This is a genomic window from Flavobacterium fluviale, assembly GCF_003312915.1.
Lineage (GTDB): Bacteria > Bacteroidota > Bacteroidia > Flavobacteriales > Flavobacteriaceae > Flavobacterium > Flavobacterium fluviale.
The window spans coordinates 461371-576713 of sequence record NZ_CP030261.1; the positions used below are offsets into that span (position 1 = coordinate 461371).

The 115343-nt window shown below is 33.8% G+C and carries 101 protein-coding genes, 3 tRNA genes and 3 rRNA genes (2 of these 107 only partly in view); 38 read left to right on the top strand and 69 right to left on the bottom strand.

The window, feature by feature from the left end; translation table 11 throughout:
* Positions 1-539, bottom strand: partial view of a MotA/TolQ/ExbB proton channel family protein gene (locus tag HYN86_RS02245; protein WP_113676583.1) — the 5' portion only. Its footprint begins 154 nt before the window's first position; only the first 539 of its 693 coding nucleotides appear in the window; it begins with the start codon at positions 537-539; its stop codon lies beyond the left edge, outside the window.
* A 131-nt stretch (positions 540-670) separates the two neighbouring features.
* Between HYN86_RS02245 and HYN86_RS02250 the strand changes: the two genes are divergently transcribed.
* Entirely contained in the window at positions 671-1897 is a 1227-nt protein-coding gene (locus HYN86_RS02250) for a bifunctional folylpolyglutamate synthase/dihydrofolate synthase (protein ID WP_113676584.1), read from the top strand.
* Between the two features lie 178 nt (positions 1898-2075).
* A tRNA-Val gene (locus HYN86_RS02255) sits at positions 2076-2153 on the top strand.
* 274 nt (positions 2154-2427) lie between these two features.
* Here HYN86_RS02255 and HYN86_RS02260 read toward each other — a convergent pair.
* Positions 2428-3135, bottom strand: a complete 708-nt coding sequence (locus HYN86_RS02260; protein WP_113676585.1) for a DUF6090 family protein — start codon at positions 3133-3135, stop codon at positions 2428-2430.
* 399 nt (positions 3136-3534) lie between these two features.
* Positions 3535-3897 carry a MerR family transcriptional regulator gene (locus HYN86_RS02265; RefSeq protein ID WP_113676586.1) on the bottom strand — a complete coding sequence of 121 codons (363 nt, stop codon included), beginning with the start codon at positions 3895-3897 and terminating at the stop codon, positions 3535-3537.
* A gap of 458 nt (positions 3898-4355) precedes the next feature.
* On the opposite strand from HYN86_RS02265, the gene HYN86_RS02270 reads away from it, so the two are divergent.
* Entirely contained in the window at positions 4356-5555 is a 1200-nt protein-coding gene (locus tag HYN86_RS02270; protein ID WP_113676587.1) for an outer membrane protein assembly factor BamB family protein, read from the top strand.
* Positions 5556-5619: 64 nt separating this feature from the next.
* On the opposite strand, the gene HYN86_RS02275 is transcribed toward HYN86_RS02270, so the two are convergent.
* The 9 genes from HYN86_RS02275 to HYN86_RS02310 form a co-directional block, all read right to left on the bottom strand.
* Positions 5620-6708, bottom strand: a complete 1089-nt coding sequence (locus HYN86_RS02275; RefSeq protein WP_113676588.1) for an acyltransferase family protein — start codon at positions 6706-6708, stop codon at positions 5620-5622.
* Positions 6709-7079: 371 nt separating this feature from the next.
* Positions 7080-7189 (bottom strand): 5S ribosomal RNA (rrf, locus tag HYN86_RS02280).
* A 174-nt stretch (positions 7190-7363) separates the two neighbouring features.
* Positions 7364-10247, bottom strand: a 23S ribosomal RNA gene (locus HYN86_RS02285).
* 158 nt (positions 10248-10405) lie between these two features.
* Positions 10406-10479 (bottom strand) — tRNA-Ala (locus tag HYN86_RS02290).
* A gap of 17 nt (positions 10480-10496) precedes the next feature.
* The gene (locus tag HYN86_RS21205; RefSeq protein WP_262512120.1) at positions 10497-10619 is read right to left on the bottom strand and encodes a hypothetical protein; all 123 of its coding nucleotides are present in this window, start codon (positions 10617-10619) and stop codon (positions 10497-10499) included.
* Positions 10620-10644: 25 nt separating this feature from the next.
* Positions 10645-10718: transfer RNA gene (locus tag HYN86_RS02295), tRNA-Ile, on the bottom strand.
* A 124-nt stretch (positions 10719-10842) separates the two neighbouring features.
* Positions 10843-12356, bottom strand: a 16S ribosomal RNA gene (locus tag HYN86_RS02300).
* The 16S, 23S and 5S rRNA genes sit together here with 2 tRNA genes alongside, the layout of an rRNA operon.
* Positions 12357-13224: 868 nt before the next feature.
* Positions 13225-14460: an ABC transporter permease gene (locus HYN86_RS02305; RefSeq protein ID WP_113676589.1), complete on the bottom strand. Its 1236-nt coding sequence runs from the start codon at positions 14458-14460 to the stop codon at positions 13225-13227.
* A 98-nt stretch (positions 14461-14558) separates the two neighbouring features.
* Positions 14559-15053, bottom strand: a complete 495-nt coding sequence (locus tag HYN86_RS02310) for a YkgJ family cysteine cluster protein (RefSeq protein WP_113676590.1) — start codon at positions 15051-15053, stop codon at positions 14559-14561.
* Between the two features lie 71 nt (positions 15054-15124).
* Here HYN86_RS02310 and HYN86_RS02315 point away from each other — a divergent pair, with 71 nt between their 5' ends.
* Positions 15125-15832 carry a class I SAM-dependent methyltransferase gene (locus tag HYN86_RS02315; RefSeq protein ID WP_113676591.1) on the top strand — a complete coding sequence of 236 codons (708 nt, stop codon included), beginning with the start codon at positions 15125-15127 and terminating at the stop codon, positions 15830-15832.
* A 21-nt stretch (positions 15833-15853) separates the two neighbouring features.
* Positions 15854-16399 carry a YfiT family bacillithiol transferase gene (locus HYN86_RS02320; protein ID WP_113676592.1) on the top strand — a complete coding sequence of 182 codons (546 nt, stop codon included), beginning with the start codon at positions 15854-15856 and terminating at the stop codon, positions 16397-16399.
* A 79-nt stretch (positions 16400-16478) separates the two neighbouring features.
* On the opposite strand, the gene HYN86_RS02325 is transcribed toward HYN86_RS02320, so the two are convergent.
* From HYN86_RS02325 to HYN86_RS02360, 8 genes are all read right to left on the bottom strand, one after another.
* Positions 16479-17111 (bottom strand): 7-carboxy-7-deazaguanine synthase QueE, encoded by a 633-nt coding sequence (locus tag HYN86_RS02325; RefSeq protein ID WP_113676593.1) that lies wholly within the window; start codon positions 17109-17111, stop codon positions 16479-16481.
* Between the two features lie 101 nt (positions 17112-17212).
* Complete coding sequence (locus tag HYN86_RS02330; protein WP_113676594.1) at positions 17213-18880, bottom strand: tetratricopeptide repeat protein; 1668 nt, start codon at positions 18878-18880, stop codon at positions 17213-17215.
* Positions 18881-18898: 18 nt separating this feature from the next.
* Positions 18899-19822, bottom strand: a complete 924-nt coding sequence (locus HYN86_RS02335) for a PstS family phosphate ABC transporter substrate-binding protein (RefSeq protein ID WP_113676595.1) — start codon at positions 19820-19822, stop codon at positions 18899-18901.
* A gap of 5 nt (positions 19823-19827) precedes the next feature.
* Positions 19828-20055 (bottom strand): hypothetical protein, encoded by a 228-nt coding sequence (locus HYN86_RS21105; RefSeq protein ID WP_095954877.1) that lies wholly within the window; start codon positions 20053-20055, stop codon positions 19828-19830.
* A complete protein-coding gene (locus HYN86_RS02345) occupies positions 20055-20858 on the bottom strand; it encodes an energy transducer TonB (protein ID WP_113676596.1) in 804 nt (267 codons plus the stop codon). The genes HYN86_RS21105 and HYN86_RS02345 overlap by 1 nt, the downstream gene beginning before the upstream one ends.
* Positions 20859-20897: 39 nt before the next feature.
* Positions 20898-21455, bottom strand: coding sequence for an ExbD/TolR family protein (locus tag HYN86_RS02350; RefSeq protein ID WP_113676597.1), 558 nt, complete (start codon positions 21453-21455; stop codon positions 20898-20900).
* 19 nt (positions 21456-21474) lie between these two features.
* Entirely contained in the window at positions 21475-22086 is a 612-nt protein-coding gene (locus tag HYN86_RS02355; protein ID WP_113676598.1) for an ExbD/TolR family protein, read from the bottom strand.
* Positions 22087-22128: 42 nt separating this feature from the next.
* On the bottom strand, positions 22129-22953 hold the full coding sequence (locus HYN86_RS02360; protein ID WP_095954881.1) for a MotA/TolQ/ExbB proton channel family protein: 825 nt from the start codon (positions 22951-22953) through the stop codon (positions 22129-22131).
* 381 nt (positions 22954-23334) lie between these two features.
* On the opposite strand from HYN86_RS02360, the gene HYN86_RS02365 reads away from it, so the two are divergent.
* Positions 23335-24852 carry a helicase HerA-like domain-containing protein gene (locus HYN86_RS02365; RefSeq protein ID WP_113676599.1) on the top strand — a complete coding sequence of 506 codons (1518 nt, stop codon included), beginning with the start codon at positions 23335-23337 and terminating at the stop codon, positions 24850-24852.
* Positions 24853-24928: 76 nt separating this feature from the next.
* On the opposite strand, the gene HYN86_RS02370 is transcribed toward HYN86_RS02365, so the two are convergent.
* On the bottom strand, positions 24929-26269 hold the full coding sequence (locus tag HYN86_RS02370; RefSeq protein WP_113676600.1) for an FAD-dependent oxidoreductase: 1341 nt from the start codon (positions 26267-26269) through the stop codon (positions 24929-24931).
* Between the two features lie 378 nt (positions 26270-26647).
* Here HYN86_RS02370 and HYN86_RS02375 point away from each other — a divergent pair, with 378 nt between their 5' ends.
* From HYN86_RS02375 to HYN86_RS02395, 5 genes are all read left to right on the top strand, one after another.
* Positions 26648-27253, top strand: a complete 606-nt coding sequence (locus tag HYN86_RS02375) for a GNAT family N-acetyltransferase (RefSeq protein WP_113676601.1) — start codon at positions 26648-26650, stop codon at positions 27251-27253.
* A 74-nt stretch (positions 27254-27327) separates the two neighbouring features.
* Positions 27328-28161: an alpha/beta fold hydrolase gene (locus tag HYN86_RS02380; protein WP_113676602.1), complete on the top strand. Its 834-nt coding sequence runs from the start codon at positions 27328-27330 to the stop codon at positions 28159-28161.
* A gap of 38 nt (positions 28162-28199) precedes the next feature.
* Positions 28200-28745 carry a nuclear transport factor 2 family protein gene (locus HYN86_RS02385; protein ID WP_113676603.1) on the top strand — a complete coding sequence of 182 codons (546 nt, stop codon included), beginning with the start codon at positions 28200-28202 and terminating at the stop codon, positions 28743-28745.
* Positions 28746-28998: 253 nt separating this feature from the next.
* Positions 28999-30459, top strand: coding sequence for a serine hydrolase (locus HYN86_RS02390; RefSeq protein WP_113676604.1), 1461 nt, complete (start codon positions 28999-29001; stop codon positions 30457-30459).
* Between the two features lie 149 nt (positions 30460-30608).
* Positions 30609-31058, top strand: a complete 450-nt coding sequence (locus HYN86_RS02395) for a hypothetical protein (RefSeq protein ID WP_113676605.1) — start codon at positions 30609-30611, stop codon at positions 31056-31058.
* 307 nt (positions 31059-31365) lie between these two features.
* On the opposite strand, the gene HYN86_RS02400 is transcribed toward HYN86_RS02395, so the two are convergent.
* Positions 31366-33756, bottom strand: coding sequence for a penicillin acylase family protein (locus HYN86_RS02400; RefSeq protein ID WP_113676606.1), 2391 nt, complete (start codon positions 33754-33756; stop codon positions 31366-31368).
* A 115-nt stretch (positions 33757-33871) separates the two neighbouring features.
* Here HYN86_RS02400 and HYN86_RS02405 point away from each other — a divergent pair, with 115 nt between their 5' ends.
* The gene (locus HYN86_RS02405) at positions 33872-35428 is read left to right on the top strand and encodes a hypothetical protein (RefSeq protein ID WP_113676607.1); all 1557 of its coding nucleotides are present in this window, start codon (positions 33872-33874) and stop codon (positions 35426-35428) included.
* Between the two features lie 172 nt (positions 35429-35600).
* Entirely contained in the window at positions 35601-37412 is a 1812-nt protein-coding gene (locus HYN86_RS02410; RefSeq protein ID WP_113676608.1) for a hypothetical protein, read from the top strand.
* Positions 37413-37465: 53 nt separating this feature from the next.
* Here the strand turns inward: HYN86_RS02410 and HYN86_RS02415 are convergent, their stop codons facing one another.
* From HYN86_RS02415 to HYN86_RS02540, 25 genes are all read right to left on the bottom strand, one after another.
* Positions 37466-37906, bottom strand: coding sequence for a YMGG-like glycine zipper-containing protein (locus HYN86_RS02415; RefSeq protein WP_113676609.1), 441 nt, complete (start codon positions 37904-37906; stop codon positions 37466-37468).
* 334 nt (positions 37907-38240) lie between these two features.
* Positions 38241-39518 (bottom strand): kynureninase, encoded by a 1278-nt coding sequence (gene kynU, locus HYN86_RS02420; RefSeq protein WP_113676610.1) that lies wholly within the window; start codon positions 39516-39518, stop codon positions 38241-38243.
* Positions 39519-39916: 398 nt separating this feature from the next.
* Positions 39917-40966 (bottom strand): tRNA preQ1(34) S-adenosylmethionine ribosyltransferase-isomerase QueA, encoded by a 1050-nt coding sequence (queA, locus tag HYN86_RS02425; RefSeq protein WP_057115071.1) that lies wholly within the window; start codon positions 40964-40966, stop codon positions 39917-39919.
* Positions 40967-41374: 408 nt separating this feature from the next.
* Positions 41375-42604 carry a 3-phosphoshikimate 1-carboxyvinyltransferase gene (gene aroA / locus HYN86_RS02430; protein WP_113676611.1) on the bottom strand — a complete coding sequence of 410 codons (1230 nt, stop codon included), beginning with the start codon at positions 42602-42604 and terminating at the stop codon, positions 41375-41377.
* A gap of 134 nt (positions 42605-42738) precedes the next feature.
* Complete coding sequence (locus HYN86_RS02435) at positions 42739-43065, bottom strand: nucleotide pyrophosphohydrolase (RefSeq protein WP_012022600.1); 327 nt, start codon at positions 43063-43065, stop codon at positions 42739-42741.
* 2 nt (positions 43066-43067) lie between these two features.
* Positions 43068-43286, bottom strand: coding sequence for a hypothetical protein (locus HYN86_RS02440; protein WP_113676612.1), 219 nt, complete (start codon positions 43284-43286; stop codon positions 43068-43070).
* 71 nt (positions 43287-43357) lie between these two features.
* On the bottom strand, positions 43358-45376 hold the full coding sequence (locus HYN86_RS02445) for a DUF3857 domain-containing protein (RefSeq protein ID WP_113676613.1): 2019 nt from the start codon (positions 45374-45376) through the stop codon (positions 43358-43360).
* 54 nt (positions 45377-45430) lie between these two features.
* Positions 45431-47338: a DUF3857 domain-containing protein gene (locus HYN86_RS02450; protein ID WP_113676614.1), complete on the bottom strand. Its 1908-nt coding sequence runs from the start codon at positions 47336-47338 to the stop codon at positions 45431-45433.
* Between the two features lie 64 nt (positions 47339-47402).
* Positions 47403-47855, bottom strand: coding sequence for a D-aminoacyl-tRNA deacylase (gene dtd, locus HYN86_RS02455; protein WP_113676615.1), 453 nt, complete (start codon positions 47853-47855; stop codon positions 47403-47405).
* A 121-nt stretch (positions 47856-47976) separates the two neighbouring features.
* A complete protein-coding gene (rsgA, locus tag HYN86_RS02460; protein ID WP_113676616.1) occupies positions 47977-48954 on the bottom strand; it encodes a ribosome small subunit-dependent GTPase A in 978 nt (325 codons plus the stop codon).
* Between the two features lie 138 nt (positions 48955-49092).
* Positions 49093-52257, bottom strand: a complete 3165-nt coding sequence (locus HYN86_RS21110; protein WP_230406422.1) for a VIT domain-containing protein — start codon at positions 52255-52257, stop codon at positions 49093-49095.
* A 232-nt stretch (positions 52258-52489) separates the two neighbouring features.
* Positions 52490-53572 (bottom strand): bifunctional 3-deoxy-7-phosphoheptulonate synthase/chorismate mutase type II, encoded by a 1083-nt coding sequence (locus HYN86_RS02475; protein WP_071635330.1) that lies wholly within the window; start codon positions 53570-53572, stop codon positions 52490-52492.
* A 12-nt stretch (positions 53573-53584) separates the two neighbouring features.
* The gene (locus tag HYN86_RS02480) at positions 53585-54445 is read right to left on the bottom strand and encodes a prephenate dehydrogenase (protein WP_113676617.1); all 861 of its coding nucleotides are present in this window, start codon (positions 54443-54445) and stop codon (positions 53585-53587) included.
* A gap of 231 nt (positions 54446-54676) precedes the next feature.
* Positions 54677-55822, bottom strand: coding sequence for a pyridoxal phosphate-dependent aminotransferase (locus HYN86_RS02485; RefSeq protein ID WP_113676618.1), 1146 nt, complete (start codon positions 55820-55822; stop codon positions 54677-54679).
* Positions 55823-55909: 87 nt separating this feature from the next.
* A complete protein-coding gene (locus tag HYN86_RS02490) occupies positions 55910-56749 on the bottom strand; it encodes a prephenate dehydratase (protein WP_113676619.1) in 840 nt (279 codons plus the stop codon).
* A 371-nt stretch (positions 56750-57120) separates the two neighbouring features.
* Positions 57121-57420 carry a type II toxin-antitoxin system RelE/ParE family toxin gene (locus HYN86_RS02495; protein ID WP_113676620.1) on the bottom strand — a complete coding sequence of 100 codons (300 nt, stop codon included), beginning with the start codon at positions 57418-57420 and terminating at the stop codon, positions 57121-57123.
* Entirely contained in the window at positions 57420-57626 is a 207-nt protein-coding gene (locus tag HYN86_RS02500) for an addiction module protein (protein WP_113676621.1), read from the bottom strand. Before HYN86_RS02500 ends, HYN86_RS02495 begins: the two co-directional genes overlap by 1 nt.
* 60 nt (positions 57627-57686) lie before the next feature.
* Positions 57687-58850, bottom strand: a complete 1164-nt coding sequence (locus HYN86_RS02505) for a DUF1501 domain-containing protein (protein WP_113676622.1) — start codon at positions 58848-58850, stop codon at positions 57687-57689.
* A 12-nt stretch (positions 58851-58862) separates the two neighbouring features.
* Positions 58863-60260 carry a DUF1800 domain-containing protein gene (locus HYN86_RS02510; protein WP_113676623.1) on the bottom strand — a complete coding sequence of 466 codons (1398 nt, stop codon included), beginning with the start codon at positions 60258-60260 and terminating at the stop codon, positions 58863-58865.
* A gap of 521 nt (positions 60261-60781) precedes the next feature.
* Positions 60782-61087 (bottom strand): helix-turn-helix domain-containing protein, encoded by a 306-nt coding sequence (locus HYN86_RS02515; RefSeq protein ID WP_113676624.1) that lies wholly within the window; start codon positions 61085-61087, stop codon positions 60782-60784.
* Positions 61071-61271, bottom strand: coding sequence for a type II toxin-antitoxin system RelE/ParE family toxin (locus tag HYN86_RS21250; protein ID WP_317048541.1), 201 nt, complete (start codon positions 61269-61271; stop codon positions 61071-61073). The genes HYN86_RS02515 and HYN86_RS21250 overlap by 17 nt, the downstream gene beginning before the upstream one ends.
* A 221-nt stretch (positions 61272-61492) precedes the next feature.
* Positions 61493-61753 carry a histidine kinase gene (locus HYN86_RS02525; RefSeq protein ID WP_113676625.1) on the bottom strand — a complete coding sequence of 87 codons (261 nt, stop codon included), beginning with the start codon at positions 61751-61753 and terminating at the stop codon, positions 61493-61495.
* Positions 61754-61879: 126 nt separating this feature from the next.
* Positions 61880-64273 carry a ribonucleoside-diphosphate reductase subunit alpha gene (locus HYN86_RS02530; RefSeq protein WP_113676626.1) on the bottom strand — a complete coding sequence of 798 codons (2394 nt, stop codon included), beginning with the start codon at positions 64271-64273 and terminating at the stop codon, positions 61880-61882.
* A 264-nt stretch (positions 64274-64537) separates the two neighbouring features.
* Positions 64538-65515 (bottom strand): ribonucleotide-diphosphate reductase subunit beta, encoded by a 978-nt coding sequence (locus HYN86_RS02535; RefSeq protein WP_057115086.1) that lies wholly within the window; start codon positions 65513-65515, stop codon positions 64538-64540.
* 335 nt (positions 65516-65850) lie between these two features.
* Positions 65851-66420 (bottom strand): DUF3109 family protein, encoded by a 570-nt coding sequence (locus HYN86_RS02540; RefSeq protein ID WP_057115087.1) that lies wholly within the window; start codon positions 66418-66420, stop codon positions 65851-65853.
* A 315-nt stretch (positions 66421-66735) separates the two neighbouring features.
* Here HYN86_RS02540 and HYN86_RS02545 point away from each other — a divergent pair, with 315 nt between their 5' ends.
* From HYN86_RS02545 to HYN86_RS02555, 3 genes are all read left to right on the top strand, one after another.
* Entirely contained in the window at positions 66736-67314 is a 579-nt protein-coding gene (locus HYN86_RS02545) for a MarC family protein (RefSeq protein WP_057115088.1), read from the top strand.
* A gap of 106 nt (positions 67315-67420) precedes the next feature.
* Positions 67421-67624, top strand: a complete 204-nt coding sequence (locus HYN86_RS02550; protein ID WP_113676627.1) for a hypothetical protein — start codon at positions 67421-67423, stop codon at positions 67622-67624.
* Between the two features lies 1 nt (position 67625).
* Positions 67626-68231, top strand: coding sequence for an FAD-dependent oxidoreductase (locus HYN86_RS02555; protein WP_113679830.1), 606 nt, complete (start codon positions 67626-67628; stop codon positions 68229-68231).
* Positions 68232-68335: 104 nt separating this feature from the next.
* On the opposite strand, the gene HYN86_RS02560 is transcribed toward HYN86_RS02555, so the two are convergent.
* The 5 genes from HYN86_RS02560 to HYN86_RS02580 all read right to left on the bottom strand — a co-directional run bounded on the left by HYN86_RS02560 (position 68336) and on the right by HYN86_RS02580 (position 71719).
* Positions 68336-68653: a hypothetical protein gene (locus tag HYN86_RS02560; protein WP_113676628.1), complete on the bottom strand. Its 318-nt coding sequence runs from the start codon at positions 68651-68653 to the stop codon at positions 68336-68338.
* A 76-nt stretch (positions 68654-68729) separates the two neighbouring features.
* On the bottom strand, positions 68730-69095 hold the full coding sequence (locus tag HYN86_RS02565; RefSeq protein ID WP_113676629.1) for a nuclear transport factor 2 family protein: 366 nt from the start codon (positions 69093-69095) through the stop codon (positions 68730-68732).
* Positions 69096-69112: 17 nt separating this feature from the next.
* A complete protein-coding gene (locus tag HYN86_RS02570; RefSeq protein WP_113676630.1) occupies positions 69113-70690 on the bottom strand; it encodes a S41 family peptidase in 1578 nt (525 codons plus the stop codon).
* Positions 70690-71121 carry a deoxycytidylate deaminase gene (locus tag HYN86_RS02575; protein ID WP_113676631.1) on the bottom strand — a complete coding sequence of 144 codons (432 nt, stop codon included), beginning with the start codon at positions 71119-71121 and terminating at the stop codon, positions 70690-70692. Before HYN86_RS02575 ends, HYN86_RS02570 begins: the two co-directional genes overlap by 1 nt.
* A gap of 4 nt (positions 71122-71125) precedes the next feature.
* On the bottom strand, positions 71126-71719 hold the full coding sequence (locus HYN86_RS02580; protein ID WP_113676632.1) for a HupE/UreJ family protein: 594 nt from the start codon (positions 71717-71719) through the stop codon (positions 71126-71128).
* 169 nt (positions 71720-71888) lie between these two features.
* Between HYN86_RS02580 and HYN86_RS02585 the strand changes: the two genes are divergently transcribed.
* Positions 71889-72320: a TerB family tellurite resistance protein gene (locus HYN86_RS02585; protein ID WP_113676633.1), complete on the top strand. Its 432-nt coding sequence runs from the start codon at positions 71889-71891 to the stop codon at positions 72318-72320.
* 239 nt (positions 72321-72559) lie between these two features.
* Here HYN86_RS02585 and fbp read toward each other — a convergent pair whose 3' ends face one another.
* On the bottom strand, positions 72560-73564 hold the full coding sequence (fbp, locus tag HYN86_RS02590; protein WP_057115095.1) for a class 1 fructose-bisphosphatase: 1005 nt from the start codon (positions 73562-73564) through the stop codon (positions 72560-72562).
* Positions 73565-73827: 263 nt separating this feature from the next.
* Here fbp and HYN86_RS02595 point away from each other — a divergent pair, with 263 nt between their 5' ends.
* From HYN86_RS02595 to HYN86_RS02615, 5 genes are all read left to right on the top strand, one after another.
* Positions 73828-74316 carry a GNAT family N-acetyltransferase gene (locus HYN86_RS02595; protein ID WP_113676634.1) on the top strand — a complete coding sequence of 163 codons (489 nt, stop codon included), beginning with the start codon at positions 73828-73830 and terminating at the stop codon, positions 74314-74316.
* A gap of 142 nt (positions 74317-74458) precedes the next feature.
* Positions 74459-75718, top strand: coding sequence for an aspartate kinase (locus HYN86_RS02600; RefSeq protein WP_113676635.1), 1260 nt, complete (start codon positions 74459-74461; stop codon positions 75716-75718).
* A gap of 180 nt (positions 75719-75898) precedes the next feature.
* The gene (locus HYN86_RS02605) at positions 75899-79333 is read left to right on the top strand and encodes a hypothetical protein (RefSeq protein WP_113676636.1); all 3435 of its coding nucleotides are present in this window, start codon (positions 75899-75901) and stop codon (positions 79331-79333) included.
* A gap of 64 nt (positions 79334-79397) precedes the next feature.
* The gene (locus HYN86_RS02610) at positions 79398-79952 is read left to right on the top strand and encodes a hypothetical protein (protein ID WP_113676637.1); all 555 of its coding nucleotides are present in this window, start codon (positions 79398-79400) and stop codon (positions 79950-79952) included.
* Between the two features lie 250 nt (positions 79953-80202).
* Positions 80203-81282, top strand: a complete 1080-nt coding sequence (locus HYN86_RS02615; RefSeq protein ID WP_113676638.1) for a glycosyltransferase — start codon at positions 80203-80205, stop codon at positions 81280-81282.
* Positions 81283-81406: 124 nt separating this feature from the next.
* Here HYN86_RS02615 and HYN86_RS02620 read toward each other — a convergent pair whose 3' ends face one another.
* The 3 genes from HYN86_RS02620 to HYN86_RS02630 form a co-directional block, all read right to left on the bottom strand.
* A complete protein-coding gene (locus HYN86_RS02620; protein WP_113676639.1) occupies positions 81407-82717 on the bottom strand; it encodes a porin in 1311 nt (436 codons plus the stop codon).
* 163 nt (positions 82718-82880) lie between these two features.
* Entirely contained in the window at positions 82881-83966 is a 1086-nt protein-coding gene (locus HYN86_RS02625) for a sensor histidine kinase (protein ID WP_113676640.1), read from the bottom strand.
* A gap of 264 nt (positions 83967-84230) precedes the next feature.
* The gene (locus HYN86_RS02630) at positions 84231-84914 is read right to left on the bottom strand and encodes a response regulator transcription factor (RefSeq protein WP_095954934.1); all 684 of its coding nucleotides are present in this window, start codon (positions 84912-84914) and stop codon (positions 84231-84233) included.
* Between the two features lie 243 nt (positions 84915-85157).
* Here HYN86_RS02630 and HYN86_RS02635 point away from each other — a divergent pair, with 243 nt between their 5' ends.
* From HYN86_RS02635 to HYN86_RS02650, 4 genes are all read left to right on the top strand, one after another.
* Positions 85158-87905 (top strand): TonB-dependent receptor, encoded by a 2748-nt coding sequence (locus HYN86_RS02635; RefSeq protein WP_113676641.1) that lies wholly within the window; start codon positions 85158-85160, stop codon positions 87903-87905.
* A 137-nt stretch (positions 87906-88042) separates the two neighbouring features.
* Positions 88043-89236, top strand: coding sequence for a hypothetical protein (locus HYN86_RS02640; RefSeq protein ID WP_113676642.1), 1194 nt, complete (start codon positions 88043-88045; stop codon positions 89234-89236).
* A 169-nt stretch (positions 89237-89405) separates the two neighbouring features.
* On the top strand, positions 89406-89744 hold the full coding sequence (locus HYN86_RS02645) for a T9SS type A sorting domain-containing protein (protein WP_113676643.1): 339 nt from the start codon (positions 89406-89408) through the stop codon (positions 89742-89744).
* A 133-nt stretch (positions 89745-89877) separates the two neighbouring features.
* On the top strand, positions 89878-90858 hold the full coding sequence (locus HYN86_RS02650) for a LuxE/PaaK family acyltransferase (protein WP_162789417.1): 981 nt from the start codon (positions 89878-89880) through the stop codon (positions 90856-90858).
* 57 nt (positions 90859-90915) lie between these two features.
* On the opposite strand, the gene HYN86_RS02655 is transcribed toward HYN86_RS02650, so the two are convergent.
* Positions 90916-91257 (bottom strand): hypothetical protein, encoded by a 342-nt coding sequence (locus HYN86_RS02655; protein ID WP_113676645.1) that lies wholly within the window; start codon positions 91255-91257, stop codon positions 90916-90918.
* A 441-nt stretch (positions 91258-91698) separates the two neighbouring features.
* A complete protein-coding gene (gene tyrS / locus HYN86_RS02660) occupies positions 91699-92994 on the bottom strand; it encodes a tyrosine--tRNA ligase (protein ID WP_113676646.1) in 1296 nt (431 codons plus the stop codon).
* Between the two features lie 176 nt (positions 92995-93170).
* Between tyrS and HYN86_RS02665 the strand changes: the two genes are divergently transcribed.
* Positions 93171-94172 (top strand): NAD-dependent epimerase/dehydratase family protein, encoded by a 1002-nt coding sequence (locus tag HYN86_RS02665; protein WP_113676647.1) that lies wholly within the window; start codon positions 93171-93173, stop codon positions 94170-94172.
* Here HYN86_RS02665 and HYN86_RS02670 read toward each other — a convergent pair.
* The 3 genes from HYN86_RS02670 to HYN86_RS02680 are packed head-to-tail and all read right to left on the bottom strand — an operon-like array spanning position 94167 to position 96740.
* The gene (locus HYN86_RS02670) at positions 94167-94655 is read right to left on the bottom strand and encodes a DUF4296 domain-containing protein (protein ID WP_113676648.1); all 489 of its coding nucleotides are present in this window, start codon (positions 94653-94655) and stop codon (positions 94167-94169) included. The genes HYN86_RS02665 and HYN86_RS02670 overlap by 6 nt on opposite strands.
* A 9-nt stretch (positions 94656-94664) precedes the next feature.
* Positions 94665-96005: a dihydroorotase gene (locus tag HYN86_RS02675; protein ID WP_113676649.1), complete on the bottom strand. Its 1341-nt coding sequence runs from the start codon at positions 96003-96005 to the stop codon at positions 94665-94667.
* A gap of 9 nt (positions 96006-96014) precedes the next feature.
* Positions 96015-96740: a polyprenol monophosphomannose synthase gene (locus HYN86_RS02680; protein WP_057115114.1), complete on the bottom strand. Its 726-nt coding sequence runs from the start codon at positions 96738-96740 to the stop codon at positions 96015-96017.
* A 106-nt stretch (positions 96741-96846) separates the two neighbouring features.
* Between HYN86_RS02680 and HYN86_RS02685 the strand changes: the two genes are divergently transcribed.
* The 3 genes from HYN86_RS02685 to HYN86_RS02695 all read left to right on the top strand — a co-directional run bounded on the left by HYN86_RS02685 (position 96847) and on the right by HYN86_RS02695 (position 99282).
* Positions 96847-97515, top strand: a complete 669-nt coding sequence (locus HYN86_RS02685; RefSeq protein ID WP_113676650.1) for a DUF4271 domain-containing protein — start codon at positions 96847-96849, stop codon at positions 97513-97515.
* A gap of 14 nt (positions 97516-97529) precedes the next feature.
* Entirely contained in the window at positions 97530-98279 is a 750-nt protein-coding gene (locus HYN86_RS02690; protein WP_095954946.1) for a uroporphyrinogen-III synthase, read from the top strand.
* Positions 98280-98811: 532 nt separating this feature from the next.
* On the top strand, positions 98812-99282 hold the full coding sequence (locus tag HYN86_RS02695; protein WP_012022648.1) for an Lrp/AsnC family transcriptional regulator: 471 nt from the start codon (positions 98812-98814) through the stop codon (positions 99280-99282).
* 205 nt (positions 99283-99487) lie between these two features.
* Here HYN86_RS02695 and HYN86_RS02700 read toward each other — a convergent pair whose 3' ends face one another.
* The 3 genes from HYN86_RS02700 to HYN86_RS02710 all read right to left on the bottom strand — a co-directional run bounded on the left by HYN86_RS02700 (position 99488) and on the right by HYN86_RS02710 (position 102910).
* Positions 99488-100174 (bottom strand): zinc metallopeptidase, encoded by a 687-nt coding sequence (locus tag HYN86_RS02700; RefSeq protein ID WP_113676651.1) that lies wholly within the window; start codon positions 100172-100174, stop codon positions 99488-99490.
* Positions 100175-100278: 104 nt separating this feature from the next.
* Positions 100279-100908 (bottom strand): response regulator, encoded by a 630-nt coding sequence (locus tag HYN86_RS02705; protein WP_113676652.1) that lies wholly within the window; start codon positions 100906-100908, stop codon positions 100279-100281.
* A gap of 13 nt (positions 100909-100921) precedes the next feature.
* Positions 100922-102910, bottom strand: a complete 1989-nt coding sequence (locus HYN86_RS02710) for an ATP-binding protein (RefSeq protein WP_113676653.1) — start codon at positions 102908-102910, stop codon at positions 100922-100924.
* Positions 102911-103078: 168 nt separating this feature from the next.
* Here HYN86_RS02710 and HYN86_RS02715 point away from each other — a divergent pair, with 168 nt between their 5' ends.
* Positions 103079-103480 (top strand): MmpS family transport accessory protein, encoded by a 402-nt coding sequence (locus HYN86_RS02715; RefSeq protein ID WP_113676654.1) that lies wholly within the window; start codon positions 103079-103081, stop codon positions 103478-103480.
* 76 nt (positions 103481-103556) lie between these two features.
* Here the strand turns inward: HYN86_RS02715 and HYN86_RS02720 are convergent, their stop codons facing one another.
* From HYN86_RS02720 to leuS, 4 genes are all read right to left on the bottom strand, one after another.
* Positions 103557-104153: a hypothetical protein gene (locus HYN86_RS02720; RefSeq protein ID WP_113676655.1), complete on the bottom strand. Its 597-nt coding sequence runs from the start codon at positions 104151-104153 to the stop codon at positions 103557-103559.
* Positions 104140-104613, bottom strand: coding sequence for an RNA polymerase sigma factor (locus HYN86_RS02725; protein ID WP_113676656.1), 474 nt, complete (start codon positions 104611-104613; stop codon positions 104140-104142). The genes HYN86_RS02720 and HYN86_RS02725 overlap by 14 nt, the downstream gene beginning before the upstream one ends.
* A gap of 1 nt (position 104614) precedes the next feature.
* The gene (locus HYN86_RS02730) at positions 104615-105460 is read right to left on the bottom strand and encodes an alpha/beta fold hydrolase (RefSeq protein WP_113676657.1); all 846 of its coding nucleotides are present in this window, start codon (positions 105458-105460) and stop codon (positions 104615-104617) included.
* A gap of 427 nt (positions 105461-105887) precedes the next feature.
* The gene (gene leuS, locus HYN86_RS02735) at positions 105888-108800 is read right to left on the bottom strand and encodes a leucine--tRNA ligase (protein WP_113676658.1); all 2913 of its coding nucleotides are present in this window, start codon (positions 108798-108800) and stop codon (positions 105888-105890) included.
* 520 nt (positions 108801-109320) lie between these two features.
* On the opposite strand from leuS, the gene HYN86_RS02740 reads away from it, so the two are divergent.
* The 4 genes from HYN86_RS02740 to truB all read left to right on the top strand — a co-directional run bounded on the left by HYN86_RS02740 (position 109321) and on the right by truB (position 112161).
* Positions 109321-110196, top strand: a complete 876-nt coding sequence (locus tag HYN86_RS02740; protein WP_113676659.1) for a cell division protein FtsX — start codon at positions 109321-109323, stop codon at positions 110194-110196.
* 89 nt (positions 110197-110285) lie between these two features.
* Positions 110286-110549 carry a DUF3098 domain-containing protein gene (locus HYN86_RS02745; RefSeq protein WP_113676660.1) on the top strand — a complete coding sequence of 88 codons (264 nt, stop codon included), beginning with the start codon at positions 110286-110288 and terminating at the stop codon, positions 110547-110549.
* A 125-nt stretch (positions 110550-110674) separates the two neighbouring features.
* Positions 110675-111472, top strand: coding sequence for an undecaprenyl-diphosphate phosphatase (locus HYN86_RS02750; protein ID WP_113676661.1), 798 nt, complete (start codon positions 110675-110677; stop codon positions 111470-111472).
* Positions 111472-112161 (top strand): tRNA pseudouridine(55) synthase TruB, encoded by a 690-nt coding sequence (truB, locus tag HYN86_RS02755; protein WP_113676662.1) that lies wholly within the window; start codon positions 111472-111474, stop codon positions 112159-112161. The genes HYN86_RS02750 and truB overlap by 1 nt, the downstream gene beginning before the upstream one ends.
* A 345-nt stretch (positions 112162-112506) precedes the next feature.
* Here the strand turns inward: truB and HYN86_RS02760 are convergent, their stop codons facing one another.
* Positions 112507-113124, bottom strand: a complete 618-nt coding sequence (locus HYN86_RS02760; protein ID WP_113676663.1) for a thioredoxin family protein — start codon at positions 113122-113124, stop codon at positions 112507-112509.
* Between the two features lie 193 nt (positions 113125-113317).
* Here HYN86_RS02760 and pyrH point away from each other — a divergent pair, with 193 nt between their 5' ends.
* From pyrH to HYN86_RS02775, 3 genes are all read left to right on the top strand, one after another.
* Positions 113318-114025 (top strand): UMP kinase, encoded by a 708-nt coding sequence (gene pyrH, locus HYN86_RS02765; RefSeq protein WP_095953987.1) that lies wholly within the window; start codon positions 113318-113320, stop codon positions 114023-114025.
* A gap of 78 nt (positions 114026-114103) precedes the next feature.
* Positions 114104-114667: a ribosome recycling factor gene (gene frr / locus HYN86_RS02770; protein WP_113676664.1), complete on the top strand. Its 564-nt coding sequence runs from the start codon at positions 114104-114106 to the stop codon at positions 114665-114667.
* 119 nt (positions 114668-114786) lie between these two features.
* Positions 114787-115343: the 5' portion of a DUF5686 family protein gene (locus tag HYN86_RS02775; RefSeq protein ID WP_113676665.1), read on the top strand. Its footprint extends 1939 nt past the window's final position; 557 of the gene's 2496 nt are visible here — the first part of the coding sequence; its start codon is at positions 114787-114789; its stop codon lies off the right edge, out of view.

Genomic DNA, 115343 nt, shown 5'->3' on the forward strand with positions numbered 1-115343 from the left:
CCTCCAGAAATATTTCCGATACTAATATTTTCTGTAACCGAAATGCTGTAGAAAATTTTAATTACCCCAGAAATTGTCCCGATGAAACCAAGAGTTGGCGCAATACCGGCAATAAGCCCAAGATGACCAAGACGTCTTTCCATTTCACCAATTTCGATATCTGCAGCGCGGTCCATGTTCGATTCAATTTCTGCAATTGGTCTTCCAATTACCAAAACTCCTTCTTTTAAAATATTTCCAGCAGCAGTATTATTTCTCTCTACAATTGTTCTAGCCAATTCAATATTTCCAGAATGCAATTTATCTCCAACATCCTGCATTAATCTACCGTCAATTTTTGAAGCTCGGCTGATGTACATATAACGTTCGAAGATTACATAAATAGTGTAAAACAATAAAATCGCAATTGGAATCAAGAAGACTCCTCCTTTCATAATAAAGCCAAACATTGAAATTTCATTTTCTGGAGCTATCTTTTCGATAACTACATTTGAAGCCTGTGCGATCGTATCTGTTTGTAATTGAATAAAACTAAACATATATTAATTCTGGTTTTTAATAATTAATTCTAAAAAATATTTGAAATTTGCAATAAAGATAATTTTCGCTGTAATATTAAACTACAAAAATCGAAATTTATTTCAATCAACAACCATTTTATCCAAAATAAATGAACTATCAAGAGACTACCGAGTGGATGTTTAATCAACTCCCAATGTACCAATTGCAAGGTGCTTCAGCATACAAAGAAGATTTGACTAATATTAAGTTATTAGCAGCTCATCTTGACAATCCTCAAGATCATTTGAAATGCATTCATGTTGCGGGTACAAATGGAAAAGGTTCTACTTCACACATGCTTTCTTCGGTTTTACAAGAGGCTGGGTACAAAGTCGGATTGTATACTTCACCTCATTTAAAAGACTTTAGAGAAAGGATTAAAATAAATGGCAGAGAAATCTCCGAAGATTTTGTCTGTGAATTCATTGCTAAGCATAAATCTTTTTTTGAAGCCAATGATATGAGCTTCTTCGAAATGTCGGTTGGATTGGCTTTTGACTATTTTGCAGCTGAAAAAGTTGATATTGCTATTATTGAAGTCGGCCTTGGCGGAAGATTGGACGCAACAAATATCATTAGACCTTTGGTTTCGGCAATTACCAATATAGGTTTAGACCACACGCAATTTTTAGGAAACACATTGGAAGCGATTGCAGGTGAAAAAGCGGGAATTATTAAACCGAATGTTCCAGTTGTAATTGGAGAATATACAGAAGAAACCAAACCTGTTTTTTTAGCTAAAGCTGAAGAAAATAATGCTCCTATTTATTTTGCTTCTGATTTGATTGATCAAATTTATTTATCTGACTTAGTCGGAGATTATCAATTCCACAATAAGAAAACGGTTCAGCAGACTATTTCAATTCTTAACCAAGAAACTGATTTTAACATTTCTAATGAAGAATTAAAAGAAGGTTTATTAAATGTTGTAAAAAATACTGGTTTACAAGGAAGATGGCAGCAATTGGGAGAAAACCCGAAAATAATATGTGACACTGCACATAACAAACACGGATTAGAAGTTGTAATGAATCAGCTTAAAAATGAAAAATATGAGAAACTGCATATTGTTTTCGGTGTTGTAAATGATAAAGATCTGGAGTCTATTTTGCCACTTTTCCCAAAAGAAGCGCAATATTATTTCTGCCATCCGAATTCGTCACGGGCTTTGCCCGCCGAAATTTTACAAAGCGAAGCTAAAAAACATTATTTAATTGGAGAAAAATACGATTCTGTCGCCATCGCTTTCGCGGAAGCCAAAAAAAATGCTTCGGAAAATGATTTTATTTATGTTGGCGGAAGTACTTTTGTCGTTGCCGAATTGCCTTTGAACTAAAATATACTTTGAATCTAGAAACAACTTCAAAAAAATCATTTTAATAACAAATTCATAAACAGCGAGATATAAATTATTTTAAAAAAAGTTTTATTTTTTCTTGAATTTTCTTTGCAGAACTCGAAAACAAGCGTATATTTGCACTCGCAATCACAAACGATAGCAACCTAGTGAAATAGGGCGATTAGCTCAGCTGGTTCAGAGCACCTCGTTTACACCGAGGGGGTCGGGGGTTCGAACCCCTCATCGCCCACCAAGAAACTCCTTAAGAAATTAAGGAGTTTTTTTATGCTTTTATTTTTCCATATCATTCCCTGGATTCCCATAACTCAATGTAACATCATTTCAACCGAAGAAAGAAATCACACTCATTAATCACAAGCATTGTTCACATCGCTTAAGTCCGAAACTTTGGGATAATGTAATTTCTTTTATCAGTCAAATAACAAACAAAGCTTTACCGAGATTTAATCCTGAACAACCTTATAAGCATAAAAAAACTCCATTATTTCTAATGGAGTAGTTTTTTTTTATTTGCCCAACTCTTTATCAATTTCTTTAATAAGTTCAACTGCGAGTGGCTTTGTATTTTCGTTATAAACCCTAATATTATTCTTCCCTAGTTTGACAAGATATTCTACCGTCTTTTTATATTTCGGGTCTGAATATAATTCTTTTTCTGATTTATCTGCATTCTCTATAGTTTTATCAAAGCATTTAAATAGAAAGTCATTGTATAGTTTATCAACTTCACTAACAGCCGGTACATATATTTGGTAATAGCTTAAGATTTTCTGTTTTAATTTTTCGTCTTCAATGTAGCCAATTTTACCACTTGATTTAAATCCCTCATAATTACCTATATTCAATGTTTGTCCATGTGAATGAATCGGAAAACTAACTTTACTTTTAGAGCTATAAATACTATCCAGCTGAGAAGTCGATAATTCTAAAATTTTTTCGTACGCTACGTTTGTCTTGTGGTATGCTTTTACCTCTGTGTCTATACTTTGAATATCGTTCTGTAGATCATTCTTTAAATTAGCAAGAAACACAGATACCTCTTCTTGTTGGTGTCTATGCTCACTCCAACCATGAAGCCAAATTGAAAGCGTCACTGCAAAAACGATTATGAATATTTCTATTATAATTTCTTTTACTTTCTCTCCCAATGTATGTTCTGAATTTTTCACAGTTTTGTAAATTTTGTTTGAATGTTTGGTTATTTCTTCTTGCATAATTAATGACGTAATTTAATTCTGGTTCTTGTAAGTAGTTTATTTTAGCATGTTATTTAATCCTATAATTTCAAAATTGTGATTGATCTTAGAGCAGTTATTTTTAAAACAGAAATACACTTTAATCTTACTGATATCCATTCAATCCCATTAACGAAAATCACTGAATTTATTAAATAAATACAATTATTTCTTGCTTTATTACTTAACTTTATTTAAAAGCGAATATAAGATTATTTACAAAATCTCTTACTAATTTCTTTAATACGACATAAATAAATAACGTTTTGAACGGAAATTTTCTTAAAACATCGCATAGTCTTTGTTAAATAACTCGTTAAGAGCCACAAAAAAACTCCCTAATTACTTAAGGAGTTTTCTACACGTTTTAAAATTGAATCAATTACTGCTTCTTTTTATTTTCTCACATACTTTTTCTAGAAGAATCTTTGTCTGCTTAAAATATCTCATTTTATCGTCAATCTCTTTTATTTTGGCTTGAAAAAGCTCAAGCGTTTCCGGTTTCGAATCGACACTTTCGAACCAGCTGTTCAATATTTTTTTTATCTCTGCCAAAGTAAATCCAACTTCCCTAGCTTCTATAATAATTTCTAGACGCTCGATAGTATTACCATCGTAATGTTTATAATTATTAGAAATCACCTTTTCATTCGTCAATCCCCTTATCATTCCTAAATTTTCATAATATCTAATAGTATGGATCGATAATCCTGTTTTTTTTGATAGTTCATTTATAAGCATAATTTTGTTTTTTCAATTAAAACAATAAAGTGTAGAGTATAGTCTATGCTTTATTGTTACAAATGTAATAATTATTTTTATTTTTAAAAGTTTTAAAAACTAGACATTCTTACATACAACATTTCATATGGAACATCTGTCCACCAAAGAATTTTTACAAATGCTCTAAAACAATTAATTCCATTCAAAATTATTAATCAAAAATCGACACAAGAGATCTTTAAACTTCTTTATAGATAGAATCACACTGATCTTAAAGAAGAAGCTATCGAAAGTAAAAAAGTGATAAATCCCATTACATAAATCACGGCTTAGTTTAACACAACGTAAACATAATTTCTTCGAGATTATACTTCTAAAGCATTATTAAGAATTTTAACTATATTTGGATAGATATTATTTGGTTTGGCAAATTTATTGCTGAAAAAGAAATCAATTCATCAATCCCAAATTTAAAAATGAAAAAAAATCTAGCAGTCCTTTTATTTATATTTACTTATATAAGTACGTTTGGGCAAACAGCTGCCACTAAAACAAATTATTCTAATAAGGTTTTAACCGCAAGTGATATGGTGACCAACAAAGTCATCAAACCTCTTAAAAAAATCCCATTAGACGACACATCAATCCTAATTTATGACTATGATGGTTCTCTTTTTTCATTTGACTTAGAAACTGAAACTATTGGCTGGACTGTAAAAGCTTCAGATTCGCATACTGAAATGTGCGCAAATAAAGTAACAATCTCTGAGGGAGTTATTTATGTTCCGTTTATTAACGGCGAAATTTTCGCAATTGATAATCAATCTGGTGAATTTTTCTGGAAATCGAGATTGGGAAATATTACAGATCAAATTGTTCTAAAAGATCAAACTCCGGTCTTGCATAATGGAAAACTTTACATAACTGCTCAAAATCAAAATCAAACAAGCAATCTATATGCTCTAGATATTAAAGATGGCAGTTTAGCATGGAATTATAAATTTGATGCTCCAAGCAACGATATTCCATTACTTTTTTTTGACAGTAAAATATTTACTCAAAGCGGATCTAATATCTATAGTTTTGATGCAAATACTGGAAAAGTCCTTAACCAAAAAAGCTTCGAAGAAGTAATGGGAGGCAAACCTGTAACAGATGGTGAAAATATATTTATAGCCAATGAAAAAGATATGCTTTATGCCTTAAATCCAAATAAACTTGATATTGCATGGCAATTTAAATTAGACGAAAATCAGTATAATATTAAGGAACGTATATTGTGCAAAGACAGCAAACTTTATTTTGCTGCTCAAGGAACTGATATTACTTCTTTATATGCTCTTGATTCAAAAACTGGAGCGAAGGTTTGGAAAACTGATTTTAAGAACGACAACATAGAATACATCACTAGGGAAAATGATAATCTTTGGGGATATACTAAAAAAGGAAAACTTTTTGAACTGGATTTATCTAATGGTGAAATAGCGTTCGAAACAAAATTAACAACTATTCCCGTTTCAAATATTGAATTTCCAAATGACGATAACCTACTTTATTATTATTGTGATGCTGGTTTAATTCAATTCGATTTAAACGAAAAAGACGAAAACGTATATTATATGCGAACTTCTCTTCTAGAAAACATTTATAGCGCATATCTCAAAATAATTCGATAACAAAAAAATAAGCCGTCGTAAACTTACGACGGCTATTTTTTTAATTTACTTACAACTTCAATTTTTATCTTGTTTTGTTTCTTTTATCATTTAAATAAGTCCTCACAGGAACATCATAAACTACCATTACTAAATATGCAAATACAACCAGAAAAATTACCGCGGTTATTATAACGAAAGCCAACTGAGAGGTATCTGGTTTATAATTAATATAATAATTCCCAAACATCCACAAAAAAGCATAATGGGTCATATATAGAGGATAGGAAATCTTTCCAGAAAATTGACAATATTTTTTTTGTCCATTTTTTAACACCGCGCCAGCTCCTAGCGCTATCAACAAAGGAAAATAAAACAACACTATTAAAACTTCTGTAAGCCAGTTCCACTTTGAAAATGGTACTATAAAAGCCAGCAGTAATAAGATAGTTAAAACTCCAAATCCAAGCTTATTTTTAATAATCCAATTAGACCGAAAAATAAGCAGACCCACTAAAAAAGAATAAGATATTCTAGCACATCCATCCCAAAAAGTCGGACCACTCCAGCCACCAAGTAGATTGCCTGAATTGTAACCCACAAAACATATCCCTATAGCAGCAATAATAGTTAACAATAAAAGATACCTGCGCGCTACTCTATATAGTATAAACGCATAAGCAATATTTGCAATATACTCCCAAAAAAGAGACCATGCAGGTGCATTAAAGCTAAACAGGTTAAAACCTCGATCTGCAATTATAGGCAAGGGTATCAAAAAAATTGAGCATAAAAAAGTCACAATAATTTTCCCAGTGCTGTATAATTCCAAATGCTCACCGAATGGATCAAATAAAAATGCCAGCAAACCAAGCACCGATCCTGCTATTACCAACGGATGCAATCTTATAATTCTAGCTATAAAAAAGTTAAAGATACCGATATTCGAAATGCGATTATCATAAGCGTATCCAATAACAAAACCAGAAAGACAAAAGAAAAAATCAACAGCCAAAAAGCCGTGTCCAATAAAATTCTTCGTGGGATCTGTAAAAACCCATTCCATAAAATGAAATATAACCACTGCAAATGCTGCAATTCCTCTTAATCCGTCAAGAATTTCAAAATGTTGTTTTGTCTGCAAAGTGGTTGTGTTAGTTTTTATTGTATTCATTAAAAATATTCTTTGCTACTAAGTTAGACTAAATTATTAACTAGTAAAGTATCGCAATTTCTACAAATTAATATTCGAATCAAAATTACATGTAGAAAGTTTAAATAACTATAATTATTAGCAACTTTTATATTATGAAAATTAATAAAGTGGTTCATTTCAATAAATCTTCGAACAGTACAATATTTGAAAAATATATTTTCTTGCAGAGTTGCTACTGAATAATTAATTCATCTCTTTTTAACTATTTAAAGATCGAATAATCATAAAACTAGTTAAGAGATATTTCTTAAGACATTACTTAAAGAAGAGATTAAAAACCAACAAAAACGAAAAAACCCTGTTTCGGTTAGAAACAGGGTTTTTACAAAGAAAGGCGACGACATACTCTCCCACAATACTGCAGTACCATCTGCGCAGGCGGGCTTAACTACTCTGTTCGGGATGGGAAGAGGTGAGCCCCGCCGCAATAACCACCTTAAGGTTTTTAGTAATTAGTGCTTAGTGCATAGTAATTAGTCCTTAGACTCTTTACCAGTTACTTTCACTAATTACTGCTCTGCGTCGAGCAAATATTTTAACATACTGAGATAAAGAAAAGTAAATATATTTTAGAAAGTTTCCTCCTCCCGTCTTTCGGCGGGAGGAAAAGGGTGTACATAAGCTTACGGATTATTAGTACTACTCGACTATGACATTACTGCCTTTACATCTATAGCCTATCAACGTGGTCATCTTCCACGATCCTTAAAAGAAATCTCATCTTGTGGTGGGTTTCGCGCTTATATGCTTTCAGCGCTTATCCCTTCCAAACGTAGCTACTCTGCGGTGCCCCTGGCGGGACAACAGATACACTAGAGGTTTGTCCAATTCGGTCCTCTCGTACTAGAATCAGATCCACTCAAATTTCTAACGCCCGCAGTAGATAGAGACCGAACTGTCTCACGACGTTCTGAACCCAGCTCGCGTGCCACTTTAATGGGCGAACAGCCCAACCCTTGGGACCTTCTCCAGCCCCAGGATGTGACGAGCCGACATCGAGGTGCCAAACCCCCCCGTCGATATGAGCTCTTGGGGGAGATCAGCCTGTTATCCCCGGCGTACCTTTTATCCTTTGAGCGATGGCCCTTCCATGCGGAACCACCGGATCACTATGCTCTACTTTCGTACCTGATCGACCTGTATGTCTCTCAGTCAAGCTCCCTTATGCCATTGCACTCTACGCACGGTTACCAAGCGTACTGAGGGAACCTTTAGAAGCCTCCGTTACTCTTTTGGAGGCGACCACCCCAGTCAAACTACCCACCAAGCAATGTCCCCCGCAAAACGGGGTTAGGCCTCAGATAAACAAAGGGTTGTATTTCAACAATGACTCCACAACGCCTGGCGACGCCGCTTCATAGTCTCCAACCTATCCTACACATCATTTATCCAAGGTCAATACTAAGCTATAGTAAAGGTGCACAGGGTCTTTTCGTCCCACTGCGGGTAAACGGCATCTTCACCGTTACTACAATTTCACCGAGCTCATGGCTGAGACAGTGTCCAGATCGTTACACCATTCGTGCAGGTCGGAACTTACCCGACAAGGAATTTCGCTACCTTAGGACCGTTATAGTTACGGCCGCCGTTTACTGGGGCTTCAATTCAATGCTTCTCCGAAGATAACATCTCCTCTTAACCTTCCAGCACCGGGCAGGTGTCAGGCCCTATACTTCATCTTACGATTTTGCAGAGCCCTGTGTTTTTGATAAACAGTCGCCTGGACCTCTTCACTGCGGCCCCGATTGCTCGGGGCGACCTTTCTCCCGAAGTTACAGGTCTATTTTGCCTAATTCCTTAGCCATGAATCTCTCGAGCACCTTAGGATTCTCTCCTCAACTACCTGTGTCGGTTTACGGTACTGGTTCTTACTGCCTGAAGTTTAGAGGTTTTTCTTGGAAGCCCTTAGGCGCACTATCTCTTTGTCCGAAGACTCCGAGTACTATCGTATTTCACCAAGCTCTACGGATTTGCCTATAGAGCCTATAGCTAGGTACTTTAACGAACTATTCCGTCAGTTCGCGGCGCTTTCATCACTCCGTCACCCCATCACAGCAATAAGAAGTACGGGAATATTAACCCGTTAGCCATCGACTGTCCCTTTCGGGTTCGCCTTAGGACCAGACTAACCCACAGCTGATTAGCATAGCTGTGGAAACCTTAGTTTTTCGGTGTGCGGGTTTCTCGCCCGCATTATCGTTACTTATGCCTACATTTTCTTTTCTGACCGGTCCAGCATACCTTACGATACACCTTCTGCCCTGTCAGAATGCTCCCCTACCACTTACAGTAAACTGTAAATCCATAGCTTCGGTAATATGCTTATGCCCGATTATTATCCATGCTCGTCCGCTCGACTAGTGAGCTGTTACGCACTCTTTAAATGAATGGCTGCTTCCAAGCCAACATCCTAGCTGTCTGGGCAGACAAACCTCGTTCTTTCAACTTAGCATATATTTGGGGACCTTAGCTGATGGTCTGGGTTCTTTCCCTCTCGGACTTGGACCTTAGCACCCAAGCCCTCACTGTTAGTGAACATTATACAGCATTCGGAGTTTGTCAGGAATTGGTAGGCGGTGAAGCCCCCGCATCCAATCAGTAGCTCTACCTCTGTATAACTTTATAACTAACGCTGCACCTAAATGCATTTCGGGGAGTACGAGCTATTTCCGAGTTTGATTGGCCTTTCACCCCTACCCACAGGTCATCCGAAGACTTTTCAACGTCAACCGGTTCGGTCCTCCACTGTGTGTTACCACAGCTTCAACCTGCCCATGGGTAGATCACACGGTTTCGCGTCTAACACTACTGACTAAAGCGCCCTATTCAGACTCGCTTTCGCTGCGGATCCATGTCTTAAACACTTATCCTTGCCAGCAACGTTAACTCGTAGGCTCATTATGCAAAAGGCACGCCGTCACCCCACGAAAGGGCTCCGACCGCTTGTAAGCGTATGGTTTCAGGATCTATTTCACTCCGTTATTCACGGTTCTTTTCACCTTTCCCTCACGGTACTGGTTCACTATCGGTCTCTCAGGAGTATTTAGCCTTAGCGGATGGTCCCGCCAAATTCAGACAGGGTTTCACGTGCCCCGCCCTACTCAGGATACCACTATCTATTATACTTGTTACCCATACGGGGCTCTCACCCTCTATGGCGTTACTTTCCAGCAACTTCCGGTTCCTTGTACATAAAATATCGTGGTCCTACAACCCCAGCACTGCCGTAACAGCACTGGTTTGGGCTAATCCGCGTTCGCTCGCCACTACTTACGGAATCACTTTTGTTTTCTTCTCCTCCGCCTACTTAGATGTTTCAGTTCAGCGGGTTTGCCCACCTATCGGTGTGTTATGCCTTCAGCATAACGGGTTGCCCCATTCAGGTATCTGCGGATCAATCGGTGTGTGCCCGTCCCCGCAGCTTTTCGCAGCTTATCACGCCTTTCATCGCCTCTGAGAGCCTAGGCATCCCCCATACGCCCTTATTTTGCTTATTGTACCAATCTTGTTTCTTAAAACAAGACCGTTTTTTTTGTTCTTTGTTATTGCTAACAAAAAACGCTTTCTACTTTCTTATTATTTTCTTATCTCAATATGTCAATGAACTTTGTTTCGCTTTAAGCCATAGGCTGTAAGCTGTAAGCTTTCGCTTTTGTGGAGAATAACGGAGTCGAACCGTTGACCTCCTGCGTGCAAGGCAGGCGCTCTAGCCAGCTGAGCTAATCCCCCATTTTAAATCTTAGATTTTAGAATTCAGATTTTAGATTTCTTAATTCTTCTCTAATTTCCTTTGGTGAATCCCAGCTTCCAGAATTTCCTTTAATCAAGCTTACAGTCTTTTTTTTCTGCTTTTGTAATTTACAATTCATAATTTACAAGCATCATTTTAAAAAGTAGTCCCGGGCAGACTCGAACTGCCGACCCCTACATTATCAGTGTAGTACTCTAACCAGCTGAGCTACGAGACTCTGTTTTACTTAATTTTCATTTCTTTTAAATTAACAGCAAGAGTAATACAATCTCCAATTCAGATTCCTTTAAATAAAAACCTTTTTTCCTAAGCGTGTGCAGGCACTAACACTCAGGCTCTAGAAAGGAGGTGTTCCAGCCGCACCTTCCGGTACGGCTACCTTGTTACGACTTAGCCCTAGTTACCAGTTTTACCCTAGGCAGCTCCTTGCGGTCACCGACTTCAGGCACCCCCAGCTTCCATGGCTTGACGGGCGGTGTGTACAAGGCCCGGGAACGTATTCACCGGATCATGGCTGATATCCGATTACTAGCGATTCCAGCTTCACGGAGTCGAGTTGCAGACTCCGATCCGAACTGTGACCGGCTTTGTAGATTCGCTCCTGGTCACCCAGTGGCTGCTCTCTGTACCGGCCATTGTAGCACGTGTGTAGCCCAAGGCGTAAGGGCCGTGATGATTTGACGTCATCCCCACCTTCCTCACAGTTTGCACTGGCAGTCTTGTTAGAGTTCCCGACTTGACTCGCTGGCAACTAACAACAGGGGTTGCGCTCGTTATAGGACTTAACCTGACACCTCACGGCACGAGCTGACGACAACCATGCAGCACCTTGTAAATTGTCTTGCGAAAGTTCTGTTTCCAAAACGGTCAATCTACATTTAAGCCTTGGTAAGGTTCCTCGCGTATCATCGAATTAAACCACATGCTCCACCGCTTGTGCGGGCCCCCGTCAATTCCTTTGAGTTTCATTCTTGCGAACGTACTCCCCAGGTGGGATACTTATCACTTTCGCTTAGCCACTGAGATTGCTCCCAACAGCTAGTATCCATCGTTTACGGCGTGGACTACCAGGGTATCTAATCCTGTTCGCTACCCACGCTTTCGTCCATCAGCGTCAATCCATTAGTAGTAACCTGCCTTCGCAATTGGTATTCCATGTAATCTCTAAGCATTTCACCGCTACACTACATATTCTAGTTACTTCCTAATAATTCAAGTTCAGCAGTATCAATGGCCGTTCCACCGTTGAGCGATGGGCTTTCACCACTGACTTACTAAACCGCCTACGGACCCTTTAAACCCAATGATTCCGGATAACGCTTGGATCCTCCGTATTACCGCGGCTGCTGGCACGGAGTTAGCCGATCCTTATTCTTACGATACCGTCAAGCTCCTATACATAGGAGTGTTTCTTCTCGTACAAAAGCAGTTTACAATCCATAGGACCGTCATCCTGCACGCGGCATGGCTGGATCAGGCTTGCGCCCATTGTCCAATATTCCTCACTGCTGCCTCCCGTAGGAGTCTGGTCCGTGTCTCAGTACCAGTGTGGGGGATCTCCCTCTCAGGACCCCTACCCATCGTTGCCTTGGTAAGCCGTTACCTTACCAACAAGCTAATGGGACGCATGCTCATCTTTCACCGTTGTGACTTTAATAATTAAACCATGCGGTTTGATTATACTATGAGGTATTAATCCAAATTTCTCTGGGCTATCCCTCTGTGAAAGGCAGATTGCATACGCGTTACGCACCCGTGCGCCGGTCTCTATCTCCGAAGAAATATACCCCTCGACTTGCATGTGTTAAGCCTGCCGCTAGCGTTCATCCTGAGCCAGGATCAAACTCTTCATCGTATATTGTAATATTATATATCGGTGAATATCTATCGGTTCTTTTCGAATCTTGCAATTCTATTACTCTTATTCTTTTGTCCTAACATCTCTGTTAAAACGGCTGTCAATTCAATATGTCTACGAACGTGTCTTCTTTTCTCTTTTCGCTTGTTTCTCAAAGCGGGTGCAAAACTAAAAATTATTTTTGTTTCCTGCAAGAAAAAATTAATAAAATTTGAAACTTTTTTTTCGTCTCTTTTTCTTCATTTTCTCTCTCAGTATCTCAAGGAACATTCCGTGTTTTGCGGGGTGCAAATGTAATATCCGTTTTCCATTCTCACAAGCTTTTTCTAATCTTTTTTGAAAATTTCTTTTCAGCTTTGATTGCTTTTTCTTGTCAGTCTTTCAGGGAACGTCTATCGTTTCTGCGGGTGCAAAAGTACCACCTTTATTTACATTTACAAGACTTTCTTTTATATTTTTTCCATGTTTTTAAACACTTTTTTCTTAACAGACTGATAACATCACATTTGCATCTAAAAATTTTTTTAAACATTGTCAGTTTTTTCTTCTTTAAGCTGATATTTCCTCAGTTTAAGCCTGATTTCTCATTCCATTTTTGCAGGGTTTTTAGTTTTCACGACCCTTTTAATGCTTTTTATTCAAATGTGATATTGAAAACTACTTCTTCTGCCGCGACAGCAGTGTAAAAAGCTTCTTATTTATACCAAAGTCCCAATTCTTAAATTCCAAATTCCAAATTTACTGTACAGGGGCTTCGACTCCGCTCAGCCTGACAGATGTTTTCTTCTCTTATATATATGTATAAAAATTAAACCCGACAGGTTTCTAAAACCTGTCGGGTTGTATGATCGCTTTACCGCATACTCTAATCGAAACGAATCGCTTTTACTGGAGATATTTTGGTTATTATATATGATGGTATTAATAGCACCAGGAAACAAATCGCAATAGTTAATAAATTCAGCAGAAGAATATAAATCCAGTTAAGATAAACTGGAGCTTGGTTTACATAGTAATTTTCAGGATTCAGCTCAATTACCCCAAAGTACTGCTGAATCAACAAAAGTGAAATACCAATTAAATTCCCCCAGAACAAACCGCGAAGAATTAAATAGAAGGCATTGTAGAGAAATATTTTACGCACCGTCCAATTATTGGCTCCCATAGATTTTAAAATTCCAATCATTTGGGTTCTTTCCAAAATAAGTACTAATAAAGCAACTACCATATTAATTGTCGCCACTAATATCATTACCGCGAGAATAATTACTATATTAAAATCGAACAGCTGCAACCAATCAAAAATATAACTATACTTTTCTACAATAGTTTTGGTATCTAGATTTGAAGATGTTTGTTCGTAAATTTGATTCCCTACAGCTTTTATATTATTAAAGTCTTTTACAAACACTTCAAACGCGCCAATTTGATCTTCACTCCATTTATTGATTTTTTGGATATGACGAATGTCTCCAATAATATATGTCGCATCGAAATCTTGGAATCCGGAATTAAATATCGCTGCGATTTTGAATCTTCGGCTGTTAGGTAATTTTCCTTGTTCTTCTTTAATAAAGAATGCATTGAATTGATCCCCTACTTTCAAATTTAATCGATCTGCAAGAAATCTAGAAATAATTACATCTTCATTTAATTCATTTCGAAAGTTTGGTAATTTGCCCTCTACTATATATTCAGCGATATTATTCCAATCGTAATCAGCACCTACTCCTTTAAACACAATTCCTTCGAATGCATTTTCTGTTCGAATGATTCCCGCTTTACTTGCTATCGCCTGAATATGGCTAACTTCTGGTACGGACTTAAAATTTGGATAAAAATCCTGTTTTTTAGAAATTGGAACTACTGTAATTTCAGAATTATTATTGTCATAATTCGAAATTATAATCTGGCCATTAAATGCCGATACTTTATCACGGATTTTCTTCTGGAGTCCTATTCCAGTTGCAACCGAAACAATCATCATAATAATTCCAATTGCAATCGCAGAAATCGCAATCTTAATTATAGGCGCCGAAATACTGCTTTTGTAATTTTTAGCAGTAATAAGTCTTGTGGCTATAAAATATTCTAAATTCAAATTCGAGGCTTCTTTAATTATTATTCACTTCTTTCAAAAGTACATCTTATAAAGAGAAAATTAGATTCTCTACAAGACAATTACCATTTTTAATTTTATTACAGAGGAAGTTTCTTTTTCATCTCTTCTACTATATTAAATGCAGCTGGACAAATTTCGACGTTTTTCAATGTCAAGTTAGAAATTTGATGAAATTTATTTCTATCAGTATGTGGAAATTCTCGACAAGCTTTTGGTCGAACATCATAAATCATGCAATAATTTTCGTTGTCTAGAAAAGTACAGGGAACACTTTGCAATACATAATCTTTATCTTCATCAATTCTAAGATATTGTTCTATAAATTGCTGTGGTTTTTGCCTTAAGTGTTTTGAGATACGCTCAATATCGGCCAAAGTAAATAATGGCCCAGTTGTTTTGCAGCAATTGGCGCATTTCAAACAATCCGTTCTCTTAAATTCTGCATTGTGCAAATCTTGCATAATGTAATCTAAATTCTTCGGCTGTTTCTTTTTAAGCTTATCAAAATACTTTTTATTCTCGATATGCTTATCTTTGGCTAACTTACTTAAGTTATTTAAAATCTGTTTCAAGTTTAAAATTTAAAGTTGATGTGCAAAATTAAGCAACTTTAAACTTGAAACCTTAAACTTTGACTAAAACAATGAAAGATCTTTTTGGAAAAGCGATATTTGATTTCTATACCAATAATTCGCCTGAAGATATTATTACCGAAACTTCGATTTCTGAAGAAGACGAAATGAGCGTTGAATATCTTTTTCGCTCTTATAATGAAATGCCATTAATTGAACAAAAAGCGTTGCAGCTGGCAAAAGGAAAAACTCTTGATGTTGGATGCGGTGCTGGAAGTCATGCTTTGTCTTTGCAAAATGAACGAAATCTAGATGTAGTCGCCATTGATATTTCGGAAAAAGCAATTGAAACTTCTGTTCTTAGAGGAATAAAAAATGCTAAGGTTAAAAATATTTTAGATTTTGAAGGAGAGAAATTCGACACTATTTTACTTCTCATGAACGGAACAGGTATTTTTGGCAAATTAAAAGACTGTAATAAATACCTAACTAAATTAAAATCACTTTTAAATTCTGGCGGACAAATTTTAATTGACAGCTCTGATATCATTTACATGTTTGATGAAGATGAAGACGGCGGAAAGTGGATTCCTTCTGAAAATGATTATTATGGTGAACTTATTTTTAATATAACTTACAAAAAAGAAAAGGAGGAACCTTTTAACTGGTTGTATTTAGATTATAACACGCTTCAAAATGCTGCAATCGCTAACGGACTAAAATGCGAACTTGTTCTTGAAGGCGAACATTATGATTATTTAGCCCGACTTTCTATTTAAAATAAAAAATTCTTTAAACTTATGACTGAATTAGATTTAGAAAAATTAAAATATCCTATTGGAAAATTCACAGCACCAAATAATTATTCTGCAGCATATCTTTCTGAGAAAATATCCGAAATCGAAACCTTTCCTGCAAGACTCGAAAAAGAAGTAATTCATTTAACAGACGACCAACTGGACACTCCCTATCGTCCTGAAGGATGGACCGTACGCCAAGTCATTCATCATTGTGCCGAAAGTCATATGAATTGTTACATTAGAATTAAATGGGCTTTAACTGAAAATAACCCCGTAATAAAAGCTTACGATGAAGTTCTTTGGTCAGAATTAAATGATAATCTAAGCATGCCGATCAAACCAACACTTGATTTATTAAAAGGACTTCATTTTAGATTAGCTTATATAATGAAAAGTTTATCAGAATCTGATTTAGAGAAAACTTTTGTTCATCCTTCAGATAACTCAGAAAATAAAATTAAAAAAATTATAGGATCATACGCTTGGCATGGAAACCATCATCTAGCACATATTACAAGTTTAAAAAATTATAAAAACTGGGAATAACAAAAATGTATATCATTTACACAATTGTATACATTTGAGTAAACAAAAAGTCTCTTCAAATGAAGAGACTTTTTGTTTATTATGGTATATTTAAATACTTATGAGTTTGTAGTGAAACCCTCCATTTAGGATTATTCATAACATAGTCAACAATAAGCGGAGTCATTTCCTCTTTTTTACTCCATTCTGGCTGTAAAAATAGAATTGCGTTATTGTTTACTAATTCTGCCTGCTCTTCTGCAAAAATAAAATCATGTTTATTATGAATAATCACTTTTAATTCGTGAGCATTATCATAAACAGTTTGAGTTGGTAATTTATTTTTTTTCGGAGAAAGACAGATCCAGTCCCATGTACCTGACAGGTTAAAAGCGCCTGAAGTTTCTATATGCACTTTTAAGTTTTTTTCTTTTAAGCGTTCCGTCAAAAGCGTCATATCCCAAGATAAAGGCTCACCTCCAGTTACAACAACCGTATCAGCATATTTTGCTGCATTTTCAACAATTAAATCAATACTTGTCGGCGGATGGATTGCTGCATTCCAGCTTTCTTTCACATCACACCAATGACATCCTACATCACATCCTCCAATTCTAATAAAATAAGCAGCTCGGCCTGTATGCGCACCTTCACCTTGAATGGTATAAAATTCTTCCATCAAAGGAAGCATTGCTCCTTTATTTACTTCTAATTGTATTTCTTTTGGTAACATTTTATTATTTTAAGAATGCAAAGATAGTCAATAATATACGGAACAAAAAAAACCGATAGTTTATTGAACTATCGGCTTTCTATTTATTTTAAAAATCTAGATTATTTTAAAGATTTTATTGATTGCGCAGCGTAAGTATTTGCTGGATCTAAAACTAATGTTTTATTAAAATACTCTAAAGCTTTTACTTTATCAGTATTTGCATAGGCCGCTCCGATTGCGTTGTAAGCCTCAACGATTTTTTTAGCCGTTGCAGGTTTAGCCACTTCCTCTGCACCTTTTGCAGTAATTTTAGTTACGTATTCTTCGTAGTTTTTGATAATCAAATCATCTTTGTCTAATGCACTACTGATTCTTCCTTTGTACAAATAAGCTTCATCGTATGTTGGAGACGCTTCAAGAACTTTATCAAAAGTAGCATTTGCTTTTTCTAAAGCAGCTTTATCACGGCTTTCAACAGGTTTACCAGCATTACCATAGTAAACAGAAATTCCATAATAAACAGCATCATCCAAATAATTTTTAGATTCTTTATTGTTTGCGCCAAGTTCAAAAATTGAAGCAGCTTGAACATATTGTTTTTTACCAAACAATTCTTTTCCGAAATCAGCAAATTCTTCTACAACTAAAGGCTCTAATTCAATTGCTTTTTTGATATCAGCCAAACCTGCATCAAAAGCAGCTTGATCTATTGTGCCATCTGCAGCAGTTCCTTTTTTAATTTTAGCTAATCCTAAGTAGTAGTAATCTCTTCCAATTACTTTATTCTCAGGCGCTTTCATAAAGTCCTCAATAGATTTGATAGCTACATCAACATTTCCGTTTTCGTAAGCAGCATATCCTAAATATCTATAAATTCTAGGATTAACTTTATCCTCAGCAATCATTTTGTTTGCAACAGTTTCCAATTGCTTGTAATCTTTAACTAAGATCAAGAAATCTGCATGACGCATTTTAGAATTCATTGAATAATCAGTTAAACTCAAATACTTCTCATAGTTTGTAATCGCATTTTGCAAATTAACTTTAGAAGTAGAAGGTTTGTTTCTTGCCCATTTGTAATAAGTCTCAGCAAGTTCTCTGTAAACTGGTCCATAATTAGCATCTAAAGCAATAACTTCATTGAATGACTTAATTGCTTCATCGTAAGATTTAGCTCCTTTTAACAAAACACCTAATTGCATTTTTGCTCTTAACAAAGTATTATCAGCCGTAAAAGCATCACGGTAAGATTTATAAGCTTCATTTTGGTTGTTTGATCCATAATAGGCATCACCAATAGCTAAAAGTGCCTGAGCATTTTGAGGATCAACTACTAATGCACGTTTCAATACTTCAACAGCATTTTTATAGTCTGGATTATCAGAATTCATATATGCTCTAGCGATGTAAATAAACTCATTTACATCTTTCTTTCTCATATCTTTAGTTGCTAAAGCAAAATTTGCCTGAGCTGCTGTTGTATTTTTAGCATCTAAATCTAATTGACCTAAACCAATATAGTTTAAGTTTTTCTTATCTGAAGCCTGCAATCCATTATTATAATAGATTTTAGCAGAATCAACAACAGATTGATTCAAATAAACATTTCCTAAAACAAAATTCGCTTCACCGTCTGAAGGTTTAGATTTGATGATTGTTTTAAGGATTGTTTTTGCCTTATCAAATTGTTCTGCATCAATCGCTTTTTTTGCTTGGTTGATGTCTTGCGCTGTTGCCGCAGTCGCCGAAGCTACTAATGCAAGACTAAAAATTTTAAATTTATTCATCTTTTTATCGTAATTAATTTATTCTTTATCTTTTATAATTTCATTTCTAATTTTAAGCTTACGTCCAGGTGTTTTATATGGCAGTAATCCCGACTTTAGAACTATGCGTTGTCCAATATCTCCAGCTATAAATGATGCTAATCCCATTCCTAGTCCAGAATAACCTTGGCAATTTATAATAAACAAATCACGTGCCAAAGGATATTTACCAATTTCTAAGTCATTTTGAGTAGGACTATAATATTCGTTGCTGTTTAGCCCCTTTACATAAAGAACGTTTATCTTATTAATAGTCTCATTCATATCCGGAGTTGGCTGGTAAAACCAATTGACACCGATAACACCAATCATTCCTTCATTTTCAGAAACAAATTTGATTACTTCATTATTTGTTTTAAATGAAAATACCCCTTCTTTAGGAACCTCTTTAATTTTCGCCAATTCCTTCATGTAACGAACAGTACTTGAGTTAGGATTATCAAAAACTAAACCTTTAATTTTAGTATTAGGTTTACCCTGTAGAAAGTCGATTACACTTTTCAACGCAATAAGCGTATCATTATTGCTCTTACTTGAAATAAATGCGATAGCATCATGAGCAAAAGGCGTTACTCGCGGATTAATTTTGCTTTTTTCAAAGCGAACTCTTTCGTCTGCTGTTAAATCTCTTGTTGTTATTGCAACTTTAGCTTTCTGATTTAACAAATCATTGATTACTTCAGCTTCCGATTTTGGCTTAACTGTAATTTTTGCATCATAGTAAGTTCCTTCAAAAACAGCAACTTGATCATCAACAATCTGCTTAACGGTTTCGTCAACGGCAACATCTAGTGATCCTTTTAAAATTGTTTCTTTCTCGGCTTCGTTCTTGTTTTTTTGGTTGCACATTACAAACAAAAAGACAAAAATTATCAATCCTAAAGCCTTACTATATTTCAACATACTTATTATTCTTTTGAATTAATTAACCTTAAAAACCTTATTCCTGAATATACAATCAGCAGTCCTCCGAATGCATATCTATATTTTGGTTCCATGTCAAGCGGAAGCTTTTCCCAAAACATAATCATTAAACCGAGTACAAGATAAATTAAAAAAAACAGTATTCCTAAAACAAGAAGAAATCGCTCTTTGAGCGATTTCTTCTGAATATTATTAAGCATATCTTTTAACATTATTCTGCAGATTGAATAGTAATAGGAAGAGAATATAATACCCTAACTTTTTTACCATTTTGCTCGCCAGGAGTCCATTTTGGACATTTTTTAAGAACACGAATTGCTTCTGCTCCTGTACCGTAACCGATATCCCTTAAAACTTTAATGTCGGTTAATGAACCGTCTTTTTCAACTACAAACGTAACGTAAACTTTACCTTTTAAACCTTCCTCTTCTGGAGTTTTGTAATTGTTTCCTACGAATTTGTAGAATTTCTCAATTCCTCCTGGAAAGTCTGGCTTCACCTCGATTCCAGCTGTGTTATAAACAGTGTTATCTTCTTGAATTACCTCTTGTACTGGTCCTTTTCCAACTGGCTCATCTACAGTTAAAACTGCATCTGGATCTCCTTTGATGGTTTCAGCACCAACTTTTTTGTCCTTTAAATCCACAATTTTTGGTGGATCTTCAGTAATTTCTTCTGCCTTCGCAACCACTGGTTTTACGAACTTCACCTGATCCACTTTTGGCGGTGGCGGCGGTGGTGGCGGTTGATTTGGTTTTATTTCCTCTTTTTTCTTTGGAGGTAATTTAACCGTTGCAATTTTGATATCGTTATTTACCACTTCTTCTTCAGAGTCTGGTAAAAAGCTTGCAATAAGAGGAGCTGCAACAGCAAAGCTAAAAATAAGAGAACCGACAACAAGTGCTTTCACAGTCGTTTTACCGTTCGATTTTCTCAGCTCATATGCACCATATATCTTATTACGCCCTTCGAATACGATATCAAGCCACTGATTTTTTATAATATCTAATTTCATATCTCTTGATTTTTAATTTGACAAAAATTAAGAATGCTCTTATTTTTTATCTATTAATTTCGTTTCCTCTGGTGAAAATTCAGGAACAATAGCATAAGTGTCTACCCCTGAAATTGCCATCTCATCCAAAATATCAACCAAATTACGGTAATTTGATTTCTTAGTTGGTTTAATGATCACAATGATACCATTATTAGGTTTTCCTATAGATGCAGAATAAGCTAATACATTTTTCTTTTGTTTTAACAATTCTCTACGGATACCATCCTTACCATATGCAATGTCTTTAGGACCTACTTTTGGAGTAGCTAACAGACCCATATAGTATACCATTTTGTTATCATCACCTAACATCACTGTCATGGTACGATTTTCATCTACCTTGGTATTATCTATTGGTTTATCATCTGGACTCTTATCCGGCAATGACAAATCCATCGATTGAGGTTTTGACAACGAAGTAGTTAACATAAAGAATGTGATCAATAAGAATGCCAAATCCACCATCGCCGTTAAATCGACTTTTGAATTTTGCTTTTTACTTCTTACTTTACCACCTTTACCACCACCGCCGTCGCCTGTATTTAATTCAGCCATTTTAGTGTATATTTTTTAATTAAAAGTCTCTCCCTCTCTTACCAGTAACTAAGTTAAAGGAATTGATTTTCTGATCTTGTAAAATATCCATAATTTTTTTAATTTTTGGATATTCTTCTTTAGCATCTCCTTTTATAGCAATCTGCAATTCTTTATCATCCAAATCAATTGTAGCTCTTCTAGAAATTAGAAGCCAGTCTTTTAATTGATTATCTAATGAATCTAAAGGAATTCCAGGCTGTGGCGCTTTGGTTCTGTCCGCCGCTTTCAAATCAATGATCTGTTTCAAACCTGTAATTGGCACACCAAAATCATCCATAAGAGCAAATTTGGCTTTATCTTCTTCTGAAAATTCTATACCATATTTTGCACCCATTCCTTCAAGAGTTCTTTTACGAACTTCTCTTCCTTTGATGTCAAAAAACACTTTCCCTTTTCCTATTGTAATAATAGCCAAATCTGTGTCTGGCAGTTTAGTTTGAGCAACAGAAGAAGGCATGTCTACAGGAAGTGCCTCTGGCACTTTAGCAGTAGCGGTCAAAATAAAGAACGTTAGCAAAAGGAATGCAACATCACACATCGCAGTCATATCTGTCGATGTCGACTTTTTTTTCATTTTTATTTTAGCCATTATCTTTTATTTTATTTTTTTGATATTAATATCAAAAATTAATTATTGTCTTAAACTTCCTCTGAATTTTCTGTAAGTATTCACGATTGTAGTACCAGCCTCATCGATAGAGTAAGTTAAATCGTCAATTTTAGCAGTAAAGAAGTTGTAAGAAACAATCGCTAAGATAGAAGTAGAGATACCTGTAGCAGTGTTGATAAGTGCCTCAGAAATACCTGTTGCAAGAGCAGCTTGGTCAGGAGTACCAGCAGAAGCTAACGCACCAAACGCTTTAATCATACCAGATACAGTTCCTAATAATCCTCCTAATGTACCTAAAGATACTAAAGTAGAGATAATAGTCATGTTTTTCTCTAACATTGGCATTTCTAATGAAGTTGCCTCTTCGATTTCTTTGTGGATTACTTCAGAAGCTTCTTCGCTATTGAATCCTTCTTTTTTAACATCTTGGTATTTTACCAAAGCAGATTTAATTGCATTAGCAACTGAACCTTGTTGTTTGTCACATGCAGCGATAGCAGCTTCGATGTTTCCTTCTTTAATATTTCCTTGTACATTTTTCATAAATGTATCTAGGTTAGCTTTTCCAGCAGCTTTACCAATAACAATAAATCTTTCAATAGAAAAAACAACAACCATTAAAAACATACCTAATAATACAGGTACAATGAATCCTCCTTTGTAAACTTGACCTAATGTATTAATTGGATGTCCAGTTTCTGGATTACCTCCTTCGAAGTTAGCAGAATCCCCCATGATTACTTTCCAAATAAACACCCCTACTAAGATACACGCTACAATAATGATTCCAGTAACCATTCCTCCCCCATTTGAAGTGCTTTCTTTTTTAACTTTAACGTTTGCCATTTTTTTTAATTTTAATAGTTTTAAATAATTTTTATTTTTTAGTTATATTTAACTTGTAGAGGAGCAAATTTATACGTTTAGTTTAAATAAAAAAACTTTTTTTAATTTTATTGATCGAAATTTAACTTCAATTTAAAAAATATCTCATTAAATTGCCGGCGCCATTTTTTAGATAAAACAAAAATAAGGACGATAATTAGAAAAATTACAACGTTTTAGTAAATATTCAAAGATTCCTTTGATATCTTCTTAAAAAGCTGCGAATTTTTTTTTTATTAATATTTCAATCAAAAAAAGCATTTTCTTACTAAAAAAAACCACAATAAAAATGCCCAAAAACAAAGCAATACTCATATAACCACCTAAATTACAAATAAAAATATGAATAAAAAAGATAATTTTATTGCGGCTATAAATTCGGGCTATTCTTCTAAGGGAGACAGCATCATTCTGGGAGGCGCAATCCTTGACGGTGAGCCACTTGCGGAAGCACATGTGAAAATTCCATTAAAAACTTTAAATCGTCACGGATTAATTGCCGGAGCCACAGGAACTGGAAAAACTAAAACTATTCAGGTTTTTTCAGAGCAGCTTTCTAATGCTGGAATTCCAGTTTTAATGATGGATATTAAAGGTGATTTTAGCGGAATTGCAAAAGAAGGAAAAGAGGAAGGTTTTATTACAGAAAGACACACCAAAATAAACATACCTTATAATACAGCTGCTTTTCCTGTAGAGCTAATGTCTTTGTCCCAACAGCATGGAGTTCGACTGCGCGCAACTGTTTCTGAGTTTGGACCGGTTTTATTTTCCAGAATTTTAGATCTTAATGATACTCAGGCTGGAGTTGTTGCGGTGATCTTTAAATACTGCGATGATAATCAAATGCCTTTATTGGACTTAAAAGACATTAAAAAAGTAATCAATTATATTACAGAAGAAGGCAAAGATGAAATCACTGCAAGTTATGGTAAAATTTCAACTGCAACTACTGGTACAATTCTTAGAAAAATTATCGAATTAGAGCAGCAGGGCGGTGATTTATTTTTTGGCGAATTATCTTTTGAAACTGATGATTTAATGAGAATTGATGAAAACGGAAAAGGTTATGTAAATATCATCCGCTTGACGGATATTCAGGATAAACCAAAATTATTCTCGACTTTTATGTTAAGTCTTTTGGCGGAAATTTATCAAAAAATGCCTGAGAAAGGAGATGCAGACCAGCCAGAATTAGTAATTTTTATTGATGAAGCGCATTTAATTTTCAATGAAGCCAGCAAAGCATTGTTAGAGCAAATTGAAACTATTGTAAAATTAATTCGTTCTAAAGGTGTCGGAGTTTATTTTGTGACTCAAAACCCGATGGATGTTCCAAGCGGTGTTTTGGCACAATTAGGATTGAAAATTCAGCACGCGCTTAGAGCTTTCACGGCAAATGACCGCCAGGCGATTAAAAAAACAGCAGACAATTATCCAACTTCTGAGTTTTACAAAACAGATGAATTACTAACCAGTTTGGGAATTGGAGAAGCTTTGGTCACAGCACTAAACGAAAAAGGTGTTCCAACTCCGCTTGTTGCTACAATGATGCGTGCGCCTCAAAGTCGTATGGATATTTTATCTTCTTCTGAAATTGATGAAATAAACAGCAAATCGAAATTGGTTAAAAAATATGCTGAAGAAATAGATAGAGAAAGCGCTTATGAAATACTGACAAAGAAAATTGAAAGTGCTAATCAAGCTGCTGTCGAACAACAAGAACAAGCTCCTGCAAGATCTTCAAAAGCAGAACCAAGTACAGCAAGTGTTGTTGGGAAATCAGTTTTGAAAGTTGTAACAAGCGCTACCTTTATTAGGGGTGTTTTTGGCGTTCTAACTAAAATTTTTAAGAAATAAGCAATCCGCAATGTCAAAAATCCATATCAATTACAATATTGAAAATTGTAATTGATATGGAAATTGTTATTAAAAATTATTTAGATAATAATTCAAGAATTTTATTTTCAACTTCTGGTGAATTCCAGATATTTTCGATGTTTTCCATTTTTAAAACTTCTTCCATAATTCCGTTTTGAAAATCTCCAATCGCTAAAGCTTCGGCATATGGGCGATCACTAAAAGTTACACGGCTGTAAAGCGGAATCCATTTATCTGGATGTTTATCTGAAAAAACTTTTTCTATTTTCTTTTGTAATAAGAATTTTTCATCTGCCGTTTTGGTACTCATTTCCATGAAATTTCTATAGGAAAGTTCTGCAATGGCATCGGCATTTGGTTTACGGGAAATTTGATATTCAGTAAAGATTTTTTTCCAGTCATCTCCAAATTTCTCTATCATTTCATTTAAAACCGTAATATCTTCAAAACCTGCGTTCATTCCTTGTCCGTAAAACGGAACAATGGCGTGGCAGGCATCTCCAATCAATGCAATTTTATTTTCGTAAGTCCACGGAAAACATTTCATAGTTACCAGAGTACTGGTTGGATTTTTAAAAAAATCATTGGCAAGTTCTGGAATTACTTCGATCGAATCTGGGAAATTCTTCTCAAAAAAGTCTTCTACCATTTTACGATCGGTAAGCGATGCAAAAGAATTTTCACCTTCAAAAGGCATAAACAAAGTACAGGTGAAACTTCCGTCGAGATTAGGAAGCGCGATTAACATATACTCGCCCCTTGGCCAAATATGAAAAGAATTTTTATCTAATTTATGTGTCCCGTCTGCATTTGCAGGAATGTTTAATTCTTTGTACCCCATGTTTAAAAATTCCTGCGAATAATTAAACATACTCTGACGCTGCATTCTGTGACGGATTCTTGAAAAAGCACCATCGGCACCAAAAACCATATCAAATTTTCGTTCTTCCCACTCTCCTCTTTCGCTTTCGCCAATATGCAGAGTTGCTTCACTCAAAGTTACATCCCAGACTTTTTGCTCAAAATGAAATTCGGCTCCAGCTTCTTCCGCAAGATCAATCATTTTTCGGTTCAGTTTTCCTCTGGAAATTGAATATATGGATTCGCCTTCCTGCCCATAGTTCTGAAAATTCAATTTGTCTACTAAATGAATCGCACGTTTGTCCATCGGAATTGCAATTTCTCGAACCGAATCTCCAACACCAACTGCATCGAGTGCTTTCCAGCCTCGATTAGACATTGCCAGATTAATAGAGCGACCAGAAAAATTAATTTTTCGAATATCAGGACTGCGATCATAAACATGAACGGTGTGACCAGCTTTTTTAAGATAAATTGCCAGCAGTGATCCTACAAGTCCAGAACCTACGACTGCAATTTTTAATGAAGTTTGCATCAGGGAAAATCTAATATATAAGAACGTAAAAATAAGTAATAATTACACATAAGCTTTAAAATAAACCAAATATTTGCCCATAAAACCTAATATTTGCATGGGCATGTCCCTTTGGGCCGGGCTTTCGGCTATATCTTTTATTCCGTTTCTCTTCATAAAAGGATACCCCCTCTATCCCTCATGCGACAATCATTTTCATAACAAATTCTGAATTTTCACGATTTGTTTGTCTTTTAGAAAAACCTATTTTCGTTCGGACAAAATCTGGCAAAGACAAAAAGCCCACACAATTTTCTTTTTTTTGTTCAGGATGACAAAATTGTGCTTAAAAACTTTTCGCCTTTATACCTTTTCTAACCAAAACTTTAAAATAAACTCATGAATAACCAGCTGCTGCAAACAAATATCATTTTAGAAAACGAAAGGGTATTATTAATTCCGTTTGAAAACGAAAGAAACATCGAACTCAGAGAAATCATTTTTGATGATGAAATTTGGAAATATATGGGAATGTATGTTCGAAACGATCAAGATTTTGAAAATTACATCCAGAATACATTAAAACAAAAATCAGACGGAATTTGTTATCCGTTTCTTATTATCGACAAAGCCACAAATAAAGTTGCCGGAAGCACACGTTACGGTTATTTGAATTACGCGAGTCAAAAATGCGAAATTGGGTGGACTTGGTACGGAAAACATTTTCAAGGAACAGGTTTGAACAAGGCTTGCAAATATGAATTGTTGAAATTTGGTTTCGAAAACATTCAATTTAAAAGAATACAATTTAGTGCAGATCTGGAAAATTTAAGATCACAGAGAGCAATTGAAAATTTAGGTGCTTTAAAGGAAGGCTTGTTCCGAAATAATTATGTCGATTCTGAAGGCAACAGTAAAGACGATGTCTATTATAGCATTATTTTGGAAGAATGGGAAAATACAAAACGAGATTACTTTGCAACGTTATTATCTAAAAGAAAATAAATTGTTACAAAATAAGACTTCAATCGACTAACAAATATTGACCTATTATTATTTTTCACTAATCAACCAAAACCATGAAAAAACCAATCGCCATTTTATTTTTTATTTTGCTAAACATCTATACTGTGGCCGCTCAAACAGAAATTTCTATTCCGTACGGAAACAACAAAGAAGCTGGAAATTACAAAGATGTCAATGGCATTAAGATGTATTATGAAATTTATGGAAGCGGAAAACCTTTGGTCCTTCTGCACGGTAACGGCGGCTCGATAAAAGGACACGCACGCAGAATTGAATATTTTAAAAACCAATTTCAGGTTATTGCTATTGACAGCAGAGGACATGGAAAATCTACTGACACTTCAAACAAACAGCTGAATTACAAACAAATGGCAGACGATGTAAGTGTTTTACTAGATTCATTAAAAATCAAAGACACTTATATTTGGGGACAAAGTGATGGCGGAATTTTAGGTCTTTTAATAGCTATTCATCATCCTGAAAAAGTTTCTAAACTTGCTGCTTTTGGCGCCAACCTATATCCTGGCAAAAAAGCTGTGTACGATGAAATCGATAAATTGGTAATGGATACTTTAAAAGCTACTAAAGATCCTCGCACCAAAAACCTTTATACATTGTTAGCCTATCAGCCAGATATTAAAGATAAAGATTTGCAAAAAATTAAATGTCCTGTTTTAATTATGTCTGGAGATAGAGATGCTATCAGGTTGGAGCACTCGATTGAGATTTTTAATAACATTGAAAATTCTAATTTATTTGTAATGCCAGGCGCTACACATTTTGGTTCTTATGAAAAAACAGAACTTTTTAATTTGGTTTTATCAAGTTTCTTTAACGAACCTTTCAAAAAAACTTCAACTGTTGATATTTTTAAAGGGAAGAAATAAAAAAGCCTCAAACAAATCTTAATCAGAACATTAGCAAAATGAAAATCAAGCAACCCATTTTCCAGTTTAAAACAATTTTAGTTGGGATACTGCTTTTCCAGTTCCAATTTGGATTTTCTCAAGAAGAAAAAAATTCAGAATTATACAAAATAATTATGTCTAAGGACAGCCTGCTTTTTAATATTGGCTTTAATACCTGCGACATGTCACAATTTGAAAACCTGTTTACTGATGATCTTGAATTTTATCATGACAAAGGTGGTATGTCTGATAAGGCTGTGTTTATCTCCAATTTCAAAAAAGGCTTGTGTGGCTCACCTGAAACTTATAAATCTAGAAGATATTTAGTTCCAAACACTACAGAAATTTATCCATTATATAATAAAGGTGTTTTGTACGGTGCGATGCAAATGGGTATTCATCAGTTTTATGAAAAATCCGTTGGTAAAAATGAATCTCTTGAAAAAGCAAAAGAAAATTTTGGGAGCACAGCGAGATTTACCCATGTTTGGATACTAACAAATGGTGTTTGGAAATTGAGAAGATCTTTTAGTTATGATCATCAAACGGAACAAAAAAATTAAAGATTGAAAATTAAAATGAATGGCTGATAAATCTTAAAAAAGTTTTAGTTTGAAAAAAATGGAAAAAAAGCGGTTAAATCTTGAAACCAATTTGAAACTTGATCGTCTAAACTTTAGGAAGCATTAAAATTATTTTCACTTAAAAAGTGTAATTTCGGTTTAAATAACTGAATTTCTAATTGTTACAAAGTTTCAATCATCAATCAAAAAACAAATCATTTCATTAATCTAAAACCTATAATCATCAATCATTATGAAAAAATCAATCAAACTAATTGCACTCTTTTTACTTTTCCAGCTCTCGGCACTTAGCACTTTTGCTCAAGATAAAGCACAACAAATTGAACAGCTTTTGGCTAAATATAATGAATACGGACAATTTAACGGCTCTGCATTGATTGCCGAAAACGGAAAAGTTATTTTAAAAAAGGGTTTTGGTTCTGCCAATATGGAATGGAATATTCCAAATCAGCCCGATACGAAATTTAGATTAGGTTCTATCAGCAAACAATTTACAGCACTTTTAATAGTAAAACTCGCTGAAGAAGGAAAATTAAAATTAGATGTTCCAATAACAACTTACCTGCCAGATTATCCAAAGGAAAATGGCGATAAAATTACGATTCATCAGTTGTTAACACACACCTCTGGAATTCCGAATTATACCAGCGCGCCAAACTTTTTTAAAGACAAAGCTCGAAATCCATATACTCCCGCAGAATTCGTAAAAACATTTTCAAGTCTGCCTCTTGAATTTACTCCCGGCGAAAAATTCAATTACAGTAATTCTGGGTATTTTTTATTAGGTTACATTATAGAGAAAATTTCAAAAAAAACGTACGAACAATATTTACAGGAAACTGTTTTTACCCCTTTAAAAATGGTTAATTCTGGTTACGATCACAGCGATGTCATTTTAAAAAACAGAGCGGCTGGATACGAAAAACACGGAAAACAAATTGTAAATGCAGCTTATCTTGATATGAGTATTCCATACGCAGCTGGATCTTTGTACTCTACTGTTGAAGATTTGTATTTATGGGATCAGGCGCTTTATACGAATAAACTGCTTTCACAAAAATCAATGGAATCTTTATTTAAACCTTACATTAAAGCATGGGCAGGTTTTTATGGATATGGATGGTCTACTTACGAAGCTCCTAATGGAGAAAACAGCAAATTGAACATTATTGAACATGGCGGCGGAATTAACGGATTTAATACAATCATTTCCCGCATTCCTGCAGACAAAAAGCTAGTTGTTTTATTAAATAATACAGGCGGAACTGTTTTAGGCGAAATGAACATTGCAATCCGTGCTATTTTATACAATCAGCCGTTTAATCAGCCTAAAAAATCGCTGGCTCTTGATTTATTAGATATTTACAATGAAAAAGGTGCTGTTAAAGGAACTGAAACGTATAAAAAACTAAAAAATGATACATCGTACGCTGTCAAAGAAGGAGATATGAATCGAGTTGGATATCAGTTACTGCAAGATGGAAAAAAGAAAGAGGCAATCGAAGTGTTCAAAATTAATACAGAAAACTTCCCGAAATCTGGAAATGCTTACGACAGTTTAGGAGAAGCTTATCTAGCAGACGGCGACAAAAAATCGGCAATTGTAAATTATAAAAAATCGGTAGAACTTGATCCTTCCAATGAAGCTGGGAAAAAAGTTTTAGAAGAACTTTCAAAAGGTAAAACAAAATAACATTTAGAAAATAGCTTAAAAATTAACTCCGATAAAATAGATTTGAAATCCATTTTATCGGAGTTTTTTGTTACAATTTCTAACAATCAAATTGGATGATTTATTTTTAAAAATATTATTTTAGCCTTACCCAAAAAATAAATTAACCTATGAAAAATTTGAAATCCTACAGCTTTCTGACGGTATTACTATGCCTTTTTATTTCTTCGAAATCTTTATCTCAAAACAATCCGCCGGCTCCTGCAATGCCTTCACAGCAAAACAGAATTATAATTGATAAAATCGTAGAAGCAGCGCATTATAAAAATTATGTGATTGATTTTTGTTTATCGAAAATAAATGAAACTTCGGCAAAAGAAGGCTGGAATGACCAGAAAACAATGGAAATCAGCCAAAGCATTAATTATAAAAATTTCCGAGATGCGATTTACAACAGTTTTGTTGTCTTTGATGAAGTCGAACTGGAAACTTTATTGAAAGCGTATGAAAAAGATACGGCTTACCAATCTAAAAATGTAATGACTAATAATAAAGTACTTATTAATAATCTGAATATTTTTGCTGCTGATATTGTGAAGGGGAAGTATATTTCTAAATAAAAGGTGCTAAGGTACTAAGGTTCTAAGATACTAAGTTTTTTACTCTTTGTCAAACTTTTTAACTTTGACAAAAAGATTTAATTTTAAGTTGTCTTCTCATTTTTGTCATTTGGACGAAGGAGAAATCTTCGCGAGAAGCTCGACAAAGATTAACTCTCTTTGCGGAGTTACTTACGGAGATTTCTCCTTCGTCGAAAGGACAATATTCTGGTTATTTTGTTTAATACAAATTTCTTCAAAATCTTGGTTTAAACTTTTACAAAGAGTAAAAAACCTGAAACCTGAAACTTGAAACTTGAAACAAAAACTACCTCTTCGGTTTAAAAATCAGTTTTGTTGAAGTTTTTATGATTTCTTCTTTATTCAATTTCATTTTTCTAAACTTTCCATCATTGTACATTTCGGCTTGGTCATCGTAATGTTTACTAAACGGATTTCCAGATTGTCCGGTAGGCAAAATGCTCCAGCTGTTTTCGATATCAGAGAAATCTACAATTCTTCTGGTTGAAGGTCCGCCTTTTGTATAATATTTTCCTTCGTCGTTAAATCCGAAGAATAAATTATTGATTACCTCATTTGAACCTGGCGAATTAAATGGCCCAACATTAAATAATCTTCGAAGCGCTGCCACTTTTCCTAAAGGATGTTCGTGCTCAACGGTATGTACTTCTCCCCATTTCCAATCGGAAACGGTATTTCCTAATTGATTTTGTAAGGATATAATTGCATCGTGAAAAGATTTTGACACAATTTGTTTTCTAGTTTCTTTTACATTTTTGGTTTTAATATTATCCCACCAAACCGAATTTTCATTTTTAATTTGATTGGCAATAACTTGTTTTCCAACAGAAATTCCTAAAAAGAGATTGAAGTTTTCTTTCCCCATTTCGTCTTCAAAAGTATTTTTTAGATATAAATAAATCCACTTGTTGTAAATCGTTGGCGCAGCGTCTTCTAAATTATTGCTTCCTTTCCATGATTTTAAAACCTTTATGGCTTCTTTTTCTGCTGCTGAAATGGAGTTAGGATCAATATTCGAAATCAAATTCTTAACCACATCAACGGCAACATCAGAAGTATTGTCATAAATCATTTTACTCACTGCTTCTTTATCCCAATCGGATTTTGCATCCATTAATCCTGCAATTCTTTTTGCACGATCTTCAGGCAGGTAATACCCTGGATACAAATAACCATTATCAATAGCTTCAGGCTGATTATTGGCAGAATAAACATAACCCCATTTCGGGTTTTCTGCTGAAGGATTTTTATCAAAATCCAGATATTCTGTAATATCATCATTACCAGTTGAACCGTCTAAAATCAAATGTGTATTTACGCCTTCTTTGTGTTTATACAGTTTACCGCTTGCCCACCATCCAACATTTCCTTTAGCATCGCCATACATAACATTTAGCCCAGGCGCAGCGATTAAGCTCACTGCTTTCTTAAAATCTTCTTTGTTTTTTGCATGAGAAAGCCCGTAAGCCGCATCTAAAATCTGAATTGGCTCCTTCGTATAAGTCCAAGACATTGCGATTGGAAATTTCTTATCTAAACGCTCGATTAAGTCATTCATAATTGGTCCGTGACGTGTTGATTTAACCGTTAAAACAACATCCGAAGTATCTTTAACTTTAATTACTTTTTTTCTGGTTTCATAAGATGCAAAACCATTTGGAGTTTTATATTGACTTGGATCTCCAGCTTTATTCTTTTCTTGATAAAAGTCGATGTCATCATTTTCAAACATTGTTAAACCGTAAGCATAGTCACGATTGTGAGCCAGTAACGGAAATGGAGTTCCTGCAAGATAACAGCCATAAAGTTCCTGTTTTGGTGTTACGATATGAGCTTCGTACCAAGTTGCAGGCTGCGAAAATCCTATATGCGGATCGTTTGCAAAAATTACTTTACCGCTTTTAGATTTATGAGGACCAACAACCCAACTGTTGCTTCCAATAAATGGAGGAATAGGCGATTGATCCAGCATTGCTGCAACAGATTTTGCGATTTCTGAATACTCTTCTGTTTTTTCTTTGGAGATTTGAATTCGAGTTGTGTTAAATTCCCCTTCAATTCCTAAATCTTTCAAATATTCAGCACCATATTTATTTTTAATATCTGTTAATAAAGGATCTGTTTTCTGTGCCATTGCAAAACTGAAAGACATATAACCAAATATATTATAAACGTCCTTTATAGTGAACTTCTGCTTTTTTACGCCAACCAAAGTAAATTCAATTGGTGTAGTTCCTTCTTCCAAATATTGATTAATTCCGTCCAAATAAGCTTGTGTTAATTTATAACTTTCACTGTTTTTATCCAATTTGGCAATCGCTTTCGCGGAAGCTTCTTCAATACCAATTCCTGCAAAAAACTGATCATTTTGAAGTGCAACTGAGCCGAAGATTTCAGACAATCTTCCCGGCGCAATTCTGCGAAGTAATTCCATCTGCCATAATCTTTCCTGCGCATGAACATACCCCAGCGCTGTCATAGCATCTTTTTCGGAATTGGCATAGATGTGCGGAATACCAAATTCATCAAAATAAACTGTGGTTTCTTCTTGAATATTTTTTAGATCTAATTCTCCTTCGTATTTCGGTTTTAAATGAAAAATATACGCGCATAAACCAACTCCAATTGCAATTATAAGTAGTAATAAAACCAGCAGAAATTTTTTAAATCTTTTCATATATTAAAAAAAGGTAGATAGTAAGGTTGTAAAATGATGTAATCTAAAAGAAGAATAATGTAAAAATCATTCTTTTTAAAAGCCTAAATTTATGTATTTAAAACTAATCCTATAAATGTCGACATATAAAAAAATAGCAATTGGTGTAATTTCTCTTTTTCTGCTTATAATTTTCGCCAACATTGGTCTGAATTACTGGATTAAAAAACAGCTCCCGATTATTATTCATGAGAAAAATAAAACGGCATACAATATCAATTATGAAAAAATTGAAGTATCTCTTTTTTCTCGAAATATCTATGCACAGACATTATTGGTAAGCCCTAAAAACCAGCCTAAAGACAGCAAAAACGGACTTTTCTCTAAAATAGAATCCATTACAATTAAACATTTTAATGTTTGGGATTTAGCTTTCCGCGATATTATTCAGGCAGAGAGCATTATTATAAATAAACCTCGCGTTATTTTATACAAAAAAGGCGAGAAACTCATCAATAACAGTAAAAGCATAAAAAGCGAAATCATTGAACCTTTTCGTAAAATTGTTGCAGTTTCAAATATTTATCTAAATGACGGAACTGTCGATGTGGTTTCTTTGGATACAGAAAAACCTATTTTCAGCATCAAGAAAATCATTCTAAAATTAGAAGGAATTCTGCTGACGGATGCGACTTTAAAAGAAAAAATTCCGCTTCAATATCAAAGCTACACTTTAGTAATTGATAGTTTGTTTTACAGACCAAGTGCTTTTTACCATATTAATATTGGCAAAATAAGCACCGAGAAAAACTTTCTAAAAATTAATAATTTCTCTAATATTCCGCAATTTAACCGCCCAAATTTCATCAAGCGTTTAGATAAGGAAAAAGATATTTACACGCTAAAATTTGATTCAGCACAAGTTTCAAAAATGGATTGGGGTTTTAAAAATGATCGTTTTTTCTTTAAAGCAAATTCAGTTGTAATCAATCATTTTGACGCGAATATTTATCGTGGAAAAATGCCGAAAGATGATTTGAGCAAAAAATACCTTTACAATCATTTATTGCGAAATATAAAATTTCCGCTTCAAATTGACACATTGCAAGTTCTTAAATCAAAATTGGTCTACGAAGAAGAAATTGATTTTTCTAAAGGCCCAGGAGTTTTAAACTTTGATAAATTCAACCTGCAGGCAACTAATCTGCGAAGTGGTTTTGGTTTGAAAAAGACGAATGATGTAAAAATTAAGGTAAAATGTATTTTCATGAAAACTTCGCCCCTCGATGTAGATTGGAGCTTTAACGTTTTGGATAAAAATGACGGATTTCATATTCAAGGTGTAATTTCCAATTTTGATGTTCGCGCTATGGGACAATTCAGCAAGCCTTATATGAATGCCTCATTTACTGGAGTTTTTAACAAGTACCGATTTAATTTTTATGGAAATGATAATATCTCTAAAGGAAATGCTTCTTTGGATTATGATGATTTAAAAGTAAAACTATACAAGAAAAAAGATCCTAAAAAAGAAGCCAAACTCAAATCGGCAATTGTCAATTTATTAGTCAAAAACGACTCCAAAGAAAAAGCAAAAACAGCTGAAGTTGAATTGGAAAGGATCCAAGAAAAATCATTCTATAACTTTTTATGGAGAAGTATTGCAGAATCTTTGAAGAAGATTTTGATATAGTTTTTTGAAACGAACTACACGAATTCCCACTAAATTTTATTCGAAATATTTTAAAAATAATTCGTGGAAATTCGTGTAATTCGTGGCAGACAAAAATTTCCAAACCTGACAATTATCAGGTTTTAAAAAATGTTTTTTCTCTTCATTTGTCTTTATTTTAACCCGAAGACAAATGACAAAAAAGCCTTTACATACTTTTCATATTCCTGTAATGGGTCTTGCTTATACGATTGACAGCCCCATTCGTGTGGCGCAATATGGAATTTCGTCTGTAATTTCGATCGCCGATGATGATTTAATTGAAAAGATGCGTAATTTTTATAGCACTAAATTCAATATTCCTTACGAAGAAATCACTCAGAAATTTCACGATTACCGCGCCGAAAGAATTACTTCTTACTTAAATTTAGTTGACAAAATTGTAAAAGAAAAATTCGAAAATTTTAAGACGGAATTAGCCGAAAGCAAAACTGCTCTTGAAAACTTTATGTCGATGCTGCCGAATACTTCAGACATTAAAAAAGGATTTCAAAATTTACTGGATGACGGAATTGCTTTTAAAGAAAACATTCAGAATTATATCGAAACGCATCTTTTTCCCGGCGAAATCGACGTTAACATTATGACAAAATTAGACAAAGATAATTTTGTTAAAGACGAACAGCTTCCAATAGAATTTAATGATGCTCATGCTGCTTTAAGAGGTTTTGCAAAAAGTAATTTAGAATCTTCTGTGGTTCTTTCTGCTGGAATGAATCCGAGATTGTTCGGTTATTTTGAAAACTTCAAAGATTTTTTTCCAAATGAAAAAAACGAGCTTAAAAAGAAAATCATTTTAAAAGTGAGCGATTTTAGATCGGCAATGATTCAGGGAAATTTCTTGGCCAAAAAGGGACTTTGGGTTTCTGAATACCGAATTGAATCTGGTTTAAACTGCGGCGGTCACGCCTTTGCCACTGATGGACTCTTATTAGGCACTATTTTAGAAGAATTCAAGCAGAAAAAAGAACAATTGACACAATCGGCCCACGATTTAATGATTAGAGCTTTACAGCTCAAAAATCAAGTTTTTCCAGAAAATCCTTTAGAATTAAAAATTACAGTTCAAGGCGGTGTTGGAACTGCAGAAGAACATGAATTTTTATTAGACGAATACAAAGTCGATTCTGTCGGCTGGGGTTCTCCATTTTTATTGGTTCCCGAAGCAACATCTGTAGATAAAGAAACGAGAAGTTTATTGAAGAATGCCAAAGAAGACGATTTTTACCTAAGCCACATTTCGCCTTTGGGAGTTCCGTTTAACACTTTACGAGGCACGACAAACGAAATCTTAAAACAAAAACGCATCGAAGAAAATAAAGCTGGAAGTTCCTGCCCAAAGAAATTTTTGGCTCTAAGTAAAGAATACGATCCGCACGGAATTTGTACGGCATCCAAAAAATATCAGGATATTAAACTAGAAGAATTAGAAGCCAAAAAAGATTCTCTAACTATCGAAGAATTCGAAAAAAGCAAAATCAAAATAACAGAGAAATCTTGTCTGTGTGTTGGTTTAGCAAATGCTTCTTATCTTGAAAATGATATTAAAATAAAAGGACAATCGCAAGGCGTGGTAATTTGTCCGGGACCAAATCTGGCTTATTTTGATCAGGAAGTTTCTTTAAAAGATATGCTGCATCACATTTATCAAGGAAAATCGATTTTGCGAACTAATGATCGTCCGAATTTATTTGTGAAGGAATTAAAAATGTATGTTGATTATTTTAGAAATGAAATTGAAACTATTTCTGGAGAAGTAACGTCCAATCAGCTTAAAAAATGGAATTCTTTTAAAACAAATATTTTAGAAGGAATTGAATATTATCAAAATTTACTTTCATCAACTTTATACTTTAAAGCAGAAGCAGAAAAAATGAGGATTCAATTCAATTTCTATAAATCAGAATTGAATGCAATTCAAATTCCATCACCGCAATTAGCGTAAAACAAAACGCCGATTTAGGATTCTAAATCGGCGTTTTTTATAAAGATTTATTGCTATTCTTTTTTCTTTTTACTGTCAATTACAGCACCAGTCCCAGTTCCTAAAGCGGCACCGGCTAATCCTCCAATTACAGCACCTTCGCCTTTTTTCTTACTGACGATTGCTCCAGTTGCAGCACCAACCCCCGCACCAATCACAGCACCTTTAGCAGTTGCGCTCCAGCCTTTCTTTTTGGTTGTAGTAGTAGTTGTTGCAGTATTTCCGTTTGTAGCCTGCTGATGCACCACTACAACTTTCTCTTTTTCAGATTCAACTCTTTGCTCTTCTTTTATCTTAGCCATTTCCGTCTTCATTGAATCGATAACTCGTTGCTTATTAATCTCAACTTTCATTGAATCAATACTGGCTTGCTTGGCTTTATTTAAATCTTGTTTACTTTGATTTTGACAAGAAGTTAAAAGAATCGCCGCTAAAATTATATATAAGCCTTTCATGATTATAGTTTTAATAATTATACATTACAAAATACGGAATATCTGCTATAATGCTTATTACAGAATTCTTTTGAAAGGTTATAAGATTTGAAGATTTTAATGTTTGAATTGGATATTTAAATTGATAAATTAATCTCGCAAAGGCACAGAGTCGCAAAGTTTTTTCTCATCACTCCTTTCTTCGGAATATAAAAAAGGGCTTTAGCCAAACTTTTACAGTTTGGCTAAAGCCCTTTTGATTTGCGTTTTTTATTGTCATCCAGCTAAAGCTGGACGCTATTCAAATTTTAAGATTAACTTTCCGACTCTGCGCCTTTGCAAGATCCACCAACTTTTACTTCCCTAAAATTCCTGTTTTTAGAATTTGTCCGAAATCGTACATATCTTCATAAGAACAATATAATGGAACTGGAGCTAAACGAATTACGTTTGGTTCACGCCAGTCTGTAATTACTCCGTTTTTCATTAAATAATCGAATAAGCTCCTTCCTTCTCCATGAAGAAAAACTGATAATTGTGAAGCTCTTTCTTCTGGATTTGAAGGTGTAATAATTTCAAAATTTCCTTTTACTTCCTTATCAATTTCGTGCAGAATAAATTCTAAATAAGAGGTAATATGATCACGTTTTGCAATTAAAGCGTCCATTCCAACTTCAGCAAACATTTCTACAGAAGCCAAATATGGTGCTAAAGAAAGAACTGGAAGATTACTAATCTGCCATCCTCCTGCTCCATGAACTGGATCAAAGTTAGGTTCCATTTTAAAACGGCGTTCTTTATTGTGTCCCCACCAGCCTGCAAAACGCGGTAAATCTGGATCGTTGTGATGTCTTTCGTGAACAAAAACTCCAGAAGCATTTCCAGGTCCTGAGTTCATATATTTATAACTGCACCAAGCTGCAAAATCTACATTCCAATCATGCAGTTCTAATTTGATATTTCCAGCAGCATGTGCGAGATCCCAGCCGACTTTTGCACCCGCTTTTTGTGCGGCAGCAGTAATAGTTTTTATGTCGAAAACTTGCCCCGTATAATAATTTACACCTCCAATTAAAACCAAAGCCAGTTCATCGCCAACTTCTTCAATTTTTGACAGAACATCTTCAAGACGAATATTGTGTTCGCCTTCGCGACGTTTAATTTCTACGATAGCATCTTCTGGTTTATATCCATGAAAATGAACCTGACTTTGAAACATATATTGATCTGATGGAAATGCTTTTTCTTCGCAGATAATTTTATAACGCTTTCCTTTTGGCTGATAAAAAGAAACCATTAATAAATGAAGATTTACCGTCAAAGTATTCATTACAGTAACTTCGGACGGAAGTGCACCTACAATTTTACTCAACGGTTCTGCAAATCTTTCTTGATAATCCCACCAAGGTTTTTGTGCATAAAAGTGACCTTCGACAGCCAATTCTGCCCAGTCATTCATTACTTCATCTACATAAGCTTTGGTGCGTTTTGGCTGTAATCCTAAAGAGTTTCCTGTGAAATATATAACACGTTTATCATTCACTTTTGGAAAAATAAATTCGTTTTGATAATGATTTAATGCATCTTGAGCATCAAGTTGTTTCGCGAATTCGCGTGTATTTTGAAAAGTCATTGTGTTTTTGTTTTGGATGCTAAAATAACAAATTTTGTTTGTTTTGTTTCAGGTTTCAAAATTTCAGGTTTCAAGTTTCAAGTTTCAGATTTCAGGTTGATATGCTTTGTGTGTTTAACCGCAAAGTGCGCAAAGATTTTATCAAGGTTGACGTTTACAAACACTAAGTTCGCAAAGCTTTGCGTTCTTTAGCACTTGGCAGACACAAACTGAGCAAAAAAACTTTGCGCACTTTGCGGTTAATCACACGAGCGTCAACTTGAAACCTGAAACCTTAAACTTGAAACTTAAAACTTGAAACTTGAAACCTCAAATTTGAAACTTGAAACAAAACTATAAAAACAGAAAACCCGACAGGTTTTAAAACTTGTCGGGTTTCTTTATGAAATAAATTCACATTATAAAATTAACATCGCGTCTCCGTAAGAATAGAATTTGTATCCTTCTTTGATCGCTTCGTCGTATGCTTTTTTCATTAAATCATGACCACAGAACGCAGAAATCATCATTAATAATGTTGATTTTGGTGTGTGGAAATTTGTAATCATACAGTTTGCAATACTGAAATCGTGAGGAGGGAAAATAAATTTATTTGTCCATCCTTCGTACGGATTTAAAGTATTTTGAGAAGAAACAGAACTTTCGATTGCACGCATAGAAGTTGTTCCTACTGCACAAATACGTTTTTTCTTTGCTTTCGCCTCATTTACAATATCACAAGCTTGTTGATTGATAATCAATTCTTCTGAATCCATTTTGTGTTTAGATAAATCTTCAACCTCAACTGGATTGAAAGTTCCTAAACCAACGTGTAAAGTTACCTCAGCAAAATTTACTCCTTTGATTTCTAATTTTTTCAAAAGGTGTTTTGAAAAGTGTAAACCAGCAGTTGGCGCTGCTACAGCTCCTTCTTCTTTTGCGTAGATAGTCTGGTACCTTTCCGCATCTTCGGCAGTTACTTCTCTGTTGATGTATTTGGGAATTGGAGTTTCTCCAAGTTCTGTCAATTTGTTTCTGAATTCTTCGTAAGACCCATCGTATAAGAAACGTAAAGTTCTACCACGAGAAGTTGTATTATCAATTACCTCAGCAACTAATGAATCATCGTCACCAAAATAAAGTTTATTACCAATACGGATTTTTCTAGCAGGATCTACTAAAACGTCCCAAAGGCGCTGCTCAGAATTTAATTCTCTTAATAAGAAAACCTCAATTCTAGCCCCAGTTTTTTCTTTGTTTCCGTACAAACGTGCAGGGAAAACTTTTGTATTATTAAGAATTAAAACGTCTCCATCATCAAAATAGTTGATAACGTCTTTAAACATTTTATGTTCGATAGTGTTTTTTTTACGATCAATTACCATTAAACGAGATTCATCTCTGTTCTCTGCTGGAAATTCAGCCAAAAGTTCTTTCGGTAAATTGAAATTGAAGTGTGATAATTTCATATTTGAAGTTAGATTTTAAAATATCAATCTTAGACTTTTTTATCTAAAATTTTAAATCGCCTGCAAATATACGATTGTGAGATAGGCGTTGTCAAGTGTTTTGACGTTTATTTTCAAAAGTCCTTGATTTTGTGCGGTTTCGGGAAGCATTAAAAATGTTTTTTTTCTTACACAAACCTGTTCAACGTATTATTGTCATTTCGACGAAGGAGAAATCTTCAGAAGTAGCTCGACAAAGATTGGATTTTCGTTGCGGAGTTACTTACGAAGATTTCTCCTACGTCGAAATGACAAATTTTACGATTATACTCAAATTCGAACATAAAAAAACCTCTGGTTGAAACGTGAGGCTATGTTTTTGCTCTTTTATTTAAATGAACTTATATAACTTATATGGTTCAATTATTTCTACAATTCTGAAACTTGGAAGTTCAAAGCTTTCAAATCGTTCCAAAAATCTGGGTATGATTTAGAAACTACTTCTGCATCATCGATAATAATTGGAACCTTTATTGCTAAAGGTGCAAAAGCCATTGCCATACGGTGATCGTTGTATGTTGCAATATGAACATCTTGATTAATATTTTCAGAACGTTCTAAAGTCAAGCTGTCATTGGTTACAGAAATATTGGCACCTAATTTTGTAAGCTCAATTCTTAAAGCTTCTAATCTGTCCGTTTCTTTGATTTTTAAAGTATGAAGACCAGTTAAGTGACATCCAATGCCTAACCCTAAACAGGTTACTACAATTGTCTGTGCAATATCTGGTGTGTTGTTCAATTCAAAATTTACGTCTTGATAATTGAATCCAGAAACTTTTTCCAATGTCATTTTATTGTTTTGGAAAGTAGTTTTCACTCCCATTTTTTCATAAAGTGAAACCAATTCTGAGTCTCCCTGTAAACTGTTTTCTTTATAACTGCTTAGAGTTATTTTTGCAGCATCTGCCAAAGCCACAAGACTAAAGAAATAAGAGGCAGAACTCCAGTCTGATTCTACGACCATTTCTTTTGATGCGACTGCTTCTTTTGGAAAAACTTTGATTACGTTTCCTTCAAAACTAGTTTGAATATCTAAATCATTTAAAAGAGCCAAAGTCATTTTAATATATGGAATTGAAGTGATTTCTCCTTCTAAAGTCAGTTCTAAACCATTATCTAGTTTTGACGCTACTAATAAAAGTGCCGAAATATATTGACTGCTTACATTTGCAGCTAATTTTACTTTTGAAGCCGTAACTTTTTTCCCTTTGATTCTGATTGGCGGATAACCTTCTTCTTTCTCATATGAAATCTCAACTCCTAATTGGGCCAAAGCTTCAACCAAAATTTTGATTGGTCGTTCCTGCATTCTGGTTGATCCTGTCAGTACAACTTCTCTGCCTTCGTTAACAGAAAAATAAGCTGTAAGAAAACGCATGGCAGTTCCTGCGTGATGTATGTCTACAATTTCGTCATTTCCTGCAAGGGCTTTCTGCATTACTTCGCTGTCATCTGAGTTTGAAGTATTGGCTAAAGTGATATTTGGAAATAAAGCTTTTAGTAATAATAAGCGATTGGTTTCACTTTTAGAACCAGTGATATTTAGTTGCGAATTATCAATAGTGAATATTGAATTCGTGCTTAATTTTAAATTCATTTTTTTAATTGTAAGTTGTGAATTATGAATTATGAATGATTAGAAACATAATTCAGCCCCGCAATTTACCACTCCCCATTCATAATTCAAAATTCAAAACTCATAATTCAAAACTTATGAGTGATATTTCACAATTATTTTAATTTATCGTTGTTTTTATGACGATCTTTATCTCTAACCGATTTTAAGTCCATTTTTTTATCAAAAGCCGCTTGTAAATCGATTCCCGTTTGATTGGCCAGACATAAAACCACGAAAACAACATCGGCTAATTCTTCACCCAAATCTTTGTTTTTATCGCTTTCTTTTTCAGATTGTTCTCCGTATCTGCGCGCAATGATTCTTGCTACTTCTCCAACTTCCTCTGTTAATTGAGCCATGTTTGTTAATTCGTTAAAATAACGAACACCATGTTCTTTTATCCAGGTATCAACATCTAATTGGGCATTTTTTAAATCCATCTTTAAGCTTTTTTTAGAACAATTTTTTTGTTTTGACTAACAATCATTTTTTGAAAAAGGGTTTTCAATGCATCGTAGTCCTCTGCAGCAAAAATACTATTGTTAATGTCTTTTGAAAAGCTAAATTGAATTTTGTTTCCTTCGCTTAAAACATTTAACATTAAACTTAAAGAATTGTCCTCAAGCGAAAATTTTGCCGGTTCAGGAAGCTTCAAATCCATAGGCTTTTGGAATTTCCAAATTCACAAAAAAATTTCTTGCTTTGGAAATCCAAAAGAGATCCCATAATATATTAAATACGTTTTAAAACAATTTTCTCTGTTTCTTTAGCAATCATTCCTTTGTAATATTCTTTTAGCATATCATAACCTTCAGCCGATACAATTGCTTGATTTATTTGATGGGTTATAGAAACTTGAAGTGTATTTTCGTTTGCGGCAATATTATATTTAAAAGCTCCCAGATTATTTTCCATTGTTACCAAGGCTGGGGCAGGCAATGTTTCTACTGCAAAACCATCTGGAATTTTAATTGTGATATTGTACTTGTCTGCAAACGGATAACTAAAATCAACTGGATATTCTCTTACTTCTTGTACAAAAGGATTTTTCTGATTTGCAAAAAACAGCATTGGACTCACATAGATTTTCCCGCCTATTATTTCGCACAAATTATTCCCTGTAAAAGAATATGTTTCTATAATTGGCAGCAGAATATCTTTTTCATTAGTTTTTGAATATTCGCTTATTTCTATTTTATTGTTGCTGTTTTCTAGCTTTTCTAGATATTCTTCTTCTTTTACATTAAAAATATTATCCCTAGTAATCATAGCATTATAATCCAGAGACTGTTTTCTGGTTTTCCCTGTGACTTTTCCGTCTGCATCAATACTGTAAGTTAGAAATACATTATCATTAGATGTTTTTTGAGGAATTAAATTAATTTCTTCGGACGTCCCATCTTTTCTAATTAATCTGCCTGACCAATTTAGTACTCTGAGAGGTAAAATATTTGGAGTTGAAAATTTATCAGATGCATCTAGTAAAATATAACCATCTGGAGTCTCTACAGCAGTTATTACGTAATTAAAAGCAGTTCTATTAGGAAACAAAGCAATTCCATTAGATCGTGTACTCACTAAAACTGGATTTGCGGTTAAACCAGAATAACGAAGCATCGCCGTAAGCATTAAATTAATATCAGCAATATTTCCCGTTTTTTCTTTGTACGCTTTTTTAACACCGCTATCACAGCTATATCCGGTATAACCATTCCATTTAACAGTTGATTTTACATGATTTAAAATTGCCCATATTTTTTCTTCTGGTGTATTAAGTCCCGTAAGCATCTTTTTAACATCCTCTTCAAAATAACCCGTTTTATTCAGTTCTGGACCAAAATCATCGTAATTATAAATTGTTTTTACAACTGAATTCCAATCTGTTGAAAACTCTTTAATGGGTGAATTTGGAAATTTTGTAACAGCCAATTCATGTGCGATCGAAGAGGTGTAATTCTCAATATTATTTACAAATGCTTCGTCCTTCATTGCCGGAAAGTCTACAGCCGTGTAAGTCGTTTTAGTTTCCACATAATCCACCTTTTCGCTAGAATATTCAGTTTTAACGGCGCCCAATCCAGTTGGGGTATGTCTTTCTTTAGAAGTAAAAACGATGGACTTATTATTTTTTACCGTAACGGTTTTAGGAAAGATATACCCTTTTTGTCTCGGACTAAAAACATAATATTCTGGGATATATGTCGAAAATTCAGAATAATTTACAGGTATACTGGTTTGAAAATCCCAATCTCTGATCATTTGAAATGGACTTCTGATATAATACTTAAATTCTATTACTGAACCTTCCTTTACATTTGGCATTGTCAGCTTTTTTTGAGATCTGTATTTACTTAGAACCTCATCAAATATTCCGTCGCTTTTCAGCTTTGTTTTTTCAATTTTTCCTCCTACTAAATTATACGTCACGGCATCAGAAAAAGATAATTTTTCTTTCGCATCATTAGAAAAGTAATACCAAACTTGTTGATTTGCCCAGTCGTAGCCTTCTTTTTTGTAAATTTTAATTCTCGTTTCGACCTCTGTAATTGTTACAAATCCTTCATTTGTATCATATTCAAGACGAGATGATCCTTTTTTATACAAAATCGCTGCAGCCGCAGAAGAATCTTTTGGATGTACTTTTTGTTCTAATTCTGCTGCTGAAACTTTTCCTAATTTAAATTCCTGCGAAACTGCTTTGGGAGTGATCAATAAAATCACAAACAGGCTAAATAGATTAATAATTTTCATTGGTAATTTTTGGTTTTAGTTTTAGTTTTGGTTTTGGTTTTGGTCTATGATTGGTTAATTTTTGATTAATATTACTTTAGCATTATCGTTTCTGGAAATCTGTTCCATAAACAAACGATATTCATCATATTCTTTATTGGAATATTTTCCTCTGTTCAAAAACATGTGCCTTTTATAAATTAGTTTATTATTGTCTTTTTTAATGATCTCCGTTTTATATTCTCCAAATTTCCCTTTTAACTCATAATTGGAAGGAAGGAATTCAATATTAAATCCAGCTGGAAGATTGATCTCTATTTCATCAGTATCTAAATAGCCACGCTGAATTTGAAAAGGATTTTTACGGTTTCTTATTCTTTTAACATTTTCTGAGTTCTGATTAAAAGCATCCACTAAAAAAAACATTCTATTTCCTGAAATTGTTCCGTAATCTACCGCACTTAATTGCACTTCTTCAGCAAAACTGACATTTTCTTTATCATTTACAAAAGCTATTTTTCCAAGTTTCAGGTTATTGATATTACTCCAATAACTTTTATAATGTTTTTCTTTTTCGTTGGGTTGAAATTTTTCAATCATCTGTTTTCTTCCGTATTGTGATCCTTCCGAAAGCATATTTATTTTCCCAGAAAAAACTCCATTTTCATCTAAAGAATAAGTTCCCCTGCTTACCTGAGTATTTTTTTGAGGTTCATAAATCTGTGTTCTGATTATTTCTCCTCCTTCAGGTTTGATTACAATTGCTTTTCTGTTATCCGTAAAGTTGGCCTGATAACCAAAAGGGTCATTTTGATTGGTGCATTCTAAGAAAAAGTTCTTATCCTTATCTGGCACACATAAGATTACATGATTTCCTTGTATCGCAAAAAAATCTTCGTCAATGTCTATCAAATCAGAATCTCCATAAAGTTCTGTATAATATGAAGGAACTCCCACCACATCTAAAAGTGCTCTTGTATAGTTAGAAAGTGCTTTACAATCACCATATCCTAAACGGTCAACATCTGATGCCAGCATTGGTTTAAATCCACCAATACCTAATTGAATACTAACGTACCTGGATTTTTCCTGCATATATTTATATACAATTTTTGCTTTTTTAATAGGGTCTGATTCGTTACCAACGAGAGCTTTTATTTTATTTTTTGTTTCCTCAGGCAATACGGTTGTCTGTGTTAAAATTTTATCCGAAAACCACTTTCCGTATTCGTTCCAGTCTTTTGCATTTCCATCAAGACCTTCCAAATTGAAGTATTCCAGACTCAAAATTACTTTAGGATATAAATCTGAAAAAGCTGGACTGTAATCTTCAGGTTTTTGAGCCAATATTTTTCTCGCCTCATACGATAACTGGGTTTCTGTTTCTTCGGTTTTTTTAATATCAAATGTTGAGAGTAGACTTTCTTTTTTTCTAAAGCCAAGATTATTTGGATATTTGACATTCAGAATACTTTTTTCTACACTCACATAATAATTTTCTACTGGAAGCCAGCGAGGAATTAAAGCGGTATTTGAAGTTTCTTTTTCGCTTTTATAAACTACTGTGTAAGGATAAGATACGGGAGTATATTCTAAATAAATATATCTTGAATCAGATGCCAGTGTTGAACCGTCGGCAGCGCTTACATCTCTAAAATCTTTCCTTTTAATCTTCTTGATTTCATTTCCAAAAGCATCATAGATCGTTGCTTCAATATTTTTAACGGAAGTTCTTTTACTATAACTTTCAACAGCATTTACAGCACGTGCGCCTCTTTCGTTCAAGACTGTCACTGCGCGGTCTGTTTTTATAACCATATTTCGTTGTGATAAAATTGAAATATCAGTTATATCAAATCGTACTACAGCATTGGCGTTTTCCTTAAGACTGTCTGAGATTTTTAAAATGGAATAATCGCTTTTTTGAGCAAAGAGAACAGTGGTGAAAAAGAAAAAAAATAAAGCGCAAAAGAGGTTTCTCATTAGTAAGTATTTTCGCCAAATATATATTATTTTTAGAAAATCTTAACAAATGTTTAGTAAAATTTTACTCTCTGTTTTTGCTGTCCATTACGATTGTAACCGGACCGTCATTCAATAGATTAACTTTCATATCGGCCCCAAAAATTCCAGTTTGAACTTTTTTTCCGAATTCTTTTTCTAGTGATTTTACAAAGTTCTCATACATAGGAATTGCAAAATCTGGTTTCGCAGCTTTTATATAAGAAGGCCGGTTTCCTTTTTTAGTAGAAGCGTGAAGTGTAAATTGACTTACTACAATAATATCGCCGTCAATATCTTGAACCGAGCAGTTCATAACATCATTTTCATCTCCAAAAATTCTCATCTTAACAATTTTCCCAGAAAGCCAGTCGATATCTTCTTGAGTATCTGCATCTTCAATTCCCACTAAAACCAATAAACCCTTTTTAATATCTGCTGTTTTTTTACTTTCTACAGTTACTGATGCTTCCGAAACTCTTTGGATTATTACTTTCATTTTTTGCTGGAGTGGTTTTTAAACCATCAATTAAAAGGACTGTTCGGATTTTATTTTCGGGATCTTAGATGCACAGCAGTGCATCTCTACAATTGGAATTTGGAATTTTAAAAATTGATCTTTATTTTCTAGTTTCATCACTCGCCGCACGATCTTCACCATAAGTATCGGTTCGATAATGCTCGTCATCTCCTTCAAGGATTTTAAGATAACTATTGTAACGTGACCATGCAATTTCGTCTTTTTCTAAAGCTGCTTTAATGGCACAATGGGGTTCTTCTTTATGCAGACAGTTATTAAATTTACACTGGTCTTTCAGTTTGAAGAATTCTGGGAAATAACCGCTGATTTCTGATGGCTCCATATCTACAATCCCGAAACCTTTAATTCCTGGCGTATCAATAATTCGGGCATCAAAAGATAAATCATACATTTCGGCAAAAGTAGTTGTATGCTGCCCCTGTTTGCTTTGCTCTGAAATTACAGTTGTTTTTAAGTGCAGGCTCGGTTCCATTGCATTAACCAGAGTTGATTTTCCAACTCCAGAATGTCCAGAAAACATGCTTACTTTTCCAATCATCATTTCCTTTAACTGGTCAACGCCTTTATTTTCTGTTGATGAAATTCTCAGGCATTTATATCCAATTTCAGTATAAATGTGCTGTAGGTAAAGTTGATCGTCTAAAGTCTGCTCGTTGAGCGTATCAATTTTATTAAAAATCAGGATAGCTTCAATTCCGTATGCTTCTGCCGTAACCAAAAAACGATCAATAAAGCTCGTTGTTGTTGGCGGGTTATCAATCGTAATCAATAAAAAAACCTGATCGATATTGGATGCTATAATGTGAATCTGCTTAGATAAATTAACCGATTTACGAACGATATAATTTTTTCTTTCATGAATATTATAAATCGTTCCCGTTACTGCATCAGAAGTTTCTTCAAGTTCGTAATCGACAATATCGCCTACAGCAATTGGGTTGGTACTTTTGATACCTTTCATTCTGAATTTCCCTTTCATACGGCATTCTATAAAATCGCCTTTTTCAGATTTTACGGTGTACCAGCTTCCTGTAGATTTATAAACGAGTCCTGTCATTCTTTAATTTTAGATTGCAGTTTTTAGATTTCTGATTGTTTTGAAATCTAAAAAATAAAAGGCAAAATTACGTTTTTAGAATTGAACAACGCAACTTCGCCTTTTAAAATTAAAAACTTACTCTCAATTTGAATTCGTTTACCATACAATTTCAGCTAATATTTCATTTTCTTTGATTTTTCCGAGTTGAATCGTTTTTAAAGTTTTTGATGTTTTTCCTGCTTTTGTAATATAAATTTCAAGCAAAACTGTTGCAGGACCGTTCTCTGTCAATTTTCTTTCTCCATAATAATTCGATTTGATCACATATTTTCCTTTTATAGCATTTCGAATTAAATACTGTTCCGGCCCGTACCCCTGTGTAAAATCTTTTGAAAATCTTGCCCCGGCTTTTGTATTTTTATTTCTGTAATAACATTCTTCTCCGTTTGGCTCAATTACATGTAAATCTAAATCAACATCCATTAAATTCCAGTTCATTACGATTCTAATATCAACTGGTAATTTTTTTAAATATTTTTTATCTAATTGACCCGTTTTCAATTTTCTATGTTCGGTTATTAGACGATTAATATCCATCAAAATAATGTCCTCCACACCTTTATATTGTCCATCCATTACTTGATAGTAGTTTACTTCTAATGCTTTAATTAATTGATCAAAAGCTTCCTGATATTTGCCTGCATCTTCCAATGCTAATGCATAATCTCTCAAACTTTGAGGTTCATGCGCTCTCCTTTTTACAATTTGTTTTGCAGTAAACAGAGCATCATCAAAATTTTGCCACTGGCGTAAAGTATAGGTAAGTGTTTTATAAAGCTGATAATTGTCTAAACCTATATCGGCAATATTACTAACGATTTGCAATGCTTTTTTGACATCGCCCTGATTGTAGAAAAAATGTGCTATATCAAAATAAAAACTTGGGTTTCTTTCCTGCTCTTTTCTTAGCTCAAAATACAGCTCGTATTGTTTTTCTTTTGGTGCAGATGCCAATGCTTTAAGATATAATCTATCCGGATTCCATTTTTTTAGATGGTTTTTAATATTATTCTGACCAATAACTTCCTCCTCACGTGCAGGAATCAGTCGAATGTTTACAAGAGGAGGTTCAAATACCGGAGATACATATATACCAGACTCTTCAAAACGTGATCCGTTCAAGATTAAGCTAAGTAGACGTCTTCGACCTAAACCCAATACAACTACCTCTCTTGACAATGATTTATCTTCTAATCGTACAGTGACATAATTATTTCCTTCAATACTTAACTGAAAAAAAACAGAATTAAAACTAAAACTAAGAACACTATTTTCATCTGCTTTTATCGAAAATTTACCATCAAAATCAGTGTAAACTTCTTCTCCATTAGTACTAACACTTACTCCTACAAAAGGAAAGTCATCCAGATCTAAAACAATTCCTGAAACCATTCCTACTGGAATATCACTGTTCTTTCTTAATGTTACTGGATTTTGATTGTGTACTTTTTCTACTTTTAATTCTTGTAGAGATTTGGCAGCACTATATTTTATATCTTTTTTCCACCACGATTTTAATTCCTCAAAATGATAACCTACAATTTTCCAGTTATTTTTTTGCTGTACTAAAAGCCTATCATTTTCATTCTTTTTAATTCTGTCGAATTCTTCACGCAGTTCTGCCGGAGGAATAATATCATACAAAATATAATCATGAATGTCTTCTAAAACGATTAGGGAAGTATTTTTGGTTATGATTCCGTATTTTTTTCCTAAAATTTCGATTTCTTCAGCATTTTTAGCATACTCAAATTCAAGATTAGCGATTTTTTTCTGCGCCCAGAGTTTTTCAATGTTTACATCGGTAGTGTTTTGAAGAACAGCATTCAAAGTGATTTTTCTTTCTAAAACAACTTCATTAGTATAACCAAACAATAATGTTACTTCATTTTTTGCTTTTAAAGAAATACCCGAAAAGCCAAAATTCCCTGAAACCGAAGTGCCTTTTATAGGAAATAAATCGGTAACAGCGTAATTATCTTTTATTCCTAAAAACTTTAAATTTGTATTTACCAGCTTATCCAGAGCATTTTCAAAATCCAGCTGATTCAAATTGATAAAACTGCCTCCCGTTTGCATAGCCGAATAATTCAAAAAAGCAAAATCTGCAGAGACTGCTGAAGTAATGGTGTAAATTGGCTTTTTTGTCTTTGGTAAAACAGCATCACTTAAGGAAGACAATCCATCAGAGAAAAACATATATTCGTCATGATTTGAAAAATTGATTTGAGAAAAACGCGTTCCTCCGTCATATTTTGTTTTTTCTAAAACTGCTCGTAATTCTGACCAATTTCCTGCTGAAATTTCAAATTCTTTTTGTTTTTCAAAAGTGTAATTTAAAAAATACAAGGTCACTTTTGTATTTTGTATTTTCTCGAAATAAGCGTCAAGAAGTCGCAGTTCTTTCTGCAGATCACGTGTTTGGCAACTAAGCGAATTATCCCAAATAAGGCCAATAGAATTTGGTGTTTTTTTAGCTGTTTTATTTCCCTCGACAAAAGTATTGCCATAAAAATAGTATTGACCATCTACATTTTGCATTAAAACACTTGGCGTATTTTCTTGTATCGGAATTTTGAAAACTAATTTTTCTGAAGGTTTATAATTTTCTTTTTTGAATGAAGTTTGAAAAGATTGATTCCATTTTGAAAATGCAATCTCTTGTCCCGAATTTTCGGTAATTTGAGGAGCAATTGAAGATCCTAGAACAGATAGATTAATTTCAAATTTATCGAGTTTTTCAGGATAACGACTTACCAATTGATAGGCTAGATTATTTTTATCTAAAGCCGAAAGTTCTTCTTCATAACCAATAATTACAATTCTCTCCGCATTTGGCATTAACGGATAAATTCTTGTTCTAAAATTATTTCCATCTACTTTTTCTAACAATCCAGGATCGACGCGACGATGTTCTATTGCCTCAAAAACCTGCTGCCCTTTATTTTTATTTACTGGCACAGCTTCGCGCATTTTTCCATTTATATCAATGGCATATCTTGAAACAGAAACATTTTCTGGCAGCGGAAAAATCAATTCTGCTTCCATCTGGCGATTGCCTGAATTAAAAAAATGCATTTCGGCAGTTGTATAAGCAATATTTCCAACGACTTTTACATTGACAATTAACTGGCTCATTCTAACATTCTCAGAATTTTCACCTTTTGCAGTTAATTCAGGACTTTGTGCAAAAGTTTTTGCTGCAAAAAGCAATATAGCACAAAACAACAAATTCAATTTTTTATAAAAATTTTCTGACATAATAAAAATATTTAATTGTCATAACGTAAAAATTGAATTTTTATTTACATCGAGCCAATAAATCCTAAAAAGCTGAAAAATTTATATCAAAAAAAATCCCCAGCCACTTCTTTCAAAGTGATGGGGATTTTCAAAACAATCTATTTTTAATATTATGATATAAGAAAACCCAAGATCAAAGTTTTATAGAAACTTAAATTATCTTATATCACTTATATGGTTTCAGCAAAAATTATGCATTGAAAATTTTCTCTTGGTGACCAATACTTTCCTGGTGGATTGCTTTGAACATTCTCAAAACAAACTCTTCAGTAAGACCTTTTTTCTCACCTTCCAAAATCATTTTTCCTAAGATTTCGTTCCAACGGTTGTTTTGAAGAATCGCTACGTTTGCATCTTTTTTCACCTGACCAATTTCGTCAGCTACTTTCATACGTTTTCCTAATAACTCTAATAAATTAGCATCTAGAACGTCGATATTAGCTCTTAATTTAGTCATTTTAGAACTGTACTCATCTGTAGTATCATCTGTTTTTCTAATCGTCAAATCTTTAATGATTTGTTTCAAAGAGTCTGGAGTAACTTGCTGCGCAGCATCAGACCAAGCGTTGTCCGGATCGTAGTGCGTTTCGATAATCATACCATCGTAATTCAAATCTAAAGCCTCTTGAGTTACTTCGAAAATCATTTTACGATCTCCAGTAATGTGAGAAGGGTCAATGATCAATGGTAAATCAGGGAATTTATTTTGCAATTCGATTGCAATCTGCCATTCTGGAATATTTCTGTATTTTGTTTTTTCGTAAGTAGAAAAACCTCTGTGGATAACTCCTAATTTCTCGATTCCAGCCATGTGTAAACGCTCAACACCACCTAACCATAAAGCTAAATCCGGGTTTACTGGGTTTTTTACCAAAACGATTTTATCTGTTCCTTTTAAAGTATCAGCAATTTCCTGAACTGCGAAAGGGTTTGCAGTTGTACGTGCACCCACCCATAAAACGTCGATATCATGTTCTAAAGCCAGTTTACAGTGCGCTGCAGTTGCAACTTCAGTACCCATTAATAAACCAGTTTCTGCTTTAGCTTTTTGTAACCATTTTAAACCAATTTCTCCAACACCTTCAAATCCTCCCGGACGCGTTCTTGGTTTCCAGATTCCAGCTCTGAATACACTAACTTTTGAATCTTTTAATTCGTGAGCAATTTTCAATACTTGATCTTCAGTCTCTGCACTACATGGTCCAGCTATCACAAGTGGGTGATTTAAATTGAAATCTTCTAACCACTTTCTCATTTCTTTCTTATTTTCCATCTTAATTCTAATTTACTTTTTAGTTGTTGTTAATCCGTTTAGTATTTCTTTTATTTTATTTGTGCTTTCCATTTCTTCAAAAATGGCGTTATAATTTTCATCTTTCAACAAATCTCTAAACCGACTGAGATTTGAAATGTATTCTTCTAATGTTTCCAGAACGTGTTCCTTGTTTTGCTTAAAAATCGGTGTCCACATTGCGGGTGAACTTTTTGCCAAACGAACGGTACTTTCAAATCCACTTCCCGCCATATCAAAAATATCCTGTTCGTCTTTTTCCTTGTTCATTACCGTTTTCCCGAGCATAAATGAACTTATGTGCGACAAATGCGAAACGTAAGCAATGTGTTTGTCGTGCGAAGTAGGATCCATATATCGAATCCTCATTCCGATTTCGCTGAAAAGCTTTAATGCTTTTTCCTGCAATTTAAAAGTGGTTTTTTCCACTTCGCAGATAATGTTTGTCTTTCCTTTAAACAAACCTCTTATCGCTGCAGAAGGTCCCGAAAACTCCGTTCCTGCTATCGGATGTGTAGCGATAAAATTTCTCCTTTTCGGATGATTTGCAACCGCTTCGCAAATTGGCTTTTTAGTCGATCCAACTTCAAAAACAATTGTTTTATCTCCAACCGAATTCAGAACTTTAGGCAAAACTGTCAGTGCTACATCAACCGGAACCGAAACAATCACAAAATCGGCTTCAGCCAAATCTTCAAAACTTCCTGCTTCATCGATAACTCCTAAATCAATTGCTTCCTGCAAATGTTTTTCGTTACTGTCGATTCCAAAAATTGTCGAATCAGGATGTTGGTCTTTGATGTCCAGCACCATCGAACCGCCTATTAATCCTATTCCTATTACGTATACTTTCATAATTCTTTTTATTTGAAGCTAAGCTTCTTTATAAATTCCAAATGTTAAAATCCAAATTCCAACTTTTGATATTTTCCGTTTATTTTGTCATTTCGACGAAGGAGAAATCTTCGCAAGTAACTCCACAATCAAAAGAACCAATCTTTGTCGATCTAGCAACGGAGATTTCTCCTTCGTCGAAATGACAAACTTTGGCGAAAAATCTAAAATCTACATTCTAAAATCTAAAATTTAAAATCGATCAATCGCTTCTTGTACCTTTTCTTCTTTCACACACAATGAGAATCTAATATATCCTTCACCGTTACTTCCGAAGATAGTTCCCGGCGTGATGAAAATATGTTTCTCGTATAATATTTCGTCAATGAACTTTTCAGCAGATTCTATTCCTTCCGGAAGCTTTGCCCAAACAAAAAGACCAACTCCTTCTTTATACACTTCGCAGCCTAATTTTTCTGCTAATTTTTCTGTTAATTCTCTGCGGCGTCTGTAAATTTTGTTTTGATCTTCAAACCAAGATTTATCACAGTTTAACGCAGCAACTGCACCTTTCTGAATTCCGTAAAACATACCGCTGTCCATGTTACTTTTAACTTTCAGAACTGCATCTATAATTTCAGGATTTCCTAAAACCATTCCGACTCTCCAGCCTGCCATGTTGAACGTTTTACTAAGTGAATTCAATTCTAAAGCCACTTCTTTTGCTCCTTCAACCTGCAATAAACTCATCGGATTATCATTCAAAACAAAACTATACGGATTGTCGTTGATTAATAATATGTTGTGTTTTTTAGCAAAAGCAACCAATTTTTCAAATAACGCTAAACTTCCTCTCGCTCCTGTTGGCATGTGTGGATATCCAAGCCACATAATTTTTACTTTCGAAAGATCTAATTTTTCTAAAGCTTCAAAATCCGGTTCCCAGCCATTTTCTTCTTTCAAATCATAATAAACCGGAACTGCCTGAACCAAATTGGTTACCGAAGTATAAGTTGGATAACCCGGATTCGGAATTAAAACGTGGTCGCCTTCATTTAAAAATGCTAACGAAATGTGCATAATTCCTTCTTTCGAACCCATCAAAGGCAAAATCTCATTATTCGGATTCACTTCAACACCAAACTGATCTTTATAAAAATCTGCCATCGCCTGCCTCATTTCCGGTAATCCCTGATAGCTTTGATAACCATGCCCGTTTTCGTCTTGAATTGCTGCAGCGACTGCTTCAATTACTGCTTTTGACGGACTCAAATCAGGACTTCCAATTCCCATATTGATGATCGATTTTCCTTCAGACATTAGTTGTCTAACTTCTCTTAGTTTTGATGAGAAGTAGTATTCTTCAACTGTATCTAATCTTTTTGCTGTTGTAATCATTTTTTATTTGCTTTAGGCCGTACGCTTTAGGCTTTAGGCTCTTTTAAACTTTCTATTTTGGACTTTAAGACTTTCGACTTTCTAACTTTATGACTCAGTCAAAGGTTTTGTATTCTTATATTCTCCCAGAACTTTTAAATATTCTGCCATTATATTCAATAATGCTTTGGCTTTTGCAAAATCTTCGTATTTCTCGAATGTTACGTCTACGAAAAATGAATATTTCCACGGTGTTTCAATTTTTGGAAGTGACTGAATTTTTGTCAAATTTAGTTTGCAGTCGCTCATTACGTTCAAAACTGCTGCTAAACTTCCTCTTTTGTGATCCAATTCAAATTTGATTGAAGCTCTGTTGATTTCGTTTTCCGGCAAAAATGAATTTTGCTTTTTGATAATCACAAAACGGGTCATATTGTTTTTGATCGTTTGAATTTCCGGCGCAATGATTTCTAAATCATACATTTCTGAAGCGACTTTACTTCCTATTGCCGCAATTCCGGTTAATTGTTTTTCCTGAATTCTTCTTGCAGTTTCGGCCGTATCTTTATCCTCAACTAATTTGATATTTGGATATTGTTTTAAGAAATCCATACATTGCAAAAGTGCCATTGGGTGCGAATGAACTTCTTTTATATCTTCAATTTTCTGACCTTTTAAAGTCATTAAATTTTGGTGAATGCTCAAATAATGCTCTCCAATAATGTGCAAATTATTCTTGTCAATCAAAGCATAATTCGGAATAATTGGTCCTGCAATCGAATTTTCAATCGCCATAACTGCTTGGTCTGATTTTCCAGAAAGAAGGCTGTCAACCAATTCTTCAAAAGACAAACATTCATCAATAGCCACATTTTCAGAGAAATACTCTTTCACAACCTGATGATGAAAAGAACCTTTTATACCTTGTATTGCAATTTTCGTTGTCATATATTCAAAAAAAAATCCTGATTTGCATCAGGATTGTATATTAGTTTTATTTGTATTTTATATTTCTCAAATAACCATAGCACAATCCTTACTTCTACTAAAGAAGAAATAAAAAGAGTTGCTAAAATAAAAACGGTTATAAGACATTTTGTTTGTGTTTTTCAATAAATTCTCTGCGAATGTATAAATTATTTTTACCGCACCAAAAAAAATAATGCATTTTATGAAACAAAAAAGGATTTCTTAACAAATTTAGGAGGTTTTGTAGGATAATATAAAAATATCGGCTTGAAATGAGATATTTACAAGGGGTTTTTCTGAGATGCTATCCCGAAACTTCTGGACTGAGGTGCTAAGGTTCTAAGTTTTTTTTACAGCCCTAGCCTTTTAGACCAGTTTTTCGGAGAGCGAGATGTATGAAAAACTCCCATCACAACAATTTCATCTTTTTTTACCAAGTAATGAATTCCATACGGAAATCTGGAAATAAAATGCATTCTTATTTTTTTATACTTTTTTTGAAATAAATCTGGATTTCTTAAAATAGCATCAATTCCAGCTTCGAGACAGAGTTCAAAATCATAAGAAAGTCCAATTCTTTGTTTTTCATACCATAAAACAGCATCTTCAATATCAAATAAAGCTTCTTTTACAAAACGAATTTTGTACATTATCTTATAGATTTTAAATGCGCTTTAACTTCATCCCAAGAATACAATTCAGTTTTACCTTCTTCCAAATTTTGTATTCGAATATCCAATTCTCTTTTAACATCATCAGAAATTTCTAAATCATCTTTAGAAACACTGTCCCACAGTTGCTCTGCTAAAACAATTTTTTCAGCATTACTATATCTAGATAAATTTTTAATTTCCATCTTGTTCGTTTTATTATCAATGTACAAATTTAAACAAATTAAATTACGTTATAACTTAATTCAAAACAATCCCGAAACCGGCATATTCTTAATCCCAATTTTAGAATAATCAAAATTCATTTTTTCTTTTAATAAAGAAGCATAAACACTTCTAAAATCTATTTCGTGTTTTAAATCACCATTGTCTAAGTCGGCTAAATTTGGATTTTTTCCTAAAATCGTTCCCTTATTATTTCCTCCGATGATAAACATTGGCGCGGCGGTTCCGTGATCCGTTCCGTTTCCGTTGTCTTTTACTCGTCGCCCAAATTCTGAAAAAACTACAACGGTGACATTCTGCAATAACTGCGCTTCTTTTAGATCTGAATAAAAACTATAGATCGAATCGTTTAAATCTGTCAATTTTCGTTCGTGAATCGAAAGCTGATTATCATGCGTATCAAATCCGTTAAGCGAAGTGTAATATACTTTTGAATTTAAGTTTCCTTTTATCAATCGCGCTATCCATTCCAGGTTTTTAGATAATTCTGTTTTAGGATAACTGATTTCCGTTTTAGATTTTGCTAAGGCTTTCTGAATTTCATCTGAACCTTCGGTAACCGAATTAGCGATTTTTCGAACAAAATCTAAATGCGGATTTTTAGACAAAGTCACATTTTCTTCTTTTGATTTTACTTTAAATCGATCTGGATCTTTCACCGTTATAAAATTAGGCTCTACTCCTTTTAAAGCTAAATTATCAATCGAATCTAAATTTATGCCCGCAGTCGCCTGATGGCCGTTGCATTGCAGATCTAAAAATCTTCCCAGCCAGCCTTCATTTATATATTTATTAGAATCGGTTGCTGTCTGCCAAATTTCCTGACTTCTAAAATGCGACCGAATCGGCTCGGGATATCCGACATTCTGAATTACAGTTAAATCTCCATTTTGCTGCATTTGAGCAAAATCTTTTAACGACGGATGAAATGCCATTCCTTTATTCTTTCCCACAACGGCATCTTTATTTAATGCGATTTTTGTTCTCAATTCATAATATAACGGATCTTCAAACGGAATAAAAGTATTCAAACCGTCGTTTCCGCCATTTAACTGCACAAAAACAACACATTGTTCGCCAATTACTAAATTTGGCTGCGAACCAAAAGCTTGTAAAAAACTAGGAAGTACAAGCATCCCGCCTGTAAATGTCCCTGTTAACGTTAGAAAATTTCTTCTGTTCATGATTCTTATTTTCTAGATTAATTGATATTCGGGCAGTTTTGTAATGTAATTGAAAACTCTGACCACAGCAAAATCTGCATGAGGATCTTTTGGATCGAAATCATATTTCAACAGATTCTCCATGTCTTTTTGAGCCGAATTGCTGACAGAAAACAACAATCTGTCTGACAATTCAGCAATAATGGTTTTGTTATTTCCATTTGAATCAAAAACTACTTTTACCGCAGTTTTTTCATATTCTGATTTTTCTTTTTCAACTCCGTTTACCATGGTTTTTAAGACCTTTCTATTAAGACTTTTACCACTGCATAACAAATCGGATGTATTGTTTCTTTGGAGATAAATCTGCGAAGTCAGCCATGAATTGCCGCCGTCCCAGCCTTTTACATTGACCTGATTATACAAATCCATTCCCTGCTGTTTTATAAATGCCATAACTGCGGCATCATCAACATTCTCAATCTGCAATTCATCGCAAAGCTGTAAAATATAAACCAGCGGATTTTTAATCTTATTTCCCGAATTCTCTTTTTTAAATTCTTCTGTAAAAATCTTGGTCAGCAAAGGCTCGATTTCAAACTTTTGCTTGCGAAAATAATCTCCGTAATAAACTACCAAATCTTCGGGCGGATTATCATATATAAACCATTTCAGGATTTTTCTTGTAATGAGATATGGAATGTTTTTCTGTTCAAAAATAATATCGACTAAGTCATCTGCTTTCCAGTTTCCAGTTTTTCCGAAATAGGTTTTATCACTATTATCTTCGATATTTTTTCTGTAAACAGCGCCGTCATCACCAATATTCAAACCGGCTAAAGCTTTGGCTCCATTTTTAATATCCTCTTCGGTATAATTCCCAATTCCGATAGTAAATAATTCCAGCAATTCACGGCTTAAGTTTTCGTTGATTTTACCTTTTTTATTATCGCCATTATCTAGATAGCGCACCATTGCGTTTGATTTCAGAATCTGTTTTGTTAATTCTTTAAAATTCCCAAAAGCATTTTCGCGCAAAATCATATTGTGCTGGTAAATCCAGTAATTGATTTTTACTTTTTGAGAAGTCGAGACGAAATGATTGTGCCAAAAACAAACCATATTCTCGCGCAATGGAAATTTGTCATTTCGCATTTTGGCAATCCACCATTTTTTAAATGCAGCAGTTGCCTGATTCTCTTTTTTCTGAATTTCCTTTTTAGTTTCGGGATCTGAAGTTTTAATTAATTCCCGAACTTGCTTAAGCTCTAAAGTGGTTTTAGGTTGATCTTGCAAAAACGCTGGCATTTCTGTGTCAAACTTTGAATCGTAAGAATGTTTTAGAAATTTTTCTAATCCTAGTTTTTCAATTGTTGAAGCTTGTTTTCCTGAAAAACCTAATCGTAAAGACCAAAGACTGCTTTTTTTCATAATTCAGAAATTATTACAATAAGACTTGACTTTCTTTTAAAGGTTTAATTTTAAAAGGTGCTAAGTCGCTAAGACTCTGAGGTGCTAAGTTTTAAAAGTCTTTGGTATTAATTAGAACGGGGATTTTCTGGGGATATTGTTTATTAATATGAACAATCATAATCAGCATAGCCTGTGGTTTCAACCACGGGACGCAATGCGTTTCCCAAATGAGTTTCCCGTGGTTGAAACCATGGGCTATGTTATAAGAAACTCATCTATGAATTCTTTATTTTTACTAACATAAAGAAAATAATCACCTCTCTTAATCAGATTCTTGCGAAGTTCTAATTTGATCTCAATACAAGGAGTTGGAATAAAATCGTGGCCAATCAAAATAGAGATTGATTTTGAAACAATCTTATCGAATTGAGTATCTTCATATTGTTTCTGGACTTATATTATGAAAATATTCCAAAGCGAGATTGTAAAGCTCTTTTTTATTCTGAAATGTTCTTTCTAATAAATCCATTTATTTCAAATTATAATTTAATTGACAGCTCTAAATGACCTCCCAAACCAAGCTCTACAATTTTCTGCAGGGTTGAAAATTTAACTTCTTTTACGTTATTCTCAATTTTAGAAATATACGATTTTGTTGTTCCTGCTTTTAATGCAAGTTCTTCTTGAGTCATTCCTTTTTGAAGTCTCGCTTCCTGAAGCAATACCCCAATTTTAAAATTTTCATATCCAGATTCTAGTTCGTCACGTTTTGGTGTTCCAATTTTTCCATAATGTTGCTCTTTAAACTCTTCTAAAGTTGTAAGGTTCTTATTTTTCGTTTTCATACTCCTTTTTAATTTTTAAAGCTTTTTTAATTTCTTTCTTTGGTGCTTTCTGAGTTTTCTTTTGAAATCCATTAGTTAATACGACTAATCTTCCCTCATCAAAAAAACAAAAAATTCTAAAAATATCATTTCCTTGTTGTATTCTAATTTCATAAAGTCCATCTGTGTTTTCAATATATTTCAAATACGTTTCAGGAATTCTATCTAGCTCTTCAATTAAATTAAATTAAATTAATCGTCCAAACAATTTTTTGTTGAACTTTATCTTTTTGTTTGACAAAAAATTCATTGAAATAATTTTTTAAAAAAAAACAACAGTTCTAATCTTTTGATTATTACTCATAAAGTACAAATATATAAAAGTTGCACCAAAGTGCAACTTATTAATCCTAACATTTAAAATAATTAAGCTTCTTCCCTATTTACAATATTTCGTAAAACATCAGTAATTGTTACTGAATTACTTTCTTCATATCCTAGTGCAATAGCTATTGCCTCTAGCGCACTCGGATATTTATCTGATGAGCTAACTGCCAATCCATTTTCTAAAATTTGATTTCTCTGTATTTGAACCGCTAATGATAAAATTTCAAAATCGGATAGTTTTGAATACTCTTCTTTTAATTGTTTTGCAATTCCATTATACGTATCAATTTTCACTTTCATGTTTGTATTATTTTTACTATTAAAAAAACAAATATAAAATAAAAAAAAGCAGTTATCATTATAATAACTGCTTTTTCATATTTCTAAAATCTAAAATCTAAAATCTCAGATCTAAACTTTAAAATCTTAAGACCCACACATTTCACAATCCTCAGGACCTGCAGCTTGCGCTTTCAACAACATAGCTTTATAATCCTCAACACTAATTGCTTCAGTTTCTGCCACTAATGATGGAGCTGTTTCTTCTTTCTTATCGTTATTTAATGTGAATTTAATCGCATCAACTGCAGATTTTGTTCTTAAGTAATACATTCCTGTTTTTAAACCAGATTGCCAAGCATAGAAGTGCATTGACGTTAGTTTAGAATAGTTTGCATCCTGCATGAACAAGTTCAACGATTGAGATTGGTCAATAAAATATCCTCTTTGACGAGACATATCGATAATATCTTTCATCGACATTTCCCAAACTGTTTTATAAAGATCTTTCAAGTCTTGCGGAATCTTATCTATATTTTGAACAGATCCGTTATGACGCATAATTTCTTGTTTCAAATCTTCGTTCCATAAACCTAATTTTACTAAATCTTCTAGTAAATGTTTGTTTACTACGATGAACTCTCCAGACAATACACGACGTGTGTAAATGTTTGATGTATATGGTTCGAAAGCTTCGTTGTTTCCAAGAATTTGAGAAGTTGATGCTGTTGGCATTGGCGCAACCAATAATGAGTTACGAACTCCGTGTTCAACCACTTCTTTTCTTAATGAAGACCAGTCCCAACGACCGGATAATTCTTCATCTTTCATTCCCCACATATTGTATTGGAATTCTCCTTTTGACATTGGAGAACCTTCAAATGTAGAATATGGGCCTTCTTCTTTTGCCATTTCCATAGAAGCAGTTACAGCTGCGAAGTATAAGGTTTCGAAAATCTCTTGGTTTAATTGTTTTGCTTCGTCACTTGTAAATGGCATACGCAACATGATGAAAGCATCTGCTAAACCTTGCACTCCTAATCCTACCGGACGGTGACGCATGTTTGAGTTTTCAGCTTCTTTTACTGGATAGTAGTTTCTGTCGATTACTTTGTTCAAGTTACGAGTTACACGTTTTGTAACATTGTAAAGCGCCTCGTGATCGAATTTTCCGTTTTCAATAAACATTGGCAATGAGATTGAAGCTAAGTTACAAACTGCAATTTCATCTTTAGATGTAAATTCCATAATCTCTGTACACAAGTTAGAAGAACGAATTGTTCCTAAATTCTTGTGGTTCGATTTACGGTTTGCTGCATCTTTGTACAACATATATGGCGTTCCAGTCTCGATTTGAGATTCTAGGATTTTCTCCCATAACTCACGAGCGCGGATTGTTTTTCTACCTTTTCCTCTAAATTCATAATCTGTATATAATGCTTCGAATTCATCTCCGTAAACATCATATAATCCTGGACATTCATTAGGGCACATTAAAGTCCAAGTTGAATCTTCCTGAACACGTTTCATGAATAAATCTGAAGTCCACATCGCGAAGAATAAATCTCTCGCACGCATTTCTTCTTTTCCTGTATTTTTCTTTAAATCCAAGAAATCAAAAATATCAGCGTGCCAAGTTTCGATGTAAATTGCAAAACTTCCTTTACGTTTTCCTCCACCTTGATCTACGTAACGCGCCGTATCGTTGAATACTCTCAACATCGGAACAATTCCGTTTGAAGTTCCGTTTGTACCGCGAATGTAAGATCCTGTTGCACGAACGTTATGAATAGACAATCCAATTCCTCCCGCTGACTGCGAGATTTTTGCTGTTTGTTTTAATGTATCGTAAATACCATCAATACTATCATCCTGCATTGCCAAAAGAAAACAAGAAGACATTTGAGGTTTTGGAGTTCCTGCATTAAACAACGTTGGCGTTGCATGTGTAAAGAACTTTTTAGACATTAAATCGTAAGTTTCAATTACTGATTTTAAATCGTCTAAGTGAATACCAACAGAAACACGCATTAACATATGCTGCGGACGCTCTACGATTTTTCCATTTATTTTAAGAAGATAAGAACGCTCTAAGGTCTTAAAACCAAAGTAATCGTAATTAAAATCTCTTGTGTAAATAATGTGAGAATCTAAAAAAGCAGCATTTTCCTGAATCACTTTAAATACGTCATCTGCAATTAATGGCGCGTCTTGTCCATTTCTTGGATTAACGTAGTGATACATATCTTTCATCGTTTCTGAGAAAGATTTTTTTGTATTAGAGTGTAGATTTGAAATTGCCACACGAGCTGCCAATTGTGCATAATCCGGGTGAGCAATAGTCATAGATGCTGCAGTTTCTGCCGCAAGGTTATCTAATTCAGAAGTAGAAACTCCGTCATACAATCCTTCGATAACTCTCATCGCTACCTTTACCGGATCTACAAGCTCATTCAAGCCGTAGCACAATTTTTTGATTCTTTCTGTAATCTTATCAAACATTACGGGCTCTCTGTGGCCATCTCTTTTTACTACATACATAAGCTTACTAAATTTAGTTATTGAAAAAATGAAAGACACTAGAAAAACGATTCCAGCACTTAAACATTGCGTGTTTTTAAATTATTTTTTGAGAATTACCGAATTCTCAATAGTTACTCGTTTCAAATTCGAAAATCGAATTTAAATACGTCAAAAATTGTCATTGAATCTGCGATTTGGGAAAGAGATTCAACCTTAAAATATTCTGTTAATCTTTTTTTTCAGCACCTCTAGAAGAGTAGATGCTAAAAGTATTTTTGTTGTCTAAAAATCTGCATCAAATGAAATTTTCTGAGCATCGCTGTCTGTGTTCATGACACCAGATTTTTGATACTCGGCAACACGTTTTTCAAAGAAATTAGTTTTTCCTTGAAGAGAAATCATGTCCATGAAATCGAATGGATTCGCTGATCCGTAAACTCGCTCGCATCCTAATTCAACCAAAAGTCTATCGGCAACAAACTCTAAATACTGCGTCATTAAACCAGCATTCATACCAATTAAACTTACCGGAAGAGATTCTGTTACAAACTGTCTTTCGATATCTAGTGCATCAACAATAATTTCTTTAATTCTTTCTTTTGGCACTTTGTTTACCAAATGGTGATTATGCAAGTGAACTGCAAAATCACAATGTACGCCTTCGTCACGCGAAATCAATTCATTAGAGAAAGTTAAACCTGGCATTAAACCACGTTTTTTCAACCAATAAATTGAACAGAAAGCACCTGAGAAAAAGATTCCTTCAACTGCGGCAAAAGCAATAAGTCTTTCAGCAAACGAATCAGACTCGATCCATTTTAAAGCCCATTCTGCTTTTTTACCAATTGCAGGAAAAACTTCCAAAGCATTAAATAATTCTGCTTTTTCTGCTTCGTCTTTAACGTAAGTATCAATTAATAAAGAATAAGTCTCACTGTGAATATTCTCCATCATAATTTGGAATCCATAGAAAAACTTCGCTTCTGCATATTGAACTTCATTTACAAAGTTCTCAGCAAGATTTTCATTTACAATTCCGTCAGAAGCAGCAAAGAATGCTAAAATATGCTTAATGAAATATCTTTCATCATCATTCAGCTTATTATTCCAGTCTGTCAAATCTTGGTGTAAGTCAATTTCCTCAGCAGTCCAAAAACTTGCTTCCATTTTCTTATACCATTCCCAAATATCATGATGTTTAATCGGAAAAATAACGAAGCGGTTTTTATTTTCTTGTAATATTGGTTCGATTTGTGACATGACAGATTCTGTTAATTTTTTTAATAATTTTTACTGATTCAGTAGACTACAAAGATTGTCAATTAACGTCAAAAATGAAAGCCAAACTTATTCACAATTTGACGTAGTTTTTAACAACGTTAAATTTCTCAAACATTTTAACAGAAATAATTAATTAACTGTAAATGAGTTGTTTAAATTGAATGGTAATCGCGTGAAGCCCTGTAAAATATAGACTTTTAAATATAAAAAGCAAGGGATTTAAAATACTTTTAAAAAGTTTTTTTTGAGTCAAAAATTTATTTTTTTGAGTCAAAATATATAGTCAAAATGACTATTTAAGAGTACACGGTTTTTTATGAATTTTTATGTTCTTCTGCAACTTTTTCAAGCTCCAAATACCAGTCTTCTCCAAAACGCCTAATTAACGCTTCTTTGACAAATTTGTAAACTGGAACTTCCAATTCTTTTCCTAACGAACAGGCATCATCACAGATATCCCATTTGTCATAATTCACCGCAGCAAATTCCGTGAAGTCTTTCACACGAATTGGATATAGATGACAAGAAACAGGTTTTTTCCAATCTACGATTCCTTGGTTATAAGCCTGCTCGATGCCGCAAAGCGCAGTTTTTCCATCAAAAATTACGTAAGCGCAATCTTTATTATCAATAAGCGGTGTTTCAAGATCACCATCGGTTCCAGTTACCCAAGTTCCTTGCGCTTCGATTGCTGCAATTCCTTCTTTTCGTAAAAAGGGTTTTACTTTTGGATAAATTTCTTCTAAGATTTTCGTTTCAGCCTCATTTAAAGGCGCGCCCGCATCTCCATCAACACAACAAGCCCCTTTACAAGCCGACAAGTTGCATACAAATTCTTTCTCCAGAATATCTTCTGAAATAATAGTTTTACCTAACTGAAACATGATATAAAATACTCTAATTTATAAAGTGCAAAGATAGTCAAAGAATAGACATAAAAAATGTAACACAAAGATTCGCGTAGAGTTTCACAAAGATTCACAAGAATTATTTCATTTTTAATCTTTTTACAATTTAATCTTCGCGAATCTTTGCGAAAATCTTTGCGAAACTTTGTGATAGAAAACCAAATTGTTACAAATATCACTTTTTTAACAACTGAAACGTGTTTTTATAACAAAAGTGAATCGTATTAAAAAAACACCTAACTTTATTATCTACTTTTGCAGCAGTTTTTAATCCCTTAAAATCAAAGCGATATGTTAGATATAGACTTCAAAGAAATCATTACAGTTAGTATGGTGCTTTTTGCTGTAATTGATATAGTCGGTTCAATTCCAATTATTGTCAATCTACGCGCAAAAGTCGGACATATAGAATCGGAGAAAGCTTCTATTGTGGCTGGTGCTATTATGATTGTTTTCCTTTTTGTCGGAGAAGGCTTATTGAACCTTATAGGTATTGATGTTCATTCGTTTGCCGTAGCAGGTTCTTTTGTTTTATTCTTTCTGGCATTAGAAATGATTTTAGGAATTAGAATTTATCGCGACGAAGAGCCTGGATCAGCTTCTATTGTTCCCCTAGCCTTTCCTTTAATTGCCGGCGCAGGAACTATGACAACTTTATTATCACTTCGATCTCAATTTCATACTATTAATATTATCATTGCGATTTTATTGAATATTATTCTAGTATATGTTGTTCTAAAATCGTCTAAAAAAATCGAAACTTTGTTAGGAGAAAACGGACTTGGAGTAGTTCGTAAGACGTTTGGGGTGATACTTTTAGCAATTGCTGTTAAATTATTCGCTGCTAATGTTAAAGGTTTGTTTGTCTAAATTTTATTTTTATAAATTTACCCCGTAAAATATTCTAAAATACAACTTCGAGTTCATTCTCACTTTAGGTTCTACTTTATTATTTTAGACAAACAAAAACAATCATATGAAAATTTTCACTTCAATCTTAGTGCTTTTAGCATTAGCTCTAATTGTTTTTAATATTACGCTGCTAGACTTTAAAAATCCTTTTCAAGGAGACAGTGCTGTAGCTTTTATTGGAATCGCAGCTTCATTTTGCGCTGTTCTTATTCTTTTGATCTTTAGGATTTCAAAAAGAATTGAGGAAAAAATGAATGAAAACAGATAACATGTTTGACGTTTTAATTATTGGCGGTGGAGTCTCAGGAATGTCTTGTGCTCTTGTCTTAGGATCCGCAAAAAACAAAACTTTTGTTACTGACAAAAAAATCGGGATTTTTACTCATCAGAAAAATTCTTCTTTACAAGAAGCAATCTTTTACAATGCTTATGGTATTACACCAGGCAAATTAGGCTCTGAATTGCTGACTGAAAGCACACAGGATTTGGCGATAACTTATCCGCATATTACTCAAATTCCAAATGAGAAAGTAATTCGACTTGAAGGCAGTTATCCTGAATTTACTGTAGTTACAAACAAAAATTCTTATAAAACAAAAAATATCGTTGTTGGAATTGGTTCTGCTAATACATTTGCTATTGAAGGTTTAATGCAATATGTTGAACCTCATAAAAAAGCACTTTCAGAAAAACAACGCATTCAGCTTAAAAACGACGACCATAAAGTTGCCGAAGGCATTTATGTGATTGGAACTTTAGCTGGCTGGAGAAGCCAACTGGCAATTGCTGCCGGAAGCGGTGCTGCTGTCGCAACTGATATTCTAACTTTATGGAATAATGGTGTGCAGACTCATTCGCACGATAGTATTCGATAAAAAAATATTCAGAAAATTATTAAACCATATAAGTTATATAAGTAAATATAATGCTTTGTGCATCGATATTAAATGAACTTATATAACTTATATGGTTTGTCATTTTATTTAACCGAAACGATTTCTGTAACTTTAATATGGTTTTCATCATCGGTTTTCCATTTTTCTCCTTTTACAGAAACTACGTCACCAATTTTTACTTGTTTATAGTTTTGCGGTCCACCCACGTTTACAATACTGATTGTTGCAAAATACACTTCTTTTTTATCTGTAGTAATTTTTGCTGTGTAACCGTCTTTTCCAGATTCTATAGATTCTACTTTTCCTGAAACCGCACCATTTGTATCATTTTTCATAGTTGTACAAGAAATTACAAGAGCCATTAGAAGTCCAAGGAAACTTATTTTTTTTAGATTTTTCATATTTAAGTTTTAGTCACAAAGTAAGTCAAGTTTACGAAGCTTTGTTTTATGTTATTATTAAATTTCTTTTCAAAATTTATGCCAGCTGTATACAACTTCCTGCAATGACTTTTAAGTTACTTTCAAATTGTTTCCAAACCCTGATGTATTTAAAAACCCCATTTACTGGATTGTTATCATAACTTCCTTTTAATGAAATAGTAACTGCAACAACAGCAGAGTTATCTATCACATTTATAATTTGATCTGAAGCTTCTAAAAAATCAATTTTCATTTTTCCGGAACGATAGGAATTCAAATCTAATTCTTTAGTGATCGTTTGTCCATCTGGAAGATTGAATAATAAATCATCGTGCAGGATTGTTTCCAAAGCAGAAATATCCGAATTTTTAACAGCAGTTAGAAGTTCGATCTCTGCATTAATAACGGTTTCTATTTTCATCGTATAAAAAATTGAAGTTATTTCTTCGGATTCAGAATTGTTTTTATCATCGCATCATCTTTCAACATGACGTCATAATAATACAATTCTCCATACAGCTGTCTCGCAAATTCGGCAGTTATATATCGATTTACAAGCGGTTTGGTTTTATCTAATTTTAAATCCAGACCCGTCATCAAAATATAGTTTTTGAATTTTTTAAAGTAGACATCTGATGTTTTCATTTTGTTTAAAAACGCAGCAAAACTAAGTCCCGTAAAGGCATTTCGGTCTTTATCTAATTCTTCAAAAACAAAATGACCTACAATTCCGGTCTGTAAAAGATAAGCAACATTTTCATTTCCATGCTCAGCTTCCATCGGAACAAAAACGTCAGGAACAATTCCGCCGCCACCGTAAACGATTTTACCTTTCGGAGTTTTGAATTTTAAAGAATCAGCCACTTTTATACTGTCTTTTGCGTATAATTCTCCCGTAGCAATTCTCAATTCTGATTCTTTAAAATATTCATCAATTCCTTTTTTATAAGGTTTCTGAATTGACCTTCCAGTTGGCGTGTAGTAACGCGCAACAGTCAGCCTTACAGCCGATCCATCGTTAAAATCCATTTCACGCTGCACTAAACCTTTTCCAAAAGAACGTCGGCCTACAATTGTACCGCGGTCATTATCTTGGATCGCTCCAGCTAGAATTTCGCTGGCAGAAGCACTGTTTTCGTTAATTAAAACATATACTTTTCCAGTTTCGAAACTGCCTGCTTTTGTTGCATACGTTTTTTCAGTCGTACCATTTTTACTTTTCGTAAAAACAATCAGCTGCTTGTCTTTTAAAAATTCATCTGCAATTGCAATTGCTTCTTCCATATAACCGCCTCCGTTGTCACGAAGATCAATTACAAGTGATTGAATTCCTTTTTGTCTGAGTCTTGTTAAACCAGTTTTGAATTCATTAAAAGTCGTTTCGGCAAAACGATTGATTTTGATGTATCCGACATTATTTCCAATCATCAAAGAAGCATCAACGCTTTTAATTGGAATAACATCTCTTTTTACTTTAAACTTCAGTTTCTTTTGTTCTGATTTTCTAAAAACCGTCAATTCAATTTCCGAACCCTGCAGACCTTTTAATTTTGAAAATAAGCTGTCTGAAGGTAATCTTCTACCGTATAATTTGGTTTTTCCGGCAAATAAAATTCGGTCTCCAGATTTGAGTCCCGCTTTCGCTGAAGGTCCGTTTTCGATCGGTTTTATAATCGCAACAGAGTCTTTGTACATATAGAAATTAATCCCGATTCCCACGAAGTCACCTTTCATACTTTCGGCAACTTCTGCTTGTTCACTTGGCGGAATATAAACAGAATGCGGATCTAATTTGGAAAGAATATTATCTACCGTTAGATTTACGATAGAATCTGTATTGATGCTGTCAACATATTCATTGTTGATAAAATCAATTAATTTATTGAGTTTGGTTTTAGAGTAATTTTTGGCCAAAAGCTGGTCATCGGCAGGAGCATTCATAAAGCTTCCTGCGACCGTTCCTAGAGCAAAAGTCGCTCCAATTACTATTGGCAAATATTTTGGGTTAAATTTCATTACTCTTCTAAAACCGGAATATGTTCTACTTCGACACCCGCTTTTATTAAAAATTGAATCCCAGAATCATCGCGATATCCGTCTTTGTAGACGACTCTTCTAATTCCAGATTGATGTATTAATTTACTGCATTCTTTACAAGGCGAAAGTGTAATATATAATGTTGCACCTTCACAAGACTGCGTTGATCTCGCTACTTTTAGAATTGCATTTGCTTCGGCATGTAATACATCCCAGCGCGTCAATCCATCTTCATCTTCGCAGCAATTTTCAAAACCAGACGGCGTTCCGTTGTAACCGTCAGAAATGATCATTCTGTCTTTTACTATTATGGCACCAACTTGTTTTCTTTTACAGTACGAAAGCAGGCTCCACTCTTTTGCAATTCGCAGATATGCTTTATCGTATTTATTCAGCTTTTTTTCTTCCATTTATTTATCTGTTCCAAATTGGACTTTCAATAATCATCGGAATTACAACTCCAATAATGAAAGCCGACATTACTAGTGCCCAATCGCGTTTTGAAAAACGAAAAACAGTCTGCACTATATATGAAATTACCAAAACAACAAAAACCACTACAAGCTGCGCAGCTTCAATTCCTAAGGCAAACTCTCCCAAAGGTAACAATTTTGAAGTTGCAGACCCTCCTAATATTGTTTTGAAATAATTGGAGAAACCTAAACCGTGAATAATACCAAAGAATAAAGTTATGAAAAATACTAGATTCACACCATCATTTTTTGAAGTCTTTCCAGCTGTAAACAGATGATAGAGAGCCGTTATCAAAATTGTAATGGGTATCAAGAACTCTACAAGATCTACTTTTATTGTTATTATTCCGTAAACAGAAAGGATTAAAGCCAATGTGTGGCCGATTGTAAATAAGGAAACTAATAGAAAAATTCTTTTCCAGTCCTTAAACAAATACGGAACCGTTAAAGCAATTAAAAAAAGAACGTGATCGTAAGCGTTAATATCTAAAACGTGTTTTAATCCTATTTGAAAATAAATCCAAAATTGTGACATAGGTAATGTATAATTAAATAATTAGGGGTTGTAAACTTACGATTAATTTTCAAAATTAAAGATTTAAGCTCCTAAATCATGCACCAAAATTAAGTTAAATTTTATGAGAAATTTAAAATCAATAATTTAAAAATAGGATTATATTTGTTGCTTAAAAACCGATTTAATTATGCCATTTTCAGAATTATTTGATAACGAATTCAAACAAAGAAACAGAGGTCATTTCTCTGCAATTGTGCGTGTAGCTTTTGCAGACGGAAAAATTAGTAAAGAAGAACAAGAGTTTTTAGATAAAATTGCTTCTACATTACAAATTTCAGAAGACGAATATAAAGAAATTCTTGCTGATCCTTGGAAACACCCAATAAACCCACCTTACTTATATACACAACGTTTAGAGCGTTTATATGATTTAGCAAGAATGGTTCATGTAGATCATCACTTAGGAGACCTGCAAGAAGTTATGCTGACTCGTATGGGATTAGCATTAGGTTTCACTCCAGGAAACGTAAACTATATCATTAGAAAAGCATTGTCTTTAGTTGACAAAAAAGTAGATTTAGATACTTTCCTATTCGAAATGGAAAATATGAACAAGTAATTTTTTAGTATTCAGTTTACAGTAGTAGTTTACAGCTTTTTTACTTACGCTTAAATTGAAATAAAATAAAAACCCGAGAGATTTAAAATCTTTCGGGTTTTCTGTTTTTAATCTAAATCCTAACTATTCGCAAAAGAAACCCGACATGTTTTTAAAACCTGTCGGGTTTGAAATTATAACCAAGAGCTAAACAGTCTCTAAAAACTGAGACCGTGACTGAAAACTGAAAACTGAATACTTTACTCAGCTGCCATAAACTCCTCAGCTTTTTCTACCATATTATAACTTCCGCAGAAAAACGGAACTCTTTGGTGCAGTTCTGTCGGCTGGATTTCCATAATTCTTCCAAAACCGTCTGTTGCTTTTCCACCAGCTTGTTCTGCAAGAAATGCCATTGGATTACATTCATATAATAAACGTAATTTTCCTTTTGGCGCTTTTGAACTTGTTGGATAAATATACACACCGCCTTTGATCATATTTCGATGAAAATCGGCAACGAGACTTCCTATATATCTCGAGGTATAAGGCCTGTCCCCTTCTTCGCGCTGGCAGTATTTAATGTAATTTTTTACTCCCTGCGGAAAATGAACATAATTACCTTCGTTCACCGAATAGATGTGTCCGTCTTTTGGAAACTTCATATTTGGGTGCGAAAGATAAAACGTTCCAATCGCTGGGTTTAAGGTAAACCCATTTACTCCATAGCCTGTTGTGTAAACCAGCATTGTCGAAGTTCCATAAATTACATAGCCTGCTGCAACTTGATTGATTCCCGGCTGTAAAAAATCCTCGCTTGTTACCGGAGTTCCTATTGGAGTAATTCTTCTGAAAACAGAAAAAATAGTTCCCACAGAAACATTAACATCAATGTTTGAAGATCCGTCAAGCGGATCCATTAAGATCACGTACTTATTATTATGACAGTTGTCGCTCCCCTGAACTGTAATAAAATCGTCGTTTTCTTCAGAAGCAATACCACAGACAATCTCACGGTTTATTAACGTCTGGATAAATACTTCGTTTGCATAGACATCTAATTTTTGCTGGTCTTCGCCCTGAATATTCTGTTCGCCTACAGCGCCTATAATATCCACTAAACCCGCTTGGTTTACTTTATGATTGACCACCTTTGCCGCCAATCGAATAGAGTTAATAATTCGCGAGAGTTCTCCCGACGAATACTGAAATGCTTTTTGGTTCTCAATAATAAACTCTCCCAGTGTTTTATTGCGTTCTTCCATTTCTAAATCGTTATAGTTTTAATTTTAAGTCACAAATATCGCTTATTTTGTGAGAATGATTTAAAAATTATTTTGTTAGTTTGCTACTATTGTATATTTGCTAAAATTTTACAGAAAGCAACAATATAAGCTTTGTTTTCTTTGATAATATGCAGATAAAAATACGAATACATGAAATTGCCTCCTGCATGCCTTTGTGAAAACAAATGCTGCATTAGGAAAAAGCAATACTATAAAGGACAAAAAAATAACGATTACCAATTATGAATATTAGAAAAGGAAATCCTGAAGACATGAAATCGGTGTTGGGGCTAATTCAGGAGCTGGCAATATTCGAAAAAGAGCCTGAAGCGGTTGTCATTACAGAAGAGGATTTAATACGTGATGGTTTTGGCGAAAAACCACTTTTTCATGTTTTTGTTGCAGAGATCGAAAACGACGAAAAACAAAAAGAAATAGTTGGAATTGCATTATACTATTACCGTTATTCTACTTGGAAAGGAAAAACAATACACCTTGAAGATTTAATAGTTAAAGAAAAGATGCGAGGCACAGGTTTAGGTTCTGCCCTTTATGCCGAAATAATGAAGCAAGGCAAGAAAGATGGAGTACGAAGAGTAGAATGGAATGTTTTAGCCTGGAATACACCAGCAGTTAATTTTTACAAGAATTCTGGCGCAAAAATTCTAGAAGACTGGCAAGTGGTGCAAATGGACGAAGCTGGAGTTAATTCCTTCTTGGAAAAATTATAAAAGTAGGTTACCACAGATTATGAGGATTTTAAAATCTGTGTAAATCATTTTATCGCGATAGCTATCGGCGGTAACAGAAAAACAAAATACTAGATTTCGATTTGAATCTGAAATCTAAAATCTAAAAATCTATTAATTAAAAATGAGAGTATTTAAATTTGGAGGAGCATCGGTAAAAGATGCAGATGGAATTAAAAACGTATACGACGTTTTACAGAAAGTGGGTTATGAAGATGTAATATTGGTAGTTTCGGCGATGGGTAAAACTACAAATGCTCTTGAAGTTGTTATCAAAAATTACTTTGACAAATCGGCAGAATTGAGTTCTTCTGTACAAGAAATAAAAAAATATCACAATCAAATATTACTAGATTTATTTGAAGACGAAAAACATGAAGTTTTTGGAGCTGTAAATGCGCAGTTTGCCGAACTTGAATATTTTTTATCGCATAATAAATCTCCAAACTATAACTTTGTTTACGATCAAGTAGTAAGTTTTGGAGAATTAATTTCTACTAATATTTTAAGTCATTATATGAATTTCAGAGGAATTCAGACGCAATGGCTTGACGTTCGTAATTTCATCAAAACCAATGCAAATTATAGAGATGCAGAAGTAGATTGGGAAACTACACAACAGCTTATCAGCAAAAATGTTCCGAGAAAAACATTGAATATTACACAAGGATTTTTAGGTGCAGACGAGAACAATTTCACTACAACTTTAGGACGTGAAGGTTCTGATTATACTGCAGGAATTTTTGCTTACTGCTTAAATGCCGAAAGCGTAACGATCTGGAAAGACGTTCCTGGAGTTATGAATGCCGATCCGCGTTATTTTGAAAATGCGAGTTTGTTAAACCAGATTTCGTATCGTGAAGCTATCGAATTGGCATTTTACGGTGCAACGGTAATTCACCCAAAAACATTACAGCCTTTACAGAAAAAAGAAATTCCGTTATACGTAAAATCTTTTATCAATCCGTTATTAAAAGGAACTTGTGTTTCTAAAGGAGTTGATTTGGAACCTCAGTATCCATGTTTTATTGTAAAAAGAGAGCAGCTTTTAATTTCGCTTTCATCAATTGATTTTTCTTTTATTATGGAAGAAAATATTAGTGAGATCTTCGGATTATTCCATGAATTTAAAATCAAAGTAAACTTGATTCAGAACTCTGCCATTAGTTTCTCTGTTTGTGTGGAAGATAAATTTGGAAATTTCAACGATTTGAATGCGATTCTTTCGAAAAAATTCAAAGTTGACTTTAATGAAAATGTAACACTTTATACGATTCGTCACTTTAATCAAGACGCTGCTCATACTGTTGAGGCCAACAAAGAAGTTTTATTAAAACAAGTCAGCCGCGAAACGATGCAGATTGTGACTAAGGAGCTAAATTAATTCTCTAAGCGTTAATTATTTCAATTCATTATAAAAGGTTTCATCTTAATTGGTGAGACCTTTTTTTAATTATATTTCTATTTTTACAAAGCAACTGCTTCATCAGTCTAAAACGTCCAAATCACTTTCTATTTTTCCCAATTATAAATACTACTTTTGACTTTTGAGAGTTAAAGTATTATGTTGAAAAATTTACTGTTTTTGACGGTTTTGATCTGGTTTTCTGCGCTTCAGGCTCAGGAAACTCAAACGCTGTATAAAACCAAAAAAATAGTCACTTCAAAAGATACTATTCATCTTGAAAATGTCAGCATTAATTCCAGTTTCTTTCAAATTTTAAATACTAAAAACGAACCGATTGATTCAACTTTTTATAAAATTGATTTTCAAAAAGGTTTTTTACTTTTAAATGAAAATTTCCAGTCGTCATCAGATACCTTAATTGTCAATTACCTCAAATATCCTGATTTTTTAACCAAAGAATACAGTCTTTATAAATCGGATCAAATTGTAAGCGGTGACGTTGGAACCGACAAACTGTATCGAATAGACAATAATGCAAATGCTAAAAAAGTTACGCCTTTTGACGGATTAAATACTTCTGGAAGCATTACCCGCGGTATTACTATTGGAAACAACCAAAGCACGGTTTTAAATTCAAATTTAGATTTGCAGATTACGGGTAAAATCTCAGAAAAAGTCAGTTTGAGAGCTTCTCTTCAAGATAATAATATTCCACTGCAAGATGGCGGTTATTCGCAAAAGCTGGACCAGTTCGATAATATTTTTATGGAACTTTTCAGCGAAGATTGGAACATCCGCGCAGGCGATGTTTTTTTAGAGAATAGGAAAACACAATTTTTAAGTTTCAATAAAAAGGTTCAGGGAATTTCTGCCAGCTTTGATCTTGATACTGAGAAAAGCAAAACCAATGTTTTTGCATCGGTTGCATTTGTAAAAGGGCAATATGCCAAAAGTACTTTTATGGGCCAGGAAGGAAATCAAGGTCCGTATAAACTAAAAGGTCAAAACGGCGAATTATATGTTTTGGTTATTTCGGGTTCCGAACGTGTTTATGTAAACGGCGTTTTGCTGAAACGCGGCGAAAACAACGATTATGTAATTGATTATAATGCGGGGGAAATTGTTTTTACTTCGCTTTTCACCATTACTTCAGAAATGAGGATTAATGTTGAATACCAATATTCGGAACGAAATTACAACCGAGTGGTAACCTATGCCGGCGCTACACACGAAAATAAAAACTGGAGTTTTGGCGGTTATATTTATTCTGAAAATGATTTGAAAAATCAGCCTTTGCAGCAAAATCTTTCTACAGAACAAGTCCATATTTTAAGTGAAGCTGGAGATGATACCAATTCAATGAAAGCGCCTTCCGCATATGAAGACAGCTATGCCGATAATAAAATTCTCTATAAAAAAACAATTGTAAATTCGGTTGAAATTTATGAATATTCTAATAACCCAGCAGATGTTTTGTACAATGTAAGATTTAGTCTCGTGGGAGCAAATGCCGGAAATTATATCATTCAAAACAACAATTCTGTCGAACGAATTTATCAATATGCAGAACCAATTAACGGGGTTTTGCAGGGAAATTATGAACCAATTGTACAGCTTGTCGCGCCAATTAAACTTCAAGTCGCCACTTTCTTGGGGAAATATAATCCGAACGAGAAAACTTTAGTCGATTTTGAATTGGCGGTGAGCAATAATGATCAAAATTTATTTTCGGGAATTGATGACGGCAATAATGAAGGAGTTGCTTTTAAAACAAATCTTAAAAAACGTCTTTTCTCCAAAAGCTGGAATTTAGATGTTTTTGGAAATTACCAATATGTACAGCAAAATTTTAAATCGGTTGAGCGTTTGTATAATATCGAATTTAACCGCGACTGGAACTTAACAGGAACGCTTTTGGGCAATCAAAGTCTGCTGGTTACGGGTTTAAATTTTGATCTATATTCTAAAAAGGAAACTTCTAATATAGGATTAATAAATTATCAATTTGAGAAATTAGATTTCAGCGAAAGTTATACGGGATCCAGACATACAACAACGGCTCTTTTTAAAATAAAAAACTGGACGATCGAAAACAATGGAAGTTTCTTAAACTCTGATGCAACAGCTTCAACATCTAAATTCATTCGAAACCAAACGCGAACTAAATATCATTTTGGTAAAAACTGGGTTGGTGGCAGCATGCAGTTAGAAAACAATCAGGAAAAAGATAAAATTACCAATCAGTTTTCGGCTATAAGCCAAAAATTTTCAGAATATGGTGTGTTTACTGGAAGGGGTGACAGTACTAAGGTTTTTGTGGAAATAGGATTTTTGCAAAGGAGAAATGATAGTTTACAAAACGGATTTTTGCAGCACGTTAACAATTCGCAGACGTATTATTTAAAATCGAAATTGATTCAAAACAAAAAAACAGATTTAGCGGTTTACGCGAGTTACCGAAATTTGGATTTTACAGATAATACAGGAAAAAATGAACCGTCATTAAATTCTAGAGTTTTATATAATGATCGTTTTTTCAATCAATTAATGCAGATTGGAACAGCTTATGAAACAAGTTCTGGAACAATTGCACAACAGGAATTTACTTATGTTGAAGTGCCAGCCGGGCAGGGAGTTTATACTTGGAATGATTATAATGGAAACGGAATTCAGGAATTACAGGAATTTGAAATTGCGGTTTTTCAGGATCAGGCGAAATATGTTCGAATCTTTTTACCGAATCAAATTTACATTAAAACCAACCAAAATAAGTTCTCGCAGTCTTTAACATTGAATCCGCTGCAATGGCAGAACGAAAAAGGTTTTAAAAAACTTTTGTCTTATTTTTACAATCAGACGTCATTTATAATGGATCGAAAAGTAAAAAGCGAGGGTGAAAAGCTCGAACTTAATCCGTTTGATTCCTCAGAAGAAAATATTTTAGGATTGAATTCGAGTTTTAGAAACAGTTTGTTTTACAACCGAGGCCGGCAAAAACATTCTGTCACTTATTCTTATCTTGTGAATAAAGGCAAAAGTCTGCTTTCTATCGGTTCGCAGAATGTGCGTAATTATTCGCATCAACTTCAATATACACATTTGTATCAAAAAAGCTGGCTGTTTAATTTCTTTACTAAAACCGTAAAAACAGACCTGGTATCTGAAGATTTTGTGGAAAAAAATTACGACATCAATGGCTGGCAGCTGGCACCAAAAATTAGTTATTTGTTTTCTAAAAACACCAAATTGGATTTCTTTTATGAGCTGCAGAACAAGAAGAATCAAATTGGCAATTTCGAAACTTTAAAACAAAATCGAATTGGAACTTCTTTTTCTTACGCGGGTGAAAAAAAAGTGACTGTAAATGGTGAATTTTCTTTTTATGAAAATAAATTTGACGGAAATGAATTTTCATCTGTAGGTTTTCAAATGCTTGAAGGACTTCAGGCTGGATCAAATTTGGTTTGGAAACTGCTTCTGCAAAAGAACATTACCTCTTTTTTAGATGTTAATTTAAATTATCAAGGCCGTAAGAGCGAAACAGGAAATACTATTCATACAGGAAATGTTCAGCTTCGTGCATATTTTTAGTTGACTGCGAAAAAGATGACAAAAAAATGTTTAATTTTAGTTTAAAATTTAAACATATAACCTTATGAAAAAATTAGTATTAATCTGTTTTTTAGTTGTTTTCTCCTCTAATTTCTACGCTCAGGAAACAACTGCAAAAACTGGGAAAAGCAAAACAGAAACTTCGGCAAAAAAAACAAAATCAACTGCAGATAAAGCCGCTGCTGATGCAAAAAAAGAAGCTGCAAAATCTAAAAAAGCAGCAGATGAAGCAAAAGACGCTTCGACAAAAGCAAAAAAAGAAACTGCTGATAAAGCAAAAAAAACAGCAGACAAAGAAGCTGCAAAAGCAAAAGCCGATGCTAAACAAGCAACAACAGAATCTGACAAAGCTAAAAGTGCAGCAGAAAAAGCTAAAGCTGATGCTAAAAAATCAACTGCAAAAGCTGACGCTGCAAAGAAAGATGCTGCAACTGCAAAAAAATCTGCTGCTAAAACTTTAAAGGAGACTAACGAAAAAGCTCCAGCTGTTCCAGATAAAGTTACTGGTGAATATAATGGCAAAAAAGTATATACTGGGCCAAGAGGAGGTAAATACTACATTAATAAAAATGGGAATAAAACTTATATTCAGGATTAGTTAAAAGGTTCTGAGGTTCTAAGATGCTGAGGTACTAAGGTGCTGAGATACTAACGTTTTGAGAATCTAAGAAACATATTTGAAGCCGGAACTTTTGTTCGGCTTTTTTATTCATCAAAAAACACTCAGAACCTTAGTACCTCAGCATCTTAGAACCTTAAAAAAAATATTGACTTAATAATTTAGTAATGCACCCTAAATAGCATAGAAAACATATTTCTTTATCTTCGTTTTTTAAAAGTGTTAAAAAATGAGCATTGATTACTCTGCGAATAAAACTATTTTAGTAGCTCCATTAAATTGGGGACTTGGCCATGCAACTCGATGCATTCCCATTATTAAAGCGCTTCAGGAGAATAATTATATTCCCATTATTGCTTCTGATGGTGTTGCTCTGGCTTTACTGCGAAAAGAGTTTCCTTATATACAAACTTTAGAACTGCCTTCTTATCATATTGAATATGCAAAGAATGGTAAAAACTTTAAATGGAAGCTGATTAAAAATCTTCCTAAAATGATTACGGCTATTTTAGATGAGAAAAAAATGGTCAATAGCTGGATCAAAAAATACGGTATTGATGGTATAATTTCAGATAACAGATTAGGGGTTTTCAGCAAAAAAGTGCCTTCTGTTTTTATGACACATCAATTGAATGTGATGACTGGAAATACTACTTGGTTTACGAGTAAATGTCATCAGCATTTTATTAAAAAATATACCGAATGCTGGGTTCCTGATACAAATGATGCAGTAAATCTTACTGGAGACTTAGGTCATCTTAAAAACAGTGAACTCAATTTAAAATATATTGGACCGCTGAGCCGCATGAAGAAAAAGGATACTCCTAAAATATATGATCTGATGATTATACTTTCAGGACCTGAGCCGCAGCGCACTTACCTAGATGAAAAGCTGCAGAAAGAAGCAGCAAAATATCCGGGTAAAGTAGTTTTTGTACAGGGAATTATTCAAAAATCGCAGGAAAAATGGCAGGCAGGAAATATAACGTACTATAATTTCATGAATTCGAAACAGCTGGAACAAACTTTCAACGAAAGCGAATTTGTGCTATGCCGATCTGGTTATACTACTGTTATGGATTTGGCAAAATTGGGTAAAAAAGCTTTTTTTATTCCAACGCCTGGTCAATATGAACAAGAATATCTGGCGATAAAACTTCAAGACGAAAATTTAGTACCGTACGCCATGCAAGACGACTTTACTATTGAAGATTTATCAAAAGTAAAGTCGTTTAAAGGATTGTCCCAATTTGAAAATTCTATCGACTGGGATTCCTTATTTAAAGTTTTTGAAGATAATTCTCAATAACAAAATCCGTATTTATCCTCGTCTTCACTATGTGAATCTGTTTCATCTGTGTCAAAATTAGAACACAGATCAAACGGATTTGCATTCGCAAAATCGCTGATTAATACGGATTTATTTTATCGTTTTAGAAATTAAACTGTGCTTGTAATCTTAGCACATTTCCCTGCTGTCTGTTTATTGGAAGCGCGCTGTCTTCAAAAGTTCTATCTGCAATTACATAAGATGCTGTTAATTCAAATGCCTTAATTGGCTGCCATTCGACACCTAATTCATAATCTCTAACGACATAACTTCTGGCATCTTTCTCGTATTTTTTTCCTCCGTCATAATATTGAAATTTAGCGAAAGGATAAATATGCTGTTTTTTAAGATCCCATTTGTAGTTTAATAAAACGTAACCTCCGTTCAAATCTGTTTCGTCAACAGTATTGGTTTGTGGATTGTATCGAGGCCCTGTTCCAATGTTATATTCTGTCTGGATTCCGAATGGTTTTGGATATAAAACAAATGTTGCCCCTACTCGCTGATCTTTTACATACTGCGGATCGTTAACTATAACTCCAGATGATATTTCTCCCGTAAAAGCCCATTTTCCTGTATAAGCCTGAATTCCTGGTTCTATAATCTGACTTCCAATTACAAATGGATAAGATACCCTTGTAACAACATTTAGATCTCTATTTCCGTCTAGTTTATTTGCAATCTGTCCATTGTAAACTCCAAAAGCAAATACCCCAAAATCACCAGAACCTTTATAGCCGTCTCGAACAAGCATCGCAAAACGCTCTCTAATTTCTGCAGGAGCCCAATAAAAGAATATACCCAAATCACGCTCATTTTGAATGGCGCTGTTGATTCCATCAGCACGATCCAAACTCAGACGCTGTGAACTCGACTGCATATTTTCGAAACCATATGGAATTTTACTCTGCCCTACACGAACTCGGTATTCTTTTTTCTTATCGAAGGAAAGATCGAAATAAAGGTCACGAATTTGTACGAAGTTCTGAATTCCAGTACTTGGAGAACTGGCAAAATCCGGCTGAAAATAGAAAAATACATTTGGATGGACCTGACCCGAAAACACTAAACGCGCACGGCGGATAAAAAGTCCGTTGTTTGCTTTTGCATCTGGAGCTGTAGAAGTTGTTCCCCAAGATTTATCGCATTGCTCACAAGAAACTTTATCATTTGTAGAAAATAGACCATTGTATCTAATTTGAGCATAACCTCTTAAAGAGATTCTGTCGTACCAATGTTCTTCAATTCCACCTCCAGATTTTGTGTCTGGAAGTTTTGCTTTGTTGATAGAATCTAAAATACGCATTACTTCGTTTTTTACATCCTGTTTGTTTAGTTCCTGCTTGTTTGTTTCCTGCGCATTGGCTGCACAAGTTAACAGTAATAAAACTGCTAATAGTTTTCTTTTTATCATTAGTTCTGTAATACCCTTAATTTCAGGATGCAAAGATGGAGCACCTATGTTAAGAAATCATTAACCAGATGTTACTATAATAAAAATTTAATGTTATGCCCTAAAACGAAATGTTGATTTATTGTTAAACACCTTTATTTTAGGGCTTTCAGCAAAAATGACGTTACGATTTTTTAACGTCGGTTTTTTGATTTTTAAATGCTTTTTCGAGCGTAAAAGAGAATTCTGAACCAATTCCGAACTCACTTTCTACATAAACTTTCTCTTTATGTGCTTCAATAATATGCTTTACAATTGCCAATCCTAAACCAGAACCTCCTTCAGAACGGGTTCCGCTTTTATCAACTCGGTAAAAACGTTCAAAAAGCCTTGGAATATTTTGTTTTTCAACTCCTTCTCCGTTATCACTAATACGAATCAAGACTTTTTTCTTAGTTAAGTTTACAACGCCGACTTCGGTCAAGCCGCCTTCTTTTCCGTATTTAATAGAGTTTACAATTAGGTTTTCTAAAACCTGTTGAATTCTGTCTTGATCACCTCGAATGATAACTGACTGGACATTTTTACTTTCGAAAGCCAATTTGATTTTCTTTTTATCGGCTTTCATTTCCAATAAATCAAAAACATTTTGAATCAGCTCAACGATATCAAAATCAGTCATATTTAAATCTAAATCGCCCGATTCTAATTTGGTGATCATATCCAAATCTTCGACTATATATATCAAACGCTCTACTCCTTTTTCAGCACGTTTTAAATATTTTTTACGAATGTGTTTATCATCCATTGCTCCGTCGAGCAAAGTCGAAACATAACCTTGCACAGTAAACAAAGGTGTTTTAAGTTCGTGCGAAACGTTTCCTAAAAACTCTCTTCGGTACTGTTCGCGAATTTCGAGCATTTCGATTTCGAGTTTTTTATCGGTCGCAAACTTTTTCACTTCACGCGAAAGCGTTTCCATATCGGTATTAATCGGCTGATTGATAAGAGTTGTTGATTCTAATAACGAAACCTCATCGTAAATTTTCTTTACTCTTCGGTAAATAAAGCGTTCTACACGATATTGTAAAACCAGAAAAGAGAAAATATAGATTACGATAATAAAAATTATTCCAAACGCAACTTGATGTTTTAATTGATTTTTATAAAATAATGACATTAACATCAGTACAAATGCTGTCGTAAAGAGACTGATATACAATGCCGATTTAATGGCAAATTTGTATGTTTTTTTAAAATTAATTTTCATTGATAGTATCTAAGCATTAAGAGATTAAGGCAAATTAAGTTTTTGCTTTGAATTAATACTTCCGTATTGAATTAAATTTGAACTCAAAACAAAGTTAACTCAAAAACCATATAAGAAATTAAAGTTCGCGTGATCTTTAATTCCCTATATGGTTTATATTTTTTATTGTTTTAATAAATTCGAATGCGTTTAAATCTTAACCAAAATTCAAAGCTACAAGAGCCTTAGAAACTTAGTATCTTAGAACCTTAGCATCTTATAAATCTATACTTCAAATTTATAGCCAACTCCTTTAATTGTTTTAAAAAGATCTTCGCCAATTTTTTCACGAAGTTTCCTGATGTGAACATCAATTGTTCTTCCACCAACCACAACTTCGTTCCCCCAAACTTTATCAAGGATTTCATCTCTCTTGAAAACTTTTCCAGGTTTTGAAGCCAGCAGATAAAACAATTCGAATTCTTTTCGAGGCAAAGCAATTTCTACGTTGCCTTTAATGATTTTATATTCTTCGCGGTTAATCTCTATTCCACCAACATTTAGTGTATCTGAAACCACTTCTTGTTCTTTTAACCTTCTTAACAAAGCCTTCACTTTAGAGACCAATAATTTTGGTTTAATTGGCTTTGTAATATAATCATCAGCACCAGCATCAAAACCAGCAACTTGCGAATAATCCTCACTTCTTGCAGTAAGAAAAGTTATGATAACATTATTTAATTCAGGAATTTTTCTAATATGCTCGCAAGCTTCCATTCCGTCCATTTCTGCCATCATTACATCCATAATAATTAATTCCGGCAATTCTTTCTGAGCCTTAGCTATAGCATCTTTTCCGTTAGAAGCTGTAACTATCTGGTAGCCTTCCTGAGCTAGGTTATAGCCAACGATTTCTAAGATATCTGGTTCGTCGTCAACTAATAAAATCTTAGTTTGTGTTTTTTTCATAAATAGCAAAAATTGAGATTTTTACATCAAATCTTTTTAATTATTTATCCGATGTTTTTTATTTCACAGGGTAAATATAGTAACAAAAGAACCTTTAAAAATTGGTGTTAACGGTAATTTAATCTCGTAACAATTTGATAATCTTAACAACACAAAAACATAACAAGTCCGTAACATGGACTTCACAGAGCGGTTCTTTCTTTGCACAAAAATAATAAGACACAAACACAACACTGAAAAAAAATGAAATTCAATTTAAGATTTCTCTTTATTGCATTATTTATCTGTACGATTTCGATCGCGCAAAACAAAGGTACAATTTCTGGAGTTCTAACCGACAAAGAAATGAACAATGAAGTTTTACCATTTGCTAATGTTTTAGTTAAAGGTACAAATATTAGCGTAAACACAGACGTTGACGGAAAATATTCGTTGAGCGTAAATCCTGGAAATTATACTCTTATTTTTAGTTTTTTAGGATATGAATCTATAGAAGCTCCAGTTGCTGTAAAAGCAGACGAAACTGTAGTGATTAATCAAGCTCTTTCTTCAGGAAGTTATACACTTAAAGATGTTGTCGTACAAGCAGCTGCCGTAAGTAAACAAAAAGAAACTGCTTTACTTTTGGAACAAAAAAATGCTGTTGACATCAAACAAACTATTGGTGCACAAGAACTTTCTAGAAAAGGTGTTGGAGACGTAGCTGCTGCGGTAGCAAAAACTTCTGGAGTATCTAAACAAGAAGGAAGCAACAACGTTTATGTACGAGGATTGGGTGACCGTTATAATTCTACTTCGATGAACGGACTGCCAATTCCATCAAATGATCCTCAAAGAAAGAACATTGCTCTTGATCTTTTTTCAACTGACATTGTAGAATATATTTCAATTGACAAATCGTACGGTGCAAAAATGTATGGTGACTTTGCTGGAGGAAATGTAGATATCGTTTCTAAAGATTACCGTGGAAAAGGAATGTTTGAAATTTCATTAGGTTCTAAAGTAAATACTAATGCAGTATCAAACGCCAGCAACTTTTTATTGCAGCAAGGACCAAATAAAACAGGTTTTGTTTCTTATGGAGTTCCTAACAATCCATTAAGCAGTTTTAGTTTTGAAAACAGCTTAAATCCTAAAAAAGAATCTCCTTTTGGAGGAAACTTTAACCTAAAAGCAGGTAAAACTTTTAACATTGGTGAAGAAGGAAAATTAAGCCTTTTTGCTACTGCAGGTTTTGCAAATGGCTATGAGTTTAGAGAAGGACTAACTCAAAGTGTAAATGCTCAGGGTGCTTCATTAAAATCTTTCCAACAAGAAAAATTCACTTACAACACTAATACTACCGGAATGTTCAATGCTAACTACCGCTTGAACAAAAACCATAAAATTGGATATAACTTTTTGTTTGTTAATACATCTGAGCAAACTAGAGATACTTATTATGGTAGTGATCGTGATTTTGATAATGAAAATGCTGATCTGCTTGTTCAGAGAGGTACGTTTACACAAAACACAGTGTTTATCAATCAGCTTTTAGGAAGCGATAAATTAACTGATAAAATCGATTTGGACTGGGGTCTTTCATACAACACTGTAAAAGGTGATATGCCGGACAGAACTCAAAACAAAATGTTCCATAACCCAACAACAGACGTTTATACGCTTGCTCAAAGAACTACAACAGACAACCAAAGATATTTCCAAAATCTTAAAGAAGATGAGGCAGCAGCGAACCTTGCAATCTCTTACAAATTAGGAGATGAAGATGGTGAACCAAAAGGAAAAATTACTGCAGGTTATAACGGAAGATTTAAAAAACGTGATTTTGAAGCTATTCAATTCAACTTCAACATCAGCCAGACTGGTCAAAATACAAGTGTCGATCCTAACAATTTAGATGCATTCTTTAACCAAGCAAATTATAGCAGTGGTTTATTCTCAACTGCTTCTTTTGCAGGAATGGCTCCTCAAACTTACGATGGTAAACAAGATATACATGCAGGTTTTGGTAATTTCGAATACAAATTCACAGATAAATTCAGCTCTGTCATTGGTGTTAGATACGAAAGAATCTCTCAAACAGTTAACTGGAGAACACAGCTTGATGCAGGTGGAGGAACAAATACTTTTGAAAGAAATGAGTTTTTACCAAGTGCTATCTTAAAGTATGAGTTAAACGAAAAACAAAATCTTCGTTTTGCAGCTAGTAAAACATACACATTGCCACAGTTTAAAGAACGTGCTTTGTTTATTTATGAAGATGTAATGGAATCTGTAATTGGTAACCCAAGTTTATATCCTTCACAAAACTACAATTTTGATTTAAAATGGGAAATGTTCCCAAAAAGCGATGAGTTATTCTCTGTTACTGCTTTCGGAAAATATATCATGGATCCAATAAACCAAATCATTATTGCTTCTTCTACAAATGACATTTCTTTTGTTAATATCGGAGATACAGGTTATGCATATGGGGTTGAATTAGAAGCAAGAAAAAACATTTTTGATATCGAAGGAGAATACACAAACAAACTTTCTTTTGGATTTAATGCTTCTTTAATGAAAACACATCAAGACATTGATTCGGAAAAAGTAAGAGAAGAAACAGACGGAAGATTAAACATCAATACTACAGATAGCAGTTCTGGATTTACAGGAGCTTCAGATTTGATTTTAAATGCTGATTTGTCTTATACAAAAAACTTCAGAAACGACTCTGGAATTATGGCAACTCTAGCTTACAACCACTATTCTGATAAACTTTATGCAATTGGAAACGAAGGAAAAGGGAATTTAGTTGATAAAGCTATGGGATCTTTAGACCTTATTTTTAAAACAAAATTGAATAAAAGCTTAGGAATTGATTTTGGAGCAAGAAACTTATTGAATCCAGAATTCAAAAGAGTTCAGGAAAATGCAGGTGGAGATGTTCTAGTATTCAACTACAAGAAAGGGTTAACATTTGGATTAGGAATAAACTACCAATTCTAGTAACATAAAACAAATACTGAGTTATCAATTACTTAACATTTCAGTAAAAAACACATAACAAATAGATGACAACGGCTTAACGTTGATTAAAGCTTAAGTTCTAATCTTTGCATAAACACAAACTAATTAAAAAAGTAATGAAAAAAACAATTTCAACAATTTTCGGTTTAGCAGCTTTATCGCTTGTAACACTTACAACATCTTGCTCAAGCGATGACAACAACAACAATGAAGGACCAAAATCTGATTTCGTAGTAGTAAGAGAGAACTTACAAGGGGAAATCAACAGTGGTGAGGTAGTATTAGAATCTGGAACTTATAAACTTACAGGAAAATTAGTAGTTAAAAGCACTGCAAAACTTACAATTAAGCCTGGAGTTATCATCGAAGCAACTGCAGTAGCAGCTGACCAATTACAAGCTGTAAGATATATCGCTGTAGCACAAGGAGGACAAATCGACGTTCAAGGAACAGCTTCTAATCCAGTTATTATGACTGCAGAAACAAAAAAACCTGCTGCTTGGGGTGGTTTAGTAATCTGTGGAAAAGCACCAATTAACAAAGGAGCAACTGCTTCTGCTGAAGTTTCTGAGTTAACTTACGGTGGAACTGACGTTAACGATAACTCTGGATCAATTAAATATTTAAGAATTGAGTACCCAGGTTTCTCTTACAGCAGTGATAAAGAATTTAACGGAGTTTCTTTCTTTGGAGTTGGTAAAGGAACTGTTGTTGATTATGTACAAGTTTACGAAAGCTCTGATGACGGATTCGAGTGGTTTGGTGGAACTGTAAACGCATCTCACTTAGTAGTTTCTAACAAAGATACTGCATTAGTAGGTGATGATTTATTTGACTGGACTGAAGGATGGAATGGAACTGGTGAAAACTTCTACGGAATCAGAACTAACGCTGGTAACAGAGGTATCGAAGCTGATAACAACGCTAACAACCACTTAGCTACTCCAATTTCTTTCCCTACTATCAACAACCTTACTCTAATTGGAGCTGGAGTTAATGATACAAGTGCAGAATCTCAAGCTTTCAAATTAAGAGTTGGTACTAAAGGTAAATTTAACAACGTTGTATTAAAAGGTTGGAAAACTGGATTCGACGTTCAACATGACGAAAGCATTTCATACGCTGGAACTGACTTAATCGCTACTAATGTTAAATTCGAAGACGTAACACTTAAATCAAAAGCTACTGCTACAACTGCAACTGGATCTATTGATATTTCTAAATTATTCACAGAATCTGCAACTGCAACTGGAGCAGGAAACGGATCAGGAGTTCCAACTTGGACTGCTGGATGGACAAAAGGTCTATAATTAAAGACAAACAATATTCAAAAACACTCTAATTAACTTAGAGTGTTTTTTTTTACATTACTGAAATTTGAATACAAAATGTTAAAAACATCCTAAATATTTAGGATGTTTTTTTTTGGCGTACTTTTTGTAATTTTTTTTGTATATTTACAATAATTAAATACATGCGATGGCAAAAAACTACTTTTATATTACTTTCTTATTGGCATTTTTCTTTACTGTAAGCGTCTCGGCGCAAGACAGCAGGCAATTACCAAAACCTCAGGAATCGACTTCTATTGAGGGGTTAAGTTTGTACCCCAATCCTGTTACTAACGGAAAAGTGTACATATCTTCTAAGAACGATTTTGAGAAGGAAATTATTGTCTTCGATATTCTAGGCAAGAAAGTACTTCAAGCACATTTAACATCTAGAGAATTAAACGTTGCAGAATTACCTCCGGGTGTCTACATCATAAAAATAAGCGAACAAAATGCATCGGCAACCCGAAAGCTCATTATTCGGTAAAAAAAAGCTCCTTTCTTAGGAGCTTTTTTTAGTTTACAGTATTCAGTCTCTGTTTTCAGTTTAGCGACACCTGAAAACTGCGACTGAAAACTGCGACTGAAAACTAAAAACAATATCTTTGCAAAAAAAAGTTTTGATTACAGCCAGCGATATATTTACAATTTCAAGTCAGAAACAATTTGAGAAAATAGCACTAAAAGTGTTTCGTTTTCAACACGAGAATAACAAAGTTTATCGAGATTTCTGCGATTTTTTAAAGGTTAATCCGCAGCAGGTAAAATCATTACAGCAAATTCCTTTTCTCCCAATTCAATTTTTCAAAAGTCACGACGTAGTTTCTAACAATGATCCTGCGCAAGTAACTTTTACCAGCAGCGGTACAACGGGAATGATCACTAGCAGGCATTTGGTAACAGATGTTACGCTTTATGAAGAAAGTTATCGTAAAGGATTTTCTCAGTTTTACGGCAACATAGAAGATTATGTGGTTTTAGCCCTTTTGCCCTCTTATTTGGAACGCGAAGGATCTTCATTAATCTATATGGTCGATGATCTAATTAAACTCTCTAATCAGCCTGAAAGTGGGTTTTATTTACACAACTACGGAGAACTTACCCAAAAGTTAATTGAACTGGACAATTCAGGGCAAAATGTTATTTTAATTGGCGTGACTTACGCTTTATTAGATTTGATCGAAAAACACCAATTCAATCTTCAAAATACCATTATTATGGAAACTGGAGGAATGAAAGGAAAACGTAAAGAAATGATTCGCGAAGAATTGCACGAAATTCTTTGCAAAGGTTTCGGTGTTTCATCTATTCATTCAGAATATGGGATGACAGAACTTTTGGCGCAGGCCTATTCTTTAGGTGAAGGTGTTTTTGAATGTCCGTCGTGGATGAATATTTTAATTCGCGATCCAGAAGACGCCCTAACTTATGTAAAAGACGGAAAAACTGGCGGCATCAACGTGATTGACTTGGCAAATATTAATTCATGCTCTTTTATAGCTACGCAGGATTTAGGCAAAAAAAATCCCAACAACTCTTTCGAGGTCTTGGGACGTTTTGATAATTCTGATATTCGCGGTTGTAATTTGATGGTTTTATAGCTTAATCGTATTTTCCCTTCGATTAAATAATTAAACCATTAACCCGTAGTCAAAAAACTAATTTTCATCACGCACGCCAATACTTTCAATACCTTCTTTTTTATACAGCCGCTTTTCTTTTTCTCCTCGAGATTCTAAAAGTTTGTAAACGCCATAACATCCTAAAGCTCCACAAAAAACGAAAAGTATATTCCATCCCGGATTTATAAAACTATCTTCATTTGTATCAATTCCGCTTACGAAAACAGATACAAGGCCGACAGCAAATCCAGCAATCGCTGTACTTCCGTAATATCCAGCTATTCCAATAAAAAAATAGGTCCATTTATTCTTGTCGTACTCAAGAGCCAAATTGGTGAACGCTTTCCAAATCCAATAAATAAATAAAATTCCAAGCATATCTAATATGTTTATTTTGAGGATAAACTTAGTAAAAAAACATATACATTTTCATATTGATCAATCGATGTAAATTAATCAAAGCGGAACAGTGTCAGTCCGAAAGATTTTTTTGTTTGATTCGCGGGTTTAAAGCATAATGTTAATATTCCGTAGGAATATCTCATCGGTAAAAAGAAAAAATATTATTTAGCATTGTGTCCTGTAGGGACACTTGTTATTATTAAATAATCTCTCTGTTAATCAAACGTTCCTACGGAACGTAAAACGCAATCCAAATTTTTATTCTACCAATGAGACATTCCTACGGAATGAATCGTTCGTTAAACGAAAAAATCCGAATATTCTTTTCGAATATTCGGATTTCTGATATTATAAAAATGTCTCTTATTTAATCGCAAACTTTCGATTAAACAATTAAACAACTACTCTATTAAACGATTAAACCACTCTAATCACAAAATAATTCTTCTTTCCACTTTGCAACAACACAAACTGATTATTAATCAAATCATTTGCTGTTAGAACGAAATCTTCTTTAATTTTTTCTCTGTTTACAGAAATAGAATTAGCTGTCAAAGCTCTTCTAGCTTCTCCGTTCGATTTAAAAAAACCTGTTTTTTCATTCAAAACAGTAATAATATCCAATCCGTTTTCTAAATCTGCTTTTGCGATTTCAGCTTGAGGAACTCCGTCAAAAACTTCTAAAAAAGTAGCTTCATCCAATCTTTTCAAATCTTCTGCAGTTGAATTTCCAAATAAGATATTCGAAGCCTGAATTGCTTTTTCTAATTCTTCTCTATTGTGCACAAAAACAGTAATTTCTTCTGCCAGTTTCTTTTGCAAAACTCTTAAATGCGGAGCCGTTTTGTGCTCTTCGATTAAGGCATCAATTGTCTCTCTATCTAAGAAAGTAAAGATTTTGATATATTTCTCCGCATCAACATCTGTAGTGTTTACCCAAAATTGGTAAAATTTATATACCGAAGTTTTATCAGCATCTAACCAAACATTTCCACCTTCAGATTTTCCGAATTTAGATCCGTCTGCTTTTGTGATCAAAGGCGTTGTCAAAGCGTAAGCTTTTGCGTTTTCACCTCCCATTCTGCGCACTAATTCTGTACCCGTGGTAATATTACCCCATTGGTCAGAACCACCCATTTGCAGGATACAGTTGTTGTTTTTATATAAATGATAGAAATCGTAACCTTGAATTAACTGATATGTAAACTCTGTAAAAGACATTCCTTCACCTTCACCGCTAAATCTCTTTTTTACAGAATCTTTAGCCATCATATAATTTACAGTGATTCTTTTTCCAACTTCACGTGCAAAATCGATAAAAGAGAATTCTTTCATCCAATCGTAGTTATTCACCATTACCGGTGCATTTGCTTCGGTTGAACTAAAATCTAAGAAACGAGACAAGACACTTTTAATTCCTGCAACGTTTTTAGCCAAAGCTTCTTCATCAAGCAAATTTCTTTCATCAGATTTACCAGAAGGATCTCCAATCATTCCTGTTGCCCCACCCACTAAAGCAATCGGTCTGTGTCCGAAATTTTTTAGGTGAACCAATAAAATAATCTGAACCATACTCCCGATATGCAGTGAATCTGCCGTTGGATCAAAACCAATATACGCAGTGGTAGCCTCTTTTAGTAATTGTTCTTCCGTTCCAGGCATACTATCATGATATAACCCGCGCCATTTTAATTCTTCAACTAGATTCTTCATTTTTTAAAATAATTTGCGCAAATATAAGGATTGTGAATTGCAATATCAAAACGGTTTGTCACAAAGGCACTAAGACACAAAGAAGAATTAAAAAACTTTGCCAATTTGTGACAAAAACAAAAAACTTAGCGTCTTTGAGCCTTTGTGGCAAAAACCAAAATAAGTATCTTTACAAAATGGTATTAGTAACTGGAGGAACTGGTTTAGTTGGCGCACATTTATTACTTCATTTAATTGAAAATGGAGAAAATGTTCGGGCTGTATATAGATCAAAAAGTAAAATCGAAAAAACAAAATCGGTTTTTGAGTTCTATAAAAAACCACATTTATTTGAAAAAATAAACTGGATTGAGGCAGATATTTTAGATGTTCCTTCCTTAGAAAATGCTTTTATCGATATAACTCAGGTTTATCACTGCGCCGCTTTGATTTCGTTTGATCCAAAAGACGAAGAAAAACTCAGAAAAACAAATATCGAAGGAACGGCAAACATGGTCAATTTCTCGATTGCCAAAGAAGTTGAAAAATTTTGTTTTATAAGTTCAATCGCCGCCTTGGGCGATATTGCAGCACACGAAACACATATTACCGAAGAAACAGATTGGAATCCCGAAAAACCACACAGCGATTACGCCATTTCAAAATATGGTGCAGAAATGGAAGTCTGGCGCGGACAACAAGAAGGCTTAAAAGTAATTATTGTAAATCCGGGAGTAATTTTAGGTCCGCCGCAAATGATGACCATTTTTGAAGAAGGAAGCAGTAAAATCTATCAAAAAGTTTCAGATGGCCTTCCGTTTTACACCCTTGGAAGTACTGGAATTATTTCTGTTGATGATGTAATAAAAGCTACTATTGAACTAATGAAAAGCAGCATTATAAACGAACGTTTTACATTAATTGCAGATAATATAGTTTTTAGAGATCTTTTAAATACCGCTGCAGATGCATTAAAAGCAAAAAGACCTCATATGCATGCTAAACCATTTTTAATGAATTTATTATGGATCGCTGACGGAATATTTTCGACCTTGTTTTTTAGAGAAAGAAGTATTACAAAAGCAACGGCAAAAGCTTCGTATTCTAAGAATTTGTATAGTAATGAAAAAATAAAAACCGCTCTAGGAACGGTTTTTACAGATATTCATCAATACATTAAAGACAGTTCAACATTATAACTGTCTTCTATTTTTTCTTTGCGCCATTTTTATAGAATCAATATTGATTTTTGGAACTACTTTTTTGACAGAATCTTTCGAAACTTCCTTCAGTTCCTTTGGCTTATTTTTATTCTCTTTTGCTGCTTTTTTCTCATCGATTTTTGCCAGAGAATCTGCTGCTCTTTGATTTTTAGCCAATCTTTTGTTTACCTCATCAAACATATCTTTATAACTTTCATAATCAGAAGCATAATACATATTATTCTGGGCAAACTGCAGACTGTCTACTTTATATTTTTGCAAAATAAACTTTGTCGGATCACTGTCTATCGAATCCAAAGACAATGGTTTTTGATATCTCATTGCTTCCAGAAGCGACAAATCGTACATAATATCAACCATTTTTTCTCTTTCAATAAGCTTTGCAGGCTCTTTAACGAGTTCTTTTTTGCAGCTTATAGAAAGAAACAAAACCAATACTATTACTATAAAATTCTTCATAGCTGTTTTTTATCTGTCAAACAATAATCGTTTTCCTGCTCTTGTATCTTTTACTTTGAAGTTATTATAAACCAATTCTCCGTTTACAAAAGTATGTGTAATTCTAGATTTGAAAGTAAAATTCTCAAAAGGCGACCATCCGCATTTGTATAAAATGTTCTCTGGTTTTACACTCCAAGGCAGACTCGGATTTACAATAACTAAATCGGCGTGATAACCTTCTTTTATAAAACCTCTTTTTTCGATTTTGAAAATTTTAGCTGGATTGTGGCACATTTTCTCCACTATCTTCTCCACACTTATTTTACCTTGATGATGCGCTTCAAACATAGCCACAACAGCATGCTGCACAAGCGGACCACCAGAAGGTGCTTTTAAGTAAGACTGCATTTTTTCCTCTTTTGTATGAGGCGCGTGATCTGTAGCAATTACATCAATTCTCCCGTCGTTCAAAGCTTTCCAAAGTTCAGCGCGATCTTCGGCAGTTTTTACGGCTGGATTCCATTTAATGAAATTCCCTTTTGTTTTATAATCTTCGTCAGTAAACCAAAGATGATGCACACAAACCTCAGCAGTGATTTTTTTATCTTCTAACGGAATTTTATTGGTAAACAATTCCATTTCTTTCGCAGTTGAAAGATGAAAAATATGAAGTCTTGCTCCTGTGCGTTTTGCCAAAGCAACTGCTTTTGAAGAAGAAATATAACAAGCCTCTGCACTTCTAATTAAATTATGCGCCGTTACAGGAACATCTTCTCCATACTGCTCTTTAAAAGCAGCAAGATTATTTTGAATTGTAGTTTCATCTTCGCAGTGAACAGCAATTAGCATTGGTGTACTAGAAAAAATCTTTTCTAAAACTGCCTCGTTATCTACCAGCATATTTCCTGTTGATGAACCTAAGAAAATTTTAATTCCGGCAACATTTTTAGGGTTTGTTTTTAAAACTTCCTCTAAGTTATCATTTGTTGCGCCCATCATAAACGAATAATTCGCAAATGACTTTTGAGATGCAATTTGATATTTATCTTCTAAAATTTCTTGTGTTACTGCATTCGGAACCGTATTGGGCTGTTCGATGAAAGAAGTAATTCCTCCTGCAACTGCTGCTCTAGATTCAGACTCGATGTCGCCTTTATGCGTTAAACCTGGCTCTCTAAAATGTACTTGATCGTCAATTGCTCCGGGCATTAAGTAACTTCCTTCGGCATCAATAACTATACAATCTGATGTTTTTAATGAAATACTGTCGGCAATTTCAACAATCAAATCATTTTCTATTAAAACATCTCCTTCAAAAATTGTCCCTTCGTTTACAATTTTGGCATTTTTTATTAAAATCCTATTCATGATGTTGGTTTATAATGAATTGACTAATTTTCTTAATCTAAGTGAAATTACTCCTAGTATAGCTTCTTTAATAATGGCATTACTCATTTTAGAAACTCCTTTTGTTCTATCTGTAAAGATAATAGGAACTTCTGTAATTTGGAATTTTGCACAGTATGTTCTGTATTTCATTTCGATTTGAAACGCATACCCAACAAATTTTATTTTATTCAAATTGATCTTTTCCAGAACTTCTCGTTTGTAACATACAAAACCAGCTGTCGCATCATGAATTTTCATTCCGGTAATAAATTTCACGTAAACAGATGCAAAATAAGACATCAAAACTCGGCTTAAAGGCCAGTTTACAACATTTACACCCGTTACATAACGAGAACCAATTGCAAGGTCTGCACCACCAAAATGGCAGGCATCGTACAACTTTTCTAAATCATTTGGATTATGCGAAAAATCGGCATCCATTTCAAAAATAAATTGATAATTGCGTTCTAAAGCCCACTTAAAGCCATGAACATAAGCCGTTCCCAAACCTGATTTTTTGGTCCTTTGTTCTAAAAAAAGCTTATCTGGAAATTCTTCCTGTAATGCAATCACTTTTTTTGCAGTATGATCAGGAGAATTGTCATCAATAATCAGCAGATGAAAAGATTTATGCTGCGAAAGTACTGCTCTTACTATACTTTCTATATTCTCAATTTCGTTGTATGTGGGAATTATGACAATACTATCATTCATTTTTTCTCGGTAATTTCACCGCAAAAGTAAACTTTTTATAGCATTTGATTCATAATAAATATATAATAAAAGTATTGCATCAAAAAATTACTAATTTTGTAACGCTATGATTGAACAACTTCATCCTCGAATTCTGGAAAACAAAGACTGGGCAACACTTTTGTTTGTGCTGACCTTTGCTGTTGTTGCCATGACAAAATCTGCTTATGAAACTAGATTCAGTGAATTTAGTAAACTTATTTTTTCTGATAAATATGCTAAAATTTATCGTGACAACAACCACTTAAAAAGCAGTTTTACAGTTGGTTTATTTTTTGTGCAAATTGTTTCGTACGCATTTTTCATTCTGCTGACGATGAACATTTTTGGACAGGCCTCTAAAACGGATTGGATTTTGTTTATTCAGATCGCTACTTTCCTTCTTTATTTCATTTTAGGGAAGTATTTAATCGAGAAAATTGTAGCAGCTTCATTCAACATTGATGAATTTGTAGAGCTTTTTAACTTACAAAAAGTAACTTACAGAACATATATTGGCGTTTTAATCCTACCAATCAATGCTATTTTGTTCTATTACAATAATATTCCAAAAATCATACCGCTAGTAATCATAGGTATTTCCCTGTGTATTAGCGTATACTCTTACTTTATTTCAATTAAAACATATCAAAACGCAATTATCGGCAAGTTATTTTATTTTATTTTGTATCTTTGCGCTCTTGAAATAGCCCCTTATTATTTTCTTTATTATTGGATAACAAAAGGGAGTGCTTAGAAAATGTTTATAATATGAAAGTGAAAACAATTTTGGTGTCACAGCCTGAACCTAAAGTGGAGAATTCTCCTTACTTTGAGCTCCAACAAAAACACAAAATAAAAATTGATTTCAGACCATTTATTCATGTGGAAGGGGTTAGCGCAAAAGAGATTCGATTACAAAAAATCGATCTTAATCATTACACTGCGATCATTTTAACAAGTAGAAATGCTGTAGATCATTTTTTTAGAGTTGCTGATGAAATGCGTTACAAAGTTCCTGAAGGATTGAAGTATTTCTGTCAATCTGAGGCTGTTGCGTTTTACCTTCAAAAGTATGTTGTGTACAGAAAACGTAAAATTTACGTTGGAGCAAAAGATTTTGCAGATTTATCTCCGCTGATTAAGAAGTACAAAGATGAGAAATTCTTACTTCCTGCATCTGACCAGTTAAACGCTGATGCACCTGTAACATTAAACAATCTTAAAGTAGATTGGGCACAAGCTATTTTTTACAGAACTGTAATGAGTGATTTGTCTGACTTAGCTGATGTTTATTATGACGTTTTAGCTTTTTTCAGCCCGACTGGAATTAAATCTTTATTTAAAAATTTCCCAGATTTCAAACAAAACGATACTAGAATCGCCGTATTTGGAAGCACAACTCAAAAAGAGGCTTTGGATCATGGTTTAAGAATTGATATTCTTGCTCCAACTCCTGAAACACCTTCTATGACAATGGCTCTAGAAAAATACGTTGCCGAAGCAAACAAAGGAAAATAACCTTATAAAATATTCTCCCGAAGCCTCGGGATAAAATTCCAAATTCCAAATTAATCACTTGGAATTTGGAATTTTTCTTTTTATTAACTATATGTTTCCCGTGATTGAAACCACGGGTTATATTGAAATTGTGCAGAGAAAAAATATAGCCTGCGGTTTCAACCGTATAAACACAATCAGCGTCCAATTCGCAAGGTTGATTAATACGTTTCCCGTGGTTGAAACCACGGGTTATATTAAAATTGTGCAGAGAAAAAATATAGCCTGCGGTTTCAACCGCAGGAACATAATCAACGTCCAAAACGGTTGTTAATCCGCAAACTGATCGGGATTAGAAATTCTCAACGATACGTTTCCCATAGTTAAAACCACGAGCTATATTAAAATTGCATTGAGAAACAATACGCCATATCTTTAATTTGACCCAAAATTTCAATATCAAATATTGGAATTTTCATTTCCACAGCATTTTAACTACATTTGATTTCTATTCTAAACCCAAATCACAAGAAATACTTTCAAATTGTAAGTTATGAAAATCAACTCCCTTTTAATTGAAATTGACGGAATCGACAAAGAAATCCTTCGGTACTTAATGGACGATGCCCGAAAACCAATTTTGCAAATCGCCAATAAAATCGGAATTTCTGGAGCAGCCATTCATCAGAGATTAAAGAAACTGGAACAATCCGGCGTTATTTCTGGATCTAAATTTACTGTAAACCCAAAGGTTTTAGGTTACAACACAATGGCGTTTATTGGAGTTTATTTGGACAAAGCTTCCCGAAATTCTGAAGCCGTAAAAGAACTCAGAAAAATTCCCGAAGTTCTAGAATGTCATTATACTACAGGAAACTGGTCGGTTTTAATTAAAATTATCTGTCGTGATAACGAACATTTAATGCAGCTTTTAAATACAAAAATTCAAGCTATTGAAGGTGTTTCGAGAACAGAAACTTTTATTTCGCTGGATCAGCAGATTGACAGACAGATTCAGCTTTAGAATTAGAAAATGTGTCAATTTGATAATTAGATAATTTTAAAATAATTGTCAGGCTGAGAAAAGTCGAAGCAGGTTACACATAAAAGCTTCGACTTCGCTGAGCCTGACAAGAGTTTATCAAAAAACAAAAACGCGACAGATTTTAAAAATCTGTCGCGTTTGATATAAATTTCTAATTGACTAATTGTCTCAATTCTCAAATTAATTAGTTTCTCCTACTTCCCGAATAAATTGAGATATAGTATAACAACGTGGCGATAGAACCAATTGCAGCCACAACATACGTTCTTGCAGCCCATTTTAAAGCATCTTTTGCTCCTGCCTGCTCTTCTTGCGTCAGCATGTGTTTGTTTTCCAGCCAAGCCAGTGCACGGTTACTTGCATCGTATTCTACAGGAAGTGTAATAATCGAAAACAAAGTTGTTGCTGCGAAAACGATAATTCCAACTAATAATAATTGTGGAAAAACTTTAATCATTAAGATTCCGGCAATTAAAATCCATTGCACGTAGTTTGAAGCTACGCTTACAATCGGCACTAATTTCGAACGCATTGTCAGCCATTCGTAACCAATTGCATGTTGTACGGCGTGACCGCATTCGTGTGCTGCAACTGCCGCAGCTGCCGCGTTTCTGTGATTATAAACAGCTTCACTTAAATTTACTGTTTTATCTGAAGGATTATAATGATCTGTTAACTGACCTGGTGTCGAAATAACACGAACATCTGTAATTCCGTTATCGGCAAGCATTTTTTCGGCAATTTCTGCGCCGCTCATTCCGTTTCTTAGTTGTAATTTTGAATATAATTCAAATTTACTCTTTAGCTGAGAACTTACCAGCCAGCTGAACAACATTATAGCCCCAGCAATAATTAGATATCCAGATCCCATATTTTCTAGTGTTTTTAGATTGATTTTTAAATTTACAAAACAAACTGCAAATTATGAACCATTTTAACAAAATGTCATTTTGACATTTCTTTACTCCTTTTGTCTTAATTCAACATATTGTTCTTGAGCAGAAAAGCTATTAATTCTGCCACATTCTTCATTTTGTATTTTTGAAGAATATTACGGCGATGGGTTTGTACCGTTAAGAAACTCAAAAATAAATCGTCTGCAATTTCCTGAGTCGATTTTCCTTGAGACAACAGTAAAGCAATATCGCGCTCCCTTCTGCTTAAAGCAGGAATACGTTCTAAATCTTCAGATAATGGCTGGCTGATTATTGTTTTCACTTCCTCGCTAAAAACAATTTCACCTTTTATAGCTTTATAAATACAATTTTTAAATTCATCAAAAGATGCATTTTTTAAAATATATCCATTTCCTCCATTCTGAATAAACTGCATAACCAAACTTCTTTCAGATTGACTGCTCATGCCTATAATTACAATTTTAGGATGTTTCTGTTTGATTGTTTTACAAAGATCAACTCCATTTATAACCGGCAGGAAAATATCCATTAAAATTAAATCAACATTGTTATCTTCAATATATTCTAAAAGTGATATTCCCGATTGAAATTTTTCTACAATTTTAATAGTCTTCAATTCCGACAACAATCCTGAAATGCCCGAAATCACAATTGGGTGGTCGTCTACAATTACTGTTTTATATATCATTTTTAGTATATAGTTATATCTTCAACTCAATATAAGTCGAAGTTCCTTTATTAATAACCGAATCTATTTCTAGTTTCCCGTTTAGAAATGCTACACGGTTTTTTATATTTCTAAGTCCCATGCCTTCCCTTTTTTCTGCATGTTTAACATTAAACCCAATCCCATTATCCTCTACAGTAATAAAAAAAACATCTTTATTCTGTGAGCAGGAAACTAAAATCTGCGAAGCTTTTGCATATTTTAGGGAATTATTCAAAAGTTCCTGAATAATCCTGTAAATCATCATTTCTAGATGTTGGGGCAGTTTTGCTTTCTTAATTAAATATTGAAATTCAACCGTAGTTTCAGAATTTGAATGTGACGCGCACAAATCTTTCAATGCATGTTCAAGTCCTAATTTCATTAAGCTTTCGGGCATCAAATTTTGAGATATATTGCGAAGTTCTTTAATCGAGTCGTTCAGCATTTCATTAATGCTCGGACTGTTTTCTTTATCCTTCCGATTAGCAAGATTCAAATGCATTTTCAAACCAGAAAGCATACTTCCTAATCCATCGTGCAGATCTCTTGCAATTCTTTTTCGTTCGATTTCTTCACCTTGAATTAATGCATTTGAAATCGATAATTTCTGTTGATTTTCCAGCGCTGATAATTCTTGCTGTAAATTAACTTCTTTTTGATAACTCAGCTTTTTTTGATTGTTATTGTAAATCCACAAAAACAAAACAGTTAGAAACAACAAAAATGAAAGAGCCGCAAAAAGCATGGTATTAAGTCTATTATTATTGACTTGTAAAACTGCTTTTTCATTTTCTGACTGCAGTAAAGAGATTTTTTTCTCGCTTTCTGCTTTTTTATATTTTGCTTCGAGTTCTACAATTTCATTTTTTAGACTGGCATCGTTCAAACTATCATTTATAACATTGTATTTATTCGAATAAAAATAAGCTTTAGAATATTCTTTTGTCGCATTATAAACTTTGGACAATTCTTTGTAGTAATTCTTTTTGTCTACAATAAACTGTGTGTTCTTTACTAAATATTCTAAATTATTTTTGGCCTTATCATATTTTTTGAGTTTAAAAAGCACCTCATATTCAGCAAATTTCAATCTGTGTAAAGCGATTGAATTATTATGCTTTGCAGAAGATTCTATTCCTTTTTCAAAACTAATTAGTGCTTCGCTGTGTTTATTCTGTTTAGCATAATAAAGTCCTTCTGAATAATAATATGAATCATTCAAATTCGATTCCGGATAATTTTTTAAAGTCAAAAAAGCTTTATCGAGTACACTTTTAGCATCATAAAAATGTTTGAGTTCTACCAAATTCTCTGCATTAATAATATAAGTCTCCATTTTAGACTCTGCTAAAGTTGCTGATTTTTTAGTGGTACTTTCTATATATTTTTGCGCCTGATCCAGATATTCTGCAGCTTTTTCCCTTTCTCCATTATTCATAAAAATAATTGCAACTGCCTTGTTTAAACCGCTGATCAATTCAAAATCACCGCTTCTTTTAGCAATCGGAATGGCTTCATTTACCAATAATCGCATATAGGCATTCTCGTTATTCTTGCGTTGCTGCATAATACCATAATTCTGCAGTATAATCGCCCGAAGTCTATATGCTTCTTTATAGCGGTATTTTTTAAGTTTTTCATTGGCTTCCAATAAAGCTTTCTCAAAACCCTCTATATCGCCCTTTTCAAGAAAGCTATTCGCATTGTAATACAGTGAAAGATCTTTCAAAAAAGGAAATTTTGTTTTTAATCGATTTCCCTGTTTAAGATATTCTTTGGAACTTTTCACATCTTGCACCATCAGGAACAATTTGGATAACCTAAAACTGTTTAGACTCCTGATACTGTCAGACTTAATGTTTTTGGTAAAATTAACAATACTGTCAATGTAAACAGTATCATCATCTAGTGAAAGAATTACTTGCGAATTGGAAACAGCAGAGAAACATAAAAAAAGCAGTAAGGCGTAGATTTTATTCATAGATGGGAGGCATTTACTCAAAGTTATTAAAGCTTAACGACTTTCGAAAAAAAATAGAACATTTTACCTGATATCAGGTAAAAAAAAATACACTTTATCAGGTATTGGTATCTCTTTTATTAGGGTCTAATTTTGTTAGACTATGAATATTAATTAAAGAATTTTATTATGAAATCGATTTTAAAAACTTTAGCAATTGTATTGACTCTTGCTTTTACAGCAGTTTCTTGCAGCAGCGATAACGACGATAACAACTCAGGAAGCGGATCAAGAGACATTAAATATGAAGTAACTGGAAACTACTCTGGAAAAACCAGTGCAACATATACTGAATCTGGTAATGGCGGACAAAACGTAGACATTACTTCGTTACCTTGGAGTAAAGAATTTACTGCATCTGCGGATACTTATGGTGCTGGAATAACAGTAAGTGGATATGGCGGTAATGCAGGTCAAACTTTAACTGTAAAAATTATTGTTGGAGGAAAAGTAGAAAAAGAAACTACTGCAACAGCAAATAGCGAGGGGATTATAGTAGCCGCTCCAGGATCTTTTGTTTTCGCACAATAATTATTGAAAAATTAGAATTTAAATTTTTTGTTTTTGGTAAAAGAAAAAGCTTCGTAAATACGAAGCTTTTCTTTATTTATGACTCTAATTGATGATTGACTTCTTCAAATTTTCCAATAAGATCATTTATTTTCTCCTGCTGTTTTTTAATTTGTTTTGGACGAATATAGAACCAATTAAACATCATCCACAACAAAGTGATACCGTACGTTAAAGATACTCCTAAAAGCGTCATTCTGCTGGCGTACTCATACATATATAAACAAATACCAACTGTAAGTGCCAAAAAGTAAAAAGTCATCATTTTGGTCTGCAGAAATTGTTGTTTCTTTTTAATTACAATCAAGTTTTGAAGATATTCCTGATTCGTTTGTGTGGCTTCAATATTTTTATATTTGCTCAGTAATTTATTATAAGTGAATAAGTAAATCACCATAGCCAGTATTGTTATAACAATTCCGATTTTAGTCGAAATAAACTGCGGCTGATAATATATCCAGATAAACACTATAAAAACAGAAGTTACCAAAACTAATATATTAACAATCCATAAACTTCTCAAACCTGCTTTTTTAAATTTGGCTACTCTTGCCAGCAAATCCTGCATGTCTGGCTGACTTACAGATTGTTTTCTCCATAAATCTTTAAAATCTATATTGTTATCGTTGTCCATTTTCTTTAAATTTTTGAGTCAGTTTTTCTTTAATCCTGTGAATTTTCACTCTTACATTTGCTTCAGAAAGTCCCACAATCTTGGCGATTTCTGCCTGCTTTATATCTTCTAATTCAAGCGAAATAATGATACGTTCTGTTTCGGGTAATTCAGCAATACATTTGTACAAAAACTGAATTTGAGGTTCTAATGAAATTTGTTTTTCTTCTGAAAGATGAACGGGCAGCTCTGATTTCGGAAAACGTTTTTGTTTTTCAATCTGCCTAAGACAATTATTAGAAGCAATTCTAAAAATCCAAGTTCCAATAGAAGATTCATTTCTAAAGGTTTCCAGTTTCTGCCAGACAATTATAAAAGTTTCCTGAGCCAAATCCTGCGCGGCATCATAATCGTTTACAAAACCCATGCAAAGCCTGAAAATCCTATCCCAATATGTTTTATAGATATCTTCGAATTCCATTTTAAGATTTTATAAAATTGTTTAATTGTGCCAAATACCACTCTTTGTCATCATACATTATAAAATGAAGCCCTTTATCTGCATATTGAAATTTGGCTGTTTTCAGTTTTTCATACTGACCTTCAATTGCTGGTTTTAAATTTATAAAATAAGATTCTAATAAAATCAAAGAAGGACATTTTATCGCCGAGATTCTTTCTCTCAAATCGATATTAAAGAAATCGCAATACACTTCTGAAAAGGTTTTTCTATCCGATTTTACGCTCCAGTCTACAACCATTTCTAATTTTGATGAATCTTGCAAAAGTCTCGGCATCGTTTGTTTCTGCATATCATAAAACTGTGTTTCGTTCATTGCTGCCATTTGAGTAACCATTGGCGAACAGTCATTATTTTCTTTTGATTTAAAAGAAGGATCACTCAAAGCAGCCAGACATGGCAATGCATCAACAACCACAATTTTACCAATTAAATCCGGATAATCAGATGCGATTGCAAGTGCCAATCCGCCTCCCATACTGTGGCCAACTAAAATTGGCTTATCAATTTTATTGTCTTTAATATAATTGGCAATCCCTGCTTTCCAGTTTTCAAATGAAGGATTTGGTTGTGGTTTTACTCCAGCAAATCCTGCCATTGTAAGTGTATAGCATGTAAAATCTTTTTCGAAAGCTGCTTTGGTTTCGTTCCAAACTTCTCCAGAAGAAGCAAATCCTGGAATGAAGATTATTGATTGTTTTCCTTTTCCTGTTTTAATAACTTCAAAAGGATATGATTTTGTTTGTGCAAAAACATTCACGCATAATGCAGAAAATAAAAGGGCGATAATTAAAATATACTTTTTCATTTTTAATAGTTTTAAGTTGTTAATTAAATCGGATCCATGCTTTTGATACGACAGCTATTAAAATGTTACAAAAGTTTTTAAATTTTTAATGAAAAAAATCAAACGCCAATGTTGGTGCGGGTTTTTAACCGCAAAGTGCGCGAAGGTTTACGCAAAGAAGGCTAAGGTGTTTTGCTTCCAAAGGCGCAAAGTTTTTTCATAATCTTGTCATTTCGACGAAGGAGAAATCACACACATAGCTCGACAAAGATTGGCGATTTTCTATGCGGAGTTTCTAGTGTGATTTCTCCTTCGTCGAAATGACAAACTATATGTTTTTAAAAAATAAAATTCGTGAATTCGTGGCGAAAAAAACAAGCATAAAAAAAATCCCAAACCCCAATAGTAAAATTGGAATTTGGAATTTTTAATATTGGAATTTATTTGGTTATCCTACCAAATTGATGATTTTTCCAGGAACAATTATCACTTTATTTGGAGTTTTTCCGTCTAATTGTTTTTGCGTTCTTTCGTCTTTCATTACGATTTCTTCGATTTGTTCTTTGGTTAAATCCAAAGGCAATTCGATTGTGAAGCGCATTTTTCCGTTGAAAGAAACTGGGTATTCTTTATTGGTTTCAATTAAATGTTTCTCATCAAAAATCGGGAAAGCAACCTCAGAAATAGAAGTTGTATGTCCTAACTGCGACCATAATTCTTCTGCAATATGTGGTGCATAAGGCGAAACTAAAATTGCTAACGGCTCTAAAATTGCTCTTGAATGACAATTTTGAGAAGACAATTCATTTACACAAATCATAAATTGAGAAACCGAAGTATTGAAAGAGAAATTCTCAATATCATCTGCTACTTTTTTGATTGTTTTATGCAATGATTTTAAGTTGTCTTTTGTTGGCTCGTCGTTGTTTACGATTAAACCGTTATCATCAAAATACAATCTCCATAATTTTTTCAAGAAACCAAAAACTCCGGAAATTCCAGCTGTATTCCAAGGTTTTGCCTGCTCTAACGGACCTAAAAACATTTCATATAAACGCAATGTATCAGCTCCATATTCAGCACAAATATCATCTGGAGTTACAACATTGTATTTCGATTTTGACATTTTTTCGACTTCGCGGCCTACAATGTATTTTCCGTTATCGTCTAAAAAAAATTCTGCATCAGCATAATCTTCTCTCCAAGCTTTGAATTTCTCAACATCTAATTCATCAGAAGAATTAACTAAAGAAACATCAGCATGAATTGGCTGTACTTTTTGATCTCCAATTTTATTTTTAGATACAAAAGTATTTGTGCCTTCCAATCTATAAACAAAAGCACTTGTCCCCAAAATCATTCCCTGATTAATCAGTTTTTTGAATGGTTCTTCAGTCGGAGCAAAACCTTTGTCTTTTAAGAATTTATTCCAGAAACGAGAATACAATAAGTGACCTGTTGCATGCTCACTTCCACCAATGTATAAATCTACATTTTCCCAATAAGCCAAGGCTTCTTTACTTGCAAATTCATTTTCGTTGTGCGCATCCATGTAACGCATCCAGTACCATGAACTTCCAGCCCAACCGGGCATAGTGTTCAATTCTAAAGGAAAAATTGAAACATTGTCAACTAAATCTGTATTAACAACTTTATTTTGTTTTGTATCCCAAGCCCAAACCACTGCGTTTCCTAAAGGAGGCAATCCGTCTTCGGTTGGTAAATATTTTTCTACTTCTGGTAAAATAATTGGTAAATGCTGTGCATCGATCATTTTAGGCAATCCGTTTACGTAATAAACTGGGAAAGGTTCACCCCAATAACGCTGACGAGAGAAAACAGCATCACGCAAACGGTAATTTGTTTTACCAGTTCCCTGACCAATTTTTTCTAATTCCGAAATTGCTTTTTGAGTTGCTTCTTTATAGTTTAATCCGTTTAAGAAATCAGAATTTGCGATTTCAACATTGTCTTTTGATCCGTAAGCTGCTTCAGAAATATCAACATTCGCAAAAATGTTTTTAATTTCCGGCATTCCGTTTTGACCTTTAAAGAAATTAGCAAAAGCATAATCTCTTTCGTCTCCGCAAGGAACCGCCATTACAGCACCTGTTCCGTAACCAGCCAAAACATAATCCCCAATCCAAACCGGAATTGGTTCTTTTGTAAAAGGATGTTCTGCATAAGCTCCTGTAAATACTCCCGAAATGGTTTTTACATCGGCCATACGCTCACGCTCCGAACGTTTTGCTGTCTTTTCGATATAGGCCTCAACTGCTGCTTTTTGTTCTGGAGTTGTAATTTTAGCTACCAAATCATGTTCTGGAGCCAAAGTCATAAAAGTAACTCCAAAAATAGTATCAGGACGAGTAGTGAAAACTTCTATAAAAGAGTCCTTAGTCCCTAGTTCTGAGTCTGAAAGTGCGCTTTGAGCTAAGGACTCTGGACTAAGTACTTTAAACTTAACCATCGCCCCCACTGATTTTCCAATCCAGTTACGCTGGCTCTCTTTTATAGACTCACTCCAATCTATATCATTTAAACCTTGAAGCAAGCGCTCGGCATAAGCAGAAATTCGCATACTCCATTGTGTCATTTTTTTTCTTATAACAGGAAAGCCTCCACGTTCTGAAACTCCGTTTACAATTTCGTCATTCGCCAAAACAGTTCCTAAGCCTGGACACCAGTTTACTTCGGTTTCTGCCAAATACGTCATTCTGTATTGTAACAAGATTTTTTCTTTTTGATCATCAGAATAAGAATTCCATTCATCAGCAGAAAAAATCACTACATTATCATCGCAGACTGCTTCAACTAATGCATTGCCGCTTTCTTCAAAAACAGTTACCAATTCTGAAATATCAAATGCTTTTCCTTGTTTTTTGCAATACCAAGAATTGAACAATTGAATAAAAATCCATTGTGTATGTTTATAATAATCCGGATTTGAAGTTCGTACTTCACGACTCCAATCGAACGAAAACCCGATTTTATCTAATTGTTTTCTATATCCTGCAATTTGTTTTCCTTCTTTGTCTACACCACCGTCAATATTTACGCGCGTTGTATCTTCTGGACGCTGTCCTGTCTGGATCGCATATTGCTCTGCAGGTAATCCGAAACTGTCGTAACCCATTGGATGCAAAACATTGAAACCTTGATGTCTTTTGAAACGAGAATATACATCCGAAGCTATATAACCCAGCGGGTGCCCAACGTGCAATCCTGCTCCAGACGGATAAGGAAACATATCGAGTACATAATGTTTAGGTTTTTCAGAGTTATTTTTTGCTGCAAAAGTTTGATTTTCTGCCCAATATTTTTGCCATTTGGCGTCAATTTCGTTTGGATTGTATTTCATTTCTAAGTGACTAAGATTCTAAGTGACTAAGGTTCTAAGGCTTTTCACTAGTTAATTAGCCGCAAATTTACATTTATTGTGGTTTGTACCAAAGCATTTCACTGACAAACAAACAAAATATCAAAATACCTACCCAAATTATTAAAAATACTTAATATTGAGTCGCATTTCATGTAGTTTTTGAAAAGCAAAGTTTTAAGGTTCAAAGTTTTTTAAACCACAGAGTTTCCTAAGTTTTTTTGCAGTACGTTTATAAAACACAAAGTTCACAAAGCTTTTTCAAGACAAGCTTTGTGAACTTTGTGCTTTATAAAAATCATACTTTAAAATAACTTAGCGCACTTTGTGGTAAAATCCGCTTTTAAATCCTCAGATAAGTAATCTTAAAAAAACTTATTCTTGTTTGCAGTTAAATAAACTTTTATTCAATATCAAATTGTACATTTATAGTATAAAAGTTCGTTATTAACTTTAAATAAAGAAATTCTTTATTATTTTTACCACATAATTTAAGCAGACTATGAGTTCTAACTTTGATAAATTTCAAAAGCGCAGGTTAATTTCCTCTTATTTTTCGGTTGTATTAAGTGTATTCTTGGTTTTATTCCTTTTGGGAGTACTGGGATTATTCATTATTAATTCTAAAAATCTAGCTGATGATTTTAAAGAAAAAATCGCAATGACGGTTTTCTTTAAAAACGAAGCGAATGATAGTATTATAAAGGCATTTGATTCCGAATTAAAAAGAGCTCCTTTTGCGCTTTCGCATGTTTATGTTTCCAAAGAAAAAGCAGCAAAAGAGCACACTGATATTATTGGTGAAGATTTCCTAACCTTTTTGGGAGAAAATCCTTTGCTGAATTCATACGATATTCACTTAAAAGCAGATTATGTGGAAAGAGATAGTATCGTTAAAATCGAGAACCGCTTTCGCAAAAATGCCATGATATCTGACATTGTTTATGACAAACAATTAGTAAATCTGGTAAATGACAACATTAGAAAAGTTAGTATGTGGATTTTAATAATCAGCGGTTTCTTAACCATTATTGCTGTTTTATTAATCAACAGTTCTCTTCGTTTGTCTATACATTCCAATCGTTTTATCATTAAAACCATGCAGATGGTTGGCGCAACCAAAGCTTTTATTCGTAAGCCTTTTGTAATGCGAAGTGTAAAACTAGGAATGCTTGGCGCTGGTCTTGCCATTATTGCGTTAATTGCACTTTTAATTTATGTAGATACTAATTTCCCTGGTTTAGGAATTCTAGAAGACAAAGCTTTAACCGGTTTGATTTTGGTTGGCGTTTTCGCATTAGGAGTTCTAATTACTTGGGTAAGTACGCATTTTGCAACACAACGTTTCTTGAATTTAAGAACTGATGATCTTTATTAATTTTTGATTTAGATTGGAGACTTTAGATTTCTATAGATAAAAATAAACTCAAAAGAGGATGAGATTGCTTCGTACCTCGCAATGACAAAATGAAAAACAACAACAATAACAAAGAACAAGCTCAGGCACAGCCGAAACAGGAATTCCTTTTTGACGGCATCAATTATAAAATTTTATTGATTGGTATTGCTGTAATTGCAGTAGGATTTATTTTAATGTCTGGCGGAGGAAGTAAAGATCCTAATGTTTTTAACGAAGATATTTTTAGTTTTAGACGTATCCGTTTAGCGCCAACAACTGTTTTAATTGGTTTCGGAATCACGATTTATTCTATTTTCAAAAAATCTAAATAGACTTTCGTAGACTACTTAGAATTTTCAGACATCTTAGATTATTAGATTAATCTTTTCTAAAAAGTCTCAAAATCTAAGATATCTATCCCGAAGCTTCGGGACTAAAAATCTAACAATCCACATAAATGAATACATTACAAGCTATCGTTCTTGCCATTATTGAAGGAATTACAGAATTTTTACCTGTTTCTTCAACTGGACACATGATTATTGCCTCTTCTTTTTTTGGAATCGCTCATGATGATTTCACTAAACTTTTTACCATTGTAATTCAGCTTGGCGCGATACTTTCGGTTGTAATTTTATACTTCAAACGTTTCTTTCAAACTTTTGATTTCTATTTTAAACTTCTAGTTGCTTTTATTCCTGCAGTAGTTTTAGGATTACTATTAAGTGATTTTATTGATGGTTTATTAGAAAATCCCGTTACGGTTGCTATTTCACTTTTGATTGGAGGAATTATTTTATTGAAAGTTGATGAATGGTTCAACAAACCAAACGATCCTGAAGTTTCAACTGAGATCACTTACGCAAAAGCTTTTAAAATTGGACTATTTCAATGTTTGGCAATGATCCCTGGAGTTTCACGAAGCGGCGCTAGTATTGTAGGTGGAATGTCTCAAAAATTATCAAGAACTTCTGCTGCAGAATTTTCATTTTTCTTAGCAGTTCCAACTATGTTAGGCGCAACAGCAAAAAAATGTTACGATTATTACAAAGCTGGATTTGAATTGTCTCACGATCAAATTAACATGCTTGTTATTGGAAATATTGTCGCTTTTGTTGTAGCACTTTTGGCCATTAAAACTTTCATCGGATTTTTAACTAAAAACGGATTTAAAGTTTTTGGTTATTACCGAATCTTAGCTGGAATCATTTTATTATTGATTCACTTTTTCATTCACCCGCTTACCATCATATAATGACACCTGAAGAATATTTAGAAGGACAAGTTTTATTGATTGACAAACCATTAAAATGGAGTTCGTTTCAAGCTGTCAATAAATTAAAATACCTTTTAATTAATAAAGTTGGACTTCCTAAAAAGTTCAAAATTGGCCACGCCGGAACTTTAGATCCGCTGGCGACTGGACTTTTATTGATTTGTACTGGAAAATTCACCAAAAGAATTTCTGAACTTCAAGGTCAGGCAAAAGAATATACTGGAACTTTTTACATTGGAGCCACTACTCCATCTTACGATTTAGAGACTGAAATCGACCAGACTTTTCCAACAGATCATATCAACGAAGTTTTAATTCACGAAACGGTAAAGCAGTTTTTAGGAGAAATAGATCAAAAACCGCCTATTTTTTCGGCTATAAAAAAAGATGGAGTTCGTTTATACGAGCATGCACGCGCTGGTGAAACAGTAGAAATTGCAAGCAGAAAAACTACTATTCACGAATTTGAAATTACAAGAATTGCATTGCCCGAAGTAGATTTCAGAGTGGTTTGCAGTAAAGGAACTTACATTCGTTCTTTGGCTTACGACTTTGGAAAAGCCATGAATTCAGGTTCACATTTAACTGTTTTACGCCGTACTAAAATTGGAGATTATGATGTAAAGAATGCAATTGACATCACTTTATTTGAGGAAAGTCTGAAATAATCATAAATAAAAATAGCACATTACAATTTCTAAAAGAGTAATGTGCCAGCTCCTAAATAAATAGTACAATTAATTCATACTTATTCTTTTGAGTTAATAGTGAGGCACATTTTTCCCTCCAAATAAAAATTGAGAAAAGAAATCATAGAATCTTTCAAATAACTTTTTCATAATAGTGTATTTTTTAATGTTAGACAATAAATAGACACCAGTAAAAAGAGTAAATCAGAAAGTTATAATAGAAGTGGGATTATATTTACTAAGTTACAACATTTGAAGTAAAATAAAAACACTTTAAGATAATTTTATCAACCAAATTATTTGTTTATCAACAGATTACAAAAATCACAATCGATTATATTTAATATTCTCCATAATTTCAAGCAGTTCTTCCTGAACGGAGATTCCTTTATCTGCCAAATACCACAATTGTAAATCTGTTTTTATTTTTTCATTAATTGGCCCGACATCTCTTTTATGAATTGCCATTAATTCGGTGGCACCTTTGGGTCTTGGTCCCCAATCTGCACGAACAATTCCGGCTTCTTTACAAATAACAATTATTTTAGGAATTGCCCTTCCTCCATTTGTAAGATACTGACTCATTAAATCGTCGTTTTCGTCACGCAAAGCTATTCTTAGATCCACTTTTTTATTGGAAGCCAACGCCATTTTATTTAAAATAGGAAGAATCTGCGCTGCATCGCCGCACCAGCCTTCAGAAAGTACCAGCCATATATAATGATTGTCTAAATGCTGCAGTTTATCAATAATAGGTTCAGCAATTTGTATGGTCTTTTCCAGCCTATTCATTCTCGCTTCGTTTAATTTTGAATAATTTGTCAAGCTTTCCGATTGTTCGTTTCCTGTCGACTTCCCTTCAGATAATAAGTCGGTTACTAATTTTCTGTATTCAGCATAAGAATGACTGTTGAATAATGCTTTGGCTACGATGCTTTTCATATTGGTTTGATTTTTAGGATAGAACTAAAATACAAAATTTAGAAAGACGCTGAAATGACAATTATCAGATTTAAAATTAATGACTTTTAAAGTTCTTACAAACTTTAAATCACAAGTAAGATTAATTTTTTACAAACATTATTTCTAAAAATCAGAATATGTCTATATTTGCACAAATTAACGCGACACACACATGAAATATAAAAGAATTCTTCTAAAACTTAGCGGCGAAGCGCTAATGGGTGATTTACAATACGGTATAGACCCAAAAAGATTAGCCGAATATGCAGATGAAATTAAGCAGATTCACAGTAAAGGAGTAGAGATTGCAATTGTTATTGGAGGAGGAAATATATTTAGAGGAGTTGCTGGAGCAAGTTCCGGAATGGACAGAGTTCAAGGTGATTACATGGGTATGCTTGCAACTGTAATTAACGGAATGGCTTTACAAGGCGCTCTTGAAGACAAAGGAATGAAAACGCGTTTGCAGACTGCTTTAAAAATGGAATCTATTGCAGAACCATACATTAAAAGAAGAGCAGACCGCCACTTAGAAAAAGGCAGAATCGTAATTTTTGGTGCCGGGACCGGAAATCCATATTTTACAACAGATACTGCAGCAGTTTTAAGAGGAATCGAAATTAATGCTGATGTTATCCTAAAAGGAACTCGTGTTGATGGTGTTTATGATTGTGACCCTGAGAAAAATGCTTCTGCAGTAAAATTTGACTTTATTTCGTTTGACGATGTAATCAAAAAAGGTTTAAATGTAATGGACACTACTGCATTTACACTTAGTCAAGAAAACAAATTACCAATCGTAGTTTTTGATATGAATAAAATTGGAAACTTGTTGAAAATCTGCGAAGGCGAAAACATAGGAACTGTAGTTAATATATAGTCATCAGTAACAGTTTACAGTCGCATAAATAAGACTTTAACTGAAAACTGAGAATGAAAACTGAAAACTAAAAAAACAATGACTGAAGAAATAGACTTTATTTTAGAAAGTACTGAGGAATCAATGAATGGTACTATTGCACACTTAGAGAAAGAATTTCTTAATATTCGTGCAGGAAAAGCTTCTCCAGCAATGCTTGGAGGTGTTTTTGTGGATTATTACGGATCTGCAACACCGCTTTCTCAAGTATCTAAAATCAGTGTTCCAGATGCTAGAACAATTACATTACAGCCATTTGAAAAAAATATGCTGCAAGCAATTGAGAAAGCTATCTTAATCGCAAACATTGGTTTTAACCCGATGAACAATGGTGACATGATTATTATCAGCGTACCGCCATTGACAGAAGAGCGTCGTCGTGACTTGGCTAAACAAGCAAAATCTGAGGCTGAAGATGCTAAAATCGGTATTCGTAACTCTCGTAAAGATGCAAATACTGACATTAAAAAATTAGAAAAAGAAGGAACTTCTGAAGACATTTGCAAATCTGCTGAAGAAGAAGTTCAAAACTTGACAAACGCTTTTATTAAAAAAATTGATGAATTATTGGTTTTAAAAGAAGCCGAAATCATGAAAGTGTAATCAAAGATCTGATATATTTAAAAAATCCGTCTGGTGAATAGTACCAGACGGATTTTTTTATTGTTATTTTTGCATACGAAAATTAAATTCTTTTCGTTTTTGAAACTATATCATTCTGTATGAAGCTATTTTGTTTTTTGACTTTGTTTTTTACGCTTACTCTTCAAGCGCAATTTCAAATAAACGGAATCGTAACCGATTCAAACAACAAACCTCTTCCGTTTGCTACAATTACCACCTCAGAAAACAACAATACTATTACAGATGTTGATGGCAAGTTTATTTTTAAAATCAGCCCGTCTTCCACAACTTTAACGGTATCTTATATTGGTTTTCAAACCAAAACTATCACATTAAGCATCCATAAAACTTTTTATGCCGTTTCGCTCGCACAGCAGACAGATGATTTAAACGAAGTTGTGGTTTCTAATGAAAATCCTGCTTTGACGATAATTCGAAAAGTTATTGCCAATAAATCATTAAACGATCCTCAGAAAAAGCTCAATAATTTTGAGTACAAAACATACAATAAACTTATTGTAACCGCCAACCCAGATTCGATAGATGGCAGGATTGACTCTACTGCGTCTTATAAAGATCTAAACAAAAAAATTATAAATGTTGATTCATCAGATTATAAGTTTAAGGAAATCGTGAGCAGACAGCATTTATTTCA

Excerpts from the sequence above, each read along its gene's own strand:
- HYN86_RS02250 (WP_113676584.1), top strand. The coding sequence starts at position 671 with ATGAACTATCAAGAGACTACCGAGTGGATGTTTAATCAACTCCCAATG.
- HYN86_RS02260 (WP_113676585.1), bottom strand. The coding sequence starts at position 3,135 with ATGCAAGAAGAAATAACCAAACATTCAAACAAAATTTACAAAACTGTG.
- HYN86_RS02265 (WP_113676586.1), bottom strand. The coding sequence starts at position 3,897 with ATGCTTATAAATGAACTATCAAAAAAAACAGGATTATCGATCCATACT.
- HYN86_RS02270 (WP_113676587.1), top strand. The coding sequence starts at position 4,356 with ATGAAAAAAAATCTAGCAGTCCTTTTATTTATATTTACTTATATAAGT.
- HYN86_RS02275 (WP_113676588.1), bottom strand. The coding sequence starts at position 6,708 with ATGAATACAATAAAAACTAACACAACCACTTTGCAGACAAAACAACAT.
- HYN86_RS21205 (WP_262512120.1), bottom strand. The coding sequence starts at position 10,619 with ATGAATTGTAAATTACAAAAGCAGAAAAAAAAGACTGTAAGCTTGATT.
- HYN86_RS02315 (WP_113676591.1), top strand. The coding sequence starts at position 15,125 with ATGAAAGATCTTTTTGGAAAAGCGATATTTGATTTCTATACCAATAAT.
- HYN86_RS02320 (WP_113676592.1), top strand. The coding sequence starts at position 15,854 with ATGACTGAATTAGATTTAGAAAAATTAAAATATCCTATTGGAAAATTC.
- HYN86_RS02325 (WP_113676593.1), bottom strand. The coding sequence starts at position 17,111 with ATGTTACCAAAAGAAATACAATTAGAAGTAAATAAAGGAGCAATGCTT.
- HYN86_RS02330 (WP_113676594.1), bottom strand. The coding sequence starts at position 18,880 with ATGAATAAATTTAAAATTTTTAGTCTTGCATTAGTAGCTTCGGCGACT.
- HYN86_RS02335 (WP_113676595.1), bottom strand. The coding sequence starts at position 19,822 with ATGTTGAAATATAGTAAGGCTTTAGGATTGATAATTTTTGTCTTTTTG.
- HYN86_RS21105 (WP_095954877.1), bottom strand. The coding sequence starts at position 20,055 with ATGTTAAAAGATATGCTTAATAATATTCAGAAGAAATCGCTCAAAGAG.
- HYN86_RS02345 (WP_113676596.1), bottom strand. The coding sequence starts at position 20,858 with ATGAAATTAGATATTATAAAAAATCAGTGGCTTGATATCGTATTCGAA.
- HYN86_RS02350 (WP_113676597.1), bottom strand. The coding sequence starts at position 21,455 with ATGGCTGAATTAAATACAGGCGACGGCGGTGGTGGTAAAGGTGGTAAA.
- HYN86_RS02355 (WP_113676598.1), bottom strand. The coding sequence starts at position 22,086 with ATGGCTAAAATAAAAATGAAAAAAAAGTCGACATCGACAGATATGACT.
- HYN86_RS02360 (WP_095954881.1), bottom strand. The coding sequence starts at position 22,953 with ATGGCAAACGTTAAAGTTAAAAAAGAAAGCACTTCAAATGGGGGAGGA.
- HYN86_RS02365 (WP_113676599.1), top strand. The coding sequence starts at position 23,335 with ATGAATAAAAAAGATAATTTTATTGCGGCTATAAATTCGGGCTATTCT.
- HYN86_RS02370 (WP_113676600.1), bottom strand. The coding sequence starts at position 26,269 with ATGCAAACTTCATTAAAAATTGCAGTCGTAGGTTCTGGACTTGTAGGA.
- HYN86_RS02375 (WP_113676601.1), top strand. The coding sequence starts at position 26,648 with ATGAATAACCAGCTGCTGCAAACAAATATCATTTTAGAAAACGAAAGG.
- HYN86_RS02380 (WP_113676602.1), top strand. The coding sequence starts at position 27,328 with ATGAAAAAACCAATCGCCATTTTATTTTTTATTTTGCTAAACATCTAT.
- HYN86_RS02385 (WP_113676603.1), top strand. The coding sequence starts at position 28,200 with ATGAAAATCAAGCAACCCATTTTCCAGTTTAAAACAATTTTAGTTGGG.
- HYN86_RS02390 (WP_113676604.1), top strand. The coding sequence starts at position 28,999 with ATGAAAAAATCAATCAAACTAATTGCACTCTTTTTACTTTTCCAGCTC.
- HYN86_RS02395 (WP_113676605.1), top strand. The coding sequence starts at position 30,609 with ATGAAAAATTTGAAATCCTACAGCTTTCTGACGGTATTACTATGCCTT.
- HYN86_RS02400 (WP_113676606.1), bottom strand. The coding sequence starts at position 33,756 with ATGAAAAGATTTAAAAAATTTCTGCTGGTTTTATTACTACTTATAATT.
- HYN86_RS02405 (WP_113676607.1), top strand. The coding sequence starts at position 33,872 with ATGTCGACATATAAAAAAATAGCAATTGGTGTAATTTCTCTTTTTCTG.
- HYN86_RS02410 (WP_113676608.1), top strand. The coding sequence starts at position 35,601 with ATGACAAAAAAGCCTTTACATACTTTTCATATTCCTGTAATGGGTCTT.
- HYN86_RS02415 (WP_113676609.1), bottom strand. The coding sequence starts at position 37,906 with ATGAAAGGCTTATATATAATTTTAGCGGCGATTCTTTTAACTTCTTGT.
- kynU (WP_113676610.1), bottom strand. The coding sequence starts at position 39,518 with ATGACTTTTCAAAATACACGCGAATTCGCGAAACAACTTGATGCTCAA.
- queA (WP_057115071.1), bottom strand. The coding sequence starts at position 40,966 with ATGAAATTATCACACTTCAATTTCAATTTACCGAAAGAACTTTTGGCT.
- aroA (WP_113676611.1), bottom strand. The coding sequence starts at position 42,604 with ATGAATTTAAAATTAAGCACGAATTCAATATTCACTATTGATAATTCG.
- HYN86_RS02435 (WP_012022600.1), bottom strand. The coding sequence starts at position 43,065 with ATGGATTTAAAAAATGCCCAATTAGATGTTGATACCTGGATAAAAGAA.
- HYN86_RS02440 (WP_113676612.1), bottom strand. The coding sequence starts at position 43,286 with ATGGATTTGAAGCTTCCTGAACCGGCAAAATTTTCGCTTGAGGACAAT.
- HYN86_RS02445 (WP_113676613.1), bottom strand. The coding sequence starts at position 45,376 with ATGAAAATTATTAATCTATTTAGCCTGTTTGTGATTTTATTGATCACT.
- HYN86_RS02450 (WP_113676614.1), bottom strand. The coding sequence starts at position 47,338 with ATGAGAAACCTCTTTTGCGCTTTATTTTTTTTCTTTTTCACCACTGTT.
- dtd (WP_113676615.1), bottom strand. The coding sequence starts at position 47,855 with ATGAAAGTAATAATCCAAAGAGTTTCGGAAGCATCAGTAACTGTAGAA.
- rsgA (WP_113676616.1), bottom strand. The coding sequence starts at position 48,954 with ATGACAGGACTCGTTTATAAATCTACAGGAAGCTGGTACACCGTAAAA.
- HYN86_RS21110 (WP_230406422.1), bottom strand. The coding sequence starts at position 52,257 with ATGTCAGAAAATTTTTATAAAAAATTGAATTTGTTGTTTTGTGCTATA.
- HYN86_RS02475 (WP_071635330.1), bottom strand. The coding sequence starts at position 53,572 with ATGGAAAATAAGAAAGAAATGAGAAAGTGGTTAGAAGATTTCAATTTA.
- HYN86_RS02480 (WP_113676617.1), bottom strand. The coding sequence starts at position 54,445 with ATGAAAGTATACGTAATAGGAATAGGATTAATAGGCGGTTCGATGGTG.
- HYN86_RS02485 (WP_113676618.1), bottom strand. The coding sequence starts at position 55,822 with ATGATTACAACAGCAAAAAGATTAGATACAGTTGAAGAATACTACTTC.
- HYN86_RS02490 (WP_113676619.1), bottom strand. The coding sequence starts at position 56,749 with ATGACAACGAAAATTGCAATACAAGGTATAAAAGGTTCTTTTCATCAT.
- HYN86_RS02495 (WP_113676620.1), bottom strand. The coding sequence starts at position 57,420 with ATGTACAAAATTCGTTTTGTAAAAGAAGCTTTATTTGATATTGAAGAT.
- HYN86_RS02500 (WP_113676621.1), bottom strand. The coding sequence starts at position 57,626 with ATGGAAATTAAAAATTTATCTAGATATAGTAATGCTGAAAAAATTGTT.
- HYN86_RS02505 (WP_113676622.1), bottom strand. The coding sequence starts at position 58,850 with ATGAACAGAAGAAATTTTCTAACGTTAACAGGGACATTTACAGGCGGG.
- HYN86_RS02510 (WP_113676623.1), bottom strand. The coding sequence starts at position 60,260 with ATGAAAAAAAGCAGTCTTTGGTCTTTACGATTAGGTTTTTCAGGAAAA.
- HYN86_RS02515 (WP_113676624.1), bottom strand. The coding sequence starts at position 61,087 with ATGAAAACGAAAAATAAGAACCTTACAACTTTAGAAGAGTTTAAAGAG.
- HYN86_RS02525 (WP_113676625.1), bottom strand. The coding sequence starts at position 61,753 with ATGAAAGTGAAAATTGATACGTATAATGGAATTGCAAAACAATTAAAA.
- HYN86_RS02530 (WP_113676626.1), bottom strand. The coding sequence starts at position 64,273 with ATGTATGTAGTAAAAAGAGATGGCCACAGAGAGCCCGTAATGTTTGAT.
- HYN86_RS02535 (WP_057115086.1), bottom strand. The coding sequence starts at position 65,515 with ATGTCACAAATCGAACCAATATTACAAGAAAATAAAAACCGCTTCGTT.
- HYN86_RS02540 (WP_057115087.1), bottom strand. The coding sequence starts at position 66,420 with ATGTTTCAGTTAGGTAAAACTATTATTTCAGAAGATATTCTGGAGAAA.
- HYN86_RS02545 (WP_057115088.1), top strand. The coding sequence starts at position 66,736 with ATGTTAGATATAGACTTCAAAGAAATCATTACAGTTAGTATGGTGCTT.
- HYN86_RS02550 (WP_113676627.1), top strand. The coding sequence starts at position 67,421 with ATGAAAATTTTCACTTCAATCTTAGTGCTTTTAGCATTAGCTCTAATT.
- HYN86_RS02555 (WP_113679830.1), top strand. The coding sequence starts at position 67,626 with ATGTTTGACGTTTTAATTATTGGCGGTGGAGTCTCAGGAATGTCTTGT.
- HYN86_RS02560 (WP_113676628.1), bottom strand. The coding sequence starts at position 68,653 with ATGAAAAATCTAAAAAAAATAAGTTTCCTTGGACTTCTAATGGCTCTT.
- HYN86_RS02565 (WP_113676629.1), bottom strand. The coding sequence starts at position 69,095 with ATGAAAATAGAAACCGTTATTAATGCAGAGATCGAACTTCTAACTGCT.
- HYN86_RS02570 (WP_113676630.1), bottom strand. The coding sequence starts at position 70,690 with ATGAAATTTAACCCAAAATATTTGCCAATAGTAATTGGAGCGACTTTT.
- HYN86_RS02575 (WP_113676631.1), bottom strand. The coding sequence starts at position 71,121 with ATGGAAGAAAAAAAGCTGAATAAATACGATAAAGCATATCTGCGAATT.
- HYN86_RS02580 (WP_113676632.1), bottom strand. The coding sequence starts at position 71,719 with ATGTCACAATTTTGGATTTATTTTCAAATAGGATTAAAACACGTTTTA.
- HYN86_RS02585 (WP_113676633.1), top strand. The coding sequence starts at position 71,889 with ATGCCATTTTCAGAATTATTTGATAACGAATTCAAACAAAGAAACAGA.
- fbp (WP_057115095.1), bottom strand. The coding sequence starts at position 73,564 with ATGGAAGAACGCAATAAAACACTGGGAGAGTTTATTATTGAGAACCAA.
- HYN86_RS02595 (WP_113676634.1), top strand. The coding sequence starts at position 73,828 with ATGAATATTAGAAAAGGAAATCCTGAAGACATGAAATCGGTGTTGGGG.
- HYN86_RS02600 (WP_113676635.1), top strand. The coding sequence starts at position 74,459 with ATGAGAGTATTTAAATTTGGAGGAGCATCGGTAAAAGATGCAGATGGA.
- HYN86_RS02605 (WP_113676636.1), top strand. The coding sequence starts at position 75,899 with ATGTTGAAAAATTTACTGTTTTTGACGGTTTTGATCTGGTTTTCTGCG.
- HYN86_RS02610 (WP_113676637.1), top strand. The coding sequence starts at position 79,398 with ATGAAAAAATTAGTATTAATCTGTTTTTTAGTTGTTTTCTCCTCTAAT.
- HYN86_RS02615 (WP_113676638.1), top strand. The coding sequence starts at position 80,203 with ATGAGCATTGATTACTCTGCGAATAAAACTATTTTAGTAGCTCCATTA.
- HYN86_RS02620 (WP_113676639.1), bottom strand. The coding sequence starts at position 82,717 with ATGATAAAAAGAAAACTATTAGCAGTTTTATTACTGTTAACTTGTGCA.
- HYN86_RS02625 (WP_113676640.1), bottom strand. The coding sequence starts at position 83,966 with ATGAAAATTAATTTTAAAAAAACATACAAATTTGCCATTAAATCGGCA.
- HYN86_RS02630 (WP_095954934.1), bottom strand. The coding sequence starts at position 84,914 with ATGAAAAAAACACAAACTAAGATTTTATTAGTTGACGACGAACCAGAT.
- HYN86_RS02635 (WP_113676641.1), top strand. The coding sequence starts at position 85,158 with ATGAAATTCAATTTAAGATTTCTCTTTATTGCATTATTTATCTGTACG.
- HYN86_RS02640 (WP_113676642.1), top strand. The coding sequence starts at position 88,043 with ATGAAAAAAACAATTTCAACAATTTTCGGTTTAGCAGCTTTATCGCTT.
- HYN86_RS02645 (WP_113676643.1), top strand. The coding sequence starts at position 89,406 with ATGGCAAAAAACTACTTTTATATTACTTTCTTATTGGCATTTTTCTTT.
- HYN86_RS02655 (WP_113676645.1), bottom strand. The coding sequence starts at position 91,257 with ATGCTTGGAATTTTATTTATTTATTGGATTTGGAAAGCGTTCACCAAT.
- tyrS (WP_113676646.1), bottom strand. The coding sequence starts at position 92,994 with ATGAAGAATCTAGTTGAAGAATTAAAATGGCGCGGGTTATATCATGAT.
- HYN86_RS02665 (WP_113676647.1), top strand. The coding sequence starts at position 93,171 with ATGGTATTAGTAACTGGAGGAACTGGTTTAGTTGGCGCACATTTATTA.
- HYN86_RS02670 (WP_113676648.1), bottom strand. The coding sequence starts at position 94,655 with ATGAAGAATTTTATAGTAATAGTATTGGTTTTGTTTCTTTCTATAAGC.
- HYN86_RS02675 (WP_113676649.1), bottom strand. The coding sequence starts at position 96,005 with ATGAATAGGATTTTAATAAAAAATGCCAAAATTGTAAACGAAGGGACA.
- HYN86_RS02680 (WP_057115114.1), bottom strand. The coding sequence starts at position 96,740 with ATGAATGATAGTATTGTCATAATTCCCACATACAACGAAATTGAGAAT.
- HYN86_RS02685 (WP_113676650.1), top strand. The coding sequence starts at position 96,847 with ATGATTGAACAACTTCATCCTCGAATTCTGGAAAACAAAGACTGGGCA.
- HYN86_RS02690 (WP_095954946.1), top strand. The coding sequence starts at position 97,530 with ATGAAAGTGAAAACAATTTTGGTGTCACAGCCTGAACCTAAAGTGGAG.
- HYN86_RS02695 (WP_012022648.1), top strand. The coding sequence starts at position 98,812 with ATGAAAATCAACTCCCTTTTAATTGAAATTGACGGAATCGACAAAGAA.
- HYN86_RS02700 (WP_113676651.1), bottom strand. The coding sequence starts at position 100,174 with ATGGGATCTGGATATCTAATTATTGCTGGGGCTATAATGTTGTTCAGC.
- HYN86_RS02705 (WP_113676652.1), bottom strand. The coding sequence starts at position 100,908 with ATGATATATAAAACAGTAATTGTAGACGACCACCCAATTGTGATTTCG.
- HYN86_RS02710 (WP_113676653.1), bottom strand. The coding sequence starts at position 102,910 with ATGAATAAAATCTACGCCTTACTGCTTTTTTTATGTTTCTCTGCTGTT.
- HYN86_RS02715 (WP_113676654.1), top strand. The coding sequence starts at position 103,079 with ATGAAATCGATTTTAAAAACTTTAGCAATTGTATTGACTCTTGCTTTT.
- HYN86_RS02720 (WP_113676655.1), bottom strand. The coding sequence starts at position 104,153 with ATGGACAACGATAACAATATAGATTTTAAAGATTTATGGAGAAAACAA.
- HYN86_RS02725 (WP_113676656.1), bottom strand. The coding sequence starts at position 104,613 with ATGGAATTCGAAGATATCTATAAAACATATTGGGATAGGATTTTCAGG.
- HYN86_RS02730 (WP_113676657.1), bottom strand. The coding sequence starts at position 105,460 with ATGAAAAAGTATATTTTAATTATCGCCCTTTTATTTTCTGCATTATGC.
- leuS (WP_113676658.1), bottom strand. The coding sequence starts at position 108,800 with ATGAAATACAATCCAAACGAAATTGACGCCAAATGGCAAAAATATTGG.
- HYN86_RS02740 (WP_113676659.1), top strand. The coding sequence starts at position 109,321 with ATGAGTTCTAACTTTGATAAATTTCAAAAGCGCAGGTTAATTTCCTCT.
- HYN86_RS02745 (WP_113676660.1), top strand. The coding sequence starts at position 110,286 with ATGAAAAACAACAACAATAACAAAGAACAAGCTCAGGCACAGCCGAAA.
- HYN86_RS02750 (WP_113676661.1), top strand. The coding sequence starts at position 110,675 with ATGAATACATTACAAGCTATCGTTCTTGCCATTATTGAAGGAATTACA.
- truB (WP_113676662.1), top strand. The coding sequence starts at position 111,472 with ATGACACCTGAAGAATATTTAGAAGGACAAGTTTTATTGATTGACAAA.
- HYN86_RS02760 (WP_113676663.1), bottom strand. The coding sequence starts at position 113,124 with ATGAAAAGCATCGTAGCCAAAGCATTATTCAACAGTCATTCTTATGCT.
- pyrH (WP_095953987.1), top strand. The coding sequence starts at position 113,318 with ATGAAATATAAAAGAATTCTTCTAAAACTTAGCGGCGAAGCGCTAATG.
- frr (WP_113676664.1), top strand. The coding sequence starts at position 114,104 with ATGACTGAAGAAATAGACTTTATTTTAGAAAGTACTGAGGAATCAATG.